The sequence below is a fragment of the Longitalea luteola genome, from assembly GCF_017356035.1.
Taxonomy (GTDB): Bacteria; Bacteroidota; Bacteroidia; order Chitinophagales; family Chitinophagaceae; genus Niastella; species Niastella luteola.
Window position 1 is genome coordinate 115343 of the sequence record NZ_JAFIQX010000008.1, and the last position, 115343, is coordinate 230685.

Sequence of the window (115343 nt, forward strand, 5' to 3'; positions counted from 1 at the left end):
GGCTTATCCCGAGGGAAAGCAAAACCAGTTTCATACGTTGCAATCGTTTAGATTAATAAATGGCTAGGATACGTAAAAGGGGTTGCCGGAAGAATAGTTGTGTATCCAAATCTAGCTTTATCAATAACAGAAAACAATTACACATTTCACTATAATGATGGAATTTTTTACTATTTATAAAAAATAAGATTTTCCATCTGTTACACATTGGGCAATGAGCAATGGCCAATCGGCAATGGGCAAATGGCAAAGTTCAAACTTCAAAACGCTGTTACCCGATTACCTAATAATTAACTCAATAACTCAATAACTGAATAACTTAACAACTGAACAACTCAATAACTGAAAATTAACTCGTCAGCTCTTTCACGCCATCAACTTCCTGTTTTACGCCCGACACTGAATTTTCGATAGTTGCTTTGTCATCATTAACAGGCCGCCTGCGCCAATAATTAGCGAGGATGGAACCGGCGATATTCATCCATGGACTGAACACGGCTGCAGGTAAACCCAGCGTGCCTAATTTGCCCATGCTGGCGGCAATACCGGAAGCCATGCCGGCATTTTGCAGGCCCACTTCAAATGCCACGGTGCGGGCAGAATTTTTATCGAGCCGGAACAAACGGCCCAACCAATAACCAAAAAAGAAACCAGCGGCGTTATGAATGACTGAACAAATGAATAATAACCAGCCTGTTCTTAATAAATTCTCATGCCCTGCTGCGGTGGTAACAGTGGTAAAATAAATGATACCGAACATGGAGCAATATGGCATGATCGTATCGAGCTTCGTAAAAGTTTTCGCCAACAGATGATACAATACACCTGCAACAATTGCGCCCAGCAAAAAGCCAAATATTTCCAATGATTGAAGCAGCGATTGAGCAGTAATATGAGTAGCTAAATAATTCCACCAGCCTAATGGCAGCGCCGCGAGCCAGCATGCCGCGATGATGAACAACAAACTTACCACCCGCACACCACGGGGCGAAGCGCCTTTCAAAAAATCGTGCAGCAAGGCGGCGCCAATGGGTACGATAACAATTTTGATGATCTCCATCATCATGTGGATCACTTTCACCTCCACTAATGTTCCGGCCAGTAGTTTCATTAACAAGGGCGTAAAAAAGGGCGCCGCCATCGTAGCCATGGCTGTAACCACTACCGACAATACGAGATTGGCGCGGGCGAGATACACCATTACGTTAGAGGCAAGTCCGCTCGAAGTAGACCCGATAAGGATGATGCCGGCAGCGATCTCCGGTTCAAAGTGAAAGATGCGCGTAAGCAGAAAACCCATCAGCGGCATTACTGAAAAATGACACAGTAAACCGATAGCTACCCCCTTGCCGGTTTTAGATACAGCGGTAAAATCTTCCAGCTTCATTTGTATACCCATGCCAAACATCACCAACTGAATAATGACGAGCATTAACCATTTGTTCCGCAGATCGATCGATCCCCAGTTGGTGAAGGAAGCAGGATACAGCATGCCTGCCACCACCGCTGCAATGATCCAGGCGGTATATTGATATCCCTTTAATGCCGGTATGGCTCCCAAACCGATCGCCATACATACAGCAGCGCTTATGGCTGCCGGTTTATACAAACCCGGCTGCTGCATAATGATACCGATCAGCAGAACGATCAATGCAATGATACCGGTCACTAGAAATATCTGGGATACCTTTTTCATATGGTAATTTTTTTGGAGGAGCTAGTGGCTAGTGGAAAATGGCTAGTAGGACCTTTATTGGCAACCCGCCACTTTTTTTAACTCCTGTATTTCCCTACTAGCCACTAGCTATTAACCACTCGCCTTTTTGCCAGGCTTCCTGCCAGCTATTTTAATATGGAAGCAATATGTTGAACCGCAATTCCCGGACTAGCCAGAATAGGCACTTTTTTATCTTCAGGAGCCAGGTTATCAGCTACCCGGGCCATAGAGGCCTGCGCCAGTACGATCACATCGGTTTTGGCCGATAATTCGCGCAGCGCTTTTGCTACCATGGTATCATGCTTCTCCGCATCACCGCTCATCAATGCGTCAAATGCGCCTTCGCACAATACGGCTTCCAACTCTATGGTTTTACCAGCTGCCGCCGCTCTGCGTTTTACCAGGTCACTGGTGGGCTGCAGGGTGGTTGACAAGGTAGCGATCACACCGATGCGTTTACCGGTGCGCACTGCCTGATCTGCCATCGGCTGATCAACCCGTAACACCGGCACATTGGTTAACTCAGCGGCTGCTTCTACGGCGGCGCCGATGGAAGAACAGGTAACCAGGATGAAATCGGCGCCTGCCAATTCCGCCGATCCAACATAGTTCACCACCCGTCGTGCAGTAGTGGGTGTTAATTCGCCGCAAGCGATCGTATTTTTGATAAGACTGTCGTCAACAATGTTAAATACCTTTACCTGAGGTAAATACTGACTGCACAATTGCTGGAACATAGGCACCAACGTTGCTGATGTGTGAATAAGCCCTAATGTTTTTTGTTGCATGTTTATTCTGTTTACGTCTTTTACGTTCAATTAAATCAAACTGCCTTTCATCAATACTTCAAAATAATCCTCACCACCAACTTGTCCACCCTTGAAATTCACTTCCAGTGCATTTACCGGCGAACCCGGCGCTGTTGCTCTACATAAAGGCGCACCAGGCACGAGGGGGGCGATCATTTCCACCGCTTCGATACCCATCGCCCGCGCTGCATAACTGCTGGTATCACCACCGGCGATCACGATCCGTTGCAGGGTTGAGCGGGCCGCTGCATCCCGGGCAATATTGCCTAATGCCGTACCTAACTGAGCTGCGGGTAAGTTAGCAGTTTGTTGTTGTGCTGCGCCGCCGGTATGTACAATAACATGTTTGCCCTTATTCAAACTATCAACGGCTTTGCCGACCGATGCATGAATAGATTGATCGTCGTTGTTGCAGATGGCAGCGGCGTCGATCAAAAGATCTTCAAATCCTTTTGCTTTTGCATATTTGATCTGGGCGGCCGTTATCGGCGAACAGCTTCCAACGATCACCAGCAAAGGTTCCGCTTTACCGGGATGATCCCAGGATGTTACCGGCTGCAATATATTCGCTGCATTCCAGTATTGCCCCAGGGCCATTTCAACGCCTGAAGAGCCGACAGAGAACAAGGCACCTGCATTGGCCTGCTCATCCATCAATTCACCAATGCGTAACAATTGTTCCTGGTATAATGCATCGAACAATACAACATCAAAGCCCTGTAACACCTGCTGCTCCCATTCATTCCTGATGGCGTCGATGGAAGCTGATACCTGGATGATATCGACCAGTCCTGTTCGCTTGCTCGTTTGCTTTGACAAATGCAGCCGCAGATCACTTTCATCGGCAGGCGTTACCGGGTGCCGGCTCATCGATGGATGGCGGTCGAGCCGGTAAATCTTACCATTGCTGCCGATGCCCATGCGGGCGAACAAATTGCCAAACATACAATAGCGGCCCAATACCGGCGCAGCTACCAGCAATGGCACTGCTCTATTCTTAAAAACGGCACTGCCGCAATCAATCGCCTTTCCGATACTTCCTATCGTGGGCGAAGAATCAAAAGTGGAACAAACTTTATAATGCACATGGCGGGCGCCTGTCTCCTTTAATTTTTCGAATGCAGGCAACAGGGTCAATTCCATGTCTGCAGGCGGCATAGCGCGGGTTTTACCGGCTACGCCAAATGCATTCAAACCCGGATATTTTTTCAATTGCTCAGCCGCAGGTGGTTCTATGAACAAGGCGGTCTTTGCCCCTGCCCTGCTGAGAAATTCCAAAGCATCGGTGGAACCGGTGAAGTCGTCACCGTAAAAAGCGAGAAGTATGTTGTTATCGCCTGAACTCATTTATTGTAAATCGGTCAATTATAATTACTCGTTACAAACGGCGTGTTTCAGGTTACAAGGTACAGGTTACAGGGTTTTATCTTTTAGAAGACGAACCCTTAATAATACCTCCTGAAACCTGCAACCTGGAACCTGTAACCGCTTATTTTTTCCCGAATTGCTTTACTGACTCAGCAAACTCTTTGTACGTGGCCGCGGCCTGTTCAATGCTCAATCCATCGACTGCAGCCTGCCAGGCCTGTTGCAATGCTCTAACACCGGCAGCAGCACCCATGGGATGGGCCATGATACCACCGCCTGCCATATACAACAGATCCACTGTTTTGGTACGGCGATACGTTTCCGGCGCCTGTCCGCCCCATTGTCCGGAAGAGACTACCGGCAAGAGCGACTGGTGATCATAGAACGGCTGCAGACATGCCTTTATAGAAGCCACTACAGAGTCATCGCTTTCCCAGAATTTATTCTGAATGCCATTGACGTGCAGCTGGTCAACACCGGCTACCCGCCATAATTTTTGATAGGCCCTGAAATCAATACCCAGTAATGGATGACGCGTTAACATGCCCCAGCCATTACGGTGTGCATGAATAGCCAGTTGCCGTTGATCGCAGATCTTTCTTACACCGGCCATACCCACGCTGTTGATGCTTACCATGGCGCAGGTGCCGCCACTACGTACGATATATTCATAGCGTTGCAACATCTCGTCTATTTCGCCGCTGATATTAAAAGCATACATCACTTTTTTACCGGTAGCATCAGCATGTGCGTTGATCACTTTCATGATCGCATCTACCCGGTCGTTGAACCGTGAATTGGCCGATGAAGACAACAGCTCATCATCCTTTATGAAATCGATACCCGCACCCACCAACGTCTTTACCATTTCAGCTGTTTGCTCAGGCGTGAGGCCGATACTTGGTTTAATGATGGTGCCAATCAGCGGTCTGTTCTCAACATTGGTAAGCTTCCGGCAACCACTGATACCAAAAGCAGGCCCTTTATAATGTTGCGCAAATGAGGCCGGCAGATCGATATCCATCAGCTTTAAACCGGTGAACTGGCGCAGCTCGTACAAATTGCCCTGGAGCGTTGAAATGAGTACCGGCAGGTTATAACCGAAATTCTCGAGACTCCACGATACCTGGATCTCGGCCCTGTTGTACTGGCCGGTTTTACTGGCAGCGCCCGGCATAGCGGGTTCTGAAACCGTTTCCAGGGGTGTCACTCTTTCTACCCGGGCGGCAAACCGTTGTTTCAATTCTTCGGTTTCGCCGGGCACGGCTATAAATGTTCCTGATGACTGCTCACCTGCCAATACGGTTGCAGCCTGTTCTGGCGCTAATGGCGTCTCAATATAATATGTGGCTGTAATTCTTTCCATAATATCCCCTTCCCCCTAAAGGAGAGAATTAAAGTTTTTTGATTATTATTCGCGTATACTTGTCACCCCCGCTCGGCGGGATAAGCGCTGTTAACTTGTCAACTCGTTAACTAGTCAACTCGTTAACTTGTTAACTTCTCAAAGTGTTTTTTTATCATCCTTATAACGCTTTCAACTCAATACTTATAAACTCTTATACTTCACTTCATATTGTTTACCCGCTTCAACGGTCATTTCATACAGGTTATCACCTTTGTTGTTAATAACGGCTCCTTTACAGGTTGGCTTGCTCTTACTTTTGAACCGCAGCGTTCCGGTTCCTTCACTGCCTTTGATCCTGATCTGTGTGGTGCTGCAATATACATCGATATCACCTGCAGGAGTTGGCACCTTGCCTTCCATCCATTGCAACCCACCCAATACCGGCTCTGCTACCCAGGTGGCATAACCCGGTGAGGTAGGCTGAACACCTAAATAGTATTTACCTAACAGGTAAATGGGACTGGCGCCCCAGGCATGGCAAAGGCTTTTTCCAAACGGTCGTCCATACATGGCGTAATGCTCTGCCCCTTGTTTGGTTGGATTGTACTCTTCCCAGAAAGAAGTAGCACCTGCCTGCAACATACCGCCCCAGTAATTCTTCATTTCAGTCAGCACATATTTTTGTTCGCCCATGGCACACAACGCTTCCAGCTCATAAAATCTCATGTAGGGCGTAGTGATCTTTTGAATATTATCGTTCAACAATACATGTTGTTTTACTGCCTGCTTCTGCTCATTATTGAAATAGTTAAAGAAGATCGCAAACATATTGGCATAGCGTGTTACATTATCAGTTGGTTTGCCATCAACGCGGCTGTGCACCAGCGCATGCTTTTCATCGCTCCAGTAGAAGGAGAATAATTTTGCCTTCAGATCTGCCGCGAGCTGCTTATACAGCTCCGCATTTTTTGTATCGTTCACCATACCGGCACAAAGCGCCATCGTTTCGAGGCTTCGGCAAAACAACAGCTGCTCAAAGCTTACTTCGCCTTTTTTACTTAAACCGGCTGCCCAGTCGATAAATACCCAGTCCCCGGGCAGTCCCTGCAACAGACCGTCTTTATTACGGCGCTGCAGACAATAGTCCATCAGGCTTTTCATGCGGGGATAGAATTGCTGGATAAATGTTTTATCACCGGTGTATTGGTACAGGTCATAAATACCAAGGAACCAATAGAAGGTATAATCCATGATGGTATTAATGTGGCTGGTCACGGGATCTTTACCGCGTAAGGCCATCAGCGTGCGCGATACAGAAGGCACATCGAAGTACAGGTAATAATTCATCAGGTAGCTTTGATACGCATCACCACTCCAGATCCAGCGGTCGCGTTTGATACCATCGATGAAAAATTCGCGGGTATTCAATTCCATGGTGTAGGCTGCTACATCCCAGATCTTATTGATGGATTCGTCTGAAGAACGGAAGGTGCCGCGTCTTGCAACGGGCAGGTATTCATACAACATCGACACGGAGTCAACCGCAGCGCCGCCTTCTGTTTGAATATTTACAAACCGGAATGCTTTTGACAGGGGCATTACAGAATCCTTTTTGGCGGCCAGATCCACTTCCACGCGATCGAGCGTTTCACAGGTACCGGTAGCCAATGCCTCTTCTTTTGATTCTCCATAATACAACGATATTTTGCCTTTGCCCTGTAAACCATGCAACCGGATATAACCGAATGTCTCCTGGCCAAAATCAACTAGCAGGCCGCCGTTGTTTTTTGTGGCCGTTACGGCCGATTTCGGTTCTACGGCCAGTTTAAACCCGGAAGGACGTTGTGCAGGATCATTGAAATTCCAGGAACCGGCATTCAACCAGACAGTGGTTGAAATATCCGAGGTCTTACCGGTTTCATCGATCCATTCCTTGTCTTCAAAAGTTACCAGCCAGGAAGAATCGCTGGTGATCGTTTTTCCTTTCACATAAATCGCAGGTACGTTACCTGTGCTGAACACTTTTACATTGATGCGGTGTTTACCGGCGGGAACAGTCACCTGTTGCGGCGTACCTTCAAAACCTTTTCCGTCGAGCTTCAGGATATATTGTCCCTCTACATATACATTGATCTGTTCCGGTTCTTTCAGGTCCACATCTTTATGAAAATCCATCAGCACATAATGACCATCCAATTTCCAGAAAGGCGGAAAGAATGAACCACGTTCTGTACGGCGGTTCTGCATTTTATTAGCCAGCCAGATCTCAAAATCACCCGGATACCAGATCCAGGTGGCCTGACCGGCAGCTGCTGTTTGCGGCTCTACTTTTCGGGCGGGTTGCGCCAGCACAGAACCGGTCATGAATAATAAAGCGATCCAAACTGTGTGTTGCAATATGGCTTGTCTGCAATTCATCCGGAATATTTTTAAATCAAAAATTAATGTCCATTAAAGAATATATACAATCCCAACATTACTGCGATCAATAGTCCCCACATGAACCATACCTGTTTATCGGTTTTAGCCTGGCTTTTAAAATAAGCAGCCTGCTGTATTTGCAAGGCGCCTTTTTTATCAAACACTGATATTAGATACGTCATTGCACTTAATACCACAAAGAGGTAAAATGACAACAACAGGAAATGCGGCCATTTGTCGGATTTTATCACCCACAAATTTAAGATGCCCACCAGTAAACAAAATGCGGTGCCTATGGTCAATACATAATTGATGGCTTTGGCGGTTGTCTTTTTCCATAAGACGCCAAATAAGAATGCGACTGACATGGGTGGCGCCAGAAAACCCAATACCGACTGAAACACATTAAAGAGGTCGAGTCCTTTGATGTTGTCAATAGCCAGCGTTACTGTAACCGACACCAATGCACCGATCACGGTGATCAAACGGCCAATGCGGATGATGTCGCGGTTAGTGGCTTCCGGTTTGTATTTCTTTACATAAATATCCATTGTAAACACCGTGCTCACGGAATTGAGCGAGGCGCCGATGGTGCTTATCAAACAGGCTACCAGCACTACAATGATCAACCCCTTCATACCTGGCGGGAACAAATTGGTCACCATTGTCAGATACGCTTTATCGGGATCCTGCAATTGCGGATATAATATAAAACAGATCACGCCGGGCAGAATGAACAGCGGCACATCCAGGATCTTCAGCCAGCCAATAAAATTGGCGCCCAGTTGTCCCTGTTTCAAACTTTTGGCGCCCAATACCGATTGTACCATCGATTGTTCCGTGCACCAGAACCATACGCCCATGATCGGATAACCAAGGAGGATAGCCGGCCACGGAAATGTTTTGTCGCTGGCGGGCTGGAACAGGTTCCAGAAATTCGCGGGCGTCTTTTCATAAATGGCCGAGATACCTCCGGCTTTTGACACGCCGAGCACCACCAGGATCAATGATACCGCGATCAGTAGCAACATCTGGAATACACTGGTGTATGCGATGGTCTTCAACCCACCGGCCAATACAAACAGTGTTGATACCACTACCATGATCATCACAGAGAGCAACATATCCATTCCCAACAATTGTTTGATCAGCACACCGCCGGCAAACAGGCCAAGCGATAACCAGGAAATGAGAATCGTGATCAGGGTATACCAGGCCAGGATGTTGCGGGTATTTTCGCCAAACCTTTTTCCCAGGAACTCAGGCAGTGTAGATACATTGGCGCCCAGGTAACGGGGCCCGAATACTACTGCCAGCATGAGTATGAAAACAAAGGCATACCAGGCAAAATTTCCCGCCACAATACCGGTTTGATACCCGGCACTGGCAGATGCTACCAGCATGGAAGGCCCTACATTGGTGCCCCACATGGTAAAGCCGATACTCGCCCAACCCAGGGAACGATCGGCCAGGAAAAGGTTTTCATTCTTGTTCTTCTTTTGTCCGAAGCTTACCCAATACCCGATAGCGATCAGGATAAAGAGGTAAATGCCTACAATTATAAAATCGACAGGTTGTAAAAGGTCATAGATGGCGTTCATCGCGGTTTTATTAATCGTGAAACGTTAAACGTGAAACGGCAAACATATAAAGAAGCAGCTACAGGTTACAAGTTGCGGGTTACAGGGGAAAACAACCTTGGGAAGTAGCGTGTTTGGCTTAAGTTAACCAACCCCTGCAACCTGTAACATGAAACCTGCAACGCTCGACTATAAACCAAAACTTTGCAAGATGTCACTAACCTTCACTGGCATTCCTGTCTTTAAAGATCTGTCCATCGCCTGCAATAAGGCAATGGTTCCAATACCTTCTTTCAGGTCCGGGTATGCGACCGTGTTATTGGTGATACTATCAGCAAAATATTCCAGGTAATTCTGGTATTCACCGGCATGATGACTTTGTCCTTCAAAACGGAAATAGTATTTAATGGTCTTGTCGCCCCAGTGCACTACTTTCTCTTCACCGGTCTTATCAGTGATGGCATAACGCAGTTCATGATAATCGGCCTGGGAGGCGCCTTCGGTACCCCGTAAGATCACGCTCATGCCGCTGTCCCTTTGTGCGGGCTGAATGGGGCCGGTATAAGCGCCACTTACCCGCGCTATGCGGCCATCTGCGGCCCTGAAGATAAAGTGCATGGTATCTTCGTTTTTCAATCCGGCGGTCTTTCCGTTGCTGCTGATCATTCCATAACCCATTACTTCTTCAATCTCCGGCAGGTACCAACGTATGAAATCCACCGGGTGGCTCAACCCTCCATAGAGCCATTTGAACGAACTTTCCAAAGCCCAGGGCTTCTCCAGGAACCAGCGATGATCGGCATGGTAATGGCTTTCCACGGTGATCAGATCACCAATGAGACCGGCTTCAAAATCCTTCCGCTGTCTTTTGGCCGGCTCAAAGAACCGGGAACTTTGTCCCACAAATAATTTCTTTCCGGTCTTCTCCACCAGCTCAAGCAGTTCTTTTGCTTTTGACAGATCGTCCATCAATGGCTTGGTGCATACGACGTGTTTATTAGCCAGCAATGCCTGTTTAATATGTTCTGCATGTAATTTATCAGGCGTGTAAATAGCAATGATATCGATCTCCGGATCATTCAGCATGTCTTCATACCTGGTAGTATAATTAAAGAACTGAAACTCTTTGCTCCGGTGTTTGCACAGGTCTTCATTCATGTCGCAAATGGTCTTCAGTTTCACTTTGCTGCTGTTCAGGGCAGCTGACATGGTGCTGCGTCCTTCACCTAATCCGAGTATACCTATTGATAACATAACTTACAATTAGTACTGAGTTTAATATTTTTTAATTTTTCGGTTCTTTTAATGTGTTACCGGTTACCGGTTACCAGTTGTGCCAGTTACCGGTTACCAGTTACCGGTTACCAGTTACCGGTTACCGGGAATACAGAACAATGCAGGCCGCGCCCCTGGTAACCGGCGACCGGTAACTGGTGACTTATTTCACATTCTTAATCCCCTTATACGCCTCTTCCAATCCGGCTCTGTTCTTAATACTATCCGCCACTTTGGGCCCGTTGTTATCCCAGGTATTACCGGGACCATTTGAATTCTTCATAAACTTGTCTTCTTCGCAATAATTATCCTTCAAGGTGATGTAGGCAGACCCTTCATCGAGGTACATGTAGAAGAAATGGTTAGGGTCATGCGCATATGGCGCTTTCAGGATCGTGTGTACGTAATTCTCGCTGATCACTGAGCCAGGCTGTGCCGATAATGTATATAATCCTCCTACATCATACATATGTTTGGCATAGTGATGCACCAGGTTGGCATGTACCCGGTTGTTACGCATGGCGTTGATGGTTTTCGTCCAACCCCAGCCTACGCAAATACCGCTGTAAGGAAGATCGCTCAATTCGTTATGTTCTATGTTAATGCCCTGTACATACCCTGCACTGATGCCCACACAACCCCAGTCTTCATTGGCGCAATTGGTAATAAAACAATTGTTAATGGTAAGCTTGCGGCATAATTCCCGCGAGTCAGCCGGATTATACGGTAAATGCGTTTCGAAAGCGGGATCAGAAAAATAGCCGGCCTGAATGGCCGTACCGCCAATATCGCGGAACGTGCAGCCAATGATGGTATCGTATTGGGTGCCTTTTATGTAATCCAGTCCGGTAGCGGCCATGTGCGAGAAGTTGCAGCGTTCGAAACCAGTGTTACGCACATATTGCAATTCAACACCGGCCGGTTGGCGACCGATCCAGCCCTGGTTTTCCAAACCTCTCTTATCAGGCGTACCGGGGATCTTCAATTTGTAAGCATCCAGCAGGTACATGCCTGCCTGTAAGGGCACATGTCCGGCCTGCGAAGGGCGTAACCAGGTGGTATATTTGAAATCAATGCCTTTGAAAGATACATGCGCAACGGGGTTATCGATGGTGCCTTCCACCCGCACGATGTTCTGTAAATAAGGAGCCGTTACCTGCGCAGTGCGAAGATCCTCATTGCTGCGCGGCCAGTAAATGATCTGTTGCCGTTTAACATCGAGGTACCACTCACCGGGTTCGTCGAGGAACTGGATGGCATTCGTTAGAAAGAAAGCCGAGTTACCGGTCTTTTGGGAGATCCAGGGAGCCGGCCAGGGATGTTCTGACTGAATACGGCTTTCCGGCTGGTGAAAACTAAGCAGGGCGCTGTCACCTTTTACGCTAACCGATTTTATGCGCAGGATGGCAATAGCCCACCATTGGTGAATAACCATTTCCAGTCCGGCGGCTTTATCCCAACCCGGCGTTTTTGGCGTAGGGATCCAGCATTGTTCGGTTTGATGGTTCCAGGAAAGGATGCGATTCATACTATCGGCATTGCGGTCGCGGGCGCGAATGGCTTTCTGATCGTTTATCCATAACTGGCGGAAATCGAGCAGGCGGCCAGCTTCTACCGGCGCATCGGCTACCCATACTTTTCCCTGTGCAGCAGCCGGCAATCCGGCAATTTTTCCCGCCTTGCGCCAGCCTTTAACTGACATACCACCACTGAACACCGGCCGGGCGCCAGGTGCTGCTTCAATGATGGTTGGACTTTCTGGCGTACCCGAATCTTCCGGACGAACGAACAGTGGTTCCCAGAAGGTATAAACGCCGTTTGCGACAATGATATGAATACCGTTGGCAACAGCCGGGTCCTTCAGCCGGCGCATTTCCCTTGCCTTGCGCAATGCCATGGCAACCGAGGCCATGGGTTTATCCTCTGTACCCGGATTGGCATCTGAACCAGTAGGCGCTACATAGATATCTGCAGCCTGAACCGATATACTGAAACAGGCAAACAATGAAAATAAAACTGCGTAATTAAATAGAGTCTTCATTTTGTTCTATTAAATAGATGGTCCCTGCTATTGAAAAATTGATTTCATGTAGGCGGTATTCGCGCCGAAATTCTTTTTTACGTTCCGTGGGTCATTCTGATCGCGCGACCGCTCGATCACGAGCCAGCCCTTCCAGTCCATTTTCTCCAAGGTCTGTTTCACCTTTTTCATATCGATCTGCGGATCGTTCTGCAGCCACACACTGTCCTTATTCGTGCAATGGATCTGACAAATGCGATCTTTACCCAGGATCTCCAGTTCTTTATACAGGTCTCTTCCGGCTTTTAACGGGTTGGAGAAATTGAAATAGATCTGAATAGCAGGAGAACCGATATCCTGTAACAGCTTTACTTCTTCCGTGGCGCTTAATGCGGTTTCAATACCTATCACCACACCGGCTGCTTCAGCCATCTTTCCTACTTCTTTCAGGCGTGCAACTACGGCCGGACGTAATTCCGGATATTTAACCAGGTCGCCTTTTATGCCTAATGGCAGGAAACCCACTTTTACATTCATCTGCTTCATGGTATTAATGCAATCCTGTACGGCTTTAACGGCAGTTGGCCGTTCAGCGAATGATTGCGCATAAAAACCAGTCATTCCCAGGGATGCTATTTCCAGCTTCAGTTCTTTGGCTTTATCCATGAACTGCTTGCGCACACTATCGATAGCGAGTTTGTTATCGAAGGTCTCGCGTTGACCCAAACCACCCATATCCAATTCCAGGCCATCGGCGCCTATCTCTTTGGTCAATTGAAAAGCACCCAGTTTCTGACGCTTCAGGATCATCAGGTCTACTACTGCAATTTTATACGGTTTACGAGCGTTCTTTCTTTGTACAGAAGTGGTAGCACAGGCGGCCACTATACTCATTAAGAGTGCTACAGCTAATATTCTTTGTTTTTTCATATTGTTACTATCATTAAACGTAAAACGGCAAACGTGAAACGGCAGACGCCTAAACCCTACAGTTCACTATTTTCGGTTGCCTGACTCTATATCCAATCATCTCAAGGAAACATCGCCTTCAGCTGATCATAACTACGAACGGCATTCGCCGGCAGCTTCTCCCCATTTTCACCAAATACTTTAAGCGCAGCTTCCGGTTCAATGGTCACTTTGCTTTCATCGAACTTACCGTCCTTGTCTTTTACTTTGCCCAGATCGAGCTTAAAATGTTTACCGATAAACTCATATAATGCAATGCGCTTGTTGATCCCGTAATCATGGCCTTCCGTTGGCAGGTGCACATTCTCTACCAGTTCCGGTTTACCATAATAGGCATACATTTTCTTTAAATACGGAAATTCCGTTTCAGGCACGTGGGCGGTCCAGTCCTTGCCGTCTGACACCACCAATTGCGGACGTGGGGCTGCCATGGCAGCGATCTCGGCATTGTTGGTGCCGTTGCCGCATAAATGCACCGGCATACCGCTTTCACAGGGACAGCCGCCGCTATGATAGGTTGACAACATGACCACCGGCGCACTTAGCTTAATGCGGTCATCCAGGGCCGTTATCAGCATCGTATGACTGCCCCCACCCGATCCGCCACTGATGGCTACGCGGCTGGTATCTGCTTCCTTTAATTGCAGCAGATAATCCAGGATACGTAAAGCACCTAAGGCCTGCACCGTCATTGCCAGACTACGGCGATGATCTTCGGGTTTGAATTGCAGCAGCGATTCGCCCCAGGCAAAAATATCGTAGCTGATGGCGATACAGCCCATCCGGGCCAGGGTAGCGCAGCGATACTGGCAATCGGGCCGGTAGCGGTGTTTGTCCCAATGGCCATCAGGACCTAATACCACAGGCAGTTTACCTTTCACTTTTACCGGACGGTATAATGACCCGGCCGTATAAACGCCGGGTAATACTTCAAATGCAATGTTCTCTACGGTGTACCCATCCATTTTCCGTACAGGCGTAGTAATGGGTTTTGAAGCAGGCGCCGCAGGAACGGGCGACAGTTTCAATGCCTCGAACATACAGGCGCGCAGTGCTGCTTTGCGCTTTTCCCAGCTGGCTGCATCATTGTATAATGACGACAGGTATTCCAGTTGCGCCTTCCCTTCTTCCACCGTTTTTAAATGATACTGAAAAGCGCTGATCTTATAACTTTTATCGCCTGTTTTGCTGAATGAAAGGTCCTGCGAGGCCAGCACATTGCTCAATGTTTTCTCCACATCGGGCCTGAAGCGCCAGCGCGCATAAGTGACCCAACGGTCGCTCACCATATTTTCGCTGTACCGGATCTTGATACCATACTGCTTCTCGATCTGCACCAACACCTGTTTCAATGGTTCTTTATAGGCATCATCTGAGCTTTGGCTCAAACAATCTGCCCATACAAACAGCATGCAGGTGGTATAAATAAGTTTTCGTATCATATTTTACTCTTCGGTTATTATCATCAATCGGCAGTCGACAATCGGCAATCGGCAGTCGACAAACGGCAGACGGCAATCGACAATCGGCAATCGTGAAACGGCAATCGTGAAACGGCAAACGGCAGACGACAAAACCCATTGGCGATTGGCAAAGCCTGATCTTAAGAACTCACTACCATCCGATTACCTAGTAATTATTAACTCATTAACTCAATAACTATAAACTTTGAACTTTGAACTTTGAACTTTGAACTTTGAACTATAAACTTTGAACTATAAACTTTGTATTTTTCCTCGCTTCCCTCCAACCGGAATACAGCAGGTTTTTATCCAGCACCGGCTTGGGGAAGAAAAGACTTGCCACATACCCTACAATGATCACCACGAGGTGACTGTACACCCCTAACATAAGCTTGTCGTGTTTAAAATTATATTCGCCAAAATCAAGCAACAGGTGTTTCTCTGTACCGGTCCCTATCCGGGTAGACGTCAGGAACGCATAGGCCGTAAACAGGATACAGGCCATAATACCAATCGTAATACCCTGGCGGTTGGCCCGGGCGCTGAAAATTCCCAGCAGGAAAATACCGACAATACCGCCGGAAAAGATCGCGTATAAAGTAAATACGATACCCAACACGCCTTCACTACCTGCATTGATATATAAAGCACCTATACCGATGGCAATTAACCCGGAGATCACCACCGTCCATTTACCTGCTCTTAAATAATCGCTGTCCTGCCGGTTGCGGCGCATCTTTTTATAATAATCCTCCACTCCTACGGCAGCCAGGCTGTTGAGGTCGGCACTCAAACTGCAGATAGCGGCCGAGATCATGGCCGACAGGATAAGGCCGGTTACACCAACCGGTAACCGGGTAGCAATGAAATAGGGAAATACCTGTTCAGCACGTATACCTTCCGGTAAACTGTGGTTTTGATAATAAGCGAACAACGCGGTGCCAATGAACATGAACAGCATCCATACAGGAACCGTCAGGAGAATACCCATCAGCGATGCCCTGATAGCGCCTTTGTCGGTTTTGGCGGTCAGGTAACGCTGTACCACCGTTTGATCGGTACCATATTTTTGAATAGCGTAAAAGGCGCCATTGATCGCCATGACCAGGAAGGTAAGCCTGGTAAGGTCCGCATCGTACGGACCAAACCCCGTGCGGCCATTGGCTTTGGCGATCTGCCATACAGCCGGAGCGCCGCCATCTGTTGAGAACAGGATCACGGTTAAGCAAATGATGCCGGTGGCAAACAGCATGAAACCCTGGAACACATCGAGCCAGATCACCGCTTCAATGCCACCCATCAGGTTCACTGCAATGATAATAAGGCCAATGATCACGATCATGATCATGGTATTGCCACCGATCATATAATCCAGCGCAGATGCCAGTAAAAACAGCACCGTTCCCATAGAGGAGAACTGCCGCAGCACAAATGCCAGCGAACTGTAATAGCGGGCAAAGGCGCCAAAGCGTTTTTCAAAATATTCGTATGTGCTCAGTCCGATCACCTTCCGGTATAAGGGAACAATGAACCAGATGGTCCCCAGCAGTACAACCGGCACCATCAGGCCCTGCACCAATAAGATCCAGTTGCTGGTAAAGCCAGTACCGGGATAAGCCAGGAAGGTTACACTGCTGATGAGTGTCGCCAGCAGCGACATACCGATGGCCCATGCCGGCACCCGGCCCTGCGCCAGGAAGAATGACTTCAAAGAATTCTGCCTGCGCGCAAAACGGAAGCCGACATATAATGTCACCACCAGAAACCCTATGATGATGATATAATCAATTAAATGCAACGATATTTTCTGCATATGGCAATAAATAAAATAACAATCTGTTTAAAAATCCCAGAGCCCCTCAGGCCACTGGTAACTACCTGGCTTAACGGTGATGAATAAACCGGGCTCATTGGTTTGCATCCGCACCACGCCGGGCGCCATTTCTTCTACGGGAAAGAAACGGGTAAACCCGGCCTGGTTGATCAATGCCCAGGCGGTAGCGCCGCCTTCCACGATCAGCTCCTGCACTTTTGTATGTTGCAGCACTTCACGCACCAGACCCGCCATCTTTTCCTTGAACAGGCTTATATCAACGGCGGCATCCAGCCCTGCCTCTTCATGGATGGCCACAATGGCTTTTCCATGCTGTTTCACCAGGGCCACTATTTCATTGGCCCATTTCACATAACTGTAAACGCCGATGTGCACCGAGCGCACCAGGTCGTCGGGCATATAACATACCGGTCCACCGGCCGCTTTAATTTTTTTGATCGCATTGCGGCTATGGGCAAACGTGGTTCCGCATACAAAAAGGGTCACCGGCGCGCTTTCTTTCGGTGGCATTTTACTGTTGCCGGCTTTTTTGCCGGCCAGTACTTTATCCAGTATCGCCGTAAAAAAACCAGAAGCGCCCGCCAACAACGTTCTGTCGTCCATTTTTGCCGCCCAGGTTTGCAGGTCGGCGGTTTGCGTAGCCTCCCCTACAATAATACCGGTTGGTGGCAAAACGGCTTCCGGTTTCTGGATGTGCACCGGGAACTGCTTACATCGCAGCATAGCTGTAATGGCAGAACTGGTAATGGGAAAATCGGGATCGTGCGAAAAGCTGGATTCATGTACCGGCTTTCCCTGGAGGTAATAAATACCGTTATCGATCGTTCTGCCCAGGGCAGGATTGGCCGCTACCAGTACTGCTTTTTCAAAACCGGTGAGCGACAATTGCGCCTGCATTTCTGCCAGCACATGGCCGCGCAACACCGAATCTGTTTTTTTAAAGATCAGCGCAGGTTGCAGGTCCAGCAAGTCCTTCGTATGTTTTTGCATGACCTGCACTGCTTCCGCTTCCGGCAACGACCGGGTGTCGGTAGCAATCACCAGCAGATCAGCTTTGGTTCCTTTATTTACTTCAGTGACCAGCTCCACATTCAGGTGATAGCGCAAGCCAATACCCGCCAGTTCGGCGGCCCCGGTAAAATCATCTGCTATCACCGCTATCATTACGCTGGTTTTTGCTGTTTAACGCGGTGTTTACTTAATTGCACGGCCGCTTCAATGGCCAGCACCATGGCATCGGGGCTGGCAATGCCTTTGCCCGCAATCTCAAAGGCAGTTCCGTGGTCAACCGAGGTACGGATGATGGGTAAACCCATTGTAATGTTCACGCCTTTCACGCTGTCCATCTGCTGCTTTTCTGCATTCCAGTGAAAGCCTGTCAATTTAAAAGGAATATGTCCCTGGTCGTGGTACATGGCCACTACCCCGCCATAGTAACCGGTGGCCGCTTTGGAGAAGAGGGTATCAGCCGGTACAGGACCATCCACATCATAACCCAGCCTACGCGCTTCTTCCACAGCCGGTTTGATCTCACCATCGTCCTCCGTTCCAAACAGACCTGAATCACCTGCATGCGGATTCAATCCGGCTACGCCGATCTTTGTGTTGGTGGCGCCCAGTTGTAAAATGCCGTTGTGTAACAGTTCGATCACCTGGATGATCCTGTCTTTTTTAACCAGGTCGCAGGCTTCCCGCAGGGATACATGGGTTGACACATGGATCACACGCATATTCTGTTCTACCAGTAACATGGCGTACTTTTTGGTACCGGTACAGTGCGCATATATTTCCGTATGACCGGCAAAATGATGCCCGGCCTCGTTGATCGATTTTTTATTGATAGGACCCGTTACCGTAGCGTCTACCTCACCTGCCATCGCCAGTTCAATGACCCGCTTTACGGCATCGAATGAAGCGCCGCCGGCCATGGCAGAGATCTCGCCAAAGACCAGCTTGCTCATATCAACATTCTTCAGATCGAACACATCAACCGTTCCCGGTTTGAATGCGGCGTCTTTCACAGCAGTAACTGCATTCACCGTTGCCGGCAGTTTCAAACGTTTTACAATGTCATTGAACACACTGGCATCACCTACCAGCAATGGCCGGCAAATGGCGTGGATACGGTCATTCAATAATGCTTTAACAGCGATCTCCGGTCCTATACTGGCCGGATCACCCATCGTAATTCCTATAATTGGTTTTTGCATGTTAGTTTATTTTACTGGCCCGGTAACCTGATACGGCTTCCAGGTTATTAAGTACTTTTTGTTCTTCCTCATCAGACAACCGGTGTAATGGCGGCATCATATAGGTATCGCACAAACCTTCTTTCTTCATCAACACCTTCAATGCCCATAAGGATTCGCCAAGCGTTTTCCCGCCCTGGTATACATTACCCAATACATCTGATTGCTTTTGTAATGCGTAGGCTATATCTGCATTACCATTGATGGCAGCGTTGTACAATTCCTCGTACACCCCGGGCGCAAAATTGCCGGTGCTGGGAATGATGCCGTCACCACCCTTCAACAGGGTTTGTGCACTCTGTGCCGCCCATCCGGCAAAATAGCTGAAGTCGCTCCGCAGCGCACACAATTGCAGGGCAGCCAGCAGGCGTTCTTCATTGCGTTCCGAATCCTTCAGTCCAACGATATTGGCATGATGGCTCAGTTCCTCCACTACGTCCAGTGGAATTGACATATGCACCGTCGGCGGAATGTTATAGATCATCAACGGCCCGGGCACATTTTCGGCCAGTTGTTCAAAATAAGCTTTCATCTGACCCGGCGTTAACGGATAGTAGTTGGGCAAGGTAGCCACCACTATATCCACGCCCGCATCAAAACAACGATTGGCAAAGGCGATCGATTCTTCCATGATGTTGGAAGAAATACCGGCATACAATACATCACCTGGCTGTTTCAACCGGGCGGCCGTTTGCAGGTAATCCTGTTTCACTTTCGCGGGAAGCGAAGCTGCTTCGCCGGTAGTACCCAAAATAAAGGGCGCAACATGATGTTTGCGGAAATTGGCCAGCATGCGTTCTACGGCACCCTCGTCTAATGTAAGGCCGGCAGTGAGCGGCGTAACCGCCGGCACCACTACGCCTTTGTATTTCTTATTATGTAACATCGTTAATATGCTGCGTTAAATATTTCAATAGCATCTGCTTCGGTGACGGGCCTTGGATTGTTCTTCAACAATCGCGTGATCTTCATGGCATCGGCCGCTATCTGCGGAATGGCTTCTTTAGGAATGCCTACATCGCGCAAACGCGCGGGGATACCACAATCCCTGATCAGTTCCCGGATCTTTTCAATACCCTTCAATGCGGTTTTCACATCATCAGCCTGCCGCTCACAGCCCAATGCAATGGCCACATCGGCATATCGTTTAGGCGCTGCCACGTAATTGAACTCCATTACATAAGGCAATAACAGGGCATTCGAGAGGCCATGGGCCAGATGGAAAGTACTTCCCAGTGGATACGACAAGGCATGTACACCTGCGGTATTCACAGGACCCAAACAGAATCCACCCAGTAAACTGCCCATCGCTACCTGGGTACGGGCTTCTTCATCATTTCCGTTTTTAACCGCCTGCACAATATGCGCCGCGATCAACCGCATACCCTCAAATGCATACACATCGATCAATGGATGCGCAAACAGATTGGTATAGGCTTCCAGGCAATGCGTCAATGCATCCAGACCGGTTGCTGCGGTAATGGACGAAGGCACGCTCATGGTCAATAACGGATCTACATACACTATATCGGGCACCAGGAAGGGACTAATGATCCCTTTCTTCTGGTTATCGGTCTCATCTACTAAAATAGAGTTGGGCGACACTTCGCTACCAGTGCCGGATGTAGCCGGCAGGCAGATCAGTTTCTTCGGCCTGCGTTTCAGAAAGCCAATGCCTGCAATATCTCTCAATCCCTGCTCATTGCCTACCAGTGCCGCGATCAGCTTTGCCACATCGAGCACACTGCCGCCGCCGATACCTACCACTGCATCGGGATTGAAAACATTTACTTCCTGCATCATTTGCTGTACATCGGCAAAGGATGGTTCCTGCGTTATGCTTGTGTTCACCACTACTTTAACCCCTTTTGCCTCCAGTGTTTTAATGAGTTCATTCAACTGGTCAAGCAGCGGTGCAATCGTCACTATCAATACCCTGCCGGCCGATAAAGCAACTATTTCATCGGGCAACTGCGCCAGGGTTCCTTTACCAAACACCAGCTTGCCAGGGAAGTGTATCTTTAATATCTCTTGCATGATATTTCTACATTCTTTGTTTTCGGTCTTAATTTATGGTACCGGTTACCGGTCTTCGAGTTACAGGTTACAGGTTTCAGGTTACAGGGCTTCAGTTTCAAAACTCCTGATTGCATTGGCGATTTTTCCCTGCAACTTGTAACATGTAACCAGGAACTGCTTTTTTACAAATCGTCATTACCACTTTTCGCACCACTGGAGAATTCTTCGATCGGCTTCACCTCCAGCTTCGACGGATCTACCTTCACATATTTCACGCGTTGTCTGCGCCAGGTGTAAACAATATGCACCATCCCATCGGCAGACTGGATCACAGACGGATAGGAATACTGGCTGATGGGTGAATCTTCCAGCACCAGCGCGGCACTCCATTTTTTGCCATCGGCTGATACCGCTACGTTCAGGGGCGTACGGGCGCCTTTTTTTGCGCCTTTCGGCGTAGCCACATGATTGTACACGATCAAATGACGGCCATCCTTCAGGGTCACCGCATCGGTTCCTGAATTGTTATTGGGCAGTTCGCTCAATGCCATAGGCGACCAGGTCTTGCCGTTATCAGCTGACCATGATTCGGCCACGGCAGCACTTTTACTGCGGCACAATACCTGCAGCTTGCCATCTTTATGCACGAGAATGCTCGGCTGAATAGCATCTATCTTTTTATCAGGATTGATGGGCCCTACCATTCTCCAGGTTTTGCCACCGTCAGATGATACTTCAAAATGTACCGTCCAGCCATTGCCTTCTTTGCTGGAAGGACAAACAATATCACCATTGCTCAACATCACCGGTTTATTCTTTACCGGTCCCAGGAAGCCATCCGGCATGGCCTGTGGTTTACTCCAGGTCAATCCATTATCCGCAGAACGGATCAGGAAAGCCCGCCAGCCGCCTACATTGGGTCCTATTTTATAGAACAATAAAAGTTCACCATTGGGGATCTGGAACAATACCGGATTCCAGCAGGCATAACGCAAAGTATCGTTTATAACGCCATCCGCTACCTGAACCGGTTCTGTCCATTTGTTATTCACCTGGCGGCTCACCCAAATGCCTACATCCGGGTTTCTTTCCTTAGTGCCGCCAAACCAGGCGGTCACCAGGCCCTTCGGTGTTTCAGCAATGGTAGCCGCATGGCTTTCGGGGAACGAGGTCTTATTGAAAATGAATTCGTCGGTAACAATACCGCTTTTCAATTTGTATTTAGAAACGAACGTATACTCACCTGAACCAGCTTCCAACACCGCCTTTTTGCCTTCCATCCGCACAAATCGAATGCCTTCTGCATCTGATACCGGTTTGTTGTTCTCCAGGATGTTATTTACATCATCAGCCGGTATGTACAGTAATGCGGTGGTATTGGCGGGAACGGTTACATTCCAGGTAAACCCGCCGATCTCGTTTTTCCAGGAACTTTTTATGAGGCCATGTACTGAATGGTAAGATGCTTTTACGAATTGCAATCCATCCAGCGGCGTGGGTTTCATGATGATCTTTTTGAAACCTGTGGCGGTATCATCTGATTTAATACCAGCCGCATTTTCATACATCCACACGAGCAGATCACCTAACAGCATCACATGGTTCTGTGAATTCATGCTGGGCTTAGCCGTGTTGCCATTCCACAATTCCCAAATGGTGGTAGCGCCGTTCTTCGCCATATAACCCCACGAAGGATAGGTGGTATCCGAGATCAGGGTATACGCCAGATCGGGCAGATCATAATCGCTGAGGCAACGCATCAGCCATTGAGTACCTATAACGCCCGTACTGATGTGGCCATGATTCTCCCGCCATATTTTGTGTGAGATCTTTTCAAACACAATCTGCTTCAGGCTATCAGGGGTGATATTGAAATACAACGGCAGCAAATTGGCTGTTACCGTATTATTATCGTAGCATTTCTTTTGTTTGTTGTAGAAGCGCTGGTTGAATGCTTCTTTGATGTTCGCAGCCAGCGATGCAAAATTGGTTGCATCTTCCTGTTTGTTCAGGATGCCGGCAAACTTCTGCATGTACCACAACATGCGGAAATAGTAAGCGGTCGCAATGAGCGTACCGTCGGTTTTCCGCAGACTGTCCTTAGCGTGGATCAACTCGGGTGATTCAGGGGGCACACACCAGTCGCCATATTTATCTTTAGAGATAATATAATCCTTCATGAACCTCGTCTGCATATAGGCCAGCCATTTTTTCATAGAGGCATAATGCTTTTCAATTGCCCGCGAGTTCGCATACTGGTTGTACAGCATATCGGCAACAACCAGGTAAGTACCTGGCCAGGTCATGTTATCGCTGTAATAGTTCCAGTAAGCAGGCGCTACATCCGGTATGGAACCTTCTGCTGTTTGTGCTTCTTCAATATCCTGCAGCCATTTGGCATACAGGTTACCGTTGGCAAACAAAAAGCTTTCGCCCAGGGAACCCACAGCATGATCAGCCAGCCAGGGCATGCGCTCATTCCTTTGCGGACAATCAAGCGGCATTCCCTTGTAATTACCGCTTATTCCCCACCAGGCATTTTTATGGATCTGGTTCACTACTTCGTTGGAAGTTTCAAAAGTTCCGGTAGTAGCCAGGTCATCAAAGATCACTTTACCTTCAAAATCGTTTACCGTGGGTGTACCCGGATAACCGGTGATCTCTACATACCTGAATCCATGGTATACAAAACTGGGCTGCCAGGTTTCTACGCCGCCGCCTTTGGCCGTATATATGTCGGTTACTTTTGCATCGCGCAGGTTGGCTACATACAATTCACCGCCGGGCTGGAGGCTTTCAGCAAAACGCAATTTCACCTGCTGGCCACGATCTGCTTTCAGCCGCATGTGCACGCTGCCTACCATATTCTGGCCCATATCCATAATGAATACACCGGGTTTCAACTGGGTGATCTTAACCGGTTTAATGCTTTGCATTATTTTAATGGGCTCATTCATCTGGGCAGTCAAGCGGCCCGCGGGCGCCTGCACTATCTCGGGCTGCTGCCATTTTCTATCATCAAACCCTACATTGTTCCAACCCTGCATTTCCTTGGTAGCGTCGTACTCTTCACCATCGTATTCGTTATTGGTTCGAATGGGGCCGTCAGCAGTCAGTTTCCAGCTGCCATCTGAAACAATCGTTTTCTTTGTTCTGTTGGTATATTCAATTTCCAGTTGCAGCAGTAATTTGGGGAAGCCGAATGTATTGATCTTTTTAGGCTTGTAATTCTGCCGCATGGTAAAGAAACGGCCATTGCCCAACACAGCAGCAATGACATTGTTTCCCTTCTGCAATTGTTCCGTTACATTGTAGGTATTGTACAAAACAGATTTCCTGAAATCGGTGCCTGCAGGCGCCATCACCTGGTCGCCTATCCGCTTTCCATTGATGTACAACTCATATAAACCCAAACCGGAAACATATACCCGGGCTCTTTTTACGGCCTGTGTCTGGGCAAATGATTTGCGGTAATACCGGGCGCTCAGGCGCGAGAACTGGGTCATGCTGTCCCAGGGCATCGCTTTATCCAGACCTATCCATTTTGCTTTCCAGTCAGTGGGCGCCAGGAATCCCATGCTCCAGTGAGCAGGCTCACTCCATTGGGTTTCGCCTTTGTTGGTCCACACTTTCACTTTCCAGTAGCAGGGCATACGGCTGGCCAGCTGCCTGCCTTTGTAATCGATATTAATAGACTGATTGGAATTTACTTTTCCTGAATTCCAGAGATCCCCTTCTCCTCTGGCCAGTTTTTCGGGGGCTGATGCCACCAACACCTGGTAAGCCTGCTGTTGGATGTTACGGGCTTTACCGGCCAGCTGCCAGCTCAACCTTGGCTGCGGCACATCGATCCCCAATGGGTTGTTCAACATTTCACACCGCAGGTGCTGCACGGTGACCTGTGCATTAACGGCAGATGCTGCTGATATGATCAGCAGCATGCCGGTAAAAAATAAGATCCTGTATTTAAGTAATAGCTTCATTTACTTTACTCCTTTCCTGAGAAGTTGAAGAATAAGGTTAATTCCTTTGCACGTGTGGGATCTTTCCAATAGTCAAAGAACATATTCTTTTGTCCCATGGGGCCGGTCTTATCAGCTTTCTGTGATTTGGTCCCAATGGCTGAGATCCCATCCATGAATGACAGATCACCACCTGGAAATTCCGGCGCCGTATTATATGGCGTTACCGAGAACTTCGGTGTGAACAGGCGCAGGAAAATATCCTCGCTGCTGCACACTACTGTCAGCGGTTGACCGGTAGTATTCAGTTTCATCCAATACAGGTTCGAATAATAACCTTTGAACTCGGGATAGATCAGTTTGCCTTCGCCGGTTGATGTATTATTATATTCTTTGTTCCATACATTCAGCGTACCGCCTTTCATCCGGTTCTTCCACACACGATAGGGCCCTTTACCCATCCACTGAATTGACTTCACCGTGTTCTCAGGGAAAGAAAAGTTTACGCCTATCAGGGATGATTCATATTCTTTCGGGAAATACTTCATGTGCATTTTTACCCAGCCTGAAGGATATATTGTCCACTCGAGCGTCTGACCCAGGCTTTTCTTTGCAAACTCGGCGGAGATCACCTGGTTATTGCCATCCTTGCGGGTATTCCATTTTACAAAACCTGAAGATGCGCTATCCACCAATATGGGACCATTGGTTAAAGGAATGATGCCTTTACCATTCTGCACAGTTTGCAGCAAACCGGTTTTGATATGGAAGGAAATGTTTACATCACCGGCGGTAGCAATAAGCAGGGAGTCTTTTTCAGCTACAGTAACGGCGGCGCTGCCTTCCTGCTTAACCATTGTTTGCGCAATAGCGGAAGGCAGTTTTATAGGCCAGCTCCAGGTAAAGATCTCGCGTTGGTGCGCATCCATGGCCGTTACATACAGTACACTGTATTGCTGCCAGTTGGCCGGCAGGTTACAGGTAATGATACCCGTATTACCAGGTGCAATAGCTGGTACGTTCACGGTGCCTGTGGCAGAATCCTTCCCATTCAGCGAAGCCAGTTTGAATGTGAAACGGCATTGATTCAGGTTGGTAAAATGATACCTGTTCTCCACGCGCAACTGTCCGTCAAAAGCGGTTGTAATATCTTTCTTCTCAAAATGCACCGGCGCCCATACTTCCTTGATCGTATAATAGCTGCCTTCCTTTTCGTGGTAAGGCCCTACAATACCATCGGGTGCGTGGCTGCCATCATTATCAATGCTGTCGTTTTTGTCTTTTCTGGCGATACCCTCATCGGCAAATACCCATAGGAAACCACCGGCCGATAATGGGTTGCGCCACATAGATTCCCAGTAATCTTCCAGGCCCGCGCCTAAACCCCCATCATACAGACCATGCAAAAACTCGGTAGGGAAAGATATTTTGTGCCCATGCAGGTGGGTGTTATTGCCATAATCCCAATTGATATAATGCTGGGTATCGAATTCGCGGAATACCTGCCAGGGATGTACCAGCGGCCGGTGTTGTATGTCCAATTCATCGAACAAATGATCGAGTTCATCATTATGACCGCCTTCATTGCCGTTATCCCACAGTACTATGGATGGATGATTTACATCATGTGCGATCATTTCATGCACGAGCTTGGTGCCCACCTCGGTATCGTATGCTTTGTGCCAGCCAGTGAGCTCATCGAGCACCATTAAGCCCAGCGAATCACAGGCATCGAGAAAATGGGCATCGGGCGGATAATGCGACATACGCACGGCGTTCATGTTCATGTCTTTTATCATCAGCACATCGTCAATGCTCATCTTTTCGCTCATGGCCCTACCGGTAGTTGGCCAGAACGAGTGGCGGTTGACGCCTTTGAATTTTACTTTAACGCCATTGAGGTAAATGCCATCTCTTTCCCGCACTTCAACGGTACGGAAACCAAATTTTTCCTGCACGGTATGAACCGGTTTCCCTTTTGCGAGCAGCGTGAATTCAACACGGTAGCGGTTGGGAAACTCCGGCGTCCATAAAGCAGGTGATGATACGGTTGTTTGCAGCGTAGCTACAGAATCACCTGCTTTAAGTTTTGTGGTAAATGCCGATCCTACTCTTTCACCATTCATGTTGAACACTTGTGCACTCACTTCATCGGCGGTAGCTGTTGCCAGTTTCAGTCTGGCTGTAAAGGCGCCGGTTGCTTTTCCATCCACTGCTACATGTGCTATATGTTCTGCAGGAAGTGCCTGTAAGAAAACAGGACGGAAGATGCCTCCCAGGATCCAGAAATCACCGCGGCGTTCTGCGCCATTCACCGATTCATTGGCTGAATGTTTGCTCACGGTCACTTCGAGCAGGTTCTTTTTACCCACTTTCAGCAACTTTGTGATATCATAGGAGAAGCTGTAGAATGCGCCCTGGTGGATTGCTCCGGCCGGTTTACCGTTGATCTTTACCTCGGTATCGGTCATGGAACCTTCGAAAACGATTTTCACTGTTTTGCCCTGCCAGCTGGCGGGCACTGTGAAGTTATATTTATATAAACCCTTCTCTTTGCCACGCACTGAATCTTTATCATGGCCATAGTTGTATTTTCCAAAACCCTGCTGTTCCCAGTTCGAAGGCACCGGAATGGTTGTCCATTTACCGGAGTTGCGGCCTGCAGTACAAAAAAATTGCCAGTTGACGGTTTTGTCGCTGCCGGTGCCTGATAAATACCGGATCTCGGTTTGCTGTGCCTTTGCAACGCTGAACGCTAAAAGCTGAACGCTTAACGCAAATACCAGTACTTTTAATAAATTGCCTTTTTTATTCAATTTCATTTCAATCATGACTTCTATGGGGTTCAATTTCTAATTATGCTCAAGTGCCACACCCCGGAGGTGTGACACACCTGTCATTATAACGTTCCGGTTACCCGTTGTAACTTATCAGCCGAGGCCACTTTCTTTCCGTTCACCCAAACACTCAGCCCCCTGCCTTTTTTATATTTCGATCCGTCCTTATCCCAGATGATGGTAACCAGTTTGCCATGGTAAGCTACATTGTCAAGGCAAAACCAATCCCATTTGTTCCCTGGGATCAATGGGTTTACTTCGATCGTATTATCCTTGCGCGGACGCAAACCCACCAACCCCGTAATGATGAGGTCATTATAGGTAGAGTGATTGTAATAACGGCTGCGCTCCTGGTCACCTTTCAACCAGTAGCCGGTCTTTTCATCGAGGTACTCACCGATGTATGGACGGCCACGATAGTATTGCGACTCCACATACAGTTCCATATGGCGGAAGTACACCGAGTCATTTACTACATTCTGCTTATAGTTATTCATCAGGTTCGCCATGGCCGTCATGGTTTGAGCGGTGGCATAAGGCCATACGGCGCCATCCCACTCACACTGGCAACAGCCATGAGAGCGGAACTCCGGATGTTTTCTTTCTGCCGTGGTGAGGCCGAATGGAGCAAAGAACCCTTTTTCGTCGGTCACCTTTTTCCAGGCAGCTTCATATCCTTCTTCGGGCAAATTGAAATACCAGGGAATAAATCCAATTTCTTCCCGCACATTGGCCAGCGTATCGGCCTGTTTGCGCGTTTCAAAGAAGGTATCCTTTGGATTCCAAAGCAGTTGATGGAATAATCTCTTAGTGCTGTCGGCTTTTGACATATACAGCTCGGCCCTGGCCTTGTTACCAGCCATATTCTGTAATTGGGAAAGCGCCCAGGCATTGCCGTACATATAGCTGTTGATGGTAGGACGCGCATTCTTCTCGCGGCGGCCACCACTGATGGTCTCTTCCATGCCATCTTTAACATCAGCCTGCCAGAAAAGGCCGCTGGGCAGGCGTTTTTCCGCTTCCCAGGCAGCATGGTCCGCTTCCAGGTCGGGCAGCATGTTCATTAACCAGGCGCTGTCTTTATTTACGAGGTAACGGTTATACATAGCATAGATGTTCCAGCTGCTGTAGCCATGTAATTTTTTCATGGGTTTGCCATCGTTACCGCGGTACCATACGTGCAGGTAATCGTTCAGGTATTTATTGTCGTGCAACCAGCGGGCTTCATAGATATGGTGGCCGGTGGCGCTGGCGATGAGATTGTATTTATCGGCATAGCTACGGTTCACCAGGAACTCGGTAAAGATGTAGCCAACCGGTGTTTGTTTAATATGCTTGCGCAGCGTCCACCAGCGGTAATACCACATTTCTTCAAAGTTCTGCTGCGGACATTCAAACAGGGGAATATTCGCTTTCATCCAGTCCCACGATTGTGCATTGGGAATGGCCTGGGCAATATTCTCATCTTCCATCTTATTGAAGTAGTCCACATAGTGGCGGAAATTGTCGGCCTTCAATACCGCACCACCCTTTTTTTTGTTTTTCTGCGCAACGGCGGAACCGGTGAGCAGAATAATGAAAAGTGATAATATTATTGGTTTTCTTATCATTTCTAATTCTTGTTTCAATTCAGGCTTTTCGTTTTTACCGACTTGATATACCACACTGCTTCTTTGGTTTGTGCACCGGCATTAGGCAGGTCGTACATCTGGTCAGTCGGGGTATCGGCATCCGGGAACCGGCGTACATCACCTGTTCTGAATACCAGTCTTTGAACATTTTCCAGCGGCGCAAAGAAGATCTGGTTGCCACTCTGCCTGCCGTTCACAGATACGGTATAAAAACGGGCGCTGGTGTTCAGTGAAATGCTGATCTCGCACGATTCTCCTTTTTTATACTTGCCAATATTCCTGTTCCTGTAGCCTGCCTTTACATAAATATTTCCTGTTGAATCCAATACCAGCCTGATACCTGCATTGCCTTTTGCATCCTGAAACTCTACGTTCAGATTGCCATGATCATCCTGCTGCGGAACAACCGTAAATGTGGCGGTCATTTTTTTAGCCGCGGGCAATACGTGCTCTGCCTTGCCGTAATCGAACGGGTCTTTATCCTTTATGGCTAATGCCTGTGTACCATCGGGTGCTTTCTCAATGGCCACCGGCGCCCACAACGGACTGTAAATATTCCATTCTTTCAATGCACTGGCTGCGGGCAGTTTTGTGAAATCATCATTTACATCTGTTTCCACTTTGTCTTTCACCGGAATGGGAATTTTGCTCACCCAGATATCTTCCTTGTTCATGCTGTATGTTATCCAGCAGTTGCCGTCGGGTGATTTGGCGCCGCCTTCCAGGCCACGAACATATTGCGGTCCATAACTTTTGTAATTTCCGCCATACCGCATGGAAGTGATCTCGCCATTTACCAGCAGCAGATTTTTATAGTTCAGTCCATCATCACTTACCGACAACGCCAACGGCCAGCGGAATTCAGAAGGATTATACACGGTGATGTACTTTCCATCTGAAGTGCGTTGTCCCCATATTTTTGCATTGCTGTTTACGAAATGCGGTGCGCGCACCGGATTGTATAACCAGGTTTTGCCCTTATCCGGACTAATAGAGGTAAGCGCCAGTTTCCAGAGGCCTACCGTTCTGCCATCGGGCAGCTCATAATAACTGAATGCTTTATAGTTTTCGTTCTTCAAAGCGATCAGCGGATCCTTGCGGTCTGCTTCTTCACTCCATTGCTGCAACAGGAGGGTGTTGCTCAACACTTCTTTACAGGCTTCTACAAAACCTTTGTCCTTACTTTTTTCGAAGAACGGATAACTGGTATTCCTGGCATTGAAAGCATGGTTGTAGCGGATGAAATAAATAGGTCCGAAGCTGCCGTCCTTATAGATCTCACGCACCACGCGGCCGATACCATTGCCGTCATTGGGATCATCTTTTGGTCCCAATACGAGGCCGTAATAGGCAAAAGCGAGTAACCGGCCTTTATTGGAAATATAGAAACCCATACGCTGGTGCATTACTGACGTAAGGTCTTTTGCTACGCCATTATAACCTTCCTTGGTGGTTCCATCAGGGATCTTGTATTCAGGAAACACGATCACCGGCGCCGTCCAGGTGTAACCATCTTTCGAGGTTTGCAGCAAAGATTGCCCCGGGGGAATATGCTCCCCTACCGGGTTGCTGAGGTACTCCATGAAAAAGGTATTATTCCAGTACGTAAGCATGGGCGCATGGTTGTACGTCCAGCCAAAACCGGTAGTAGAATCCTTTATATTGCGGTTCGCACGCATCGTCTGAATATTGTGCACGCCAATAGCCAGCGATAGCTGTCCATGGTGATAATCAACATTCGACAGCGTGGTGCCTACATAGCGTACGGTGTCCTGTGCAGCTGATTGCATTCCGCACATCAACAGTGCTCCTAAAACTGGTATCTTGTTCATTCGCATCATCATTGTAATACTTTATGGTCAATGGTGAATGGTCAATGGTGAATGGTCAATGGTGAATGGCTATCTCAATAACTAAATAACTTAAGAACTTATCAACTTTGTTAACTCGGGTTAGTTTGCTCTTAACAAACCCTTCAGCACCTTCCTGTCTGACATAAAAATAGTCCCGTGTTTATGCCCGTGGGGAATTGATACTGCTGCTGAATCGAAATGAATAAAGTCAGTTGTTCTCTTCGCATCGTAACTTTTGTTGCGATACGCATCGTAATAGATCAACCATTCCTTTCCCACTTTAGCCACCGACGGACCTTCGGTAAAATTACCGGTAAAGGGTTGGGATGATTTACCCCAGGGGCCCAACGGATCTGTTCCAAATGCCACTTTTATATTACGTTCAGGACGGGTATTGTCTTTATGCACGAGCACATAATCCTTTGGCGCCCTTTTTACGATCACGGCGTCGATCACACTAAAACCGGGATCGAGGTATAATTTCGAGGGTGCAAAAGTTTTGAAATCTTTTGTCACTGTATAATAGAGGCGGTGGTTATTGTTCTCATCCTCAAGCCCTTTCGGAAAACGGAAGGGAATGGTGGAAGCCCATACAATGATGAACTGGTTGTTGGCATCATCATAGAAGAGCTCCGGCGCCCAAACGTTTACCACGTTCGAGTCGTTTTCCATAACGGGAATAAAGGCGGGTTCCGACCAATGCACCAGGTCTTTCGAATGTGCATAACCAAACCCTTTGTCCTTGTTCCAGCCGCTGGTCCACACGAGATGATATTCGCCATCGGCGCCGCGGGCAATAGAAGGGTCACGCATTACTTTGGAACCTACCGTGGGTTTTAAAAACGTGCGGCCAACATCTTTCCATTTATAGCCATCATGGCTATACAAAAAACGTAACCCCTCGGTCGCAGGCTCGTTGAACGACGTGAACATGTACACCGGTTTTTGGGCAGTGCAGCCTAACAGAAAAATACAAGCTATGTATGTTACTATTCGCATTTTCGTTTAAATTAATCAGTTACCAGTTACCGGTTGCCAGTTACCAGAGGCGACCTCCATTTTTTGTATTCCTGGTAACCGGAAACTGGTAACCGGTAACGCAAACTCAGAACACTGAACTTATCTTTTAGAAATCCAAACAAAGAACCCAGTCGTTTCCCGCTTTCACTTCTCCCGGTGCATCAAATTGTTGAACGCCTTTATTCTCAAATGTGCCTATTGGGGTGTATTTACCATCACGCGGATTGAACCACGACGCTTTTACCTTTTTGCCGGTCAACTTGTCCATATTCACTGAAATGGTGCGGCCGGTATAGGTATAAAACATAGCATAGTTATTTCCGCGGGTCGCAAACAGGCGATCGTATCGCTGGCCCACATCACCGGCGATCAATGACTGATCGGGCACCCGGTCGAAATAGGATCTGGACAACATCAGATTTTTTATATGCACCATCTGCGAAGCGCCCGGCGCCTTCATAGCCTCATACCAATAATTCGTTACGCCGTAGTTACCATCTGTATCATTGGGGCGATGCATTTGCATCACTGCATTGTTGCCATAGGTATAACCACAACCACCCGCAAAAACCGACCAGTACGCATACCGCCTTACGTCGTTATCAGTCCAGCGAACTTCCAGCGAATCATGTAACCCCTGTGGGATCTCTTCGTATGAAGGTTCTCCGTCGAAAGTTGGCCTGGCCGGTTGTTTTGCATAATCCATTTCAACATATTTCCAGTTGTCTTCACCGAAATGCAGGTCGCCCTTGCTGGTGTCCTGGTTATAACGGCGGTGGCCACTCTGGAACATGTTGAAGTGTAACCATGGTTCATTGTGAAACCAGAGAGACGAAGTGGTACGTCCGCGCGGGTGAAAGGTCATCAAATGCGCGGTATCTTTTTCATGCAGGGTTGTACCAAGGGCTTTCCATACGGCGGTGGAATCACTGCCTTTGATATCGCCGCCGTTCAACCATACGATGTTATCCTGTGATCTGTAGCGGTCGGCCAGAAAACCGGCATATTGTTTTGCCTGTTCCACCTTAACCCGGCCTGCCTTTACCTCACTTCCCCAAATGGGCACCATAGCTATATAAATGCCCCGCTCAGCAGCGGCTTTTACAATAAAATCTACATGATCCCAATAGTCGTATTGCGTGGTATCATCCGGATTATTGCCCTCTGTAGTAACAGGCATACTCACATTACCATCTTTCAATGCGGCATCGCCATAAGCGTTCTTCACTTTGGCCTGGTGCAACACCATTACCTGGATCACGTTGAACCCTTTCTGTTTGCGGTCATCCAGGAACTGAATGGCTTCTTCGCGCTTCAGCTTTGAGAACAATAACCACCCGGTATCTCCTAACCAAAAGAAAGGTTTGCCATCTGCCGTCATAAAATACCGGCCATTGGGCGAAACTTTCAATGGTTTCAACGGCTCTGCCGCTGTTTCCGTGTCCGCTGTTTTTTCTACCTGCTGTTGAACGCCGCCGCATGCTGCCAGTGCAGCCAATGCTGCTATTGAAAAGAATTTATACATAGCTGATTCTATACGTATATTTTGTATTTCATTATCACATTATCACATTATCACATTATCAGATTATCACATTAAGCCTTTCGTATCCACGCAACAACATTACCTTCCCTGCCTTTAAATGTTACCACCTTTCCTCCTTTAACCTTTTCTTCTTTTCCAATTACCTGGCCGTTGCGGGCATCGAACCATTTCACCCTGAAACTGCCGGGCACATTGGTGAGATCAAGCTGCAGATCACCTTGTCCGTAAACGATGTAACTCCTGCCGGCATTCGCCAGGATATATTGTTCTTTGTTAGTACCGTCAACCGGTTTCATTGTTGCTGCTGCTGTCACCAAACCCGCATCAGCCATGGCAGGAATACTTGCCAGTGAACCACCGGCCATGAATACGGCCCAGCCATAATTATCATAGCTATCGCCGGAATAGATCACAGCCTTGCCGGCAAATTTATCACGGTATTCCCTAACAGCCCGGTATACCTGCTCAAAGGAAGTCTTTTTAGGTTTGAACTGGCGGGCCTGCTGGCGGGGCGCGAGATTTTGTCCGCCCGCAGGCGCATACGCGCTTCCATCCTGTTGATAATGCCAGTAACGGATATCAATAATGTCAACAACAGCTGCCCGGGTTGCATCGGCTAATACTGCATCCTGCACATCTTTGGTAGCACTTAACCCGATCAATACTTTTTTACCTGTTTCCTGCTCCCACTCTTTTATTACATCCAGCCAGAATTGTACAAAGTGCAAGGGCCCGGTGTACTCTGCGCTCGTCAGGTGTATGACACCGTTGTTGGCAGTAAAATTGTTCAGGCACTGGCGGATATAAGCCCGGTGCAGTTCACGGCGTACAGGATGTGTTACATCGTAGAACTGCTCGGCCATAAACACGCGCTTATCTCCTGCATAAGGCACCGGTTCGGGAAAACCGGTATTGTTAATATTGTTCACCGGGCGCCAGGGAAAATCAGCATAATGCGCGCCGGCTTCAATTATGTTATGTTGAAAATAATTTTGATGTACCAGTACCAGTCCTTTCTGATCGGCCAGATCGGCAAACTGTTTCAGGCGGCCCCAGTACCAGGGATTGTATTTAGTGAGGTCATATTTGCTGAGGCCATCCCAGGCAGTATCTTTTCCGCTGCGGGCAAAAGGCAGTTCATAAAAAGGCGCCCATACATCCCCATCGATGCGTCGGATGCGTTCATGGTCATCACGGCGACGATCATACCATAAGGCATAGTTCTGCTCAAAAGCTACCTGGTTATTTGCTTTCATGGAATCGGTGAGATCACAGAGATCATCGGTAAGGCCATTGCCTGTTTGGCCGGGGAGAAAACGGGTGATGGCCGGTTTTGATCTTGCCAACGCATAAGGGCGGGCGCTGCCGCTCCACCAGGGTGTTTCCACCCGTGTACCGGTCAAAACGGAATTTCCCCGCACCAGCCAACTGTTTTGTATTGCCATGGCCGGACCGGCTGCAACCGCTGCGGGTTGTTTAAAGCCAATTTCATCTATGGTCTTAACGCCGGCGGCAGTTACAGGTATCGGTTGCCGTTTGGCAGCCTCATCAATAAATGCCGAAACGGTGGGCTGCGGTTGTTTTGAGATGGCGGTCAATTCGGCGGCCTGTGCTACGGTCGGACTGCTGGTGGCGTTTGTTTCAATCAGCATCAACTGCACCCGGTTGCCGACAGCATCACCAATGCGTTCTTTTAACTGCGTATAGTACAGGCTGCGCGGGTCAATCGTATTGTTTGACTCATTCCAGTAACCGTCGCCGGCAAATTGCGCCCAGCTGCCAAACGACCAGTTCTGCGCTGTAGGCGGCTGGTAACAATCGATGCGGGCTGCAGAACAATTCCAAAGCACGCTGTTCGCGATATTCCAGCCGGCGCCATTACCATCCATGCCGCGGTTCAGGAAGCTGATGGCCTGTCCATCCATTGATACCAGGTCGAACAATACTCCGCTGGCCCAGCTGTCGATGCCACCACTGAAACCATACGCTCTGTAGGATTCACATTGCACAAATGCATTTGGACCGGGCGCACAGAAACCGGTGGCGAAATCATGGTTGCCATACTCGGCATACAAGCGCTGGAACAACGTTTGCTGTCCGGCGGTATAAAATGTATTACGACGCAGACCACCTATTTCTGAAACAGGGGCCAGCGATTTACAATCTTCAACAGTAATGCGTTTGGCGGTTTCGGCGACATATACGGCAGAACCGGCAAAATGCTCGAATACGACCTGCCGTACCCACGCATCGGCTGCATTGTCGATGGTGATCGCCATCCAGCGATGCGATTCGTCTTTAGGGTTGTTGGTATCATATTCGGATATACAACGCAGGTTCTCTACACCCACTTCCCCGATGCGGCCGGGCCAGGTATAGGAAGCGATCATGCCGCCGCCATACTGTTCATCGAGCGCTGTGGTGAGGGGTACATCCAACTGAAGGACGCCATTGTTTACAGCTGCAATGGTTCTGTCCCAATAAATATCGCGTTGACCGGGTTTCCAGCCCAATGCACTGATGCCACCGCCAAAATGAGCGGTACGCAGATCCTCGATCCAGTTAGCAGTAGAGGGGCGATGGATGATCACCTTATCCCCTGCTTTGAAATTATGGGGCGTGGCTACAGTCACGGTAGTACTGTTAACCGGGATGTATTTATCAGTGAGTTTGATTTCGGTTGTCGTTTGCCGGTCGTTCTTACCGGCGATGGTAATAAGGGTTTGCCGGTCATTACCGGTGCCTTTTACAATAGTGCCATTAGCGCCATAACCGCTGCCACGCAATACGACACCGGACGCGCGAATGACCAGTTGTCCGGCCACATCGTACTGGCCAGGTTGCAATAAAACAGCACCCCGAAGATTGTTCTTATCCAGGGGCAATGCCGAAACATAGTCCAGCGCTGCCTGAATACGCCGGGTTGCGTCGCCGGGCTTTACAGGAACCACTACACGAACGGGCACATCAGGAATGGCTTTATCACCGGCCTGATAACCACAAAAGGAGAAATCGGGAATACGGTTGCCGAGGGAATCGGCAACATAAGAAAGTTTACCTTTTACGTATGATAATGGCGGAACCGGTCGTTTTTTATCTTTCTGGGCGTAGCCGGCGCTGGCCACCAGCAACACGCCGATAATAAGAAATGATCTTATTATAATACTTGTTTCTGCATTTTTCCGTATCTGTATGTTCGATAAAAACATGGTGCCGAAAAATTAAAAATTTTGTTGGAGCCCCGTACTATGTACCGAGGACCCAACAATTGTGCGATACCAATTAACCAGCTGCGAATATATTAAATGGAGCTGACCTGCCGGGCAGACAAAAGTCCATCCGCCAGCTGGCTGATCAACCCCATACATCATCTTTCATGGCTGCTATAAAGAACAATTACTTCTTTGCCGTTTTGCTAATGTCGGGCTTCACGTTGCTCATCGGCACCACGCTGTTCAGGAACTCTTCAATGTTCGTGTAGCCGTCCTTGTTTCTATCCTGAGAAGCATCGGCTGCATTCCTGGGGTTCAGCCCATGTTTCACTTCCCACTCATCAGGCATACCGTCGTTATCGCTATCCTTATAGGGAGTGCCTTTGTATTCAGGATAACCGCCTACCTGTGCCGGATCGGTTATGATACCCATTTTATAAGAATCGATCGGCAATTTACGGTGCTCGAATTGTGTCGCTGGCAAAGGAACGCCTTCTTTGTAAGTAATCTTCCCTGTTCTTACCTGCTCTGCAATGCGAATGTCAACAGCGTCGCGTTTAGGTAAAGTGGCGCCTGCATTTTTAATTACATAATCATAGGCTTCTTTGGCCGGAACGATGGTGAGCTTCGGCATGGGCAGCGGCTCATGCCATTTGATGAAGTCGGTGTATTCGCCTGCATCTTTCTCATCTTCTACCTGCACACCACCGGCCCAGTTGTTCCGGGTAATGGCATCATAACCTTCCATAATATTTCCGTTCACATAAGCACGGCCATATACCTTGTATTTTAATTTACTGCGGCCGCTTTCAGGTTTCAGGAAGCGGTGACCCACCGGTGAGTTTTTAGGTGTCACCGGACCAGGTTTGTAGTAGTTGTTGATGAAATTATACATAGCGCGGTAGTCGCCTCCATCGCTTGAGCGGTGCATCCAGTTGAACACCACGTTATTTACGAAGTTGAAGGTACCATTCCAACCCACAGAAGGGTTGCGGCCGGTATTGTTAGCCCACATGTTGCGCATGAAAGTGCAGTTCTCACCGCCCAGGGTGCTGCCGAAAGAGTGATTATAGGTATCCAGCGCTTCTGCGAAAATCGAGTTCTGAATGGTAATATTCACTGTGCCCAGTTTTTGCTCGGCGCTACCGGTGCTGTCGTTGTACATGTGGCGGTACATACTCATATTCTCATCGAGGCCCCAGCTGGCAGATACGTGGTCGATCATGATGTTGCCAACGGGATTACCACCGATGGCATCATCGCGACGGCCAACATTGGTTTCGCCGCGACGGAAGCGCATATAGCGGATAACTACGTCGTGGGTATTGATCCAGACGGATTCGCCGGCGATACAAACGCCGTCGCCAGGCGCTGTCTGACCAGCAATGGTAATATAGGGAGCGCGGATGATCACCGGCGTTTTAAGGCGGATGATACCTGCTACATTGAATACAATAATACGGGCGCCGCCGGCTTCACAGGCTTCCCGGAATGTGCCCGGACCTCTGTCTTCCAGGCTGGTCACTACAAACACTTTTCCGCCACGGCCGCCAAAGCTATAGGCGCCGCCACCTTCTGCACCCGGGAAGGCCGGGATAGCTGCCTGCGGCAGGTCGTAAGGCCGTGCCGCCCAGGGAATGTAAGGTTTGCCCTGTTTGGCTTCCTGTTGAATAATGGGCAATGCTTTCGCCCATGCTGCATCAGAATGTAAACGTTCTGCTTCCATTAAAGAATCAGACCATTTCTTAACATCCTGCGGTATCTTGGGGTATTGGGCCAATACCGGAGTAGTTAATCCTACTGCAGAAACTAAAAGAAGGTTGCGAAAAATTTTCATACTCATCGTTAAATTAACTGTTCATGTATCAAAAGAGAAAAGGCACTTGCCGGCATCTCTATAAAAAACGTAGGGAGGATAAAATATCCTCCCTCTGCTTAAAATTTATTAAAACTGGCTGATCCATAATTGTTCTGTTGGTTTTTCCAGGATAGTTCACGGTCAATTAAAAGGGATCAGCTTTATTGCCGGAAAGATGTATAAGAGACGGTTCAAAAACACTTCCGGGTTGCACCTCATTAAGAATAATTGTATTTTTTACCCTTTTTATCCTTCTTTATTCAGGAAATTCATAATTTATCATTTTGTACTTACGATTTTGTTCAATAACGGCGGCATACTATTGGCATATCTGTTAACCACTCCTGAATTGGTTAAAGCGATGGTCTATCGTATACGCAATTACCGGGTTAAAACCGCAGCACGAAATGGTGTTATAATTTATCTGGATGGTTCAAAAATTATCATTACCGGAATATGGTAAGGAGAAGGGCGGCTTTATGCAATTAATTAACCGTGTTGAACTAGTATGTTAAAGAACTGAGGACTACTGATAGGGTAACATTTATCTCAATACTTAACATTTATGTTTTAATGATCGGGTTTTAAAGTCAGAGGGCATTTTGAAATGCCCTCTGATGATGTTTTTATTTTAAAGGATCGAATGTACCGGCTCCATGCAATCCATTCCAGCCTTGTGTTTGTTCAAGGTAAGGAGAGTTGTTGATAGCGGTCTCATTGAAACCAAAGAAATAATATTCTTTATACCAGGTAAACTTCCAGTTGTTGGAGGGATCAGCATCTGTCTTCTCTATAACTTCAAAGTAATTATCATACAGGTAATCAAGATACTGGTCCTGGGTAGTGATACCAGCCGGGAAAGCTACAGGCTCACGATCGATCAGAATATTGCCGTCATTCTGTGGCTTGAACATAGGATCCTGCTTGTTACTGCCTACGAATTTAGTACCATCGAGCTTTTTCACGTAAATGAACAAGCCGCTCCTTCTAGTGCCCTGCAGCGGTTGTACTCCCAACCTTGCAGTGGTACCGAACTCATTTGTGAAGAGCATCCAACGTCTGAGGTCAAAGAAACGTTTGCCTTCAAATGCCAGTTCAATTTTTCTTTCATTCAATACAGCGGCAAAAGCTGCATCACGGCCACTAATACTTCCCAAGCCATAATTGTCTGCACTTTCAATGCCGGCTCTTTTCCTGATCTCAACGACCTGATCGATGCCTTCCTGTATATTGCCAATGCCTATCGCACATTCTGCCAGGTTTAACAACACTTCAGCAAAACGGAGTTCCATGAAATCAGTACCGCTGTTAGCGAAATTACTGTTTGAGTTGCTGGCGTTTGCGGCTGTAGCTTTCCTCACATAAATTCCGGTGGTATTGGCTCCTTTCAACTCAGTAGTAACAGTAGGCGTAGCAGCATTGGCTTTATCATGCCATCTGTAGGTCCAAACACGCCACCTGGGATTCTGGGCATATGGCCACAGAGCGCCATTGTAAGCAAAGGTTTTATAGAAGCGGGGATCCCTGTTCTTGTAGAACTTTTTAGGATCATACGTATAGCTGGATGCACCGGGCGCTTTCCCGTCTTTCATAGGGAAGGCATCCATAATTTGCTTGCTCGGATTCAAACCACCATTTCCATTTATCTCTTTAGGGCGGGCTGAATTTTCCCAGCCATTCCATTTTTGTATCTGGTCAGACAATACGTTGTTAAATCCAAATACCAGCACTGCTTCGGGATTATTCACCTCTTGCTGGAACATATTATCCCATGCGGTACCATCGCTCAGGTTACCTGATTTAAATAAGCCAAAGCCATTTGCTTCCAGTATTTCTTTTGCTTTCTTATTAGCATCATACGCTCTTTGCCAGCGGGCTACGTCATCGTTCCGGTTGAACTGCGGGCTTGCCCAGGTTAGTAGTACACGGCCTTTTACAGCAGCAGCTGCGCCACTGGTGATCCTTCCCCAGTCTGCATTAGCTGTTGAGATCCATTTACCAGGCAGCATGGCTATTGCAGAATCCAGGTCAAGGCAGATCTGTTCAATACAAGCCGAGGTAGAGCTCCGGGGAACTTTCAGATCGTCTTTTTCAAGTGATCCCACTGGGTCCTGCGCATGCAACACCAAGGGAACACCTCCATACAACCTTACCAGGTCGAAATACTGCCAGCCACGCCAGAAGTATAATTGGCCTTTTAATCTCGTTCTTACATCTGCCGGCAACCCATATTGGTCTATATTATCCAGAAACAGGTTGATCTGCCTGATGCGCGTCCACGTGTTATTACCAGTGCTGGTGCCCAGTATTGGTCCAAAATAGTTCAACGCATGTGGATTCAAATAAGAGACGGTGGCCCATTCTCTATTCCAGTTGGTTTGGCCAGGAAACTCATCCGTGGTTTGTGCGAACTGAATATTATTGGTTGCCAGGTTCCACGAAAGGGATTGGGCGTTGCTGGGGGCCTGAAACATACCATATACAAAATCAACATAGGCCTGAGCCAACACCGAATCCTTAAAGACCTCTTCATTCACCCCGCCAAGGTCCCTCTTTTCTTCCAGGAAATCTTTTTTGCAGCTCGTGAAGCCAGTCAGTAAGGAAGCTGCTATAATTAAAACTTTATTTTTAGTCGTCATTTTTACAAGCATTTCGTTTTTCAATTCTTTACGGTTTGCTGTTCTATTAAAACACCATGTTCACACCCAGTGAATAAGTCCTTAAGTTCGGGTACGCATCATAGGCGCCTTCCGGAGCTTTATAGCTATAAGGATTAAAGAGGAACATCGGATTCAGAATGGTGAACGCTACGCGCGCACTGTTCATACGTGCCAGACTAACGATCTTTTTAGGAATTGAATAGTTGAGATTTACATTCCGAACGCCCATCCTGAAGGCACTCACCTTCCAGAAATTCGATCTTGGTGTAAGGCTTACAGCCTGCCAGTGGGGGTTAGGCATATTTCCTGTGGGATTGAGCACGGGATCATAAATATTTCCCCAGATAGCTGGACGGCTATAATATCCATTAGAGATGTTGTTACTCATTTTTTCTCTGGCGTTACCATCAATTTCTGCCCAGCCGCCGAAAGAACCAGAAAGTACAACATCGAGTGATAGACCTTTATAACCTGCTTTCAAAGTGAAGCCTAAGCCGTAGTGGTTCTCAGCTCTTTTAGCCAACTGGATCTGGTCATTCTCGTTGATGATGCCATCAGGGCCTTCGAAGGTGCCGTCGGCATTCATCGCGCCTCTTACATCCCGGTAATACAACATACCAGGTCTCAATTTATCGGCCGTCACGTTATCGTCGGCGTCATCGCTCAAAGCAACTTCCTTAATACCGTATTTGTTTACATAGGCATCAATTTCAGCCTGGTCTTTGAACATGCCCAGTACATCATATCCCCACACACCGATATCGCTGGATTGTCCAGGTTTTGCCACCCATGGTTTCAGGATCTCTACATCATTGAAATTACCGCGTTTCCATTTGTTATCATACCAGGTAAAACGAGCGTCAATACCATAGGTAAAGTCCTTGCCGATATTGTCGTTCCAGCCTAAACCTATTTCATAACCAAAGAAGTCCATTTCACCCCAGTTCTCAGCAGCGATCGATCCACCTACTGTTAAAGGAACACCTTGTGTCAATTCCATCAACAGATCAGTTCCTTTGTTATAGAAACCCTCAATGGTAGCAGACAAACGGTTATTCAGGAAACGGGCATCGATACCTACGTTATTTTTCCATTCACTGCTCCATTTTGCATTTCTGTTTGGAGACTGCTCCATTTTCATACCGGTTGATGCACCTGTATTTGACACTCCACCAAATACAGCACCTTTGCCGTTCTGAAAGGTATAACGTTGACGCCACAACCAGGCTTTGGTATCGTCTTTACCTAATAAGCCGGTTGAATACCGAAGTTTCAGGAAATTTATTTTATCTGAATGGAAAAAGTTTTCATTAGAGATCACCCAGCCGGTTGATAAAGAATAGAATTTGCCCCAATAATTTTCAGGTGCGAAGTGGGTAGAGGCATCGGAACGGAACAGGAACTCTGCCAGGTATTTATTGGCATAGGCATAATTCAATCGGCCAATATAACCCAGGGTTCCGGATTCCTGACCTACTGTTTTACCGTCAATGGCACCAAATGCGCTACCAAATTGCCCATTCGTTGATGCAACGGGCGACTCTTTCCATACATCAGCCTGGCGCGATTCGGCTTCTCCTCTTTCTACAGAGAACAATCCGCTTATGCTATGTTGACCGAAGGTTTGGGCATAGCTAACGATAAAGTTCAACTGGTTCGTTTGCCCATCAGTGCTGCTATAGTAGAGGCGGTTTCCATTTTGGTATTGTGTTCCTGGCAAAACAGGTTTTACGCCATATGTATCATAAATATGGCCATTGGCGCCATTTGTCAGGAAGTTATACAAAGTATATTTCGTTCCCACCTGGGTACCATTGCTATTGGTGAAGTAGCGGGCATAGTTAACTCTTGCTTTCAAGCCTTTGATCCAGGGCAGTTCATACTCGGCATACATATTTAACATCAGCGTCTTGTCCTTAGTTTGAGCAATGTTCCTGAGGCGCTGAATTTCACCAAAGTGATATTGAGATACTTTATCGGTACCGCTATTGCCGCCGGGCGTTCTTACGGCATAGCCATCTATGTAATCCGGAATATAACGGGGTGTTAATAACAGGTTCTTGTAATCATCGTCTTCAGCTTCGCTGGCCACTTTATTGAACGTTTTTTTCAGGTCACTCCAGTTACCGGATAGCTGGATACCGGTTTTTAAACCTGTAGCCACATTCACATCGGCACCAGCCCGGAATGTCCATTTTCTATAATCAAGGTAACCCAGATTACCATCCTGTTCATAGTAAGATGCGCCGGCAAAATAGGTAGCTCTTTCGGATCCCCCACTTACGTTCATCGTGTGGCGCATATTATAAGCTGATCTCCACTCGGGCTGCAGCCTGTCGTAGTTGATCGTTTTAAAATGCTCCAGTTCATCCTCAGAAAAGAATTTGTCCTTGTTTGGTTGTGCATTTTCGCCATTGGGTCCGTTCATAATATTATAGTACATGGCATACTCATGTGCACTCATCATTTTGGTGCGGTACACTTCGTCATTCACCCCGTATGAACCACTGTAGCTGAATTTGGGCGCGCCTGCTTTACCACGCTTGGTAGTAACGATGATAACGCCATTTGCAGCCCTTGACCCATAAATAGCGGCAGCACCATCCTTTAATACCGAAATGCTTTCCACTTCAGACGGATCAAGATTAGCAAACTGCGTATTGTCATTCTTACCATCTGGAGTAACCTGTATTACTCCATCGATTACATATAAGGCATCCGTTGTACCACCATCTTTTGAAAATGTAGCCGGATTTCTGATCGTAAGATTAGCTCTCGCTCCCGGACGTTGTGTACCTCCGCTAACCCCCAAACCAAGAATGCGGCCCTGTAAGGCAGCGCCCAGGTTACCCACCGGCAGGTCTTCAATTTCTTTGGCCTTCATCGTTTCAACGGCGCCGGTCAGGTGGGCCTTCTTTTGCACACCATAACCTACCACGATCACATCGTCCAGTTGAACGTTGGCTTTGCTCAGGGTCACGTCAAGCGTCGGTTTATCGCCTACTTTAAAGGTCTGGGCGGTAAAACCGACAAAGCTTACCGTAACAGTAGCATCGTTGGTTACATCCTTTAATTTAAACTCCCCTTTTGCATCTGTTGTAGTGCTTTGTCCCGATCCCATTACCCGAATGGAAACACCCGGTAAAGGTTCACCTGATTCTTTATCGGTAATTTTACCGGTGACATCTCTTGTCTGGGCGAAGGCGCCCACCGACAACAGCAACAGCAGGATAAAAGAGGGAAAAAATTTTTTCATTTGTTGCAGATTCATACAGCATTAGTTTTTAGGACTGAGAAAACTTTTTAGCAATCTTTTTACTGGGGTTTACGTCTACAGTGTAAAACATACAATTTTAGATGAAATGTATTTTTCGTTATGTGTAAATAAGACATTAATACTAATCTCTAACAGAAATTACTTACCATCAGGTAAGTTATTTACTTTGCTTCGCGGCTTCTCTTTTCTCCTTTAACCGCTGCTGCCATGCTTTTTCCTCTTTCTTCATATCGATGCCGGCTTTAGCCAGGTAGTTATTGATCCGGCCTTTATATTTTCCAAACACCGCATGTTTCTTTTCTGAAGATTCGGCATCCATCGCCTTCTCCCGCGCTTCGGTTAACCAGCTAAGGATCTGCGCCTTCTGCTCTTCCGTCAATGAAGGGATCATATCCTTGTAAGCACTATAAGTAACGTTCAACACGTTGTACGTCATTCCATTCTTAATTTCATCTATTTGTTGGGAAGTGCAATGGGCAGACAGTTTCTTCAGGTAGGCTTTGTGTAATTTAGCCAGGTCTTTTTCAGAACGCGCCTGCAGCTTTTCAATAGCTGCTTTATCTTTTTCAGTAAGCCCGGCTCCTTTTGCTTTTATGTCTTTGATCTTTGCGTTACGGGCATCATGAATGGCACTTAACGCCATATACTGATCGGCAACAATGTTGGTTACCTTATTATTGAAGACACTATCTGTACTCTGTAACGCTGCAACGATCTTGGCTGCTCTTTTATTAATTACTTCTCTGAATTCTTCTTTCGTTTGTGCGGGAGATGTTTGTGCAACGGCGAGGGTCACAGACAATAACATCATCAACAATGTTACCGTCATTAGCAAAAGGGATAAACTACCTGTGCGTTTCATATATGACAAGATTACTCTGAACTAACGGTGCAGGCCCGAAAGTCATTTATTATTTAATACGTATGGTTGTTATAGTCCGTGTTACTGTACTATGCGTATGTACAATCCGGTATTGGGTAAACAGTTTGCTACGCTCTCTGGATTGGTTTATGAACCTGGATAATTCAAGCGTGGGTACTTAGCCTGTCTTGTTGATTAGTGTAGATTGCGCATGGAGTGTTTTTGGGATGTCCGGGTATTGCGCTTGTGATAATTTCTGCCGGAAAAGAAGGCCATATCATACAGTGCGAATAAGAAAGACCGGGCAAGCAAAAACGCTTCATATGCTCAATCGTTTAAAAAGCTTCAGAATACAATGGATATCAGGACTCACTTAACCAATTTTTTCAAACACATTGTTATCTGTTTGTTATTCATTTTACCTCAATAAAGGTACAGGCGACCCTATCTGTAAACAATGTAAGGTTTCACTAAATTGATGGAATATTTTACTATTTTTTGTTAGTCACCTGCATCGCTTTATCGTGTGCGTTTATTGTGTCTGCAAGACAATATTTGCAGTTGGCAAACCAGGCGATTTTATGGCCAACCTGATCTTACCTGCTTTCGGTTTCGATTGTATGATGGCAAGGCATAATCCGTTGTAAGCCTTGTGGGATGCAGCTTTAAAGGATTCCAGACTGGCCGGATACCCATTATCCATGCCTGCCAAAACGCCCTCACCTGTAATTTCTACAGTTATTTTATTGTCGGCTTCCGGCACGAGGTTCCCGTTTTTATCTACTATTCGAACGGTGACAAACGACAGGTCTTTTCCGTCGGCATGGAGGATTTTTTTATCCGGCACGATTTCCAACCGGGCGGGCGCACCCGCTGTATTGATGATTTTTGTGGCTACTGTTCTGCCATTTTTCCGCGACACCGCCTTCAACGTGCCGGGCTCATATTTCACCCGCCATTGTACGTGAAAATCAAGTGGTTGTTTTTTACGAACACCCAGCGAACGGTCGTTCAGGAACAGCTCTGCCTCATCGGCATTATTATAATATGCCCACACATCCACTTCCTTACCGGCTTCCCAGTTCCAGTGCGGGAAAACATGCAACACTGTTTTATTGGTCCATTCGCTTTGATACATATAATAGGCATCCTTCGGAAAACCAGCCAGGTCAACAATGCCATAATAGGAACTTCTTGCCGGCCATGGATAGGGTACCGGCTCGCCGAGAAAATCGAATCCCGACCATACGAATAACCCTGAAATAAATTCATGCTGTTTCACGATCCGCCAGGTTTGTTCATGGGTAGAACCCCAGTAGGCCGCTACCTGGTCATATGCCGATACAGAATAATCGGGGTTGCCGTTCTGCACAAATTTTTGTCCTTTTAACGGCCAGAAGCGCATCGTATCTGATGGCATATCATAATCACCGCGGCTGGCCAGGGCCGACATGGTTTCGGCAGCAATGAATTTCTTACCAGGATACCTTGTCGGCACTTCGGGATAGATCTGCTGGTTGTAGTTCAACCCCAACAGATCGAGCGCATTTGCCTGGTACATAAAATTCTTCGTAGTATCTGTTTCGGTGAGCGCTGCGGTTACCGGCCTGGTTGTATCCAGTTGTTTCACTATGCCCACCAGTTTGCGGGTGAGGGCAATGCCGGTGCTGTCAAATTGTTCCCTGATCTCGTTCCCGATACTCCAGATGATCACTGAAGGATGGTTACGGTCTCTTTTAACCATATCTTCCAGGTCCTGCTGATGCCATTTATCAAAATCAATATTGTAATCAAATTTGTTTTTTTTCTTATGCCACATATCAAAGGCTTCATCCATCACCAGGAAACCCATTTTATCGCAGAGATCGAGAAATTCCGGCGCCGGCGGATTATGCGCCGTACGAATGGCATTACAACCCATCTCCTTCAGGATCTGTAACTGACGCTCCATGGCCCGCACATTAATGGCAGCGCCCAAAGCGCCGAGGTCGTGGTGCATACATACCCCGAGGATCTTCGTTTGTTTGCCGTTCAGGAAGAATCCTTTCTGTACATCGAACCTGAAATGCCGGATGCCAAATGACGTTGTATATTCATCCACCGTTTTTCCATTTACCACCACACGGGTTACTGCTTTATATAAGTACGGCTTCTCCACTGACCATAACTGCGGATTGGCAACGTTGGCAGTATAAGTAATAGTTGACTTTCCGGCCGGCCAGCTGCTATTCGTTGAAGCCGGTGCTGCTTTTGCTACCAGTTTACCAGCGGCATCATAAATATCGGTGTACACGCTCCCCTGCCCTGCTTTACCGGTGCTGTTATTCACCACCGATTGTATTTGAACGGTGGCGCTTTTGTCGCTCACAGCTGGTGTGGTAATAAAGGCGCCCCACTGATCAATGGCTATCTTATTAGCCACTACCAACCGCACATTCCGGTAAATGCCTGAACCGGTGTACCACCGGGAGCTGGGTTGCAGCGAATTGTCGACGCGTACGGCGATCACCTGTTGTGCTGTTCCAGGTTTAAGATAAGGGCTTACATCATACCTGAATGAACTATAGCCATAAGCGCGTTTGCCTAAATAATGGCCATTCACCCATACTTCGCTGTTGCGGTACACACCATCGAACTCTATAAATACATGTTTATCTTTTGCAGTGGCCGGCAGCGTAAAGGTTTTACGGTACCAGGCAATACCGGTTGGTAAGGCAGCCTGGTTGTGCGTACCCGGATGCTTTTCATTGAAATCTCCTTCAATGCTCCAGTCATGCGGCACATCAAGCGTTCGCCAGCTTTTATCGTTATAACCTGCTTCTTTGGCTATAGCCGTATCGCCTAACCAGAACTTCCAGTTCTTATTGAAATCGATAATGGTACGGCTGTGCTGTTGCGAGAATGCGCTTACACACAATAACGTCAACAATGAAGTATAGAATGTTCTTTTCATTTAATGGTTTTAATCGTATATAGTAGTTACCGGTTGCCGGTTGCCAGTTACCAGGGGCGCGGCCTTTGTCTTTAAATTCCCGGTAACCGGGAACTGGTACCCGGGAACTTGTAAACCTTATCAATTCAATCAAACTTGTCAACTTTATCAACTTGCCCACATGGCTATGGTTTGAAACCGTGACACGCTGTGCAACTACCTAACAAAGTCAAGATTGCTCTTACCAAGATCCTTCGAAGTAGCTACGGCAATACCGCGCTGGTCTTTATTGTTAACGCCGCAATAAAAATGATACACGATGCCGTTATGTTTTACAACAAATGATTTATGAGCAAAGCGTTCGTCATAAGGAACAGATGACTCGATCAGGTTATCCCCTTTCCAGTCGGTCCAGTTTACGAGATCATAAGAACAGGCAAAACGGTTGAAAGCGCCTTTGCGATCTTCCCAGAATGCCCCGAAATAGAACATGACATACAAATCACCGATCTGCTGAATAACCGCATCCCCGGTTATCCCCACAGGATGATGCACCACCGGTTCGGTTTGAAAGCGTTTCCAGTTCACCATATCGTTCGACACCGCCATACCAATGCGTTCGAACCAACGCGTTTTTTTATTGTCAACAGCCGTATCGCCATTGGCATTGTAATACATGACGAACGGATAACCCGTGATCTTTTTCTTATCCCAGATCACGGAGCTTTTAAATTGCTTTTTATTTTCCCACCAGCGCACATCAGCGTCTTTGGATGACAACACAGGTTTTGGCAGGCGTTGCCATTCGTGCGGTTTGGAAGGATCTTTGGTAGTATAGGCCATGCCGATCGACAACAGCCCCGCCTCATAACCGCGGGCATTGCCACCGAAGTACGACATCCAGTATTTTTTATTGAAAGGCTGCCACTGATAGCTGCCGCCCCACTCCATATCCTGCAACGCAATATACCCGGCCTTCTGGTGGGCATCCCACAAAGTAGTGTCCTGTGAAAAGGACATTAACCGGCCCTTGGTTGTCCAATGCAGCAGGTCTTTACTTTGCGCCAGCCAGGTTTCGTACCCCCGGCCATCGAAGATGATGTAGGTCATGTACCAGCTGTTGCCTTTGCGGAAAACGGTGGGACAATCAAGTTTTTTTTCATTGTTGGCAGGAACCACTACCAATCCATATTTAAAAGGCGTTTTTACTTGTTCATACACTGACTGCATCACTGAATCGGGTACCGTTACAGCAGCTTTTTGCGCCCGGGCTGTCATAATACATAGCTGCAGAAAAATAATCGCCAGACTCTTTTTCAAAATCATTGTTTTAGTAGTAAGAGATGATGCCAATCGACTCCTATAGATGTGGCTGCCGGAAAAAACGTGGCATGCAACATCCATTTTTGCAAAGATATAAGCGTAGATAATACATTTATACAACTAATTCCGGCTAACACCCGTCTAATAATAATCTAATTATAGAATAGACCCTGTTTTATTATTTTTATCGCTCATAAACTTGCGTTAAATCAAGTCATCATGAAAAAAACTGGCCCAAGCCCTATTTTCGCCATAGCCGCACTCATTATGCTGATCTCACTGTCAGCATTTAAATATACAAAAGCGCAACCAATTGCTTTTCCCGGTGCTGAAGGATATGGCAAATATGCCACTGGTGGCCGCGGTGGCAAAGTAGCCATCGTTACCAATCTGCAAAATGATGGTCCGGGCAGTTTACGGCAGGCACTGGCCGCATACCCTAATGAGCCGCTTACCGTTGTTTTTCAGGTTTCAGGCATCATTGAACTGAGCTCGCCACTGATCCTGAAAAGATCGAATGTGACCATTGCCGGACAAACAGCGCCCGGTGATGGCATCTGCCTCAAAGGAAATTCTTTTGTGATCAATGGCGCCAATAAAGGCGGCAACCACGGAAATATCGTCATCCGCTACATCAGATCGAGGCCGGGCAGCAATTATTCAAAAGGTGTTTACGGCCTGGACATAGAAAATTGCCATGACATTATTATTGACCATTGCTCTTTCAGCTGGGCCAATGAAGAATGTGTGGCTGCATACGATGTAAAGAACATCACCATTCAATGGTGTATTATCAGCGAAGGATTGTATGAAGCCGGTCATCACAAGGGGCACCGCTCCTACGGCGGTGTTTGGGGCGGACAATACGCTTCTTTCCACCACAACCTGTTTGCGCATTTGAATAACCGCGTTGTTCGCTTCAATGGCGCACGGGCGCATGATACCATAGCGCTTGTCGACTATCGCAATAACGTTAATTATAACTGGGGCAATGCAAATGCCTGTTATGGCGGCGATATAAAACTCGCCGGCGGCGTGTCCCGGGTGAATATCGTGAACAATTATTATCAACCCGGACCTGCTACCGACGATAAGTTAAAATTCCTGCAGGCCTGGTCATCAAAGAATCCTGACAACCGGGTTGGACAATGGTATGTTGCCGGTAATGTGATGCGGGGCAACAAAGACCTTTCAAAAGATAACTGGAAAGGCGTTGATCTTTCCAGGATACCCGACAGCAGCCGCGCACTGGCAAGAGTGGATACACCCTTTGCCGTTATGAAGCTGAGCCGCATACAAACTGCCAAAGAAGCTTATAATGCCGTTCTGGCCGGCGCGGGCGCTACCCTGCCGAAAAGAGATTCCACTGATATCCGGATCGTTTACGAAGTGCAGCATAAGATCGCTTCGGGAAAAGGAGTGTTTGGCAAGGCCGGCATCATTGACAGTCCTGCTGCGGTAGGCGGCTGGGCTACGTATAAAACGGGACCTGTTCCAACCGACAGTGATAAAGATGGGATGCCCGATGCGTGGGAAACGATGAACAAACTAGATCCGAAGGATCCTGCTGATGGTAATGTGGTTAATGATAAGGGCTATACTAACCTGGAACTGTACCTGAATAGTTTGGTTACCAATAAGTAAAGGAGTAACTTGTGAACGGCAGACGGCAGACGTGAAATGTGAAACGTGAAATAGCCTCCCAATCATAAAGACCAAAAATTATTATGCAGCCTCAATAATTACCTACTGCATTCATAAAAAATGCTCAACACGAAATTCGCGTTGAGCATTTTTAGTTTGAAGACCTTTCAGGTGCACAATAACGGCGTTTTGCGTTATGTATTTTGTATTTCCATTATCAAATTATCACATTATCACGTTATCATATTGCTTACTGAACATCTACGCCTCCTATCCCCACTCCTTCCGCATCCGTTGCCGTTATGCGAACAATATACTTCCCGGCATTGATCATGGAGCCGGTGGTAGTGGTAATATAATTCCATTTGCCCTCACGGGTGGTGGTAAATTCCATGGGTTCGGTTTTCATTACCGTACCATCTGCCTGCAGCAATTGCCAGCTGGCCTTTTTGGTTGCGGTCAACGGATTGTAATACCGGAAAGTCAGTGAATATACGTCTGCTACGCCCACGTTGATCGTGATATCAACCTGCGTGCCGGCCGGTTTGGTAAATACTACCGACTCGCGTTTGTTAATGGTTTGGCGTATACTGCCATCACCGGTTGTTACGGCCTTCTCCATTTTATAGCCCGTAGTAGGTTTCTGATCGAAAGGCGGTTGTAAGGTAGTTACCGGTTTTACGATCACGGAATACATCCTGCCATTATCGCCAGTTCCATTGGAGCCTAAGGTCACCACAGCGTTTGCAGCAAAACGTTTACGGTATACCTTAAAATTGGTTTCTCTTATATTCTGTATTGTCGTTTTTGTATCCTCATACGCTTTCATCCACGCTGGTAATTGAAGGGTACTATCCATGGCAATGAACACATCTGCATCGTCTGTTACCATAAAAGATGCCCAGTTATCTGACACTTTACCTGCCGCACTAACAGGCATCTGTATCCATTCAGCACCATATAAAGTAGGGGGTAATGCGGTAAAGGCAATGGCACTGTCAGCATATTGCTGATCCCCTGTATTCAACCAGGTAAACGCCTGTAGCCTTTTTGCCAGCGAGGTGTCGGCCATTGTTATTTTACCGATCAATGCAGCAGCAGGTGGGGCAGCCTTTGCTTTTTGTTCTTTCGTTGCAATGGCAATGGCAGAGATGATCGCCTGTCCGGCCTTTATGCGTGGAAATGAAATTTGTAATTGTCCACCAGTCACATGCACGTTCACTACTTTCTTCACGGCCCGGTCATGCCCCGCTTCTGCCCAAAGGTCCAGGTCTTTGATAACTGTTTTGTTATTAACGGCTACGTCGAATACCCGCCAACCTTTACAATCGAGGCCGCCGCCGGTGCCCCACCAGGGTTCGGTAAAATATAATTCAACCCGGTATTCACCATCAGGCACCGGGAATTCATACCGCAGCTGTTGCAAACCGTAGCGGAAACTCTGGAACAATGGCCAGTCGGTAGTGCCGGCAATGGGATCATAAGTTTGGCGCTGACTGGCATAGAATGCCGGCATGCCGGGGAATTGCTTTGTCCACGAAAGAGAACCCCAGGTATTGGAAGTCTTTTTCTCCCGGTCGGCCAGCCACATATGACCATTGCTGTCTTTATAATCAGGGCCGCCGCAGTTGACGCGGTATAAATAGTTACCCCACCCGCCCGCTGAAGGAGGAGCCAGTATCCCCTCAGCTTCCGCGGAAGACGACGACTGCTTATTGTTCCTGTAAAACGCATTAAAGTTTGGTGATTGTGGCAGGTATTGCAACACAATATAATCTTCCGCCACTTTCTTTCCTTTCACATACCCAACTGCATACAATACGTTGTATTTAATATCAACGCCATCCCATTTAAAATGCGTACCGATGCCATTGCGGGTACGTTTGCCCAACGAAAGTTTATTTACATCATTGAAGAGCTCCACTTCATCGCAATTGGAGTACACGACAATTCCGTCTTTTTTGCCGGGGCTTGTCCAGCGGCCGGGCCAGGTATGTGAAGTTATGTATACCATGGGCTCTTTTTCCTTGGGAGCATAATTGGCGCGGAACATATAGAACACATCCAGTGGTTCTTCCCAGGGCGTCAACAAGCCTTTATAGTTCACCGGCCCGATGCGGTCGAGCTCGCGATACCCTTCCCCGCTTTGCACGCGGCCCGGGTTATCGTGCGAGGTATAGAGCCAGAAGAAATGCCCGCAGGTACTGTCCCTCACTGATTCGGCTAAACGTACTTTCATTTCCATCAGTTGCGTCATGCGGTCTTCACTTACCGGACCGTTCTGCACAAACCCGCCTTCGGTGTGCAGGTCGAGTGTGCGCCAGGCGCCGTATTCGCCGATCAATTGTTGGCGGATCACATCACTGGCATAGGTGGCAGGGTTGCCACCATAGGTGCCCGTCCAGTTCTGCGGTACATCCCAGTCGGTACCCTCACCACCATTACAGGTAGTTACTTTTCGCTGCGACGAAGCTGTTGGATCCAGTTCCCTGATCAACTCGGTGCATTCGCGCGCGAAGTCTTCCGGTATTTTGCTTTCATTCTGCAAACCCCATAAAACCAGGGACGGACTGTTACGCCTTTCTATCACCCATTCTTTGAGCAGGGTTTTAAAATTATTCTTAAACTCAGGCGTGTTGTACCAAACGTGGGCCGAGAGCTGGGTCCACCAAAGGATGCCCATACTATCAAGCAGATATTGATACCGCAGGTTATGCGGCTGATGCGCATCGCGGAAGGCATTAAAACCTACCGCTTTTATCTGTTGCACGCGGGCGCGAACAGCCTGATCGCTGAAAGCATGGCCGGCGCCTATCAAATGTTCGTACTCGGCAACGCCATTGATGAAGACCGGTTTTCCATTCAGGTAAAACTGTTTGGAGCTGCCTGCTCTGCCAACAGGCCAGCTGATCCACCGGATGCCATACGGCGTTTCCATAGCATCCACCACCTTGCCGTTCTCAAGTATTTCTGTTACCAGGGTATAACAATACGGATCGGTCAAAGACCACAGGTGTGGTGTTTTTATTTCAGGCAATTGCTGTTTTACTTCTATGGTTTTTCCAGGTTGCAGGGAATTGTTAGCAGCTGTTCTTACCACCAGTTGCCGCGCCTTGTTCAGGAGGCGTTGTTGAATGGTAATGGTAACGGCTTTATTGCTGTAATTCTTTACGGTAGTTGCCAGATGCAGTTTCGCCGACTTTTCCGACACCGCGGAATCATTCCAGATATGCACACCAAAGGGTTCTACCCGCACTGCGTTCGTCGTAATTAAATGTACCGGCCTGAAAATACCCATCGGCTGCGAACCTTCACTAAAGCCACGTTCGTCGGAGCAGCCGCCGCACACCCAGGGCAGGGTGTTGATATTGGCCGGATGATCGGCGCGCACCGCCAACAGATTCGGTTTGCTATTATCTACAATGAGATCAGTAACGTCGAGGGTAAAGCTGGTTCTGCCGCCGGCATGCGTTCCTGCTTTTTTACCATTCACCCATACCGTAGCAAAGGAACCCACGCCTTCAAACCATAAAAAATAACGTTTGTTCTTCTCCTTACGGGGCACCGTAAACGTTTTTCGATACCAGGCGTAACCATGGCGGTTACCATGATGCAGGCGGCGGTACCCTTCATACTGATCCCAATTGTGGGGTACATTCACCGGCTGCCAGCCAGTGGTTTTATACGATGCATTTTCGAACCCATCATATGCCTGCTGGTTGGTATCATTGGCGATGGAGTACCAGTTGTCATTCAGGGAAACATCAACGCGGCTACTCACCCGCCCTCCCGCCGAAGCAGGGAAATGAATCGTTTGCGCCGACGCGCTACAGGCGCCTAATAGTGATAAGAGAACTACAAAACTTTTTATTTTTCTTTGAAACATTATATTCCTTTTAATTTTTCAAACAGGCTGATCATGCTACTTATCCGGCTTTCACAGCCCATTGCACGCTGCTTATTGCCTATTCGTTTTCAGACTTCCATTAAACACATAGCTGCCACCTCTCTTTGTAGCGAATTTAACTTCCTGACTGCCATATTTGAGGTGACAGAAATTACCGCTTCTGGAGGAAACTTTTACCTGCTGTAATTTTCCCTGTTTCCATGTCAGATCCAATACAAAACCACCGCGGGCGCAAATACCTTTCACGGTGCCTTCAGCTAATTCAGCAGGCAATGCCGGCAACAGTTCAATGACGCCGGTATGACTTTGAATGATCATTTCGGCAATACCGCTGGAACCGCCAAAATTGCCATCGATCTGGAAAGGCGGATGCGCATCGAACAGGTTATTATACACGCCGCCTCTTTCCCGACCGTTATCATCAATCGCCGGCGTAAACAAATTCTTTATCATCAGTAGGGCATGATCACCTTCTTTGAACCGCGCCCACACATTCACTTTCCAGGCAAGGCTCCAGCCCGTACCACCGTCTCCACGATAGATCAGTGACTGCCGGGCCGCTTTCATCATGGCAGAATCTTTCCAGGTAATGTCGGAGCCAGGGTATACGCCCCACAGATGCGAAATATGCCGGTGTTGGTTCTGCACTTCGTCAATGTCTTCCATCCACTCCTGCAACTGGTTGTGCTTACCAATTTTGTTAGGCGCTATTTGCGTGATCAGCGCTTTCAGCCTGTCGGCAAAAGCGGCGTCCTTGTTTAAAATGGCTGCTGCCGCAATGGTATTCTTAAACAGTTCGCGAATGATCTGGTGATCCATGGTTGGCCCAGCCACCAATCCACCCTGTTCAGGGGAATTGGAGGGAGTGCTGATCAGGTAACCGGTTTTGGGATCTTTCACGAGGAATTTTTCAAAGAATTGGGATGCGGCCAGCATGTTGGGATATTGCGCCCGCAGGAAAGCCGTATCCTGGGTGAACAGGTAATGTTCCCAGATGTGCAGACACAACCAGGCGGCGCCAGTGACCCAGATGCCATGGTTACTCGCATTGATGGGCGCCGTACCCCGCCACAGATCGGTATTGTGGTGCAGCACCCAGCCGGGTGCGCCATAATGTTCCTTGGCAGTAATTGAACCAGCCTCAGCCAGTTCATTGATCATTTGGAACAAAGGCTGCGCACAGGCAGCAAGGTTCAACACTTCTGCAGGCCAGTAATTCATTTCCAGGTTGATGTTGGTTGTATACTTACTGCCCCAGGGAGGAGTTAACAGGTCATTCCAGATGCCCTGCAGGTTGGCCGGTTGGGTACCTGGCCTTGATGAAGAAATGAGCAGGTAACGGCCATACATGACGAACAACGACACCAGTGAAGCATCGTCCTGCATAGTGAACTTACGGATGCGCTCATTCGTAGGTAAGGCGGCATTTTTACCGGCAGGCACGGTAAAACTAAAAGTTCCGGCCAGCTGCCGGTATTCCTTTAGATGCGCCGCTTTGATCGTATTATACGGAATATGCTTTATTTGTGCCAATGCCGCTTTACATTTAGCTTCCGGATCGCCGGATACATCTTTATAATTTACAAAACTGGTGGCGGCCACGAAATAAAAATTCGCTTCAGTAGCATTTTGCAGGTGGATGGCAGTATCGCTTACTGTGAGCTTGCCACCGGTAGCTGTTGCATAGAGATAACCTACTCCTTTTAAAACCCCGTTGCTCACCTGTAGCGATAAAGAAAGTGTATGATCATCGATCTTTTTTACTATATATTTTTTATGGGGCGACTGCAATACGGCCTGTAACGACAGGGCGGCAGGTTTACTGGCCGTCAAATGCGCCACCAGGCATTGGTGCGGGGCACTGATAAAATACTCACGGTTATAGCTAGTGCCGTTTGCGGTATAGGAAACTTTGGCAAGGGCATTTTCTATGTCTAGCGAGCGCTTGTAATTGGAGCTGTTATTGCCATGGGCGAAGCGGAAATACAGGTCGCCGAAAGGCAGGTAATCGGCTTCGTAGCGCGGCATGGCCGGCGGGTTCTCGTCCTGGACGAAAAACTTCCAGGGATTCACCAATGCGGCTGTATCTGTATCGCCCCCTTCCGGATAAACCACCAGTGTTCTGGCCGTTCCTTTTACACCTGTAAATCCACCTTTATCAAAAAAATTGATCACCTGAACGGCCACGGTATTTTTTCCTTCTTTAACCAGGGCCGCCGGAATGGTATATTTTCTCTTTTTGCTGATGCCTTCATCGTGGCCTACCAACTTACCATTTACATAGGAGTAGTCAACATCGCGGATCCGGCCCAGGTCGAGCACCAGGTTCTTTCCCAGCCATTTGGCCGGCACATTAAAAGAGGTGCGAAACCAGAGTGCGCCATCGGTGCCCATCAGGCCGGTGCGCTCCCAGCCTTCCAGTGTTGGCAGTACCATGGTTGCCCAGTTGTTGTCGTTATAATCTGCAGCAGCCGGCGCGGTTTGTTGTACCATGGCTTTAAACCAGGCGTCTTTTTGCAAAGCGTAGGTGCTGTCGTCGGGATCTTTTACCGCCATAAAATATTTCTCGCCCATTGCTTCCGCTTCTTTTTGTTTGCCTTCGGCCAGTAACTGGCGGATGGGCTGCAGGTATTGTACAGCGCCGGTGCGGGCGTAAGTACGCGGACGGCCGCTCCACAACGTTTCTTCATTCAGCTGGAAACGTTCTTCTGCCACTCCGCCGAAGACCATGGCCCCCAGGCGTCCATTACCGAGGGGCAGCGCGTCTGTCCACGCGGCCGCCGGTTGGCGGTACCAAAGAGAAAGCGGCTGCTGTTGTGCTGTTACCGGGGTGAACGGACTAACAGCTGTTAACAAAAAAGAATAACGAAGCAATGTTTTCAGGTGCATATGTACAAGATATATGGGTGATAAGACGGAAATGGAAGGATCCGGGTTGGCAAGATAGTTTAAAGTTCACAGTTTAAAGTTCACAGTTTAAAGTTCACAGTTTAAAGTTCACAGTTTAAAGTTCATAGTTCCCGGCGTCGAAAAAAGCGTTAAAAAGACATTAATGTTATCAGTTAACAGTTTCTGGATCCAGTAGCCGGTTATCAGTCGCCGGTTACAGGTTCCAGGTTCCATGTTTCAGGGAGCCGTTAGCAGGCTTTGCGTTTAAAGAATAAAGCCCTGTAACCTGCATCCTGAAACCTGTAACACTCCGTTTCATATTGGTATCTGGCAGGCGACGATAGCATTCGGACTACATTTACGATCGATCTATTAACAATTTTGACTTACTTTGGGACCTTCAATTTTCAGTTATGAGTACTGAGCAGTCAGCCGCCGCCCGTTTTGAGGAAGAATTCCGGTCCACCATCCCCCGCTATTTATCAAAGCCCGGGATTAATGTCGACCTGAAAATGCGCCATAAGGAAACGAACGAGGCGATGTCGTTTGCCGAAGCATTTCCCGAACAGTTTGCCAACTGGCAAACGATACAAAGCGCGTATGATCGCCGGAGCCTTATTTATTCGATCCTTGATAATATTATGGGAAAAGATCTGCAGTTGTGGCAGATCATCGAGCGGTTTACCGATGACCGGTACGCGCAGCGGGCAGTAGATACCGCGAAAGCACATGCCGATGCAACAGACGAGAACAGCGCTGATTATTGGGCAGCACTGGCCAAAGCCTATTTAGTTCTACTAAACTATCCAGCAGTTGAGGAAAACGCCCGCAAAGCATTATCGATAGATGCCAATTTTCACCGTGCGAAGATCGTGTTGGCCGATGGATATCACGCCACCGGAAAAACTGAGCAAGCGCATCAGTTGTATAACGAAGTGCTGAAAGACCGCTTACCCAAAACGCAGGCGCTTTCATTGACATTTGCGCAATTGGTGGGTTTTGACGGAAATATCCTTCCCTCGCCTTTTTATGCGCTTGATTGGCTGCAGGCGCATCCGGATACAACCATCGATACCTGGAACTGGGCGAATGACGAATTTTATTACAGTCCGCACTTTAGAACGCAATTCGCCTATTACCTGCTGAAACAAAAAGAAACAATGCAAGGACTGGTGAAGTTATTTGCCCTGGCGCAGGAGATGCCATGGTGTAAGGAAGCGGTGATCAACAGCTGGCATTTGATCAACCAGTTAGGCATGGCGGGTAATATGGAAAAAGCGTATGCCTGGCTGCAAAGTGTGATGGAGAACAACCAGTGGAACCCCAATGATCCGGGTTTGCAGCGGATGGAGGTGTGAGATATGAATGACTGTCTTTACCCCCTGAAAAAAGGTTCTACTATCGACTTTATACACGGATGCTTTGGCGGATGGTTAGTGCGACTCAAAAAGCGGCGAGTCAATAAAACGCGTGCCGTCAAACATAATTAGCAGAGATTATTACTTTACATTTCGTTTAATTCTTGAAATGATTATCTTATAAAAAAACAAAGCCAAAAAGCCGATACTCATCAAAACATTCAAAATACCATACCAATCAACATGTCTTTGAGACGTAAAATAAACGTAAACGAAATACTCACCCACGAAGCAGAAAAATACTATAATTAAAAAACGAACAAATACTTTCTGCTTAAGTGCAAAATATATAGGCCAGTAGCACAACAACATAACTATCACAGGTAAAAGCAGCAAAATAAATGCTAGGTAAACCCATTCTGCAAGGTCTTTAAATTCACTTATTTTTAGAATCCAGAAATTATTTTGAAAAAACATTAACAGCAGGTAAAAACAAAAGTATTTCACCAACATATATAAGAAAATATTCTTGTAACTAACTGACAACATTTATAGTCTTTTATACCAAATGGCAGGTTTATAAGTATGATCATAAATTCGCATTGAAGACCAGGCGCACGGAAGATTCGTTACTTATTTGCAAAATCCAACATCAGTTTTATTGAATTCAGTTCTTAGAGAATTATAGCAAGCAAATCACCAGAAAAAATAGCTGGATCTTCCTTTATCAAATATCCACTTTCCCGCACGATAACGTAATATCACATTTAGAGCGGCTTCATTAATTACCTTAGCGTTACCACTACGATCCATGCCATCACGGCAATATACTTTAGCTACCCCCTTAAAGTGAATTTCGTCCAACTCCTTATTGTAATGAAAATGCAAGGAGTCTGGAATATAATCCACACACTCTTCATCAATATAATACCCGATACAGATCTTCTCCCCTCCTATACTTCTGGTATCTAAAACTAATTTTAGAAAGTTGGTATCAAGTTTATATATATGGTAATAATCAAATTCCCTGTATGAATAGACGCCGCCAATCATTATTTGATTATCGATCCCGTAAAATTGATTATACTTAATAGGTAACAAAAATTGCATTCGCTGATCCCGAAAGTCAATGAAACTATAGGTATCATTCAAAACTGTAGGGGGACTGTCAGTCAACTTAACCAGGTAGACACTTATATTATGGGCAGGCACTTCCTTTAATTCAACACTGAATTGCGTCCTGGTAAAATATTTCTTACGAAGTATCTCTTCTATACTTTTTAGATCCAGATCATCTTTTTTATTGTCTATTGAATAAACTACCTCATTATAAATATTGATGGTATCGATGGTTGACAAACCAACCTGCGCCTTTTCTGGTTGTGAATTTCTACAACTGTAAAAAAACAGAACGAACAAAAACAAAGTCAGGGTTCTCATTATAGAGTGGTAAATTTTCATAAAGGTTTCTGCAAGTGTGAGTCATTTAATTGCCTTAACCGCTTATTTGGCGTAAAATACATAACAGCCGGTGTATAAGCAAGCGTATGGCCAGGCGGGCAGATGGTTTACGCATTGGCGCCTGGGAAAACAGGGTTTTAGTCTTATGCCATAAATATACAACAACATCAGGAGTCTAAGAACACAGCAAAAGTCCGGGTTTCATTCGAAACAAAAATATTTAAAAAAAGCACCTTAGTTAATCGCAACACCGGTCGTCTGCCGTTATGTGGAAGAAAGAAAGCAAAACAATCTCAAGTAATGCCCGGCAGCTTTTTACGCTAACATGATCAAGATCAATTTCAATCCTACCTACCATAAGATTGCATTAACTTAGAAAGACCATTAACGCACACCAGCATGTCAACTGCAAACTTGAACGAAGAAGAACTTTCCAACAATCAAATCAGCCAAAAAGAGGACGCACTAACCAGTAAGGAGAAAGATAATACGTTTGATAAGGATGAGATATTGAAGGAAATGATACTGGTATCGAAGCAAATTACTGAGGCAGCCCAACAACCGTTCGCGGAAGAAGATTCCTGGTGCAAAATTGGTGATATCCGCTACGGTCATCCTACTGCGTCTTTGCTTTTAAGATATAGAACACTGATGTGGACCGCTGCTCACCCACCTGATCCCCGGGGCGAGAAGTTTTTCTGCCGGCCGGCGCCATATAAAGTGAGGCTGGAAACCCGGGATCTCATGGATTTATTCGATGTAAGCCAACGCACAGCAGAGCGGGTCATCAAGGAGATCCGTGATGCTCGTGAAAGAACCGGTTTACGTTGGGTTACTGTGGAAGAATTCTGTACTTTACATAACCTGGATGAAGACTATATACAAAAGAGAATCCATGAATTCTTTTTAAAAAGATGGAACAAGATCAAACGGAATATTGATCTTGACGGCGACAATAAATGACCAACTGGATGACTTGTGTTCACTACCTGCCCACGTCGCAAGAACCGTTGCGCACTTTTCACTTCGGCTGTGCAACAAATGACAAGAACTAACGCGCTTTTCTTACGAAATACTTAACTGTTCATAAAAATCCGCGACTGGTGATAGCGGGTCGCTTACTCGACTCATTTTCCAGTTTGCTCGACACATTTGCAGCGTAACATGAGTGGGTTGCTGCCAAACTTTTGTCTCCTGGTAGCCAGGTTGCGCTACCAACTGCGCAATTTGCACCCAAAGCGTCGCACTCCCCTTTCACAGTTTGTTTATTACAGTTCATTGTCATCTACTTACTACCAAACTCACAAAGCTGTTATGGTTAGTTAGCCAACAAGCCTGTTTTGCAGGCTTTCAAACGTGTTTTCCAGCCAGACAGGGCTCAGTGGCAATGCAGCCTATTGCTCAAAACACTTCCTTTTAACCTGCAATTTTACTGACCACCGTCAGCCCCATTAAGTAGTTCTATGTAAAAAAACCGCCAGATTCGCCATTGTCGCCAACTATTTGGAAACCGGCCCAGGGCAACTATATATTTGATTCAACAAAGCAACCGTTAGAATCAAACGAATTTACTGCTACAAGTATAAAAGGATCCTACAGTAAATAAGGGAGAAACGAAACGGAGTTTTGGAAAAAGTATTATTGGCCAATTAGCTTTTTAAGGTACTGATACGGTAGCGTTGGAAACTAAATTTTAAAACTTTTAAATTTTGTAAAAATGAAAAATATAATATTAAGCGTTTACAAACGCCAATCAGACAGCGAATTGATCACCACCGGTTACCGGGTAACGGGGAAATTGAAAAACAATCCAAATTTCCCGAACCCGCCTGCTGAACTGGAGCAAGCAATAAAATTGTTGCCGGAATTCCAGACCTCAGTAAGTAATGCAAAAGGGCGCGATATGGAGGTCATTAATTTAAAGAATGAACAAAAGGCAGTGCTCATAACATTGCTTGTAGCGCTGGACAAGTATGTAACTGCTACGAGTAACGGCGACCGGGGTATGTTATTAAGCAGCGGTTTCCCTGTTGCTGGCGACAGGTACTACCAGGCAGAACCGGTTATTTCACAAATGGAAGTGGAACTAGGTCCACCCGGAGAAGCTACTACCCGTATTAAACGGTTACGGGGTGCACGGGCATATATGCACCAGTATACTACGGAACCGCCAACTACCGAAACAGTATGGGTCAGCGAAGGGAGCAAGTTTGCGTTTTATACGTTCAGCGGGCTCAATTCTATGGCGAAATACTGGTTCAGGGTAGCAGCCATTAGCCAGGATGGGCAAATGATATACTCGCCGGTGATTACGAAGGTGATTCAGTAGCTCCTGAGCGTCGCTTCCCTCAATTACCAATTTTGGTAGTAAACTTTATAAAAACATCCTGAAAACAAAGATCCCACCTTGCGGTGGGATCTTTTTCTTCCATGACTTAAAGGTTACTAGATCAAATACTGCTATGTGTTGAAACGGGTTGCTCGTTCTTTTTGTCCTTCCCGGAAGCCTCGTTAGGGCTCCCGGGTACGGATGGACACATCTTCAGAGGATAAGTAACTACTTTAAATTTCTTGAATAATCTATTATGGCTGTGGATAACCTTCGTTCTGACCGAATTCCTTAGCATTCAGCAACGCACTCAATTCATTTTGCGGAATTGGGCGTAAGCGATGATATGGTTGCACCAAGGTTTGATCAGGGTTCCATTTTTTAATATATCCTACCCAGTCTGTCCCATTTTGGAACACTCTTTTCAGATCATACCAGCGTTGAAGCTCACCTGCAAACTCGCGTCCACGCTCATCCAAAATAAAGTCAATAGTAACATCTCCGGGTGCCACTTCCATTGCGGCTGCTTGGCCAGGCAGTGCCGCCCGTTTTCTGATCTCATTTACATATTTGGCTGCGTTTACCTGATCGTTCAATTTTACAAATGCTTCTGCAGCGATCAAATACATTTCAGACAGGCGCATGATCATGGCATCTCCAAAGTCAGTAGTTCCACTAAATGTACGGTTTGCATTTACAAACTTTTTGAATGATGGATAAAGGGTTGCTGTAGCTTTGTTTTCTACAATAGCGGCACCTTGCTTGTGCTGGGGATTAACGTACAGATCATTGCGACCAACTGCCAGGTATCTCTTTGTCTTTCTGTTAAACGGCAGCACTCCTTTTGTACACCACATAGCTGTATCACCTGCCGCAAGCGTTGTTCCCACTAAACTGGGATCCCTTTCAAGCGTAGTTGAACTTGTATCAGCAACTTTCCATGTATAGTTCTGATTGGCGATCCATACTTCCTGAAACCAAGTATTATAACGCGCATCCTTGGTTTCATCGAACAGATCGAGCATATGCCATGTTGGCATCAGACGACCTTCTCCATCAACGCCATAGGCATTAACAGGTGTCGAATTCATTGCTCCCTTTCCTGTATAACGTGTTAACGTATACTTGAATATCCGGTTACCATTCGCACCGGTAAGGGCGTTTAGATTGGCATTAGTCTGATCATATGAAAGCACAAACAGCGCTTCCTTATTTTTCGCCCGATCAGCAGCAGGACCATAAACAGAGCTGCCAACTTCAGCAACATTCTGATACAGATCAAGATTCCCCAATGCTGCTTTATTGTTGATTACTTCCAGTGCTGCGTCCTTTGCTTTTGTAAACCACGCTTGTGCATCAGCGCCGGTTGAATAGTAAGCCCGCGTTAGCAACACTTTTGCCAACAGCCCCATGGCCGACTTTTTAGATGCACGGCTATATTCACCAACAGGCCAGCTTACAGGCAGGTTATTTTTCGCAAACTCGAGATCACTGATCATTACATCATATACATCTTCAGGTTTACTACGTGTTGGATACAGATCAACCCCTTCGGCAGCTTCCTTTGTGTTCAAGATTACGCTGCCAAATTGCTCTACAAGATGGTAATAATATAAAGCTCTCAAAAAATGCAATTCACCAAGACGCTGATTTTTATCAGTTTCGTTCGTGAAATTGGCTTCGTCGATTCGGCCAATCCCGGCATTGCACAGGTTAATAGATTTGTAGCATGATGTCCACGCTTTTGTTGGCTGCGACTGGGTAGGCGCCAACGCTTCATAGTATACAATTTGCCTTGCATAACCTGATCTGCCAGCGGAATACCATAAATCGGTGCCACCTTCCAACAACCACATACCATCTTCCTGGCCATAAAATAAATGCAATTCCTGATAAGCGGAGTTCACCAGGCTCGAAAAGCCTGCCGGCGTATTCCACATATTTTCAGCGGTAGCGCTATGCGGATTAAACTCTTCGAGTTGTTTCTTACAAGAAGTAGCGGAGGTAACCAAAAAAGCCGCTACTGCATATGATAGATTTTTAAGCTTTTTCATTTGTAATAATCATTTAAGAGTTGAGAATTATTTAGAAATCGATGTTTGCACCAAAAACAAACTGGCGTGTCAATGGTGTATTTTCAGAACCACCTCTTTCAGGATCATAATTCTTTAACATCTTATTTTTTGTTTTTGTCCAGATATTATTACCGGTAACATACAGGCGAATCCTATCAGCAAACACTCTTCTGCTGGTCTGAGTTGGCAGTGTATATGCAAATGTAGCCGTCTTCACTTTAAAGAATGAACCATCAACAAAGTTCAAAGAATAATAACCTGTATATCCTGCATTAGAAAAAGAAGCACCTTGGCGTGGACGTGGGAACTCATTGGTTGGATTTTCGGGTGTCCAGTAATTAAAGTCTGCCAGACCATTTCGGTCGCCACCCACGTTATAACGAGCAGCCATAAAGTCAGCATTAATAATTTGTCCATAGCGGGCAACCAGGTATACGCTCAATTCAAATCCTTTATAGTTGAACGTATTCTGCAAACCTCCATACCATTTGGGAACGTCTGCTCCTACAAATCCACGGTCGTTAATTGGATCAATCACATTATCACCATTCTTATCCTCAACTTTAATATCACCTTCCTGGTAAATGTAGTTACCGAACTTTACAGTTCCATCTTTGTTTTCATCTTTTTGCCAAATGCCGATCTTGTTGTAACCAAACCATGATTTAACAGGATGATTAACCATTAATGAATTATCCTCCTTATCAATTATATCCTGACTGGTGATCAGATGGGTAAGTTTTTCACGAGCTGAAGTGAAAGTTAATGTAGTAGTCCATCTGAAATTGCCTCTATTCATGTTAACTGATGACAACGCAAGTTCAATACCTTCATTCTCAGATGAACCCAGGTTTTGCCACATATGTGTGAAGCCAGAAGAGAGCGGCAACGGACGCAAGAAAAGAATGTCGGTTGTTTTTGATTTGTAGGCATCGATAGTACCATAAAAGCGGCTCTTGAACAGAGCGAAATCAAGTCCCACGTTGGTGGTTGCAGTTTTTTCCCAGCCTACGTTCAAATTACCGGCAACCTTGTCAAAGCTGGCCACAGTAATCGGTGTATTACCAAGAATTGCATTACCAGTAGCCAAAACGCTTTGTGTTCCGTACGCCTGCATAGAAGCGTTACCCGCCTCACCATAAGTAGCGCGGATCTTTAAGTTATTTACGAACCAGGCGTCCCTCATGAAATCCTCCTGGTGAATATTCCAACCAATACCGGCAGAGGGGAAGTAATCCCATTTTTTATCTTTCGACAAACGGGATACACCGTCAGCACGCATTGTAGCCGTCAGAAGATACTTTCCCTTGAAAGTATAGTTCAAGCGACCTGCATACGAGAAGGTAGTTGTTTTAAAATAATTGGAAGTCGTTTGACGGGTAGTAGTCTGGGTACCATCAAGGTTATAAAACTGCCAATTAACCAGCGTTTGTCTCAAACCGGTTACATCAGACACTTCGCGTTCGGAATGGGTATAGTTTGTAAGACCGGTAAGAGTAATGTTGTGATCGTTAAACCTGCGGGTATAAGTTACTATATTATCCCAATTATAAAAACGTGTAAATTCATTGGTGATCTTGGCTGTAGAACCATTAGCCGGTTTGTTATAGTTCTGCAATGTTACAGAATCATAAAATTCACCTCTTCTGCTATAACCAAGCGTAGTACCAAGGTTGGAACGAACGCTTAAGCCGGTTATAGGGGTAATCTCCAGATAACCATTAGCAATAAGATTACCTCTTTGCGTATTGTCTATATAAGCCGCACCCCGTTCGTCAGTTAACGGGTTCAGGAAGTTCTTATTTTTAGGATCAGGTTCATTAGACGGAATCATCGGAAATAATTTGATATTTCCAAGACTGTCATATACATCTCCAAACGGTACCATGTTATTTACCTGCGACATAGGGTCGATACGGCCGTTTGTAGTTTGGTAAGTCAGCTGTGTCATAAACCCAGCCTTGAACATATTGCTAATACGCTGATCGTAATTCAAACGGGTATTATAACGGGTATTATCGGTTCCACGCAGCACACCTTCCTGTCTGTAAACGCCAGCGGAAAAATAAACTTTGGTTTTATCGCCACCAGACTGGATAGACGCAGTGTGGCTTTGTTCAATACCGTTGCGGGTGATCAAATCCAACCAATCAACCCATTTGCCTGCCTGGTAATACGGGAGCTCATATTTATCCAGCACAGCTTCATCAGTAGGCACGTTAGGATCATTAGGATTGGCACCGCGCCAGGCTTCTTTTCTGAAGTTTATGAAATCCTGTCCCATACGAACCTTAGGATAATTTACATCGTTTACACCATAGAATCCGGCATAAGATACCTTAGGACGGTCTTTACCTCTTTTGGTGGTTATAATGATCACCCCGTTCGCACCCTGCCATCCGTAAATAGCAGTAGCAGAAGCGTCTTTCAATACTTCCACCGACTCAATGTCATTGGGGTTCAGGTCAGAAATACTTCCTCCCTGGAAACCATCAATGATTATCAAAGGTTCGCTGCTTGAACCTGCAACACCATTATTTGTACCATTCAGGGTTCTGTTACCACGCAACTGGATAGAAACGCCACCACCGGGTGCACCGCTGGTACGGTTGATATCCAAGCCAGGAATTCTACCCTGCAAAGCTTCTGCAGCATTTGAAACAGGCGTAGCAGTTACCATACCGGGTTTTATCGAATACACAGAACCGGTAAGGTCTCTTCTTTTTGAAGTACCATAACCTACTACCACCACCTGGTCGAGGTCGGCATTGTCGTAGGCCATGCTAATGTTGAAGGTTGAATCGTTTCCTACTTTTTGTTCCTGTTGTAAAAAGCCTACAAAGCTGAATACAAGTACGGAATTTGGAGAGGATACTGGAATGCGGAAAGTTCCTGTTACATCGGCGGTGACACTTATTCGGGTGCCAAACACGTTAACATTCACCCCGGGAAGCGGATTCCCCGACGGGTCTTTAACCTTACCTGTAACAACTCTTTCCTGTGCGATCAGGTACGTGCAGTTAAGTAGCATAAAAAACGCCATCATCATCAGGCATTTCAAGGACGACGGTTTTCCAATCATACAACAGTTGTTTAAGATTTATGTTTTAACAATTGAGAGGAGCATATTTAACCAAGGAACAATTACTGCTACTACGTGCATAGCTACGCGCAAAGAGATGGGGTGGATGTTGGTTTTTCGGATATTGCATACAGATCACAAGAAACGGCTACACGCCTGGTGAAACAATGTCATTTCTTCCTAAAATGATGGAACATCTTACTATTCCATAACAACTTACCTATATACCAGAAAATACAAGCATATTACATTGACCACTATCACCATTACTTAACATAACGGTAATGCAGTGGCGTAACCACTTACTGTTTTTCCTAATATGTAGCAGCGATTATTTAATTCAATAATCCATCTCCTTCCTAGTTGGCGACAGCAATCGTTATTTTTCAAATAACCAATCCAACGCTCCGGCGTTTTCAGTTACGCCAAGCCCGGCATCAACTACCGGCAATGGATCATTATCGTTTATAAAGCCCAGCAGTAAACATGACCCCTTACCTAATGTAAGTGTATGTGTGCCGGGTTGAAACGTAAATGCATGTATGTTTATTGCGGGGAAACCATCTATTGCCAGGGCATTTGCGACTTTTATTTCAGCCTGTCCAAAATCATTGGCGCTTGCATCAACCTCCAATGTTGGCTCCGGCAAATAAGCATTATTTTTCTCTGCAAAATAAGCTACCAGCAATTTTACCGCTGTATTCGTTTTGAATTTCAGACTGGTGCCTTCTGTTATCTGCCTGCTCTGGCTGTAATGAATACCTTGTAAACCGGTTAAGAACGCTGGCAGATCATTGATCACCACACTCAGATCAGGGAAGATCTGGGCATTCTTTTGTACAGTATATCTTTTAATGTTCTCTGTCAGGATCTCTACAGGCGCATTCTTAAATGGCTTCAGCGCGGTAACGCCAGCTCCTGCTCCCTGCTTCTTCAATACGGCAATATGCTTTTTGAAGTTTTCGAGCTCGCGCTCATAATAAGGCAGCAACTCTACCCAGGTCTTGTTCTTTCCATCCCTTCCTACAACCGGGATCTTCCGTTGCGCCGTTTGCATACTGTTCGCATACAAATAAGTAGTATCTGTACGTGCCGCCAACTCCGCAAAATACTTCACACTCTTTTCCAGCAGCGGAACAGCCTGCTCCAGGTCAGCTACATTATTCGAATACTTGAACTTCAATACCTGTATGGCTGCCCGGGCCTTCCAGGCATAGTATAACGCCATCGACTGGTAGCAATACATATCATTCTTTAACCGGTTGAATTCTTCCCGGTTCATCTTTACATAAGGCGCTGCCTTTTCAATGGCCGCTACCGCTTTCGCGCCATGTTCAATGATCTCATCCGCTATCTGCACCGGCGTTTCGCCTATGTGCGGTTCCTTCTTCGCTTCCTTTTCGGCATACTCTATGATCATCTCCCCTTCGGGGCTTTCTGAATTATATAACAAAGTGAATAAGCCAAAACGTTTGGGATCTATCAGCTGCGTCATTAACATGCCCAGTGTCATCGTCTGACGGTTGCCATCGGTAATTCCATAGCGCCGCAGGATCTTGGGAGAAATCTCTCCTGATTCCTCATACGCTTCCACAATATGTTTTGCCTGCTCTGGCGAACAGCCAAATTTGGAAGCAAGGCTGCCTGACCAGTAAGCCACCTCATTCTGCCGATTGCGATTGGCCTTCCAGGCATACCGTGCCCAGGTTCTGTACCAGATCCAGTTGCGCTCCACTTCCAATAAACGGGGCGTAGTTTTGTCGGCTGTATATGGCCAGTCCCAATAAGAGGCCTGCGGATACAGGTGCAATCCGTTCGCTTCCATGATCGTGTGCATCGCCTGCACACTTTTCTGGATAAAATCGGGTGAGCCATAACGGAACGGCTCCAGGTTGGCCAGGATATGCACGTTCTCTATTTGCACGGTCCCAATGCGGCTAAGGCTGCGGTGCAGTTCTGCCCAGGGACCGCGGGGTTCATACGTTGTCAACGCTTCACCATTGAACTTTGCCTCCGTATACAGGTTCTTATAAATGGGTAAGGCTTCTTTCATCACCCGTGGCGCGTCGGTATCGTGCGCGCGCAATACGATCGGCGGCTCGTCTTTCTTGCCCAGCATTTTCAAACCATCCTGCACGCCCGGAATAATGGTCTTTGTAAACCAGTCCACATCATCCTGCCCTACTCCTTCCATGGCCTCGCCCAATGCCACCATCAGGCCCACGTTGGGATACTTGGCCACGAATGCGGCTATGGATTTACGCGTGTAATCGGAGATCAATGGAATGATCGGCCGGTTACGGTCCTGCGTTTTTATATTGTGCTTTTCAGCAAATGGCTTTGATACAATTATGTTATAGAACATTTGTATTACCCAGATGCCGCGTTTGTCTGCTTCTGATGTGAGAAAGGCAAACAGTTCTTCATTCTTTTTAAATGTGGCATCGTCTACTTCCACTGCATAGGGATACTCTTTGGTACGTACGAGCGAAGCAAACGGGTGGCCATTCCACAAATACAGTGAGTTCAGGCGGTTCACTACCAGTGAATCGAGGTACTGGATCCAAAGTTTTTTATCGTATAACCAGGGAAATGTTTCAGGTGTATACGGATATTCATATACGGTCCTTCCCGGTAAATAATATGGCTTTTGTACGCCTATACAGGTTCCGCGCAATACCATTTCCGGTTTGTCGACTATTGAGAAATTCGCGGGGATCGCTTTTTTATTGCTTACCTCTTCAGCCAGCTCGAGGCAGCCGTATAAAGCGCCTGAGGCATCGGTACCGGCAATGATAACGCCTTTGCTATTGCTTTTTATAGAAAATCCTTCTTTGCCAGTTGTATCGGGTTTCAGTTGAAAGGCCCCGGCGGCTTTTTTGATCAGTGCATCGCCATAGTTACCTGCTACAATGGTCGTTCCGTTGGCTGCAAATTTTGCATCGCCGGAAACCACTACTTTATAGCCGGCGCTACGCAAGGCCACCGCCAGTTTCTCTGTTCCGTACTTGACTCTCGGGGAGCTGTTCGCAGTTACAATAGTAACGTTCTTATCCGCGGGTTTGTCAGAAGCCCAGGTAGTGTTAAGGGTCACCAGGCTAACAACCAATACAAGAAAGCCTTTCATTAGAATAGTTGTGATTTAAAAATTTACGGTTTAGATATCTCTATTAGTGTATTTAAATTATTGTAATTCCATTAGTTAATTATCACATCAGCTAATTAGCTCATTGAGTCTGACCCCTCCCCGCCCACTCGACATATACGCCGCTTCTACACATGCCATCGTATATATGCAATCTTCCACTGAGTTATCGGGTGTTGATATTTCGCCGGCTGCTGCCTGCATCACCTGTTCCATACTGCCTATAAATGCATGCGGGAACCAGCTTCCTTCCACAGCCAGTGTTTTCCATTCACCGGGCTCATTGCCCGTCATAGTGATATATTGAAACTGATCTGCCACCCCATGCGGGTAGTTCATAAGCAGTCCCATATTTATTTTAACGGCGCCCTGCGTTCCTTCGAACTTTATATAGGAATGCTGGTGCTCCAGTCCGAACTTGTGACAATGGTTGGTGATGATATTCGCCCTGATGGTATCACCATAATCCATAATGATGTTGCTCCGCACAGATGCCAGCTGGCTCATATCAGGATGTTTCACCGTTTTTGCATACACGCCGGCCGGATTTCCAAAGAATGTTCGTACCAGGTCGATATAATGGATGCTGTGATATAATATCTCCACCCGGGGCGATTCGTACAGGAATGTCCATAAATGCCAGGGAGTGAAAACGTTCACATTTATTTCAATATCGCACAGTTGCCCAAGCGCACCCTGTTCGATCAATTTTCTCGCAGCTTTTATGAAGGGAGCATAACGCAGTTGAAAGTTTATGGCTGCCACCAGGTTTTTATCCCTGGTGTACTGCAGAATAGCTTTGGCCTCGTCATAATGATTGCCCATTGGTTTCTGGATCAACACCGCTGATCCGGCAGGCAGGTACTCCAGCACCTGCCTGATCGCTGAACCGGGCACTGCTACATCATACACTACCGGCGACAGGTTCAACCGCACTGCATCTTCAATTCGCTCGAAGACCATCGGTATATTGAACTTCTGCGCGGTGTTACGGGCTTTCTCTTTATCTATATCAAAAATACCGGCCACATTATAACCAGCCAACTGGTAGGCCGGCAGGTGTGCATCGTTTACAATACCGCCAGCGCCGATAATAACAATGGGTGCTTTATATGATAATGCTTCCTTCACTTAATTTTGAATAGTGGCAAAATTATGAGTTTGTGGTTTATGGTTTGTGGTTTGTGGTTCTTCCGGTGTAACCGGCTGATTAAATTTATACCTCCCGAATGGGAAACAACTACAAACAACAAACTACGAACTACAAACTATACACTGCCTAAGTAATTTCCATATGTTAAGGCAAGCACCGCTATTACTAAAATAATAAGGGCCAAAACAAGCGTAACAATCGTTTTCCGGCGGCATTTCACCCATTCGCGCATCAACAAGCCCGCCACCGAGCTGAATAAAACCAGCATGATCATGTGTATAGCCCAGCTGCTATACTGGTATTTCCCCATGCGCACATGTCCTAACCCATAAAAGAAGAATTGTGAATACCACAACATGCCGGTGAGTACAGCCATGACAAAATTTACCAGCAAGCGATTGTTGGGTCCACTTTGCCGGTACTCGGCAAACGTTTTTTCTTTGCGGTGCAGGTATATGCAATATATAAGGGTAGATACAAAAGCGCCTGAATTCGAAAAAATGTAAACAATATTGATCTTGAAATTTCCACTGCCATATTTTGCAGCCACTTCCGCGATCGGTTCGCCCTGATCGATCGAAAAGCCATACACGGCCGATAACACTCCTGCGAGGAAACAAAGCGGTAAACCTTTGGCCAACGAAAAGGTATGGCCTGTATCGTGGTTTAATCTCAGATCATTTTCTTTAAACCGGCCTGCCACGCCACAGCAGGCAATGCCCAGCGCACCGATGATGATGCCGGCCATGACCCAGCTGGCGCCGTTCTGCGAAAACAGGGAGGCCAACTGCCCGTGCACCAGCGGCGGCAATAAGGTTCCCAATACGCAGGAAATACCCACGGCAATGGCATAGGTGAGTGAAAATCCTACATACCTGATAGCCATACCGAAAGCAGTACCGCCAATACCATAAGCCACACCATATATAAAGGTTTTAACCATGGCATCGGAAGGCGCTTCCCGTAATACAGTGCCAATTTGGGGAATAGTTAACCAGGCGATCGCCAGCGGTAATAATAACCAGCAAACAGCGGCCTGCGCCAGCCAATAGGTTTGCCATGACCATTTCGCCACTTTCTTTTGCGGCGTGTAACACATGGCTGCACAGGAGGCTCCTACTGAATGATATATGACACCGGTTATTACTTCCATCTGGTTTGCACTCGTTATTTAATTGTCAAACACACATTAATGTTACAACACAGTACAGGATCGATTGTATTAAAAACGCTAAATATAGCGTTTTATCATAACGTCAATAATACATTTATATATCTTAATACTGGTTTAATAAATTTCTAATCAAAGATTGTAAAAGGCTACCGCATTCTTATATGCCGCTTTCTGAAGGGCGGCATCGGTCAGTACATTAGATAGCACTTTCATATACTGCTGCCAGGTGTGCTGATAGGTTCCCGCCAGCAGGCTCACCGGCCAGTCGCCGCCACAGCAAACGCGGTTCTCGCCAAAATGTTCCAGTACAAATTCAATATATGGCTGAATATCGTCGGTGGTCCAGCTACTGCCTTTTTTGGAACAGGTACCCAGGCCGGATATTTTCACATAAAAGTTCTTGTGCGATGCGGCTGTTCTCATCAGCTCGCCCCATTCGCCAAACCGCTCGCCGGTGGCAATGGGCGGCTGGTTCATGTGATCGAGCATCAACCTTAATTCCGGCACTTTCTGCGCTACTTCCAGGGCCGTTATCAAATGCTGGGGAGTTACACCCACCACATCGTACGGCACATCATAAGCCGCCAGCACAGAAAGACTTTGGGTCACCGCCGGTTGTAATAACCATTGCGGATCGGGTTCATCGTGTATCAGGTGGCGCACCCCCTTAAAATAAGGATTACCCAGGTATTCTTTGAGGGCGGTTGCTGTGAAGGAAGGATCCTGTAAAGGCATCCAGCCCACTACCCCTTTTATCCAGCCGGTTGCATTGGCAACCTGTAACATCCAGTTCGTGTCTTCAAAATTATTGGCCGCCTGCACCAGCACGCCGCCGGTAATGGCGGTCTTTTCTACTTCGGCCTGTAATTCTTCTATATCGTAATTGCGGTTAAGAATAGAGGTATCGTTCTTCAACCACTCATACTCGGCTTTTGCAAAATTCCATATGTGAACATGCGTATCGATGATTTCCATGGCAATCCGTTTATATCGAATATTGATTAAGGTTTGTGTCAGCCGCAAGATACTAATAAGCAGTTACGGCCTCCCCGCTTTCTGCTTTATATCTCATAATTCGATATTGGATGCTTTTACGCCAAACTGTTCTTCTATCTGTTCATTATGTTCACCCAGCATCGGGGCACCGATGTCGGAAGTATAAAGCTCTCCGTCGATCCTGATGGGGCAACGGGTAGTGGTTATAGAAAGTCCGTTGCTGGTCTTTACCTTCAACTCCATATTCAGCGCCTGGTAACCGTTCTCCTGTACCAGCGTATCGTAATCGAGCACTTTTGCGCACCAGATATCGGCTGGTTCCAGCACGGCCAGCCAGTCTTCTGTATTGCGGCCAAGCAAATGGGCAGCGAGTATGGTCTTGATCTCATCCCGCTTTACAAACCACTCGGCTGTATTCGTAAACTGCTGTAACGGGTCGCATTGCAGCAGGGTTGCCAGTTGTACAATATTACCCATGGCCAGCGCGAGGTAGCCGTTGGCTGTTTTATAAATGCCATAGGGGGCCGACAAATACGCATGTCCATTATTGATCTCACTGCGCACCGGTAATTCGCGGCCGTCGTTATAAAAACAGGTGAGCACTTCAAACTGGAAATCGAGTATTGATTCCAACATGCTTACCTGCACCAGGCTGCCTTCGTTGGTAATGGCCCGCTGGTATAATGCGGCCAGAATACCCTGGGCAATATGGGTCCCTGCCAGGATATCTACAACCGCCACACCCATAGGCGTAGGATTATCGCTGCGGTTGCTGCTCAACCAGGTCAATCCTGATACGGCTTGCAACAACAGGTCCTGACCGGGCAGGTCTTTCCAGGGCCCTTCATTCCCATAGCCACTTACCTCGGCGTAAATGATCTGCGGGTTAATGGCCTTTACTGCTTCATAATCCAGGCCCAGCCTTTCCATAACACCGGGGCGGAAATTATGCATCAGCACGTCTGCCTGGGCAATGATCCTTTTTACTTTCTCCAGGTCTTCTTCATTCTTCAGGTCAGCCGCATAACTTTGCTTGTTGCGGTTGATGGCGTGAAAAATAGTAGACTCCCCTTCTATCATCACATTCGACACATACAATTGCCGGCAGATATCGCCTACGCCCGTACGTTCGATCTTGATCACCTGCGCTCCCATATCGGCCAGTCGTAAACCAGCCGAAGGGCCAGATAAGAACTGGCTGAAATCAACAACTATTATATCCTGTAAGGGTTTCATTCCTTCTTTTAATGATTAGGTTTTACTACCGGCATTCCGGTTATTAGTTTGCTGTTACAGGTTTCAGGTTACAAGTTTCAGGGGGAAAAAGTTGATTTTGCGTTTTTAACATAAAACCCTGCAACCTGGACCTTGTAACCTGTAACGCATCATTTACCGTTTAAGACTTCACTTTAAGCAATTCCTTATTTATTTGTTTCGTATGCTCTCCCAATTGCGGTGCCGGTTTGGACGAAAATAACCGCTGGCCATTGATGCGTATCGGGCAACGGGTAGTTGTAATATCCTTTCCCTTCGATGTAGTGATCGTTTGTTCCATTTGCAAACAGGTATACGCTTCCTGCTCTGTCAGTCTTTTCCAATCCAGCACTTCCATCGCCCAGAGGTCTTTGGCATGCATCTTTTCAAGCCATACCGAAGATGGTTGCGTTAACAGGTGTTTGGCCAGCACCGACTTGATCTCATCCCGCAAACTAAAGGCAACCTTTTGGTCGTAAGCCATCAGTTCATTACAGCCAATGGCTTTTGCCAGTTGCTTTATATCTACCATCGCGATGGCAATATGCCCGTCGGCCGTAGCGTAAATGCCATACGGCGCATGTAATAACGGATGGCCGTTATTCACTTTGCTGCGTTTCGGCAATTTGCCACTGCTATGATAAGTAGTTAATAATTCAAACTGAAAATCGAGTAAGGATTCCAGCAGACTGATCTCTATTAAAGCGCCAGTGCCGGTCTTGTGCCTCCTGATCAATGCGCTCAAAATACCCTGCACCAGTTGTGAACCGCATAAATTGTCAGCAATGGCCAAACCAAAAGGCATGGGATTGTCTTTGGCATTGCCGGTGGTATATGCCAAACCGCTCATCGACTGCAACAGCAGGTCCTGACCAGGGCGGTTCTTCCAGGGGCCTTCTTTGCCATACCCGCTGATGGCGCCATATATAATACGTGGATTGATCTTTTTTACTTCCGGGTAACCCAGGCCTATCTTCTCCATAATGCCTGGCCTGAAATTGTGGGTGAGCACGTCTGCTTTTTCAATAAGCTTCTTCACCATCGCCAGATCTTCCGGATTCTTGAGATCGGCTGTATAACTTTCTTTATTGCGGTTGATGGTATGGAATAACAGGGAGCTGTCATCTGTCCAAAGGTCTTTGATAGATAACCGGCGGCAGGCATCCCCGGTATCGGGACGCTCCACTTTTATGACGCGCGCCCCCAGGTCGGCCAAACGCAAGCCGGCTGAAGGCCCGGACAAGTACTGGCTGAATTCCAGCACCAGCAATCCCTGTAAAGGCAATCGACTCATATTGACAAGCTCATTTTTTCGCCCTTGCGGCTTTGTTGATAAATGCGGTCTATTTCTTTCAGCACGTTCTCAGGATTTCCGCCCTGTAACATGTATTGTTGAACCGGGTCTCCGGCATGATCCTGAAAATGAAGGTACCCATTATAGCGCGGACGCATGTAACCATTCTTCATCACCGGCATTACGGCATGGAAAAAGCTGTTCGTAAGCACGTTTGCCATGTTGTTCGTCCATGCGGCCAGATGCCCTGGCTGCCCGCCATGCTGCACATAAAAAGTTGACTGACACTCTTCGCTGCAAACCCAGGCTGCAAATTCAACGGCTTCTTTCTTATGTTTAGTATATGACGATACGGCCAATCCGGTGCCGCCAATAGTACTGCGTAACCGTTTTTTGCCAAAATGAACCAGGTTGGCATAGGTCAGCAAATGTTTCGCATAGCCTACCCTGGCATAATTGGAATAGCAATAGGCAAAGGGACAATACCAGTAATCGTTGGTGGTTGACATCAACTCCGCCACCTGGATAGGATTACAGGAGAACAGTTTTTTATCGATCAGCGAATACAGCTCCCGCATGGTTTGCAAAGCCTGTACGCCCGTTTCTTTACTTATCACCTGCTCGCTGCTGCGAAATGGTTCTTCGCCCAACGCAATACAGAACATGTAAAAGTTCATGAGTGTATCTATGGGGATGGAAGGAATAGCCACCTTGCCATCTTTCGCCAGGGCAATCAGTTCTTCCCAGGTATCGGGCACGGCTACACCGTTGTGTTGAAACAGATCGGCCCGGTAACTGGCAGCAGGCGTGGCGGCATCGATGGCCAGCGCCCACTGGTGATTATCGTAATAATAGCTTATATGCGATTCGCCTACCGTATTGCTCGACTGGTTATGCAGATAAGCAGCCGGTAAATATTCATCGAGCGGTAATACACTGTTCGTAGCTGCTGCACAACCTACCCAGGGGTGGTCGATGATCAGCAGGTCGTAATCATTTACCAGTTTTTCCAGGGGAAAATCGGCAAACTCCTGTAAGGTCCTTTTCTTCCATTGTATGGTCACCTTTGGGTTGAGCTCCGAAAAACGCTGGGCCGCCGCCAGTAATGGGGTAATGCCTCTGCTGTGCCCCCAGGTAATGCCGTTCAAAACGATTTCAGCCATATCTTTCCTAACTTTCTTTTTTATTTACCAACAATACGTGTTCACATACCATCACCAGCTCACCGTGTTGGTTAAATACTTCTACCAATTCGGTAACCAGGCCATACCCTGGTTTTTTATGTTCTTTTTTATTTGAGATAGTAACAGTGGCTTTTATTGTGTCGCCAATGAAAACAGGTTTTATAAAACGGAGCCGGTCGTAGCCATAGGTCATAGACACTTCATTGATCACATGCGCTGTTAAACCTACCGCAATGGTAAAGATGAGGGTACCATGGGCAATACGCTTTTTAAAGGGCTGGGTCTTGCACCATTCTTCATCCATATGATGGGGGAAAAAATCGCCGGACTGGCCTGCATGAATGACAATATCTGTTTCAGTGACCGTACGTCCGCCGGTGGATCGTTTTTCGTTCAGTTCGAATTCTTCAAAATATTTAATAATACCCATACAGGATGTAGAAATTATCTTATATTCTTTGATCAGATTTTAAAAATCAAGCTAATGGTTGGCATAATGCCATTATAAAATACATGATCCAGGCTGGTGAATAGGCTGATGTGGCCACGTGCAGATGTAGAAAATGGAACCATTTTTTTCATAAGCAACTCTTTTTCAATCGTAATAGATCTCAGGCGTTTTACAACCAGAATATCATCGGATGCCTGTTAAGAACTGTCATTTATCACATTCGGAGTTGATGGAAAGACGTGCCACGTCAGTTTGAGACAGTCGCTTTTGAGAGCTTCAGGTAATTGTTAACTGGCCTTTATCGTCGTTTGTAGATACAAAAACAATGCAGGCACACGTGGCACGCCTCGTCCTTGCTGCTTTTGCTAAATAACCAACACTGAACGCTTTAAAGTGGAAAGCTACACAATATTGCCACGGGCGTCAATGTCAGGTTTAACTGAAATGATGGAATATTTTACTAAATAATAATGGCCTGCATGTAACAACTAAAGCACTTTTAAGCGAAAGCCCTCCATATCTTACTAAATTCAAGGCATTTGGGGTTACAGGGTGCAGGTTACAAGTTACAGGTTACAAGTTACAGGTTGAGTCGTTTAGGGAGTGGTGCCTTAAATGGCAGGCGGTTAGAAAATCGACAGCGGCTTCGAACGAAAGAACCACAAACCAAAAACCATAAACCAAAAACTCCCGAAAAGTGACCGCGGCCTCCAATGCAAGAACCAACCCCCACAAATCATCAACCATAAACCAGTAAAAATGAAACAACCGTTTGCGTGTTCCTTTTCGAAACTAAGGCTGTAAGTTTGAAAAAAGCCACGATTCAACAGACGATCCATGTTCAATAATATCTTAACCCGGTATGGACTTAACCCCGAACATTACACGGTACAGGCCTTTGGCAGCGGTTTGATCAACCACACCTGGAAGATCAGCAAACCGGATGGCCAACCCTGCTATATCCTGCAAAAGATCAATACCGCCGTGTTCAAAGAACCGGAAGCCATTGCCAATAATATTACAGCACTGGGCAGCTACTTACAACAGCATTGCCCCGGGTACCTTTTTGCGGGCGCTTTGCCAACTACTGCCGGTGAACACCTGTGCCTAAACGAAAAAAACGAGTATTTCCGCCTTTTTCCCTTTATTGCCCGGTCGCACTCCATCGACATGGTGTTTACCCCCGAACAGGCTTTTGAAGCAGCGCGCCAGTTTGCCCGCTTCACTAACCTGTTGAGCGGCTTCGATGCCAGCCGCCTGCAGATCACCATACCCCGGTTTCATGACCTGTCATTGCGGTATCAACAGTTTGTTTCCGCCCTTAACGAGGGTAATTCCTTTCGCATCCAGGACAGCTCCGGACTGATCGCTTATTTACAAGAGCAGCAACACCTGGTTGATTCGTACGAACGCATTAAAAAAGATCCGGGCTTCAAACTGCGGGTCATTCACCACGATACCAAGATCAGCAACGTGCTGTTCGATGATGATCATAAAGGTCTTTGTGTAATTGATCTGGACACCGTAATGCCGGGCTATTTCATCAGCGATGTAGGCGATATGATGCGCACGTATTTATCAGCCGCCAATGAAGAAGAAAAGGAATTTCAAAAAATAACCGTCCGCGATGAATTCTTCACGGCCATTGCCCGCGGTTACCTGGGCGAAATGCAGCATGCACTCACAGCCACCGAAAAACAGCATTTTGTTTATGCCGGCCAGTTCATGATCTATATGCAGGCTTTGCGTTTTTTAACGGATCATCTCAACAATGATGTATATTACGGCGCCCGTTACGATGGACATAATTTTATCAGGGCACAAAACCAGGCAGTGCTCTTGCAACAGTACACTGCGAAGGAAGGATTGTTTAACCAAATTATTTCAACTATTTAAACATGACCACTGCTAAAACGCTGGTTGTCCCCATGAGCACACAGCGCACCAACACAACAGCTATTTTCATTATCGGCTTTTTGTTCTTTATTTTCGGTTTCATCACCTGGTTGAACGGCAGCCTTATCCAGTTCCTGACACTGGTTTGCCAGCTGGAAAGTGATGTACAGGCCTTTTTTGTGACCTTCGCATTCTATATGGCCTATTTCTTCCTGGCCATACCATCTTCTGTTATTTTAAAACGCACCGGCTTCAAAAAAGGAATGGCGCTGGGTTTACTGGTGATGGCCATCGGTTCGCTGATCTTTATTCCGGCTGCTAAAGAAAGAAGTTTTGGCCTCTTTCTCACCGGCTTGTTTATACAGGGCATGGGGCTGGCATTGCTGCAAACCGCGTCCAATCCCTATATCAGTATCATCGGTCCTATTGAAAGCGCTGCCAAGCGTATCAGCATCATGGGCATTTGCAATAAGATCGCGGGTATCAGCAGTCCGTTGATATTAAGCGCCGTACTGTTAAAAGATGCCAATTCACTGGAACAAAATATCAATAAAGCCACCAGTATAGCCGAAAAAGAAGGCTTGCTGAATGCACTGTCGGCCCGGGTGATCAATCCTTATATCATCCTGGCAGTTGTACTGGCTATCCTGGCATTCCTGTTATTGAAATCGCCCCTGCCCGAACCGCCGGCTGAGGAGGAAGAAAACACTACTACTATTAACACTGCCAGCAATAAAAAAAGCATTTGGGAATTTCCGCACCTGTTACTGGGCGCCTTATGTATCTTCTTATATGTTGGTGTTGAAGTAATGGCCGGTGATGCCATCGGTATCTATGGCAAAGCCATGGGCATGCCATTGGAAGAAACCAAAAAATTCACCTCCTTTACACTGGCCGCTATGCTGGTGGGCTACGTTATTGGCATCTTCACCATTCCTAAACTTATTTCACAACAAACTGCATTGCGGGTATCTGCCCTGCTGGGAATTGCTTTTTCTATTGGCGTATTTGTTACCAGCGGTTATACCGCCATTATATTTATTGCGCTGTTAGGACTGGCCAATGCCCTGATGTGGCCTGCCATCTGGCCCCTGGCCATTGACAAGCTGGGCAAATTCACCAAAACAGGTTCTGCCCTGCTGGTTATGGGTATTGCTGGCGGCGCTATTATTCCATTAATTTATGCATCACTTAAAAAAGAAGATGGATTGAACATGCCTAACCACCTGGCTTTCTTCATTTGTATGCTTCCTTGTTATTTGTACATTTTATATTACGCCATTAAGGGGCATAAAGCGGGGAAGACAATGTGACAATGTGATGATTCGATAATGTGATAATGAAATACAAATACACGCAAGATGCCACCCCCTTTGCAGGAGGTGGCATCTTTGGTTTTATGATCCGCTTTATTCAAACGGTTCGCAACTGTCATGATCATCATACGGATCGTACAGCGGCAAGAGATCAAAAACGCCGAATACGTCAAAAAGATCGATCAGTAGATAATATAAAAAGTACCGCCACATAAACATTGTGCATTTTTAGCGTTCTTCCCACTTTCGCTGAAGTAACGGACGGGCAGGCGTTTTGCGTTCTGCGTTCTGCGTTTTGCGTTCTGCGTTTAGCGTTTTGCCTACCATTGGATCTTATACATTATGTCCGGAAAAAAACCGATCTGGTTTACAGTGCCCACCTGCTTCTGCACCGGGTTATACCGGCGGATAAACACATTGTCGCGATTGGTCACATTCTGCAGATCGAGATAGAAGGTTTGTGACAGCCGCCGTTTGCCGCTGTTCAGCCGGAAACCAAAACGGGTATCGAGCCGGAAATAATCATCAAACTGTTCCGTATTGTAGCGGGTTTCATCGAGCTTCTCGGTGCCTGCACGCGCAGAAGCCGCCAGGTCTATCGGTGTATAGTAGCGTCCACCGGAATAGGCCATCTTGAGATCCACGGTAAACACATTGCGGCCGCTGTTGCCGAGCTTCCATTCCCTACCCGCCAGCACGTTCAATACATTATTATTGTTGAAGGTTGAATTGCGCTCGATACCATCACTGCCTTTGTATTTACTCTCAAACAAAGAAGCGGTCGTGAGCAAATAATAACCCTTGCTGAAGAATTTTTCAACGGTCATTTCTACGCCTCTGTTGAAACCCGTACCGTTGTTCACCAGTCCGGCCTTTTCGGGAAATGTATAGTCGGCGCCACTGTTCAGAATCGAAAATCCGCTGGCTGTTCTTTCAACGGGGGCGTCAAAAATATCCTGGTAGTACAGTTCTGCTTTCAGACGCCAGTCTTTGGCAAAGGCCCAATCGTACCCAAAAATATAATGATGTGCTTTCGTGAAACCGAGATCGCGGTTGGTTTGGTCGAAGCTACCATTGGGCAATTGTTGTTGATACAGGTACACCGGCAACGGCTGCAACTGGCTGTGCAGACCATAACTTACAGTAAGGGTCTTTGTATTGTCGAGCGCATAACTCAAGGAAGCACGGGGTTCAACAGCCGAGCTTTCGTTAAATGTATAATACATACCATGCAAGCCGGCGTTCAGCGACAATTTCTCCGTAAACCGGTATTTGCCCTGCACATAGGGTTGCAGTAACCAGGAACTGCCATCATAATCTCGAATAACTTCCCAGTCGGGTCGGCCATCGCGTGTAGTCAGAAAGGTGTTCAGTCCATTCTGCTCCGCTAAAAATCCGCCGCGCATGGTAAACCGGGCACTCAGCTTTGAATTGATATACGTAGAAAAGCGCAGGCCGGTATTCGACGTTTCCTGGTGGGCATGGTACTGCCGCTCGGCCAGGGAATCATAATACTTATAGGTATCGCCTTCATTGCTGGTATAGGAATACGAGAGCACCGAACGGAGATATGAATGGCGGCCTACATCAATGGTATGTTTAACACCTACAATGCCTATGCGTGATTTAAAATAAGTATCCTCATCCTTATTGGCAAACATATCAGTTGAATCGAGATCGGCGCCGATGAAATCTATATTGCTGGTGCCTCCCATGCCAAAAATGCCGAACTTACCTAACTTTGAATTCGCAAAGTTGAGATGGAAGATCAGGTCCTGGTACCTGGGAACGGCTTCGGTTCCGAACTGCAATCCAACCGACTGCGCCAGCTGCGCAAATGAATAACGGTAGCCTATGAGAAAGGAAGAGCCGTTCTTCTTTTTGCTTAAAGGACCTTCGATCATGGCTTCCAGTCCGCTAAAAGCATTCAGTTGCAAGGTCTTTTCCACCTTATCCTTATTACCTGTGCGCAACGAGAGATCGAACACCGCCCCACTGGCATTGCCGTATTCGGCCGGAAAAGCACCGGTGTAAAAATCAGAGTTTTTCAATGCATTTGTGTTCAGTGCACTTACCGGACCGCCTGTTGTACCCAATGTAGAAAAGTGGTTGGGATTGGGAATGGGAATACCTTCCATGCGCCATAAAACTGCTGCAGGCGAATTGCCGCGCACCACAATGTCATTACGCGAATCGTTGGTTGAAGAAACTCCGGCAAAATTACTGGCCAGGCGGGCGGGGTCATTACGGCCACCTGCATAGCGGGTCACCTCATCCATACTGAACGAGCGGGCGCTGCTGCCTGCAAATTCATTCAGGGCCATGCCTTTCCTCGCACGGGGGGCCGATACCGTTACTACATTCAATGCATGGATCGATTCTTCCAACGACACATCCAGTATTACCTGCTTACCAATCGTTACCAACACTTCGGGAATGGAAACCGGCTTGTAACCGACAGAGGTAAAGGAGATCCGCTGACGGCCTACCGGCACATTGGGGAGTGTATAGTTGCCCGTTGAATCGGTAGTGACGCCGATAGACATGCCGGCCACGGTTACACTAACACCGGCCAGCGGTTTTTCGGAGGCCTTGTCAACAACAGTGCCTTTCACGGTTTGGGAGCTGTGCTGCGCCTGCAGGCGGTGGGTGGCCAAAGAACATATCACCAGCCAGGTCATCATGAACACTGCTGGCTTGCGAATGAGATCGAATAAATTCAATAGCATAGTGGGATATTACTTTATACCCCAAAAATGCCTGATACCCGAGGACCGGAAAAGTGAAGTAGGCCTGTTTGGCGATTAATTCGACATGAGGGCAAAATTTGTAGATGAGAGGTTATTCAGTTATTTAGTTATTTAAACTTCGCGACTATATTTAGACTAATGAACTTAATAACTTAGGAACTTAATAACTTATGAACTGAATAACTTATGAACTTAATAACTCAGGAACTGAATAACTTAAAGTTTATGACTTATAGCTTTGACGAGTTCCTCCTTATAAAAATCACTGACGGGAATGATATGATCATTGATATAAACGCGGTTCTTGCGGATGGAGGATATTTTGTCAATGGCCACCATAAACGATTTGTGCACCCTTACGAAACCGGTTGCCGGCAGTTTATCAGCCAGGGATTTCAGGGGCAGTTTGGTAAGCACCGGTTTATCGTGTTGTAATAAATAGATCTTGATATAATCCCTTAGCGATTCAATGTGCGTGATCTCCCCTACCGCGATCTTCACCAGGCTGTATTCTACATTTACAAAAAAGTAATCATTTGCGGCCTGCGTCACCGGCGATTGTACGCCCTGTTTTTTCAAGGTGCAGAAATCGGCTGCTTTGTTTACAGCCCGTAAAAAACGTTCGAAGGTCACCGGCTTTACGAGGTAATCGAGCACATCGAGCTCAAAACCTTCCAGCGCATATTTCTTGAATGCCGTAATAAAGATCACCACCGGTTTATAGGTAAGCGATTGCAGGAACTGCGTGCCGGTTACGCCCGGCATTTGAATGTCGAGGAAAATAAGATCGATCTGTTCGCGCCGCAATACATCCATGGCCTCGTACGCATTCTTGCAGCGCTGCACCAGGTGCAGGAAGGGAATACGTTTGATATTATCTTCCAGCAGATCGAGCGATAAAGCTTCATCATCAACAGCCAGGCATTTAATCATGCGTTATAAGTTTAAGGGAGGCATGAAACCACTGACCATCCTTTTGCGCAGCCAGCTGGTGTTTACCCGGATACAGGATCTTCAGGCGCCGTTCGAGGTTGGTTAATCCAATGCCTTTGGTCTTATCGGCTACCTGCGCCGTATAAGGAATGGTTTTATTACTCACCACTAACGTTACTTCCTTTTCTGTTGCCGCCAGCTTAATACTGATCTCCGGCTCATCGGCCACATTCACGCCATGCTTAAACGCATTTTCAACAAGCGGGATCAGCAGCATCGGCTCAATGATATGTGTATAATTTCCCGGCTGTACCATGAACAGGATCTTCACCGAATCGCCAAATCGCATGGTTTGCAGATCGATATAACTTCGAATATATTCCACTTCCTTATGCAGGCTCACTTTTTCTTCGTCAGAATCATAGAGCATATAATGCATCAGGTTCGACATCTTCAACAACGCAGGTTCCAGCAGATCTGATTTTTTCCGCGCCAGCGATACCATGCTGTTGAGCGCATTGAACATAAAATGCGGACTAACCTGCGATCGCAAAAAAGACAGCTCCATGGTGAGGGTTTCCTGCTGCAAACGTTCGTTGCGGATCACATCCACAATAAACCGGTAGCTGGTAGCCGTACCCATCACGAACAGGCCGATAAAAACTTTTACCACAATGCCCGCATAGATCGCATACATAGGCATTTCGCCTGAAACCACCAGGATACAACCGGGCACCAGGGAAAACAAAAAACTGAAACCCAGGATCGCTAAAATATAGGTGGCAACCCGTTTCTTTAACAATAAACGCGGATACAGTACATAAGCGCTAAAATAGAAACCGGCGGTTTGCAGTCCGGTAAAAATGATGGTATGCCATTGCAGGTAGTTAGGCTTGTTAGAATCCTTCAGGGGCATGATAAAAATGGGCACTACAATGATCAATGCGGTGCACAAAATATGTAGCAGAATATTAACCAGTTTTCCTGATTTCATGCGGTAATTGAAAGTACGAATGTAGATTTTTTAGCGGTACGCCCGTTTTGCGAATGACAACCGGCCTGTTTTTGGCGGCAAGCGGACGATTTTTGTCGATACGTCACCGGTTACCAGTAACCGGTTACCAGTTACCAGTCGCCAGTTGCCAGTTGCGGGTACCAGTTGTCGCTACAGACCGGCAGGCATTCCCCAATGTCCTTGCACCGGTGAACCTGTTGCGGGGCTAAACCTTATGTAACCCGTTAACCTTATTAACTTTATCAATCCTGTATACTTTTAACCAGTTAAATCATGAACTGTTCAACCAGTTAGATCGGGAACTTGTCAACGCCGCTATCTTTCTTAGTAACAACGCTTTAGGTTTGGTTCACGGGTAACCTATCACACTTTGTATTCTTGACACTAATTCTCCCGCTCTTTACACAATTTACCCCGCCGGCGCCAAACTCGTTAGCTTCCCGTACCTTCCCTACAGGTTTACCCTGATTTATTTGTATTAGTGACACAACTAATTTTTGAGAATTCATAGTTTAAGTGTTATTTTGACACGAAACAGGCATGAAGGGCAATTCACGCAGTATCTTTGTAGCCAGAATACCGAACTTTGCCCGGATCGGATTATCAATAAAAACACCTTTTTTGTTTTAGTTGCCGATATGAAAAAAGAAAATTATGTGATAGGGGTTGACTATGGCACTGACTCAGTGCGGTCAATCATCGCCAACGCTGCCAATGGGCAGGAAGTTGCATCAGCAGTGTTTTACTACCCCCGCTGGAAAGATGGTTTGTATTGCGACCCGGCCGTTAACCAGTTCAGGCAGCACCCGCTCGACTACCTGGAAGGCCTCGAACAAACCATTACCAGGTGTTTACTGCAGGCAGGCCCTTCAGTAACAGCCAACATCAGGGCTATTTCGGTAGATACAACAGGTTCCACGCCCGTAGCCGTAGATGAAACCGGCACTCCCCTGGCCCTGTTGCCAAGGTTTGAAAAAAATCCCAATGCGATGTTCGTCCTCTGGAAAGACCACACCAGTGTTCGCGAAGCAGCCGAGATCAATGCACATGCAGAAAAGTATGAGACCAACTACCTGCAATACGTAGGCGGTATTTACTCTTCAGAATGGTTCTGGGCAAAGCTCCTGCACATTCTGCGTGAAGACAAGGAAGTGCGTGCTGCCTGTCATTCCTGGGTAGAACATTGCGACTGGATACCTTTCGTACTGACCGGCGGCAAACAGGTTTCCGCCATGAAACGCGGCGTTTGTTCAGCCGGCCATAAAGCCCTTTGGGCTGCAGAATTCGGCGGCCTGCCACCCAATTCCTTCTTTACCGAACTGGATCCTTTATTGAATGGATTTACCGAAAGACTTTTCACAAAGACCTATACTTCCGATAAAGCAGCCGGCACGCTGAGCAAGGAATGGGCCGACAAACTGGGCCTCTCTACTGACGTAGTGATCGGCGTAGGCGCTTTTGACGCTCACATGGGCGCCGTAGGCGGACAAATTGAACCTTACCACCTAAGCAAGGTAATGGGAACATCTACCTGCGATATGCTGGTAGCCCCCCTGCAGGAAGTAGAGGGCAAACTGGTGAAAGGCATTTGCGGACAGGTTCCCGGCTCCGTAATACCGGGCATGATGGGACTGGAAGCCGGCCAAAGCGCCTTTGGTGATGCCTATGCCTGGTTCAGGCAGGTACTTACCTGGCCCCTGCAACATGTATTAGGACAATCCACCATCATCAATACGGAAACTGCCAAAGCCATCATCGATGAAACAGCCGACAGGCTGATCCCCGAGTTGAGCAAACAGGCAGCCCTTATACCTGTGGATGAGAACAGCGAACTCGCAGTTGACTGGTTCAATGGCCGTCGTACGCCCGATGCCAACCAGGAACTGAAAGGTGCTGTCACCGGCCTGAACCTTGGCAGCGATGCACCCCGCATTTTCCGGGCGATCGTAGAAGCTACCTGCTTTGGCGCCAAAGCCATTGTAGACCGCTTTAACCAGGAAGGCGTTCCCGTAAAAGGATTGATCGGCCTGGGTGGTGTGGCTAAAAAATCACCATTCATTATGCAAATGATGGCCGACGTTATGAATATGCCTATCCGCATTCATAAATCGGAACAAACCTGTGCCCTGGGCGCAGCCATGTTTGCCGCTACCGCAGCAGGCATTTACAATAAAGTGGAAGATGCCATGAATGCCATGGGACAGGGATTCGACGCCACCTATTATCCCGATAAAACAAAAGTAGCCCTGTATCAGCAGCGCTATAAAAAATACCATCAGCTGGGTGGATTCACCGAAAGCACGGTTAAAGTAAAAGGAACAGCATCTGTTTTATCAAATTAATATGCAGTTACAGGTTACACGGAAATACAAAAGCCCGATACCCTGTAACCTGAAACTTGTAACCCGAAACAATTAAGATGAGCAAGTATCAGCATATACAACAAGAATGTTATAAGGCCAACATGCAACTGCCAGAACTCAATCTGGTATTATTCACTTTTGGCAATGTAAGTGTAGCCGACAGAGATCTGGGTGTTTTTGCTATTAAACCCAGCGGCGTACCCTATAAGGATCTGAGCCCTGATAAAATGGTGATCGTTGATTTCAACGGCAAGATCATCAGCGGCGACCTTCGTCCTTCCAGCGACACCAAAACACATGCTGTATTGTATAAGGAATGGGAAAAGATCGGCGCCATTGTACATACCCACAGTACCTATGCTACTGCGTGGGCCCAGGCACAGCGCGATATTCCCATTTTCGGCACTACCCATGCCGATCATAATACCGTAGACATCCCGTGCGCGCCGCCCATGAGCGATGAAATGATCAAAGGCAATTATGAATTTGAGACCGGGTACCAGATCATCAACTGTTTCAACGAAAGAAAACTATCGTACGAGGAAGTGGAAATGATCCTGGTAGGTAATCACGCGCCTTTTGCCTGGGGAAAAAATGGCGACAAAGCCGTTTATAACGCCGCCGTACTGGAAGAAGTGGCCCGCATGGCGTATCTCACCGAGCAGATCAATCCCAAAGCTCCCCGCCTGAAAGACGCACTGATCGACAAGCACTGGCAGCGGAAGCACGGAAAAGACGCTTATTATGGACAATAGGCAATAGGCAATGGGCGATTGCAAGTTTATAGTTATTGAGTTGTGAGTTATGGAGTTAATGAATAGATGGTAAAAAAGGGTGCTATAAAGTTGAGGAGCCATTCACCATTCACCGTTGACTATTGACCATTCACCATTCACGATTTAAACCCATCAATTAAAATAGCATTACGTCACATGACGATTGCACATTAAATATGCACTTTATGGAAGATTTGAAAAAATTGGAAGTCTGGTTTGTAACAGGAAGTCAACACCTGTATGGCGAAGAAACGCTGAAACAGGTGGCTGAACACTCAACACAGATCGCTAAATTCATTGATAAAGATCCCGCCATACCGGTGCGGGTTGTTTTTAAACCGGTGGTAAAATCTCCCGAAGAGATCTACCAGGTTTGCATGGAAGCCAATACCACTCCTGCCTGTATTGGTATCATCGCCTGGATGCACACTTTCTCCCCCGCCAAAATGTGGATCGGTGGCTTAAAAGTGTTACAAAAGCCTTTATTGCACCTGCATACCCAGTTCAACCGCGATATTCCCTGGAGCAGCATCGATATGGATTTCATGAACCTGAACCAGAGCGCCCATGGCGACCGTGAGTTTGGTTTCATGGTAAGCCGGATGCGGATGAACAGAAAAGTAGTAGTAGGCCACTGGCAGGAAAGTGAAGTGATAAAAAGCGTTGAAGTCTGGATGCGGGCAGCCGCCGGCTGGAACGACTGGCAAAACGCCCGTTTCTGCCGCTTCGGCGACAACATGCGCCAGGTAGCCGTTACTGAAGGCGACAAAGTAGAAGCCGAATTGAAATTCGGTTATTCCGTAAACGGCTATGGCATTGGCGACCTGGTAAAAATGATCAATGATGTTTCTGACAGCGCCATAACTCAAACAGTAGCTGAATACGAAGAAATATATACCGTACAGGCTCCCCTGCGCAAAGGCGGCGATCGCCACAGCGCCTTGCGGGATGCCGCGAAGATCGAGATCGGGATGCGCAATTTCCTGAAAGCCGGAAACTTCAAAGGTTTCACCGACACTTTTGAAGACCTGCACGGCATGGTGCAATTACCCGGTATCGCGTCTCAACGCCTGATGGCGGAAGGATACGGTTTTGGCGGTGAAGGCGACTGGAAAACCTCAGCCCTGGTGCGCGCCATGAAAGTTATGGCCACCGGACTGAAAGGCGGTAACTCATTCATGGAAGACTATACCTACCATTTCGACCCCAATAACCAACTGGTGCTGGGTTCGCACATGCTGGAGATCTGTCCTTCCATTGCCAAAGATAAACCGGCTGTTGAAATTCATCCGCTGGGCATTGGCGGCAAAGCCGACCCGGTTCGCCTGGTGTTCAATGCAGGTTCCGGTCCGGCCCTGAATGCTTCTATCGTTGATATGGGCAATCGTTTCAGGCTGATCGTAAATGAAGTGGTAGCGGTTGATCCAATCCAAAGCCTGCCAAAACTGCCGGTAGCCCGCGTATTATGGAAACCCTACCCTGACATGAAAACAGGTTGTGCAGCGTGGATCCTGGCGGGTGGCGCTCACCATACCGGTTACAGCCAGAACCTTACTGCCGAACATATGGAAGATTTTGCCGAGATGGCGGGCGTAGAGTTTGTATTGATCGGCAAAAACAGCAATCTGTACGATCTTAAGAATCAATTGAGATGGAATGATATGTATTATCGCCATTCTATTTAAAAAATAATCCACATATTGCAGCCGCTTTTGACTGTGCCACGGTTTGCAGCCGTGGCACGGTTACATAAAAACTAACAACCAACATTCATTCTTTAAAAAACTTTTGCAGCCCGCTATGAATACGCTCGCTTCCATCGACTACATCATCTTTGTCCTTTACTTTATATTGGTGGCCAGTTACGGTTACTATGTTTATAGAAAAAGAAAGACCCAGGAACATGATTCAAAAGCTTTCTTTCTGGCCGAAGGGTCTTTGACCTGGTGGGCCATTGGCGCTTCACTGATCGCTTCGAACATATCTGCCGAACAGTTCATCGGTATGAGTGGTGAAGGCTTTTTTGTAGGTACTGCCGTAGCCGCTTACGAGTGGATCGCTGCAATTGCCCTTATTATCATTGCCGTATGGTTCATGCCGGTGTATCTGAAGAACCACATTTACACCATGCCACAGTTCCTTAAAACACGTTACAATGAGACGGTGGCATTGATCATGGCCATTTTCTGGTTGTTCCTCTACATCCTCGTTAATCTCACTTCAATTCTTTACCTGGGCGCTACCGCTATCACCGGCCTCGTGGGCGATGCAACGGCAGGCACCCCGGAATTCCAAAATATTTTGCACATCATCATGATCGGACTGGCGGTTTTTGCGCTGGTCATCACGCTGGGTGGCATGAAAGTGATCGGTTATACCGACGTGATCCAGGTGGCGGTACTGATCGTGGGCGGCCTGGCCACTACTTACCTGGCCCTGACTGTAGTAAGTGAACAATTCGGCCTGGGTAAAAACGCCCTCGCCGGTTTCAAAGCGCTGATGCAGGATTCGCCGGAACATTTCAAAATGATCTTACCAAAACCGGCAGCTACAACTGCTACCATCAACGATGCGCATAACCTGGATATTCAGAAATATGTGGTATTACCGGGTATTGCCATGTATTTTGCCGGTCAGTGGATCGTGAACCTCAACTACTGGGGTTGCAACCAGTACATTACACAACGTGCATTAGGAGCCGATCTGAAAACTGCCCGTACCGGTCTCATCTTCGCCGGTCTGTTGAAGCTGATGATGCCGGTGATCGTAATGCTGCCTGGTATCGCTGCTTACGTATTGCACAAACACAATGCCCTGCCTAACTTCAATGGTGTAAAAGACGGCGCTTATTCTGCCGTACTGGGTTTTCTGCCGGCTGGGTTGAAAGGATTGTCGATCGCCGCGCTAACCGCTGCCATCGTTGCTTCCCTGGCAGGAAAGGCCAACAGTATCTCTACGATCTTCACGCTCGACATCTATAAAAAGTATTTCGGCAAAAACGACGACGAAAAGAAACTGGTGACGATCGGCCGTTATACAGTAGTAGCCGCTATGATCCTGGCCATCCTCTTTACGTGGAACGACCTGCTGGGTATCGGTGGTGAGGGTGGTTTTACTTTCATTCAGAAATACACCGGTTTCATTAGTCCGGGTGTATTTGCCATGTTCCTGTTGGGTATGTTCTGGAAACGTACCACTGGTACGGCAGCCATTGTTGGTGTGGTACTTGGTTTTGTACTCGCCATCTTCTTCAACAATTATGCAGTAGATATCTTCGGTAAAGAAACGCTGTTATATACTGCTTATACGTACGAAAAAATGGAGAAAGGCCAGGTAGTACAAATAACAGAAATTCCTTTCCTCATTAATATGGGTTGGTCTTTCGTAATTACGGTAGCTGCCATGGTTGGTATCAGCCTGGCCGGACCTAAAGTAAATCCGAAAGCATTCATGACCGACAAGAGCATGTTAAAACTCGAACCACGCACCATTGCATTAATTGTAGTTACATTGATGTTACTGGCAGCGCTGTATATAAAGTTCTGGTAGTCGTCACTACGGTAATGAAAAAACAAAAATGCCTCCCGATTTTATCAGGAGGCATTTTTGTTATATCTGACTTCCGACTTCCGGCCTCCGACTTCTGACCTCCGGCTTCCGGCTTTCGGCTTTCGTTACTTCAACTTATACATTTCACTGCCCGCGAGCAAGAAACAGCCCAAACCATAATCTTCAAAATCCGGGACCTTATCGTACGTAACCGGCTGACCATCCTTCGGTTCCTTACCAGTGCCCTGTACATAACCCAGCATACCATTTGGATGAATACAATCCTTCATCATGGCATTCCACGCTTTCAACATAGCCGGTTTGTAGGTAGCTGCATCAATGATATTGTTGTTAATACCCCAGGCCATTCCATACACGAATAAAGCAGTACCGGTAAGCTCTTTACCGCCATAATTGGTAGAATCGGCCAGGCTCACGTTCCAGAAACCATCGGTGCGTTGCAGCGGAAGCAGGGCTTTCAGCATGTCTTTATAATCCTGCAGGTATTCATTGTAGTGCGGATCGCTTTTGGGCAGCATTTGCAGGGTGCGCACCAGTGCAGCCACTACCCAGCCATTACCGCGGCTCCAGTAACAATTACCGCCATTGGGTTCTTTATATGGCGGATCGAAATCCTTATCCCGCCACCATAATTTCTCGGCCGGGTTATATAAGCCGTTATCACCATGTTTGTATTTGGTGAATGCATACATCTCATACATCCGGCTGAAATAACTGGTATCGTTGTACAAAACACCCAGCCGTACGAATACCGGCATGGCCATTTGCAGCGCATCGATCCAGTTCCAGTCATCCACTTTTTCCGTACCTTTCATCAGGTCAATGGACGCTTTTATGTCTTTAATGCGCTCTTCTTTTTTATCCATCAGGTACAGGTCAATATAGGTTTGACCGCAGCACTGGTTATCGGCATTGCGGGTTTGAACGCCGCCGCGCAGTCCCCATTTATGTTTGTTACCCCAGTCGATCGCATAATCGAGGTATTTTTTCTTTTTATCAATGTCATACAGGGCCATCAATCCTTCATAGTATACGGCCCTGGTCCAGATGTTACTCGGCCGTTCTATATTGGTAAAGATCGGCTTACCGGGATCGGGCCATTTGTTCATGAAATACTGATTCGTCAAACGCATTACCTTCAATACGCTTTTCTTTGAAGGCGTTTTTTGCGCATGTACCGAGGAAGCTAACAAAAAAGCAACAGCTAATAACAATTTCATTCTATGTACCATAATTACCTGATTAACGTATTACTTATTAAAATTGGCGGCCACCTGTCAGGTGGACGGAACTTCCACCTTACAATTCTGCCTTAGTTATTTAATTTTGGCTTCAACTCGTCGGGACTGTCCTTTGTATACCCATTCCAGGTTTCCCGCGAAGGCTGGGTAAACAGGGCCTGTATGGCTGACAGCTCAACAGACGCTGCCGGATTGAACTCCTTTGAAACCATATAATCCAGTAAACTGTGTAACAGCTGAAACGCAGCCGGCCGGTTACTCATATCATTCTTCAGGTCGATGCTGCACAACAATAATTTTCCTTTGCCCACTTTTGCTTCCAGCAGCAAGGCGAGTTTGCGGTTAATAAACCAGGTATCTATCGGTTGCAGTATCGGGCTAAAGCCTTTTGGAAAATCCTCCAGGTGCATTACCTGGGCTTTATTCACGATATCCCACCACTGCATATCGCTGTGATAAGTTGCAGGAAAGCGCTTAAAGGCGGGATGGTTGGGATCGCATACAATTCCTAAGGTATGGGGCGGACGCATTTTAAACCAGCTGGTATTCCAGAATACCGGGGTAAAGTAATTTACAACTTCTTTTCCTTTTACGATCTTGCCGGCAGCTTGTAAAAACACCGTACCGCCCTCTTCAAGGAACGAAATGGCTTTTTGATCGAGCGTGTCACATACATACACCTTACTGCTGCTGACCGCGAAACCAGATCGTTTAGCCGGGAAGACCCACACGTTCCAGTCGTTCCCATAGTTGGTGCCAGCAATCGAAATATCGAGATTGAGCCGCATCGGCGTTTGTATGGCTGATAATGGCACCTCAATATCACCCACCGGCAAACAATTACCTATCGCATACTCCTTTTTGTCATAACTGCCTTTGGCGATCAATTTGCCGGTACTGTCTTTCAGCATCCAGTTGATCACCGCATTCTTCAATGCAGTGCTGCCATAATTATACAATTCCACCCGGGCGGTTAACTTTTCATCATTCGTGTAAACGAATTTTTGCATACGCGTAAGCGGCACAACGGCATTGCAAAACCGCTTTACCTGTTGCGGCGTTATATAGGGCTTGCTTTGCCATAAAGCATTCAGCATACCTACCAGCGCCGTACCCTGGCCCGGGAAATCCTGCAGCCCCAGCAACTGAAAACCGGCGAGGCCCTTGGTTCGCATGGCTTTTTCAATTTCATTTTTATAACATAAAACCTGCAGTTTGCCGCTGGCCATTAAAAATGAATGTGCTTTATCAGCCATGCCGTGTTCGGCCAGCTGCTCCCGGAACAATTCAAAATTCTTTTCTTTATATACGCCGTTGAAGCGACTGATCTCATTAAAATCGGGGTATACACACCACTGCCCCATTTCATGCACCACGTAAGGCACATTGAATTTTTGAATGGCAGCATGGTAATCTGAATCACTTTCCGGACGCGCATTGGTCCAGTTCAATCCACGGGCGCCTGCTTTTACCATGTATTCATTTTCGGGCACGAGCGGCCAGCTGTTTCCTACGGATGCACCTGTATATACGCGGCGATTATCTTTTGCCTGCCAGTAATGAATAAGATCCGTCAGGTACTTTACCTGGTTGCGCCCTGCCGGTTCGTTACCACCAGGCGCTTCCAGGCAGAAAGAAGCGTAATTACCGTACCAGTAGGCCATGCGGTCCGTTTCCTCATACATATATTTATCAACCGGGCGGCCATCGCCTAATGATGTGCCATGGTTTACCCATCCGGGGCCTTCCGGTTGCAAATAGAACCCTGTTTTATCGGCAGCTTTGAAAGCCGCTTCGGGTGGACACCAGGAATGAAAACGCATATGGTTCAGTCCATGCGCTTTTGCCGTATTGAACTGTTGTATCCACCCCGCTTCATCCATGGGCGGAAAACCCGTTAAAGGGAACTCACAATTATTTACGGTGCCCCGTAAGAAAACAGGGCGGCCATTAATCGTAAAGCCAGTGCCCGCAATATTAAATGACCGCATGCCAAATGTCACTTCTTTTTTATGTTTGTCCTTATCTCCATTGAAGGAATGCAAGGTCACCTGCAGTTTGTATAAGGCGGGATTGAACTCATCCCACAGCAGCATATTGGCCGTCATAGGCAGTGTAAACTGTTGCGTGGTGAGCGTATCCCTGCTCAACGTAATTGACCCGGATACGGGCTTTATCACATGCGATCTTTTGGTATTAAAGGCGGCAGCTTCCAATGTCAGCTTTGCCGTTCCGTCCCTGCGGCCTTTCACAGTTACTATTACAATAGCTTGTTTATTCGGCACATCAGGATATACCTGAATATTCTCAATGCGCGCTTCCGGCGTTGCTTCCAGCGAGATCTTTCCAATGATCCCATTCCAGTTACCCTGGGTATGATCAGTTAAACTATGGGAGTCGGGTCCTACATTAATGGCTTTAATGCGATTATCGACCCGGATGGTGATCACATGCTTTCCCGGATCGCACAGATTCGTAAGGTCATACACATGCGGGGCCACCAGGCTGTTCTGCATGCCTACCTCCTTTCCATCTATCCATACCGTGGTTTCGGTATGGCATCTTTCCAGGAACAACTCAATCTGTTTGCCCGTAAAGCTGGCCGGTACCATTACTTCTTTCTGGTACCAGGCAGCTCCTACATAATATTTATCTGGTGTTAACCAGAAAGGAAATTTCAAATTACCTGGCTGCCGGTATTTCTCCATACGTGGATTGAAATACCAGCTGCTGTCATAAATGCTGCCCGTCCATTTTGTTTGTAAGGTTACCTCATCGCCTTTGCCATTGGTAAGCATGGAGCCGGGCAGTTTGATCTTATCTTCCAGTTTTTTATTGAACCATTGCTCCTTTATCCCCACGTCATTCCGGTCGATCCGGAACCGCCAGTCACCCGCCAGAGAGATCGATTGTGCGTGAACGGTATTGAGCAGGCTGCAGACTGCCAACAGGAGACATAAGGCTAGCCGCCTGCCGGTTGCCGGATGCTTTGTTATACCGTTATTATGTTTATAATCTTGAAACATTATTTCTTCAGGTATTTTTTCAGCGTGCATTTTTTAAGGTCTTTGATGCCTTTAACTACCAGGTCGGCATTGAGGGTAGAACCCGCTTTATCAGGATGGGTATGATCAACAGGGAAGAACCGTTTTACAGAATCGGCGCCCAGTTTATCGTACTCATCGGCAATGAGATCATTCAGCGGAATAAAGAAAGCATTGCCCGCTTTGGCCACTGCTGCTGCCCATTTGCCATAACTTTCATTGGCCCTTTCGGTTTTACCGTTCCGGAAATTATTCCTGGGCACCGGTGAACATACAATAGGAACAGCGCCTTTGGCTTTCGTATCATTAATGTATTTACGCATATACCAGCCATAGCTATATACCACTTCATTCACCTTACGGATGGGATTGTAGATAGCCGCACTATCATCACCAATCCCTTTTATCGTTCCGCGGGCGCGGGCAGTATCATCGAGCGGACTGGCATCATTATGTCCGAACTGCATCATCACGTAATCACCGGGATGTAATTGTTCCAGGATGCGGTCCCAGCGGCCTTCGGTAATAAAGGTGCGGCTGCTTCTTCCGCCAATGGCGTGGTTTTGCACGCTGATACGGGTTGTATCGAAACGCTCAGCCATAAAACTGCCCCAGCCCCAAAGATCCTTCTCCCCTTTTCCAGTGCCATTCTTTACCGTGGAATCGCCAATGATATACAAAACAGGTTTTGGCGCCTGCAGTAAAAAAGAAGAAACGAAAATGAATAGACCGATCGATACAAATGAACGCATCCATTTCCTGTGTTTATGTATTATACCCATGCTATTTGTTTTTTGCATTGTCGTTTTTACGTGGTTCAATGATGCTGATCTTTGGTTGGGGTGGTGCGCTCATTCCTTCGCCGAGATAAAAGCCGGGATGAGGAGGTTGATTATATGCTACATTCTGCCATACAATACTCAGCCGGTATTGCGGGTCATGCATCAGCGTATAAAATTTATGGGTAGTAGGAATGGTGGTTGAAAAAATACGCAATTCCTTGTTATCGCTTGTGCGGTAAATAAGCTCTTCTCGCCAGTCGCCCAGGATATCGGCCGATAAACAGGGATTTGATTTGGTGCCGTTATTATGCTGGCAATCGTAATCCCGGGCATCGAGCAGTTTATTGGTGACACTGTTTATATAGTCCCATTTTCCGACTATCGTAGCATTCAGGATCTCACTCAACAGATCGCCATCCCAGTAAATACCCATATTGCAGGGCGGTGTTTTATCAGCGATCTTGTTGCCCTTACAATCGAAAAGGCCTGTTATGTTGGCGCCCGCTACCCAGCACTCATACCCTTTATAACGGGGATCTATATCCAGGGCAAGCGCACGGCCGGGTCCTTCCCCATCTTCACCCGCAGCAACGGAAGGTTTTTTCCAGATCACTTCACCGGTCTTTGCATCCCGGAAATTAGCACCGGCATCTCCAAAGCGTTCCTGCGTACCAAACACTTCTATTCCCGGCCGCTCGGGATCGAGGTCTGAAACATGCAGGGCATCGGCATGACCAATACCGGTTGTGTACAGGCCTTTGCCGTCGTGATCAACGGTCATCTGCCCGTATACAATTTCATCTTTACCATCTCCATCCACATCAGTTACTGATAAGTTATGATTGCCCTGTCCGGCATAGCCGGGATATCCCTTTTCAGTATCGAAGACCCAGCGTTGGGTAAGCTTGTTGTTCTTCCAGTCCCAGGCGGCCAGCACACTGCGGCCGTAATAGCCACGGCACATGACCAGACTGGGATGCACACCGTCTAAATAAGCAACGCACGCCAGGAAGCGATCGACCCTGTTGCCATAATTATCGGTACGGCCATTTCCGCCGGAACCGCCCCAACCGTCTACCCGGCCACGTGAAGGAACATAATCAGTCGTATACAAAGCGGCGCCGGTCCTGCCATCAAACACCGTAAGGAATTCCGGTCCTTCGATGATACGGCCTGCGCTGTTGCGATAATCCCTGGTGGAATCGCCAATCACTTTTCCCTGTCCGTCAATAGTACCATCCGCCGTTTTCATGGCTATTTCTGCTCTGCCATCGCCATCGAGATCATATACCATGAACTGCGTGTAATGCGCGCCTTCGCGGATGTTCTTGCCCAGGTTGATCTGCCACAGGAATTTGCCATCGAGCGTATATGCCTGAAAGATGGGCGGGTCGGTAAAGCCACTGTGTGAATTGTCATGTCCTTTTCCGGCCTGGTGCAGGATGATCTCATAAGTGCCATCTCCGTCCAGGTCACCTGCACTGGCGTCGTTGGGTGCATAACCTGCCGGTGTTCTTAAGGGAATGGAAATATAGGCGGGCGCTGCCGCTTTCACCGTATACGTACGGGCGTCTTTCACTTCTTTGCCATTCACAACGGCTGCAACCTGGTACGTATATTCTTTTGTAGAATCAGTCTTTTCATCGAGCCAGGAAGTTACAGCTGTAATTGGTTTGGTATTCACCCGGGCGGCTTTTGACCTGTTTACCGAACGGTAAAGGTTAAAGGAAATATTAGGGGCATCCGTTGCCAGTAATCGCCAGCTGATAAAAACGGCTCCTTTTCCATTGGGCATGGCTACTATACCACGGTTCAGGAATTCCATTTGCCGTTGTGCCTGCATAGCTACAGGCAGCATGGCCATCAAAAGGAGCAATAATATTTTATATGGGCGAAGCATGGTATCGTTTATGATTTATTTTATTGTTACCGCCACATTGCGGACCACAACAATTGTATGGAAGTGAAAATAACAATAGCAATTCGTTTCATTGGGAACAGTTCTGTAGTTTTTAAGAACCGCCCGGTAAGGTGGAAGAGCGAGGGAGTTTATGGGCGCTGGTTTGCCTTGGCCATGCCGGGTCTTTGATGTTGGCGGGTTTGTTCAGTGTGACCACCAGCCGGCCGGATCTTGTAATAAAGATATTACAGGCAATACCGGCAAGTATGGCAAATTTCAGTAAAGTCAACCGTTTCTTCATGAGCTTTGCAAGCGTTAAAGCTTGTAAAATTAGGGGAAACGGCAGGGTCACTGTCCTGTTGTGTCCTGAGCCAACAGCCCTAAAGCGGAGTAAAATCTTTACCGGTTGCAGGTTACCAGATCCCGAATCGCCGTCGGGATATTCGATTTACAGCATTGAAATCTCGCTTTGTATATTGACGATTGTCGACTTCGATTGACCAATCATGCCGATCCTATCGTCCACTACTTTTTACCAGTTGCTGCAATTCCTTCTGTGTAATTGTAAGCACTGTCCCATGCCTGATGCCTTTGGGCATGACGAGTTTATCAGAGATCTCGGTCCAGTTCACGAGGTCAGAGGAAGTAATGGCTCCGTATTGATGATCGCGGTATTTATCGAAATAAACGATCCACTGCCTGCCTTGTTTAAGGACGGTGGGTCCTTCCGCCCAGTATTTACCGGTAATGGGCGCAGAAGGCGTACTATAACCTCCGGTGAGGCTGGTGCTGGTAGCTACACGCAGATTTTTCTGAGGCGGATACCGGGTTTCGTCTTTCAGGAACATTACAAAACGGTTTCCATCTTTCTGAATGGTGGCGTCAATCACATTAAAACCCTGGTCGTATAAGATCGCGGCTTTGCTGAATGATTTAAAGTCTTTGGTAGTTACATAGTACATGCGGTGGTTGTACTTGTTGTCGCCGGCTGAATCGCCTTTGGGAAATCGGCCCGGAATGGTAGTGGCCCAATAGATCATATATTCTTTTTTGCCCGCATCGTAAAAGATCTCGGGCGCCCAGCAGTTGAGGGCGGTGGGTTCATGCTCCATTACCGGAATGGCTTGTTGTTCACTCCAGTGGATCAGGTCTTTGGATGAAGCATAACCAATGGTCCTTTCATTCCAGCTTACCGTCCACACCATATGGAACTGACCGTCGGCCCCGCGAATGATGCATGGGTCGCGCATCAGCCTGTCTTTTCCGGCTGTAGGTGTTAGAAAAGAGCTGTCCTTTTTTAATGCCTGCCAGCTAAGTCCATCGGTACTATAGGCCAGGTGCAGACCATCTTCACCATTGCCTTTGAAGTAAGAGAAGAGGTATACGGATTTGTTTTTCTGTGCGGTTACTATCGAGAGCTGTGCCAGGAGAACAAACAGCCAGACAAATGCTTTCATTATGGGAAGATAAGACAAAAGCAAATACCCCCGACCCCTAAAGGGGAGAAACTGCTACCGGCCCCCCGTTACTGTTACCAGATACCGGTTGCCAGCCGTCAAATTGATTATTGTTCATTGCTTACTGCGAGTTGACCATTTTTCAAACTTTCATTAAAGGAATGAACCTTTAACAGGATACCACTTGCCAGCGTTTTTATTCCTAATACGGTCATGATCATTAGAAAGCTTAATACGAATATACCGCCGGCAAACTGGAAAGGACTGATATCGTACCAGGCCGGAAAGCCGGTGGTACGAACGGGCAACTCGAAAACGGCAATGCCGCGTAATTTAAATTCAATAAATGCTCCGGTAACCAGGAAGGTGTTGAGGAAGGAAGCTACGATACATACAGGCCAGATTTTTCTCATGGGAAAGGTTGTGTAACAGTTTATAATTATGGTTAACTAAGGTCTACATGTTGATGTCGTCGTAATATACCAGGAACCACTTGCCTTCTTTCAATTTGAACCGGCGTTCTACTTTGAAACCGCTTTGATCGATCCAGAATTTTTCGGTGACCATGGAATCTGTCATTGTAAGGCTATGCCTGCATTCTGTTGTATCTGGATCCAGGCTGACGGGCGTTTTCAGGAACTCCCAGTTCTTCTTTGACCACCTGCTGTTCTCGAGATCATTTACTAATTGTCCATCGATCGGGAAGGGAATTCTGGAAAGCTGAAAGCTGGAGTCTGCATGAAATTTGGTATTAAAGCTGTCGAATGATTCTGCGCCTGGGATATTGTTGAACGTTGCGATGGAAGGTGGGGCTTGAATAGGCAACGGCGCCTTTTTTTCATCTCGCCTGTTACAGGCAAACAATACGCTTACAAACAACGGAAGAAACTGGTAAGGTTTCATAGCGATCAAATTAGGTTTTAAAATAATACCAAACCATCCTGTTGCTATTTTCAAAACCAAATACCGTTCCTTTTCCGTCAATGGGGAAAACTTGTTGTTTGAAGGCTGATAATTTTATTGCAAATCGTTGATTGCCTTGAGCAGGTCTTTCAATTGTTGTGGCGATAAAACGCCGTTGTACCGGAAAAGCACCTCGTAATCTTTGCTCAACAGCACCCAGGCCGGAAAGCTGACGCTTTTGTCGCCGCTCAGGGCAACAGCCAGTTCATGCAAACCTGTTGCTATGCCGGTTGCTTTATAGGCATAGGTTTGTCCATGAAATGTTACTGATCCTTTTTCTTCGGCATCGAACGCAGCAAAATAAAAGCGTTCGTTTGAAGTCTGAAAATCCGGGTTCTTTTTTAGCTGCGCCTTTTGCAGCTCGCAGTATTTACACCAATCAGTCGTTAACAGTATGAGCACTGGTTTCGCAGCTGAACGCATACAGCTGTCCAGCTTTTGCAACGGCAGCGTCGCCAGCTGCCCTATACCGGTAGTAGCCAGTAGTAAAAAGGATAGTATGAAAATGAATCGCGCCATTTTATCTGAATAAATTATATCGCGCGCCCAGAAAACCTCTTATTCCCTGGTTTGGCGCGTACACATACGAGGGATCGAAAGTGAGCCCGTATGGATTGTCGGGCGTTACCATCGCCTGCCCATTGGCATCAAACTGTACGTTCTTATCGAATGGATCATTTGCTCTGGCAATAATGAATGGATTGCCAATATTGGGCGTCCAGTTCAACAGGTTCTTTATGCCGCCATAGATCTCAAATCCATTCCCAAGCTTCTTGGTAAACTGAATGTTCTGGATGCTCCACCACGGCGAATATTCGCTGCGCGGATCGGTTTCGCTTAGCAGTGGCAAGCGCATAGGACCATAGAGGTTACCGGTATAATCCACGGTAAGGTCAATACTTTTGAAGGTATAGCCGATGTTCCATACGCCGGTAAATCGTTCTGTAAACAATTGCCTTATTTTTTCGCCGCCCTCTTTGCGGAACACATCCATGGCGGTAGCCCCGGCAAGGATCTTCAAGCCATTGGCGAATACAATATCTGCATTTAAGGAAATACCCTGCGATACTGCATGTCCGTTCAAATTATCATAAATGATCTTATTGGGATCGGTATCATAGTTGGCTATGATCTTATTGGTAAAATAAGTATAGAAAGCTGTTGCATCGAGTCCTATAAACGTATTGCCGGCATAGATCTTCTTCACAAAATTGATATTCCCGTTCCAGGAAGTTTCCGGTTTCAGGTCATTGATAAAAACTATCTCGCGGGCCCCTGTAAGCGCCGCATGGTCTTCAGTAAAAACGTTAGCCACGCGGTAGCCATTGCCTGCACTCACCCGTAAAATATTATTCCTGTTTGCTGAGCTCCATTTATAATTGAGGCGGGGCGTAAAGATGCTGCCGTGTATGGAACTGTGGTCGTACCGCAAACCCAGCAACAGTTTGTTGTTGGCGTTTAAGGTGATCTCATCCTGTACAAACAGCCCCGGCAGGTTGGTGTTCGCCGGTTTATTTTTATTGATGTCATTGGCATCCGCCGTAGCCGGGGTGTTATCATCATAATACGTATAACGATAAGTGAGCCCGGTTAAAAGATCATGGCTTCCGGCGGTTTTAAACCACACCAGCTGGCCGAACCCGATATACTGGTCGGCCATATAAGGTATATTGCCGTATACACTGTTCTGGCTATGACCGTTCGTGCTGAACTGGAATAAAATTTTTTCTTTAACCGGCAACTGGTAAGTGCCGAACAGCTCCCACCTGTTGGTGTAAATGCTTTCACCATATACTTCGTCGCCGCCTCTGAATTTTCTCGACCAGTTCATTTCACCGCCCCAGCGGTCTTCATAAATATAGCGGCCAGCGAGGGAGAACAGGCGGTTATCCTTTCTGTGAAAGCTCCATTTATTAAAGACCGAGATGCGATTCTGCAATGTAACATCGGTAAAATTATCATTGTTGTTATCAATCGGATGTTGATAATTGTAGTAATTGACACCCAATAATGATTGCGCTTTATTACCTGCTTTGAATTTGGCAGCCAGGTCAACATTTGCTTCGCCCCAGCTGGTGCCAAAAATATCTGCAGCAATTACGGGTGCATTGACAGGCTTTTTAGTAATGATGTTGATCAACCCGCCTACGGCTTCACTGCCATACAGGGTGGAGGCCGGCCCTTTTACGATTTCCACCCGCTCTACCAGCGATTGTGGAATACCGCTCAGTCCATAAACAGTAGATAAACCACTTACAATGGGCATGCCATCGATGAGCACCATGGTGTAAGGGCCTTCCAATCCATTTATATGAATATCGCCGGTATTACAGATGTTACAGTTCAGTTGCGGTCGAACGCCATTTACGGTCTGCAATGCATCGAAAACTGATGGTACGGGGTTGGCCTTAAAGAACCGGGCAGTATATACTTCTACAGGAACCGGGCTTTCCAGCTTCGACATCTCTTTCATCGTTCCTGATACTACCACCTCATTTAAAGCATTATCTGCAGGCTGGGTTAAAACAACATTGTGGGTAATTTCTTTCCTGTCTACTTTAATATTGGTCTTGTAAGACCTGAAGCCCAGGAAGCTAACTTCCATTTGCCAGGTTCCGAAAGGCACCTGCTCTAACCTGAATATGCCAGTGCTATCAGAAGCCGCACCTTTATTCAATGCCGGGATGGCAACAGTGGCCGCTCCCAAAAGCTGGCCGTTGGCGCCGGTTATTTTCCCTGTTATAATACCCGTTTGGGCATTGCCCGCTGCAACAGCTCCTATAAACAAGACCAGGAAAAACAAGATGTTCAGCTTCATCATAACATTCCAATTTGTAATAACAGCATAATTTGGCATTACAAAAGTAATATGTTAGACTGATCTAACAAAATTATTTCGCTAGTTTCAATGTTAGAACCGGCTAATATTTTATTTAATTTGCCATATGATTTCACAGACGGAGGAAAATTACCTGAAAGCGCTTTGGAATTTAACCAGTTCAAAAGGAGAGGCCAGCGTTAATGAGCTGAGTAAACAGCTGGATATCAAGATGCCGACTGTAAACAGTATGATGAAACGCCTGGCCGAGAAAGGGCTGGTTCATTACGAAAGCTATAAGCCGCTTAAACTCACCGATAAAGGGAAGAGACTGGCGGCGCTGATCATCAGGAAGCACCGGTTGACAGAAATGTACCTGGTTGAAAAGATGGGTTTTGGCTGGGAAGAAGTGCATGACATTGCTGAACAAATAGAACATATCCAATCCCCCGCTTTTTTTGAAAAGATGGATGAACTGCTGGGTTTTCCCAAAGTAGACCCCCATGGCTCCCCCATTCCAGATAGGAACGGAAAGGTAGAAACGGAGCAATATATCAGGTATATTAAATTGAGCGATTGCAAAGAGGGCGATACCGTTACTTTTATGGCGGTGAGCCATTCATCTGACGAGCTGCTGAAATTTCTTAACAGCCGTGACCTGTCACTTGGGTCCAAAATAAAAGTGAAATCGATAGAACCTTTTGACGAGAGCATGACGGTTAGCTATGCCGGCAGAAAAGCTGAAATGCTGAGCAACAAAGTGTGTGATAAATTGCTGGTGAGGCCGGCCTAAGGCAAAACGCAAAGCGCAGAACGCCGAACGCTAAAAAACCATAAACTACAAAACCATAAACTATAAACGCTTAACTAAGTACTAAGATCTATCATTTTCTCCCATACTTCCTTAACCACCGGAATACCTTTTGCCAGATTGCGCTGGCGGGTTTGTAACACCCGTTCGCCAGGAAAAGTGATGGTTTTATTCTCTTCAGGTATAGATTGATGATAATCCATAATTATTCGTTTCACGACCTGTGCAATGGCCGACTGGTTACCAAGCTTATTGCAGTCAATGGCAATAAATACCTGCGACACGGCCATCTCTGCTTGCTGTTGCGATATTTCATGCACTGATAACCCACCCGACAACACCGTCGCCAGGATATCAAGCAACAACGACAGGCCCGCTCCCTTCCAAAAACCTATAGGTAATGGCCGGCGTGATCTCCTGATAGCGCCAGGATCAGTAGTGAGTTGCCCATCGGTATCAAAACCACCGTATACTGCTAACTGTTCGTTCTTCATATCCGCCTGTTCCAGCGCACCAAACGAATATTGCGACATAGCCATATCCAACACGATGGCCTCATTTTCAAAAGGCAATGCCATTACCAGCGGATTATTACCCAGTTTACTATCAACAGCGCCCCAGGCCGGCATCAGGCCGGTGGTGTTGGTCCAGCCGATGAAAACAAACCCCGCTTTGGCCGCCTGCCAGCCGTAAGTGCCACCCCGCATCCAGTGATTGGTATTGGCCAGCCCCACACATCCGATGCCATGCTGCCGCGCCAGTTGCATCGCGTTATTGGTGGCATGAATGGCATTTAACGGCCCGGGCCCCAACCGGCCATCCCATTGTTGCACTGCGCCCAGTTGGTGTTTCAGGGCTGGTTCTGCATGAACGTTAATGTAGCCTTTTTGAATATATTCAATGAAACGTGGAAAGCGGTTGACGCCATGGGTGTATACACCATCGATACTGTTATTGGTAAACAGTTCGGCGCATACCATCGCTTTATCAATGGTAAATCCATGTTTAAGCAGAATGGCATTGAACAGCTGCAACATTTCTGTGGAGGGAATGGTAATGGTTGGGTTCAACATACACGCAAGGTACGAATTGGTTGCGGCTTGCCCTTCAGCCATCAAATTTCATCCCTCCGAAAGACGCCAGGTTTTATATTGCTAAAAAATCATCACAGTTTTTATTGTTTAACAATCGCAAACCTGTTCATAGGCTTGTTATTATTGGAGACTACAACAAAATAGGTTCCGCTGGTCAACTCGGAAGTTGAAATCCTATAATTGTGATCCCTGGCGGTTTTGTTTCCTCTATCTATGATCTTAACCAATTGTCCAAAAGAATTGTAAAGACCTATTGTGTAATTTCCATTTTGTGGCAGCGACACGACAATGTTTAGCAATTCCCGAACCGGATTGGGATATGCTTTCACGGTGGCTGCAGCTGGCTGCTTAAATGTACTAGTTGAGTTGTCAGCTTTCGTAGTTACACAAGGTTGATTCGGCGGGCATTGTTCTGCAAGAAGGGGGAATGAAAATGAATTCTTTACGAAATGCATTTTATTTATACTGTTGTTCCAGGAAGTGCCTATAATGTAAAATTCATTCTCATCAATTTCGACATTTGATGTACCATCAGCACTCAGGAAAATCGGGTATTTAAATCTCAATGAACTCCAGTCTGCATCCTCGGCATAAAAGTCGACTCTATCACTCCAATCAATCAGGTTTGTTGAAAGTCTGTAGGCCATGTGAGGTTTCCCCTGCCCGTCAAAATAAAGCTCCAATCCTATAAACCGGTTGGTATTTTTAAACTTTGCCACCGAGAACCGAATAGTATTCATATCATTTGGAAATACAGGGGTACTCTGGGGGCCGCGGGTAGAAAAGAAAGCAGCTGCCTGGTCTTTGTTAAAACCTGCCGGCAGTGAAGGTATCCAGTCATTCACTGACCAGGTTTCATAAGCATTAGGATTAAATATATTGCTGTCATGTACACGTATACATTTAATTCCACCTGTTACATCATGAGATTCATCTTTAACAAAAATGTACACATAATGGCCATATACTATTGAAGATGGATGCCTTAAGCCGTAGGATGTTTGCCCGCCACTACTATTTACATAGCCGGCAGATGGCCAGCCTATGGGGCCTAAATCATTCAGGTAATTAGCGCCGTAATCGTTCTCTTCATTATAAGGTAACCAGTTAGCATTCAAAAAGCCAAAATAAGCTTCCCAACATTCCTGATATGTTCCATTGTAATCGCCGGAAAAGGTAGCAGGATCATTCGCATTTATGACCCAGGAAGGCCTTACCGTATTCTGATACAGATAATTGCCTATCTTTTCATTTTTATTTTCGCCATGACTAATGGCAAACAGGATTACCTGATCAGTTCCCGGGTGATGTATCACCTGTGAAGAAAAAATGCCATTATAATTTCTTCTCCAGTGTAAATTCTTCCATTCGTTGTGATAAATGTACGAGGGGCTTGCAAGATAATTAGGATCGTGGTAATCGCCCCACCAGTGCAGGGATGTTAAATTCCATTTGGGACCATGACCATAATTAGGAGCACTGCCAACAGATAGAGTTTCGTTATATGGAGTAGCAAGGGACCTGGTAGATGACCAAACTCCCGTATAATGAGTAGTAAAATAATACTGATACCATCCTCCCTTTACAACCCATGGTGGTATTTCTGCATAAAATGATAAAGACCCCGATTGTTGGGTAAAGTTTGTCGTGGAGATCCCTCTTGTATAATCACTGATATTAAAAGTTTGGGACTGTGCAAGAAAGGGTAGCAATATACACAGGAGTATACGTAATATTTTCATATCCTATCTGTTTAATCATTGACCGTATTCCCTTACCAACCACTTGCAGACTGCTGTTTATGCCATACTAAGCTGTGAATAAGGTATAATATAACCAGTAACGTTATGCTGCAAATGTAGCTGATTAAAAAAAGTAGAACGACGGAAATGTATAAGCGTGCAGATTAGGCAATAACTGTGTTGTTTTAACCAATAGATGTGCAAATAAAAAAGGTGTAGCCAAGCTGGTACACCTTTTTTGAACGTTATTTTCGTGATTTAAACTATCTGATAATAAACTTATACTTTCCAGACCCGATCTTGAATACCTGCCTTCCATTCTGGTAGCCCATGTTCTTGATTTCACGGTGCATGGCCAGTGGCGTATTACTTTCCAGGATGGTTTTATTGGGCGGTGTGGGCAGATAGATCGTAGCCGTTGTATTCACCGGTACCTGTATGGTAAATACCCGGAACGAATACTGGTGGTCCCACTCAGAATAAATTCTACCGTAAGGCGAATTAAACGACACATTCCCTTTATCAAGCCCCAGGATCGGTTCGGGGGCAATGATGAAGTTCTTATAAGCAGTTGATGTATCCTCTTGCTTAATTCCTCCCACGCCATCAAAAAACCATTGCATGAGGTGGCCCAGCATCAGGTGGTTGTTTGATTTTGTATCCAGCGCCTGCCATGATTCAGTCAATGCAGTGGCGCCTTTCTTCAGTTGAAATCCATAACCCGGCACCTTATCATCACTGTTCATATCATATACCAGTTGTGCTGAGCCATTTTTTGTAAGCGCATCTACCAGGAAGTGGAAACCGATGTCTCCCGCTGTAAGCGCGCTTTCATTGGCAATGATGTCGGTTTTCAGCGCATCCAGTACAGCCGCTTTGTTGGCTTCCTCAACCAGTCCAACCGCTAATGGCATAGCCATAGCCGTCTGGCTGCCGGTTGCATATTTCTTTGTAGCCGCATCGTAGAATTTGGCATTGAATGCTTTTTTTACTTCCGCCGCCTGTGCTGCGTATTGCGTAGCTTCCGCTGATTTATTCATCAGCTTCGCCATTTTCGACAACAGGTCAAGGTCATAATAATAGATGGCGGTTGCAGTCAGTTCCTTCGGTGTCAACTGTGCAAAGCCGGGAGGGTTAGGCCCTATATCGTACCAGTCGCCCAGGCCATGCGACAGGATATGTCCGTTCGCTTTTGACTTCAGGTAAGCCACGTATTTCGTCATCATGGGCCATGCTTCCTGCATTACGGATTTGTCGCCATACCATTGGTACATTAACCAGGGTAATATAACTGCAGCACTTCCCCACTCGGGCGAATCGCGGAAGTCTTTCAAGTCTTTATCAAACACCACATACTCCGGCGCAATAGTGGGCACCAGTCCGTCGGTGATTTGATCAGTCATCATATCGGCTACGATCTTTTTGTACAAACTGTAAATATCGTAGTTGAAGTGAATGCTTTCCCCCATGAGGTAGGTCTGCTCGAGCCAGCCCAGTTTTTCGCGGTGCGGACAGTCAGTGAGCACACTTTGCATATTGCTGCGAATGGCCCAGTCGATCAGTGCATAGGTTTCATTCATCAGGTCTTCCCTGCTATCAAACTTACCTATCTGGGGAGCCGAATTGCGGGTATGCAACATCTTGATATCGGTGATCACCGCTTTCAGCTTTTTCCCTTTTATTGAATCCGGTGCTGCGTTCGAAACTTCGGCATACCGGAAGCCATAATAAGAAAAGCGCGGCGTAAATTCTTCATCACCGGTTCCTTTACAGGTATATGAAAAATAATAAGGGCGGCCACTGTTCTTCTGGTTGATGCGTTTCTCGGCATCGATCAGCTCACCGGGATAGATCCTGATCACCTGTCCTTTTTCACCCCGTACGGTAATTTTTACAATACCGCTTGCATTCTGGCCAAAATCGAACAATACGGTAGTGTCACTGTTCTTGTCGCATTTTTGCGGAGCAATGGTAGCCATCACTTTTACCGGTGTACCGGTTTCAGCGATCAGTTTACCAGTGGGGGCTTTTACCACAACAGCCGCTTTCCAGGCGCCATCATTGAAGGAAGCTTTATCCCAGCCATCCTGTTCGAGGGTAGCATTGTATTCTTCACCCGCATAGATGCTGGAGAAAGTGATAGGGCCCGGTGCTGTTTTCCAGCTGTTGTCTGAGATAATTTCTGACTTCGTGCCATCTGTATATTCCACCAACAGCTTCATGATCATTTTGGGATTACCATAAGCCAGCAAGGCTTTACGGTAACGCTCGTTGGGAACGTTGTAAAAACCATTGCCCAGCATTACGCCAATGGCATTGTTGCCATTGGTGAGCTGACTGGTTACATCGAGCACGTTGTATAAAACACGTTTATCGTAATTGGTCCAGCCGGGCGCCAGGAACTGATCGCCGATTTTCTGGCCATTGATATGCAGTTCATACTGGCCTAAACCAGTAATAAAGGCAGTTGCTTTTTTAACCGGTTTGCTTACGGTAAATGATTTCCGTAATAAAGGCAATACGTGGTTACCGCTTACAAGCGATTTGTATTCCTTGCTGGAGCCGGGTGAATGAATGCCGGGCACATAGCGTTTGGACGCATCCAGCTCATCATAACCGATCCATTGCGCATTGCTCCAGTCGGCCGGTTGTAACAAACCCATTTGAAACCTGGCCGTATCGCTGCTCCAGTCTGACATAGCCCCCTGGTTGTCCCAAACCATCACCTTCCAGTAGTAGGTTTGACCTGCCACCAATGGTTTACCGGCATAGGGTACCCACAGCGATTGTTCACTGTTCACTTCCTTGCTATCCCAAATGTTACCGGTATTAGCTGCCAGTTTGGCCAGGTCATCGGCCACCAGGATGCGATAGCGCGTTTGCATAACGGCACGTGCGGTACTGTTAATTTGCCAGCTTAAGCGCGGCTGCAGGGTTTCAATGCCTGCGGGATTGGTCAGGTTCTCTACACGGGGATTAACCACTACGGGTTTTGCTGTTTGTGCGAAAACGGGTACAGATCCAACCAACAGGAAAAAAGAGGCGATGATGGTACTTTTTTTCATATTGCCTTATAAGATATTGAATGGGTTTTCTGGTAATGGAAAACGATAATAGCTTACCATTATTATATCAAATCAAAATCAGTAAACGTAAAAATACGAACACAAGACTCGTAATAACAACAAAAGAATTAACTAATGTGCTGGTCTACAGGCGGGCCAAAGTAATAACAAAAACGTGAAACGGCAAATCCCGTATAAGTTACAGGTTCCAGGTTACAGGTTCCAGTGTTCTGGGGCACTTTTTTGCCAACAAAGTGCTGCTATCACCTGTTGTACCTCTCCCATTCTTTAGGCGTAATCACTCACTTCTACGTTCATATTGCTACGCGGCCGCTCTCTTCCAAACGTGCTTTGGCCATGAATGGTGGCATACACACTTAATAAGTCATGCATTTAAGAAGTCAATAACCTGGCAACTCAATAATTAGGGAGTATAATACTGTAATGAGCTATCATTTATTTTGAATGGATCCTTTTTAACCAACCGCAGCATTTCTGCACCAGCAAGTAACACCGGTCCATAACCATGGGCTGCATAAACATTCACCGGCCGGTGATAATAAAATGCAGGATCGAATGCCATACCAGTGCCTACACATACCCCTTCTACCTGGCCGGTAGGGTTTATTTTGGTGGTTACTGCATTCCAGGCCAGCATGGCCATTGGGGCATACGCTTTGGCATCTAACCAGCCTTTATTAACAGCATGTGCCAGGCAGTATGCATAAATAGCGGTGGCGGATGTTTCCAGGTATGAATCGGTACGGTTCAATAACTGGTGCCAAAAACCGGAACCGGATTGATACGCTGCCAGTCCTTTGGCATGCGCCTGTAATTGCTGTAATACAAAGGAACGGCCCGGATGATTCTCCGGCAATACATCCAGCAATTCTACCATCGCCATAATGGCCCAGCCATTGGCGCGGCCCCAATAAAAAGCAGGATGCGGGTTCATATCCTGTACCCAGCCATGCATGTACAATCCTTTTTCTTTATCGAACATGCGTTGTGTGAACTGCCGGATCTGCTTCACAGCATCGTCATAATAGGCGGTTTGTCCGGTAAGCTTACCCATTTGCGCCAGCGCCGGCACACTCATGTACAGGTCGTCTAACCAGATGGTATTTTTTTGAGGACGATTGCGTGCCAGCGTTCCGTCTGTGAGCCGGAATTCTTTTTGACTTATGTAGTTGATATAATTATCAATTAACGGACGCAGCTCTTTGTTGAGGCCGCTGCGTGTGGCTTTGATCATCGCAGCGCATACGGCACCGGCATCATCGAGCGCATGGGGCTCCACGGGTTGGCGGAAGACATAGTTCCCTTTCAGCGAACCTTCGCCCGCTTTCTTTTTAATGGCCGGTACCCATTTGGCAATAAATGCCAGCCGTTGTTTTACATAATCGCTGTACCGGGTGTCTCCGCTGGTTTCCGCAGCCAGCAACATACCGCTATAGGTAACGCCCCATTCATAGGCAGTAAGCCGGAAATCGCCGGGTTTAATACCATAGGCCGTATCGAAACTCGTAGCATCGGTCACCTCCTGCCCTGTATGTTTGTTGATCATTTGCGCCGGGGTAACCGCATCGAGGTAATTGAACACTTTATCGAGCACCTTTTTGATATCCCCCTCACTCATGGCTGCATAAGGCACTGGATAATCAGGTTGCAATGCATGTAATGGAGCGGTAACATCGGTGCCGGGTTTGCCCTGGGAAAAAGTCGTTGTTGTAATAAACAATGAAGCGAGTAAAGCACTGGTGATCTTATTCATATGGTTGCTTATCGTAAATGGTTACCGGTCAACTGTTACCAGGTACCGGTCAATACAAAATAAAATTGCCGGTTGCAAGTTAACGGCATGCAGGGTTGCCCCGGTGACAACCGGGGTTACAGCGCATTTCTATGATACGAACAGGAATGCATTTACCCTTACATCCATACCCTTACAAATTAATTAAAAATAAAAGTACATGGTGTTTTAACAATCCTGTGCAATCCTGAAATACAGTACAGACAGGTAATCCGGCCACGCTCAAAATGGATTCTTAAGTTAAGCACATTACAGCATTTGTTAATACAAGACAAAATGAAACTGCGGTTATTCTATCAGGATAGTTCAGGATGATTTTAGGCATAGGATAAGATAACTTACGTATACATAATAAATTAAACATCCTAACAGCTTATTATGAAAAAAACGATTGCTATCAGGCGAAATGTCCTGCTCATTTCGCTACTTAAGCTATTTGCTATTTTCTCCTTCGCACAAAACAATTTTCCGGTAACAGGCAAAATAACAGACAATACAGGTGCCCCCCTGCAAGGTGTTACTGTTCAGGTCAAAGGCACTAAAGTTGCAACAG

73 protein-coding genes (2 of these 73 running past the window's edge) are annotated in these 115343 nt (G+C 46.8%); 14 read left to right on the forward strand and 59 right to left on the reverse strand.

Translation table 11 applies throughout. The features are described from left to right. The 8 genes from JUB15_RS19080 to JUB15_RS19115 form a co-directional block, all read right to left on the reverse strand. On the reverse strand, positions 1-34 hold the beginning of the coding sequence (locus tag JUB15_RS19080; RefSeq protein WP_207514146.1) for a SusC/RagA family TonB-linked outer membrane protein. It extends 3113 nt beyond the left edge of the window; the window shows 34 of its 3147 coding nt (coding positions 1-34); it begins with the start codon at positions 32-34; its stop codon lies off the left edge, out of view. A 315-nt stretch (positions 35-349) separates the two neighbouring features. Continuing rightward, positions 350-1696, reverse strand: coding sequence for a bile acid:sodium symporter family protein (locus JUB15_RS19085; protein WP_207514147.1), 1347 nt, complete (start codon positions 1694-1696; stop codon positions 350-352). Between the two features lie 146 nt (positions 1697-1842). Next, entirely contained in the window at positions 1843-2505 is a 663-nt protein-coding gene (locus tag JUB15_RS19090; protein ID WP_207514149.1) for an aspartate/glutamate racemase family protein, read from the reverse strand. 30 nt (positions 2506-2535) lie between these two features. Further along, entirely contained in the window at positions 2536-3873 is a 1338-nt protein-coding gene (locus JUB15_RS19095; protein ID WP_207514151.1) for a four-carbon acid sugar kinase family protein, read from the reverse strand. A gap of 142 nt (positions 3874-4015) precedes the next feature. Continuing rightward, the gene (locus tag JUB15_RS19100) at positions 4016-5260 is read right to left on the reverse strand and encodes a ribulose-bisphosphate carboxylase large subunit family protein (RefSeq protein ID WP_207514152.1); all 1245 of its coding nucleotides are present in this window, start codon (positions 5258-5260) and stop codon (positions 4016-4018) included. 183 nt (positions 5261-5443) lie between these two features. After that, positions 5444-7660, reverse strand: coding sequence for an alpha-L-rhamnosidase-related protein (locus JUB15_RS19105; protein ID WP_207514154.1), 2217 nt, complete (start codon positions 7658-7660; stop codon positions 5444-5446). A 23-nt stretch (positions 7661-7683) separates the two neighbouring features. Next, entirely contained in the window at positions 7684-9264 is a 1581-nt protein-coding gene (locus JUB15_RS19110) for a sodium:solute symporter (protein ID WP_207514156.1), read from the reverse strand. A 168-nt stretch (positions 9265-9432) separates the two neighbouring features. Then, on the reverse strand, positions 9433-10497 hold the full coding sequence (locus JUB15_RS19115; protein WP_207514158.1) for a Gfo/Idh/MocA family protein: 1065 nt from the start codon (positions 10495-10497) through the stop codon (positions 9433-9435). Positions 10498-10550: 53 nt separating this feature from the next. Between JUB15_RS19115 and JUB15_RS28630 the strand changes: the two genes are divergently transcribed. Next, the gene (locus tag JUB15_RS28630) at positions 10551-10673 is read left to right on the forward strand and encodes a hypothetical protein (protein WP_255539653.1); all 123 of its coding nucleotides are present in this window, start codon (positions 10551-10553) and stop codon (positions 10671-10673) included. An 8-nt stretch (positions 10674-10681) separates the two neighbouring features. Here JUB15_RS28630 and JUB15_RS19120 read toward each other — a convergent pair whose 3' ends face one another. From JUB15_RS19120 to JUB15_RS19220, 21 genes are all read right to left on the reverse strand, one after another. Beyond that, positions 10682-12559 carry a right-handed parallel beta-helix repeat-containing protein gene (locus JUB15_RS19120; RefSeq protein ID WP_207514160.1) on the reverse strand — a complete coding sequence of 626 codons (1878 nt, stop codon included), beginning with the start codon at positions 12557-12559 and terminating at the stop codon, positions 10682-10684. A 27-nt stretch (positions 12560-12586) separates the two neighbouring features. Further along, positions 12587-13468 (reverse strand): sugar phosphate isomerase/epimerase family protein, encoded by an 882-nt coding sequence (locus tag JUB15_RS19125; RefSeq protein WP_242696424.1) that lies wholly within the window; start codon positions 13466-13468, stop codon positions 12587-12589. A 101-nt stretch (positions 13469-13569) separates the two neighbouring features. Further along, positions 13570-14949, reverse strand: a complete 1380-nt coding sequence (locus JUB15_RS19130; protein ID WP_242696425.1) for a DUF4974 domain-containing protein — start codon at positions 14947-14949, stop codon at positions 13570-13572. A gap of 259 nt (positions 14950-15208) precedes the next feature. Further along, positions 15209-16783, reverse strand: a complete 1575-nt coding sequence (locus JUB15_RS19135; protein ID WP_242696426.1) for a sodium:solute symporter family protein — start codon at positions 16781-16783, stop codon at positions 15209-15211. 27 nt (positions 16784-16810) lie between these two features. Then, positions 16811-17968, reverse strand: a complete 1158-nt coding sequence (locus JUB15_RS19140; RefSeq protein ID WP_207514162.1) for a four-carbon acid sugar kinase family protein — start codon at positions 17966-17968, stop codon at positions 16811-16813. Then, positions 17968-19014 carry a 4-hydroxythreonine-4-phosphate dehydrogenase PdxA gene (gene pdxA / locus JUB15_RS19145; RefSeq protein WP_207514164.1) on the reverse strand — a complete coding sequence of 349 codons (1047 nt, stop codon included), beginning with the start codon at positions 19012-19014 and terminating at the stop codon, positions 17968-17970. The genes JUB15_RS19140 and pdxA overlap by 1 nt, the downstream gene beginning before the upstream one ends. A 1-nt stretch (position 19015) precedes the next feature. Further along, positions 19016-19939: a dihydrodipicolinate synthase family protein gene (locus tag JUB15_RS19150; protein WP_207514166.1), complete on the reverse strand. Its 924-nt coding sequence runs from the start codon at positions 19937-19939 to the stop codon at positions 19016-19018. 2 nt (positions 19940-19941) lie between these two features. Continuing rightward, entirely contained in the window at positions 19942-21090 is a 1149-nt protein-coding gene (locus tag JUB15_RS19155) for an iron-containing alcohol dehydrogenase (RefSeq protein ID WP_207514168.1), read from the reverse strand. Between the two features lie 164 nt (positions 21091-21254). Next, complete coding sequence (locus JUB15_RS19160; protein ID WP_207514170.1) at positions 21255-25055, reverse strand: family 78 glycoside hydrolase catalytic domain; 3801 nt, start codon at positions 25053-25055, stop codon at positions 21255-21257. Positions 25056-25060: 5 nt separating this feature from the next. After that, positions 25061-27856, reverse strand: a complete 2796-nt coding sequence (locus tag JUB15_RS19165; protein ID WP_242696427.1) for a glycoside hydrolase family 2 protein — start codon at positions 27854-27856, stop codon at positions 25061-25063. A 77-nt stretch (positions 27857-27933) separates the two neighbouring features. After that, a complete protein-coding gene (locus tag JUB15_RS19170; RefSeq protein WP_207514172.1) occupies positions 27934-29481 on the reverse strand; it encodes an MGH1-like glycoside hydrolase domain-containing protein in 1548 nt (515 codons plus the stop codon). Positions 29482-29495: 14 nt separating this feature from the next. After that, on the reverse strand, positions 29496-31334 hold the full coding sequence (locus JUB15_RS19175; protein WP_207514173.1) for a sialidase/neuraminidase family protein: 1839 nt from the start codon (positions 31332-31334) through the stop codon (positions 29496-29498). Positions 31335-31454: 120 nt separating this feature from the next. Then, complete coding sequence (locus tag JUB15_RS19180; protein WP_242696428.1) at positions 31455-32288, reverse strand: glycoside hydrolase family 43 protein; 834 nt, start codon at positions 32286-32288, stop codon at positions 31455-31457. A gap of 193 nt (positions 32289-32481) precedes the next feature. Then, positions 32482-33900, reverse strand: a complete 1419-nt coding sequence (locus tag JUB15_RS19185) for a glycoside hydrolase family 140 protein (protein ID WP_207514175.1) — start codon at positions 33898-33900, stop codon at positions 32482-32484. Between the two features lie 71 nt (positions 33901-33971). Beyond that, a complete protein-coding gene (locus JUB15_RS19190) occupies positions 33972-37130 on the reverse strand; it encodes a DUF6298 domain-containing protein (RefSeq protein ID WP_207514176.1) in 3159 nt (1052 codons plus the stop codon). A 187-nt stretch (positions 37131-37317) separates the two neighbouring features. Next, positions 37318-38970: a polysaccharide lyase gene (locus JUB15_RS19195; RefSeq protein WP_207514177.1), complete on the reverse strand. Its 1653-nt coding sequence runs from the start codon at positions 38968-38970 to the stop codon at positions 37318-37320. A 647-nt stretch (positions 38971-39617) separates the two neighbouring features. Next, positions 39618-41630, reverse strand: a complete 2013-nt coding sequence (locus tag JUB15_RS19200) for a RagB/SusD family nutrient uptake outer membrane protein (protein WP_207514178.1) — start codon at positions 41628-41630, stop codon at positions 39618-39620. A 46-nt stretch (positions 41631-41676) separates the two neighbouring features. Continuing rightward, positions 41677-44922 carry a SusC/RagA family TonB-linked outer membrane protein gene (locus JUB15_RS19205; RefSeq protein WP_207514179.1) on the reverse strand — a complete coding sequence of 1082 codons (3246 nt, stop codon included), beginning with the start codon at positions 44920-44922 and terminating at the stop codon, positions 41677-41679. Between the two features lie 163 nt (positions 44923-45085). After that, positions 45086-45790 (reverse strand): DUF3826 domain-containing protein, encoded by a 705-nt coding sequence (locus tag JUB15_RS19210; RefSeq protein ID WP_207514181.1) that lies wholly within the window; start codon positions 45788-45790, stop codon positions 45086-45088. 532 nt (positions 45791-46322) lie between these two features. Continuing rightward, positions 46323-48743 carry a beta-galactosidase GalB gene (gene galB / locus JUB15_RS19215; protein ID WP_207514183.1) on the reverse strand — a complete coding sequence of 807 codons (2421 nt, stop codon included), beginning with the start codon at positions 48741-48743 and terminating at the stop codon, positions 46323-46325. Between the two features lie 195 nt (positions 48744-48938). Next, on the reverse strand, positions 48939-50048 hold the full coding sequence (locus JUB15_RS19220; RefSeq protein WP_242696429.1) for a glycoside hydrolase family protein: 1110 nt from the start codon (positions 50046-50048) through the stop codon (positions 48939-48941). A 216-nt stretch (positions 50049-50264) separates the two neighbouring features. Here JUB15_RS19220 and JUB15_RS19225 point away from each other — a divergent pair, with 216 nt between their 5' ends. Continuing rightward, on the forward strand, positions 50265-51689 hold the full coding sequence (locus JUB15_RS19225) for a pectate lyase family protein (RefSeq protein WP_207514184.1): 1425 nt from the start codon (positions 50265-50267) through the stop codon (positions 51687-51689). Positions 51690-51939: 250 nt separating this feature from the next. Here JUB15_RS19225 and JUB15_RS19230 read toward each other — a convergent pair whose 3' ends face one another. Together JUB15_RS19230 and JUB15_RS19235 are read right to left on the reverse strand one after the other, a co-directional pair. Further along, complete coding sequence (locus JUB15_RS19230; protein WP_207514186.1) at positions 51940-55575, reverse strand: malectin domain-containing carbohydrate-binding protein; 3636 nt, start codon at positions 55573-55575, stop codon at positions 51940-51942. A 72-nt stretch (positions 55576-55647) separates the two neighbouring features. Continuing rightward, positions 55648-58485: a glycoside hydrolase family 95 protein gene (locus tag JUB15_RS19235; protein WP_207514188.1), complete on the reverse strand. Its 2838-nt coding sequence runs from the start codon at positions 58483-58485 to the stop codon at positions 55648-55650. Between the two features lie 413 nt (positions 58486-58898). On the opposite strand from JUB15_RS19235, the gene JUB15_RS19240 reads away from it, so the two are divergent. Continuing rightward, positions 58899-59843 (forward strand): tetratricopeptide repeat protein, encoded by a 945-nt coding sequence (locus JUB15_RS19240; protein ID WP_207514190.1) that lies wholly within the window; start codon positions 58899-58901, stop codon positions 59841-59843. 696 nt (positions 59844-60539) lie between these two features. On the opposite strand, the gene JUB15_RS19245 is transcribed toward JUB15_RS19240, so the two are convergent. Further along, a complete protein-coding gene (locus JUB15_RS19245; protein ID WP_207514192.1) occupies positions 60540-61283 on the reverse strand; it encodes a hypothetical protein in 744 nt (247 codons plus the stop codon). Positions 61284-61703: 420 nt separating this feature from the next. On the opposite strand from JUB15_RS19245, the gene JUB15_RS19250 reads away from it, so the two are divergent. Both JUB15_RS19250 and JUB15_RS19255 read left to right on the forward strand, forming a co-directional pair. Further along, positions 61704-62267 (forward strand): hypothetical protein, encoded by a 564-nt coding sequence (locus JUB15_RS19250; RefSeq protein ID WP_207514194.1) that lies wholly within the window; start codon positions 61704-61706, stop codon positions 62265-62267. A gap of 754 nt (positions 62268-63021) precedes the next feature. Beyond that, positions 63022-63633, forward strand: coding sequence for a hypothetical protein (locus JUB15_RS19255; protein WP_207514195.1), 612 nt, complete (start codon positions 63022-63024; stop codon positions 63631-63633). Between the two features lie 254 nt (positions 63634-63887). On the opposite strand, the gene JUB15_RS19260 is transcribed toward JUB15_RS19255, so the two are convergent. From JUB15_RS19260 to JUB15_RS19305, 10 genes are all read right to left on the reverse strand, one after another. Further along, a complete protein-coding gene (locus tag JUB15_RS19260; protein ID WP_207514196.1) occupies positions 63888-65687 on the reverse strand; it encodes a RagB/SusD family nutrient uptake outer membrane protein in 1800 nt (599 codons plus the stop codon). A 31-nt stretch (positions 65688-65718) separates the two neighbouring features. Continuing rightward, positions 65719-68739 carry a SusC/RagA family TonB-linked outer membrane protein gene (locus JUB15_RS19265; RefSeq protein ID WP_207514197.1) on the reverse strand — a complete coding sequence of 1007 codons (3021 nt, stop codon included), beginning with the start codon at positions 68737-68739 and terminating at the stop codon, positions 65719-65721. A 430-nt stretch (positions 68740-69169) separates the two neighbouring features. Further along, a complete protein-coding gene (locus tag JUB15_RS19270) occupies positions 69170-71917 on the reverse strand; it encodes an alpha-d-galacturonidase (protein ID WP_207514198.1) in 2748 nt (915 codons plus the stop codon). An 87-nt stretch (positions 71918-72004) separates the two neighbouring features. Next, positions 72005-73066 carry a Gfo/Idh/MocA family protein gene (locus tag JUB15_RS28810; RefSeq protein WP_207514199.1) on the reverse strand — a complete coding sequence of 354 codons (1062 nt, stop codon included), beginning with the start codon at positions 73064-73066 and terminating at the stop codon, positions 72005-72007. A 137-nt stretch (positions 73067-73203) separates the two neighbouring features. Then, positions 73204-74241, reverse strand: a complete 1038-nt coding sequence (locus tag JUB15_RS19280; RefSeq protein WP_207514200.1) for an L-rhamnose/proton symporter RhaT — start codon at positions 74239-74241, stop codon at positions 73204-73206. Between the two features lie 150 nt (positions 74242-74391). Continuing rightward, on the reverse strand, positions 74392-75237 hold the full coding sequence (locus JUB15_RS19285; protein WP_207514202.1) for an amidohydrolase family protein: 846 nt from the start codon (positions 75235-75237) through the stop codon (positions 74392-74394). Between the two features lie 93 nt (positions 75238-75330). Further along, positions 75331-76494: a CaiB/BaiF CoA transferase family protein gene (locus tag JUB15_RS19290; RefSeq protein ID WP_207514204.1), complete on the reverse strand. Its 1164-nt coding sequence runs from the start codon at positions 76492-76494 to the stop codon at positions 75331-75333. A gap of 160 nt (positions 76495-76654) precedes the next feature. Next, complete coding sequence (locus JUB15_RS19295; protein ID WP_207514205.1) at positions 76655-77806, reverse strand: CaiB/BaiF CoA transferase family protein; 1152 nt, start codon at positions 77804-77806, stop codon at positions 76655-76657. Next, positions 77803-78969 carry an ABC transporter substrate-binding protein gene (locus JUB15_RS19300; protein WP_207514208.1) on the reverse strand — a complete coding sequence of 389 codons (1167 nt, stop codon included), beginning with the start codon at positions 78967-78969 and terminating at the stop codon, positions 77803-77805. Before JUB15_RS19300 ends, JUB15_RS19295 begins: the two co-directional genes overlap by 4 nt. Positions 78970-78976: 7 nt before the next feature. After that, entirely contained in the window at positions 78977-79420 is a 444-nt protein-coding gene (locus tag JUB15_RS19305) for a MaoC family dehydratase (RefSeq protein WP_207514210.1), read from the reverse strand. Between the two features lie 858 nt (positions 79421-80278). On the opposite strand from JUB15_RS19305, the gene JUB15_RS19310 reads away from it, so the two are divergent. Beyond that, the gene (locus JUB15_RS19310) at positions 80279-81337 is read left to right on the forward strand and encodes a phosphotransferase enzyme family protein (protein ID WP_207514211.1); all 1059 of its coding nucleotides are present in this window, start codon (positions 80279-80281) and stop codon (positions 81335-81337) included. A 2-nt stretch (positions 81338-81339) separates the two neighbouring features. Further along, positions 81340-82650, forward strand: a complete 1311-nt coding sequence (locus JUB15_RS19315; protein WP_242696430.1) for a sugar MFS transporter — start codon at positions 81340-81342, stop codon at positions 82648-82650. A 323-nt stretch (positions 82651-82973) separates the two neighbouring features. Here JUB15_RS19315 and JUB15_RS19320 read toward each other — a convergent pair whose 3' ends face one another. The 3 genes from JUB15_RS19320 to JUB15_RS19330 form a co-directional block, all read right to left on the reverse strand. Further along, entirely contained in the window at positions 82974-85382 is a 2409-nt protein-coding gene (locus JUB15_RS19320) for a TonB-dependent receptor (RefSeq protein WP_207514212.1), read from the reverse strand. A gap of 237 nt (positions 85383-85619) precedes the next feature. Further along, positions 85620-86336 (reverse strand): LytR/AlgR family response regulator transcription factor, encoded by a 717-nt coding sequence (locus JUB15_RS19325; RefSeq protein ID WP_207514213.1) that lies wholly within the window; start codon positions 86334-86336, stop codon positions 85620-85622. Further along, positions 86329-87330: a sensor histidine kinase gene (locus tag JUB15_RS19330; protein WP_207514214.1), complete on the reverse strand. Its 1002-nt coding sequence runs from the start codon at positions 87328-87330 to the stop codon at positions 86329-86331. The genes JUB15_RS19325 and JUB15_RS19330 overlap by 8 nt, the downstream gene beginning before the upstream one ends. Positions 87331-87401: 71 nt before the next feature. On the opposite strand from JUB15_RS19330, the gene JUB15_RS19335 reads away from it, so the two are divergent. The 5 genes from JUB15_RS19335 (at position 87402) to JUB15_RS19355 (ending at position 94039) form a co-directional block, all read left to right on the forward strand. Further along, entirely contained in the window at positions 87402-87560 is a 159-nt protein-coding gene (locus JUB15_RS19335) for a hypothetical protein (protein ID WP_207514215.1), read from the forward strand. 429 nt (positions 87561-87989) lie between these two features. After that, on the forward strand, positions 87990-89693 hold the full coding sequence (locus tag JUB15_RS19340) for a ribulokinase (RefSeq protein WP_207514216.1): 1704 nt from the start codon (positions 87990-87992) through the stop codon (positions 89691-89693). Between the two features lie 77 nt (positions 89694-89770). Beyond that, the gene (locus JUB15_RS19345; protein WP_207514217.1) at positions 89771-90469 is read left to right on the forward strand and encodes an L-ribulose-5-phosphate 4-epimerase; all 699 of its coding nucleotides are present in this window, start codon (positions 89771-89773) and stop codon (positions 90467-90469) included. 206 nt (positions 90470-90675) lie between these two features. Next, complete coding sequence (araA, locus tag JUB15_RS19350; protein WP_207514218.1) at positions 90676-92175, forward strand: L-arabinose isomerase; 1500 nt, start codon at positions 90676-90678, stop codon at positions 92173-92175. A 115-nt stretch (positions 92176-92290) separates the two neighbouring features. After that, positions 92291-94039 (forward strand): sodium:solute symporter family transporter, encoded by a 1749-nt coding sequence (locus tag JUB15_RS19355; protein ID WP_207514220.1) that lies wholly within the window; start codon positions 92291-92293, stop codon positions 94037-94039. A gap of 125 nt (positions 94040-94164) precedes the next feature. On the opposite strand, the gene JUB15_RS19360 is transcribed toward JUB15_RS19355, so the two are convergent. The 10 genes from JUB15_RS19360 to JUB15_RS19405 form a co-directional block, all read right to left on the reverse strand. Continuing rightward, positions 94165-95280, reverse strand: coding sequence for a glycoside hydrolase family 88/105 protein (locus JUB15_RS19360; protein ID WP_242696431.1), 1116 nt, complete (start codon positions 95278-95280; stop codon positions 94165-94167). A 92-nt stretch (positions 95281-95372) separates the two neighbouring features. Then, positions 95373-98327 carry an exo-beta-1,4-galactosidase gene (locus tag JUB15_RS19365; protein ID WP_207514224.1) on the reverse strand — a complete coding sequence of 985 codons (2955 nt, stop codon included), beginning with the start codon at positions 98325-98327 and terminating at the stop codon, positions 95373-95375. Then, a complete protein-coding gene (locus tag JUB15_RS19370) occupies positions 98327-99127 on the reverse strand; it encodes a rhamnogalacturonan acetylesterase (protein WP_242696432.1) in 801 nt (266 codons plus the stop codon). The genes JUB15_RS19365 and JUB15_RS19370 overlap by 1 nt, the downstream gene beginning before the upstream one ends. Before the next feature lies 1 nt (position 99128). Then, positions 99129-101027: a rhamnogalacturonan lyase gene (locus tag JUB15_RS19375; RefSeq protein WP_207514226.1), complete on the reverse strand. Its 1899-nt coding sequence runs from the start codon at positions 101025-101027 to the stop codon at positions 99129-99131. A gap of 112 nt (positions 101028-101139) precedes the next feature. Then, the gene (locus JUB15_RS19380; RefSeq protein ID WP_207514227.1) at positions 101140-101328 is read right to left on the reverse strand and encodes a hypothetical protein; all 189 of its coding nucleotides are present in this window, start codon (positions 101326-101328) and stop codon (positions 101140-101142) included. Between the two features lie 214 nt (positions 101329-101542). Beyond that, a complete protein-coding gene (locus JUB15_RS19385) occupies positions 101543-102484 on the reverse strand; it encodes a glycoside hydrolase family 43 protein (RefSeq protein WP_207514228.1) in 942 nt (313 codons plus the stop codon). Between the two features lie 107 nt (positions 102485-102591). Continuing rightward, on the reverse strand, positions 102592-102897 hold the full coding sequence (locus tag JUB15_RS19390; RefSeq protein ID WP_207514229.1) for a hypothetical protein: 306 nt from the start codon (positions 102895-102897) through the stop codon (positions 102592-102594). A 43-nt stretch (positions 102898-102940) separates the two neighbouring features. Then, a complete protein-coding gene (locus JUB15_RS19395; RefSeq protein ID WP_207514230.1) occupies positions 102941-103387 on the reverse strand; it encodes a hypothetical protein in 447 nt (148 codons plus the stop codon). 114 nt (positions 103388-103501) lie between these two features. Continuing rightward, entirely contained in the window at positions 103502-103966 is a 465-nt protein-coding gene (locus JUB15_RS19400; RefSeq protein ID WP_207514232.1) for a thioredoxin family protein, read from the reverse strand. A gap of 1 nt (position 103967) precedes the next feature. Beyond that, positions 103968-106268 (reverse strand): TonB-dependent receptor, encoded by a 2301-nt coding sequence (locus tag JUB15_RS19405; RefSeq protein WP_242696433.1) that lies wholly within the window; start codon positions 106266-106268, stop codon positions 103968-103970. A 124-nt stretch (positions 106269-106392) separates the two neighbouring features. Between JUB15_RS19405 and JUB15_RS19410 the strand changes: the two genes are divergently transcribed. After that, entirely contained in the window at positions 106393-107058 is a 666-nt protein-coding gene (locus tag JUB15_RS19410) for a metal-dependent transcriptional regulator (RefSeq protein ID WP_207514234.1), read from the forward strand. A 74-nt stretch (positions 107059-107132) separates the two neighbouring features. On the opposite strand, the gene yiaK is transcribed toward JUB15_RS19410, so the two are convergent. From yiaK to JUB15_RS19430, 4 genes are all read right to left on the reverse strand, one after another. Continuing rightward, a complete protein-coding gene (gene yiaK / locus JUB15_RS19415) occupies positions 107133-108149 on the reverse strand; it encodes a 3-dehydro-L-gulonate 2-dehydrogenase (RefSeq protein WP_207514236.1) in 1017 nt (338 codons plus the stop codon). 101 nt (positions 108150-108250) lie between these two features. Next, complete coding sequence (locus JUB15_RS19420) at positions 108251-109912, reverse strand: T9SS type A sorting domain-containing protein (protein WP_207514237.1); 1662 nt, start codon at positions 109910-109912, stop codon at positions 108251-108253. A gap of 263 nt (positions 109913-110175) precedes the next feature. After that, a complete protein-coding gene (locus tag JUB15_RS19425) occupies positions 110176-112977 on the reverse strand; it encodes a family 78 glycoside hydrolase catalytic domain (RefSeq protein ID WP_207514238.1) in 2802 nt (933 codons plus the stop codon). A gap of 424 nt (positions 112978-113401) precedes the next feature. Next, on the reverse strand, positions 113402-114751 hold the full coding sequence (locus JUB15_RS19430) for a glycoside hydrolase family 88/105 protein (RefSeq protein ID WP_207514239.1): 1350 nt from the start codon (positions 114749-114751) through the stop codon (positions 113402-113404). Positions 114752-115168: 417 nt separating this feature from the next. On the opposite strand from JUB15_RS19430, the gene JUB15_RS19435 reads away from it, so the two are divergent. Further along, a protein-coding gene (locus tag JUB15_RS19435) for a SusC/RagA family TonB-linked outer membrane protein (protein WP_207514240.1) crosses the window boundary here: on the forward strand, positions 115169-115343 show its 5' end (the start). It continues 2945 nt past the right edge of the window; only the first 175 of its 3120 coding nucleotides appear in the window; it begins with the start codon at positions 115169-115171; its stop codon lies beyond the right edge, outside the window.

Excerpts from the sequence above, each read along its gene's own strand:
- JUB15_RS19085 (WP_207514147.1), bottom strand. The coding sequence starts at position 1,696 with ATGAAAAAGGTATCCCAGATATTTCTAGTGACCGGTATCATTGCATTG.
- JUB15_RS19325 (WP_207514213.1), bottom strand. The coding sequence starts at position 86,336 with ATGATTAAATGCCTGGCTGTTGATGATGAAGCTTTATCGCTCGATCTG.
- JUB15_RS19290 (WP_207514204.1), bottom strand. The coding sequence starts at position 76,494 with ATGAAACCCTTACAGGATATAATAGTTGTTGATTTCAGCCAGTTCTTA.
- JUB15_RS19420 (WP_207514237.1), bottom strand. The coding sequence starts at position 109,912 with ATGAAAATATTACGTATACTCCTGTGTATATTGCTACCCTTTCTTGCA.
- JUB15_RS19250 (WP_207514194.1), top strand. The coding sequence starts at position 61,704 with ATGTCAACTGCAAACTTGAACGAAGAAGAACTTTCCAACAATCAAATC.
- JUB15_RS19405 (WP_242696433.1), bottom strand. The coding sequence starts at position 106,268 with ATGATGAAGCTGAACATCTTGTTTTTCCTGGTCTTGTTTATAGGAGCT.
- JUB15_RS19305 (WP_207514210.1), bottom strand. The coding sequence starts at position 79,420 with ATGGGTATTATTAAATATTTTGAAGAATTCGAACTGAACGAAAAACGA.
- JUB15_RS19395 (WP_207514230.1), bottom strand. The coding sequence starts at position 103,387 with ATGAAACCTTACCAGTTTCTTCCGTTGTTTGTAAGCGTATTGTTTGCC.
- JUB15_RS19280 (WP_207514200.1), bottom strand. The coding sequence starts at position 74,241 with ATGGAAGTAATAACCGGTGTCATATATCATTCAGTAGGAGCCTCCTGT.
- JUB15_RS19330 (WP_207514214.1), bottom strand. The coding sequence starts at position 87,330 with ATGAAATCAGGAAAACTGGTTAATATTCTGCTACATATTTTGTGCACC.
- JUB15_RS19175 (WP_207514173.1), bottom strand. The coding sequence starts at position 31,334 with ATGAACAAGATACCAGTTTTAGGAGCACTGTTGATGTGCGGAATGCAA.
- JUB15_RS19220 (WP_242696429.1), bottom strand. The coding sequence starts at position 50,048 with ATGATTTTGAAAAAGAGTCTGGCGATTATTTTTCTGCAGCTATGTATT.
- JUB15_RS19270 (WP_207514198.1), bottom strand. The coding sequence starts at position 71,917 with ATGAAAGGCTTTCTTGTATTGGTTGTTAGCCTGGTGACCCTTAACACT.
- JUB15_RS19240 (WP_207514190.1), top strand. The coding sequence starts at position 58,899 with ATGAGTACTGAGCAGTCAGCCGCCGCCCGTTTTGAGGAAGAATTCCGG.
- JUB15_RS19265 (WP_207514197.1), bottom strand. The coding sequence starts at position 68,739 with ATGCTACTTAACTGCACGTACCTGATCGCACAGGAAAGAGTTGTTACA.
- JUB15_RS19310 (WP_207514211.1), top strand. The coding sequence starts at position 80,279 with ATGTTCAATAATATCTTAACCCGGTATGGACTTAACCCCGAACATTAC.
- JUB15_RS19410 (WP_207514234.1), top strand. The coding sequence starts at position 106,393 with ATGATTTCACAGACGGAGGAAAATTACCTGAAAGCGCTTTGGAATTTA.
- JUB15_RS19390 (WP_207514229.1), bottom strand. The coding sequence starts at position 102,897 with ATGAGAAAAATCTGGCCTGTATGTATCGTAGCTTCCTTCCTCAACACC.
- JUB15_RS19135 (WP_242696426.1), bottom strand. The coding sequence starts at position 16,783 with ATGCAGAAAATATCGTTGCATTTAATTGATTATATCATCATCATAGGG.
- pdxA (WP_207514164.1), bottom strand. The coding sequence starts at position 19,014 with ATGCAAAAACCAATTATAGGAATTACGATGGGTGATCCGGCCAGTATA.
- JUB15_RS19205 (WP_207514179.1), bottom strand. The coding sequence starts at position 44,922 with ATGAATCTGCAACAAATGAAAAAATTTTTTCCCTCTTTTATCCTGCTG.
- JUB15_RS19100 (WP_207514152.1), bottom strand. The coding sequence starts at position 5,260 with ATGGAAAGAATTACAGCCACATATTATATTGAGACGCCATTAGCGCCA.
- JUB15_RS19295 (WP_207514205.1), bottom strand. The coding sequence starts at position 77,806 with ATGAGTCGATTGCCTTTACAGGGATTGCTGGTGCTGGAATTCAGCCAG.
- JUB15_RS19345 (WP_207514217.1), top strand. The coding sequence starts at position 89,771 with ATGAGCAAGTATCAGCATATACAACAAGAATGTTATAAGGCCAACATG.
- JUB15_RS19365 (WP_207514224.1), bottom strand. The coding sequence starts at position 98,327 with ATGTTTCAAGATTATAAACATAATAACGGTATAACAAAGCATCCGGCA.
- JUB15_RS19320 (WP_207514212.1), bottom strand. The coding sequence starts at position 85,382 with ATGCTATTGAATTTATTCGATCTCATTCGCAAGCCAGCAGTGTTCATG.
- yiaK (WP_207514236.1), bottom strand. The coding sequence starts at position 108,149 with ATGTTGAACCCAACCATTACCATTCCCTCCACAGAAATGTTGCAGCTG.
- JUB15_RS19340 (WP_207514216.1), top strand. The coding sequence starts at position 87,990 with ATGAAAAAAGAAAATTATGTGATAGGGGTTGACTATGGCACTGACTCA.
- JUB15_RS19260 (WP_207514196.1), bottom strand. The coding sequence starts at position 65,687 with ATGAAAAAGCTTAAAAATCTATCATATGCAGTAGCGGCTTTTTTGGTT.
- JUB15_RS19120 (WP_207514160.1), bottom strand. The coding sequence starts at position 12,559 with ATGAAGACTCTATTTAATTACGCAGTTTTATTTTCATTGTTTGCCTGT.
- JUB15_RS19430 (WP_207514239.1), bottom strand. The coding sequence starts at position 114,751 with ATGAATAAGATCACCAGTGCTTTACTCGCTTCATTGTTTATTACAACA.
- araA (WP_207514218.1), top strand. The coding sequence starts at position 90,676 with ATGGAAGATTTGAAAAAATTGGAAGTCTGGTTTGTAACAGGAAGTCAA.
- JUB15_RS19095 (WP_207514151.1), bottom strand. The coding sequence starts at position 3,873 with ATGAGTTCAGGCGATAACAACATACTTCTCGCTTTTTACGGTGACGAC.
- JUB15_RS19165 (WP_242696427.1), bottom strand. The coding sequence starts at position 27,856 with ATGAAATTGAATAAAAAAGGCAATTTATTAAAAGTACTGGTATTTGCG.
- JUB15_RS19115 (WP_207514158.1), bottom strand. The coding sequence starts at position 10,497 with ATGTTATCAATAGGTATACTCGGATTAGGTGAAGGACGCAGCACCATG.
- JUB15_RS19370 (WP_242696432.1), bottom strand. The coding sequence starts at position 99,127 with ATGGGTATAATACATAAACACAGGAAATGGATGCGTTCATTTGTATCG.
- galB (WP_207514183.1), bottom strand. The coding sequence starts at position 48,743 with ATGAAAAGAACATTCTATACTTCATTGTTGACGTTATTGTGTGTAAGC.
- JUB15_RS19140 (WP_207514162.1), bottom strand. The coding sequence starts at position 17,968 with ATGATAGCGGTGATAGCAGATGATTTTACCGGGGCCGCCGAACTGGCG.
- JUB15_RS19180 (WP_242696428.1), bottom strand. The coding sequence starts at position 32,288 with ATGTTCACGTCGTTCAACGAGCCTGCGACCGAGGGGTTACGTTTTTTG.
- JUB15_RS19300 (WP_207514208.1), bottom strand. The coding sequence starts at position 78,969 with ATGGCTGAAATCGTTTTGAACGGCATTACCTGGGGGCACAGCAGAGGC.
- JUB15_RS19210 (WP_207514181.1), bottom strand. The coding sequence starts at position 45,790 with ATGAAACGCACAGGTAGTTTATCCCTTTTGCTAATGACGGTAACATTG.
- JUB15_RS19170 (WP_207514172.1), bottom strand. The coding sequence starts at position 29,481 with ATGATAAGAAAACCAATAATATTATCACTTTTCATTATTCTGCTCACC.
- JUB15_RS19385 (WP_207514228.1), bottom strand. The coding sequence starts at position 102,484 with ATGAAAGCATTTGTCTGGCTGTTTGTTCTCCTGGCACAGCTCTCGATA.
- JUB15_RS19185 (WP_207514175.1), bottom strand. The coding sequence starts at position 33,900 with ATGTATAAATTCTTTTCAATAGCAGCATTGGCTGCACTGGCAGCATGC.
- JUB15_RS19230 (WP_207514186.1), bottom strand. The coding sequence starts at position 55,575 with ATGTTTCAAAGAAAAATAAAAAGTTTTGTAGTTCTCTTATCACTATTA.
- JUB15_RS19160 (WP_207514170.1), bottom strand. The coding sequence starts at position 25,055 with ATGAAGCTATTACTTAAATACAGGATCTTATTTTTTACCGGCATGCTG.
- JUB15_RS19190 (WP_207514176.1), bottom strand. The coding sequence starts at position 37,130 with ATGTTTTTATCGAACATACAGATACGGAAAAATGCAGAAACAAGTATT.
- JUB15_RS19110 (WP_207514156.1), bottom strand. The coding sequence starts at position 9,264 with ATGAACGCCATCTATGACCTTTTACAACCTGTCGATTTTATAATTGTA.
- JUB15_RS19150 (WP_207514166.1), bottom strand. The coding sequence starts at position 19,939 with ATGTTACATAATAAGAAATACAAAGGCGTAGTGGTGCCGGCGGTTACG.
- JUB15_RS19090 (WP_207514149.1), bottom strand. The coding sequence starts at position 2,505 with ATGCAACAAAAAACATTAGGGCTTATTCACACATCAGCAACGTTGGTG.
- JUB15_RS19400 (WP_207514232.1), bottom strand. The coding sequence starts at position 103,966 with ATGGCGCGATTCATTTTCATACTATCCTTTTTACTACTGGCTACTACC.
- JUB15_RS19380 (WP_207514227.1), bottom strand. The coding sequence starts at position 101,328 with ATGAAGAAACGGTTGACTTTACTGAAATTTGCCATACTTGCCGGTATT.
- JUB15_RS19375 (WP_207514226.1), bottom strand. The coding sequence starts at position 101,027 with ATGCTTCGCCCATATAAAATATTATTGCTCCTTTTGATGGCCATGCTG.
- JUB15_RS19195 (WP_207514177.1), bottom strand. The coding sequence starts at position 38,970 with ATGAAAATTTTTCGCAACCTTCTTTTAGTTTCTGCAGTAGGATTAACT.
- JUB15_RS19255 (WP_207514195.1), top strand. The coding sequence starts at position 63,022 with ATGAAAAATATAATATTAAGCGTTTACAAACGCCAATCAGACAGCGAA.
- JUB15_RS19425 (WP_207514238.1), bottom strand. The coding sequence starts at position 112,977 with ATGAAAAAAAGTACCATCATCGCCTCTTTTTTCCTGTTGGTTGGATCT.
- JUB15_RS19130 (WP_242696425.1), bottom strand. The coding sequence starts at position 14,949 with ATGATACGAAAACTTATTTATACCACCTGCATGCTGTTTGTATGGGCA.
- JUB15_RS19235 (WP_207514188.1), bottom strand. The coding sequence starts at position 58,485 with ATGCACCTGAAAACATTGCTTCGTTATTCTTTTTTGTTAACAGCTGTT.
- JUB15_RS19245 (WP_207514192.1), bottom strand. The coding sequence starts at position 61,283 with ATGAGAACCCTGACTTTGTTTTTGTTCGTTCTGTTTTTTTACAGTTGT.
- JUB15_RS19155 (WP_207514168.1), bottom strand. The coding sequence starts at position 21,090 with ATGCAAGAGATATTAAAGATACACTTCCCTGGCAAGCTGGTGTTTGGT.
- JUB15_RS19225 (WP_207514184.1), top strand. The coding sequence starts at position 50,265 with ATGAAAAAAACTGGCCCAAGCCCTATTTTCGCCATAGCCGCACTCATT.
- JUB15_RS19355 (WP_207514220.1), top strand. The coding sequence starts at position 92,291 with ATGAATACGCTCGCTTCCATCGACTACATCATCTTTGTCCTTTACTTT.
- JUB15_RS19105 (WP_207514154.1), bottom strand. The coding sequence starts at position 7,660 with ATGAATTGCAGACAAGCCATATTGCAACACACAGTTTGGATCGCTTTA.
- JUB15_RS19360 (WP_242696431.1), bottom strand. The coding sequence starts at position 95,280 with ATGAAATTGTTATTAGCTGTTGCTTTTTTGTTAGCTTCCTCGGTACAT.
- JUB15_RS19125 (WP_242696424.1), bottom strand. The coding sequence starts at position 13,468 with ATGAAAAAACAAAGAATATTAGCTGTAGCACTCTTAATGAGTATAGTG.
- JUB15_RS19285 (WP_207514202.1), bottom strand. The coding sequence starts at position 75,237 with ATGGAAATCATCGATACGCATGTTCACATATGGAATTTTGCAAAAGCC.
- JUB15_RS19200 (WP_207514178.1), bottom strand. The coding sequence starts at position 41,630 with ATGACGACTAAAAATAAAGTTTTAATTATAGCAGCTTCCTTACTGACT.
- JUB15_RS19315 (WP_242696430.1), top strand. The coding sequence starts at position 81,340 with ATGACCACTGCTAAAACGCTGGTTGTCCCCATGAGCACACAGCGCACC.